We start from the raw sequence: 115,343 nt of genomic DNA, 5'->3' as shown, positions 1-115,343 counted from the left end.
ATCCTTGCTTATCTTCAATGAAAAAGCGACTTTCGGTCACAAGTAAATTATCAGGCGACACAAGATACGTTTCGCCGCTACTACCAAAGCCACTACTCGTCCATTCCTCTTGATGTGTCAGCACATTATTAATTCTGTCGATGGGGATTTGAAAAATAAGAATGGCAAGTTTATCACCACTCTCATTAAAAACCGGTGTCGCCAGGAACCCTGCCATTGCGTTATATGAAGGCAGGTACTGAGCAATTTTGCTAACCGAAACGGTCTCCGGATCCGTTATTTTATTTGCAAGAGCGAACGCTTCTCCAATACCGGTTTTTGCGTATGGACCAGACAATAAACTAGTTGCGTAGTCCAATTCCTTGAACACACTGTAAACAATATTTCCGGTCTCAGGAGACACGATAAAAATATCGTAGTACCCAAAATCCATTAGAAACCGGCGTATTTCCTGATGGTAACGACCATGAGCGTCAGCATAGTCAGTGCCGTTGCCAAGATTAAGTAGTTTGTCTTTTTCCCCTAACGGGAAGGAGGAGTTGGCGATAAAGTCAAATTGCAACTGCCTGGCTGTATCAGGTAAATCAATCACGAGTGACGCGGGGTCTGCCAAAGCTGTTATGTTACGTTCTTTAAAGGTTTTTGCAAAAGCGCCTGTGTAGTAATTCGTCAACAGGTTAACCTCAGCCCCGGTCAGAGATGCCCGTTGTTGTGCATAACGCTCATAGGAAACTGAAAAGGCCTGGCTGGCATTGCGCACTAACGATGAAGATGCAAAATTTCGCATCTGCGCTTCAATGAATTCGATATAACTTACGATGGATTTTCTTGTTTGCGTATTCTGTTGGCGAAGGCTGTCTCTCGCAGCATTTTCCAATGCTTGGTTTGATTGTGAAACTGCGACATAAGAAGAGGATGAAGTCAGAAACACGACACACAACGAAACCAATGCAACAACTGCAAATAATAACCTGCTTTTTAATGTCACCGACATATTCCTTGGACAAAATTTTTAACACACTTGTCCTAAGAATAATGGAGAACCGGTATAAGTCATCTCTTTTATCCGAAACAATACTAAAGATTAATGCCTTGATCTAGACGGTGTTTTTGCGTTGCATCCACAGACAAACATAAACACTGAAAGAGTGTTTTAGAAACACGGTAAATTCTGCTTCATTTTCACAGGTGTGAGTAACCAACTGCTGCCGGTTACCGTCAAAAATTAGCGCACAGAAAACGTTCATCGTGTACCTCCAGAGTAGTGACACACAATATACATCTAGACGTCTAAACACTCAACAGTCTAGACGTCTAAAAATCACTTTCAGTGAGCAGTATGTAATACTGACGTTATTGCAATATAAAGCGTAAACCACCAATTATTGCCGCTACTTGTGCATCGTTACATATATCGGCTGTTGCCTGAGGACTGTCTGGATATACCTCTGTGGTAGTAACGTAGGGTGCATTTGTTAATCCGCCACACAGAAAAAGGGCTTTTTTGTCGTAGCCGATAACGCCATCTGATAATAAAGACGCGCCAATGATTTTCCCTTCGTTATCTGCTGGGGCAATATGAGTGACAGTTTGGACCTCGCGTATAATTGCCTCTTGAAATGCCAGTTCTACTTTTTTACTGTCTGCAACCAGGTAAAAACCATCGGGAATATTCCAATTATCATGAGTTGTGCCATCTCTGGCTGCCAGTGCAGGTCGAAACTCTGAGTTGTCGGTGTCCGTGGTTTCATGCAAATCGATGTGCATATGAATAGGTTCCTCAATGTCATCTACCATAGCTTTTAACAAAGCTGACTCGGGGGCTGGTGAATTTGCCTTGAAATTACGGTTAGGATCCAACGCAAGAGGATCCCAACGATTTACCGTTTCATAACCCCACGGACTTACACAAGGTACGATAACAAAATTACATTTATCGACCCACGACGCTAAATGTTCCCGAACAAACTTTAATGCCCCCTGAACACCACTGGTTTCGTATCCGTGAACGCCGCCCGTGATAAGGACCGTGGGCAATGATTTAACAAATGATGTTGGGCGAATAACCAGCAATGGATAGCGGTCTGTGTCGTAAGGAAGCGCGCCGTACTGCTCAGTAACATAGCCGGATGGAAGTTGAGGAATTATTGATAACACCTCATCTTTATAACTCCGTTGAATGCGCTGACTGTCTCGCCATTGCTTTTTATGTTCTTCTGACCAAGGTGTACCTGGTGTACCAATGGGGTAATTATGCATAGTTGACCCGAACCTAGTTGTGAAAAGGTGTGCAGTGTAACACGACTGACCTATCAATTTAGTAGGGAGAGAGTGTTGTAGTTGGTGAGCTAATTAACAATGAATTTTTTGCAAAAAAAAAGACCAGCAAATGCTAGTCTTTTTCGTTTTATGGCGTCCCCTAGGGGATTCGAACCCCTGTTACCGCCGTGAAAGGGCGGTGTCCTAGGCCTCTAGACGAAGGGGACAGAAATTTTGTTCAGTGAAGCGAAGCTTCACTAAATTTCTGTAAGGAGAGGTGAGCTCTGCGAACCGAGCGACCTTATTCTTACTGAAATTTCTATCCGAAGCTTAATAAACTCCAGCCTATTTCACAGTTTTAATCGACTGTGACGCGATGTAAATGGCGTCCCCTAGGGGATTCGAACCCCTGTTACCGCCGTGAAAGGGCGGTGTCCTAGGCCTCTAGACGAAGGGGACAGAAATTTTGTTCAGTGAAGCGAAGCTTCACTAAATTTCTGTAAGGAGAGGTGAGCTCTGCGAACCGAGCGACCTTATTCTTACTGAAATTTCTATCCGAAGCTTAATAAACTCCAGCCTATTTCACAGTTTTAATCGACTGTGACGCGATGTAAATGGCGTCCCCTAGGGGATTCGAACCCCTGTTACCGCCGTGAAAGGGCGGTGTCCTAGGCCTCTAGACGAAGGGGACAGAAATTCTGTTCAGTGAAGCGAAGCTTCACTAAATTTCTGTAAGGAGAGGTGAGCTCTGCGAACCGAGCGACCTTATTCTTACTGAAATTTCTATCCGAAGCTTAATAAACTTCAGCCTATATTACACCAAGCTGTGTGAGCTTGGTGGAGCCAGGCGGGATCGAACCGCCGACCTCCTGCATGCCATGCAGGCGCTCTCCCAGCTGAGCTATGGCCCCGTCAATGGCTCAATCACTTTTTCGTGTGACTGTTCCGTGACAGCGGGGCGCATTCTAGGCATCCCCTACTGTCCTGTCAACGGTTTTTTTAAGAATTTTCTCTGTTTGCTATAAAAGTAAGCGCATTGTCTATTCTGTCGGCAATCTTCTGTTTTGGCAGTAGATTTAGTGTGACATCCAGTGACGGTGAGTTTCCGCTACCGGTGGCCGCCACACGTAAAGGCATACCTACTTTGCCCATCCCAACGCCCAGGCTTTCGGCAGCTTTATTAATGGCCTCTGCAATGTTCTCAGGGTTCCATTCATCCACAGCCAATAAAGACTCTTTTACCGTAAGCAGCGCCTCTTTTGCCACTGGCCGTAGGTGCTTTTTCGCTGCATTAGCATCGAAGTCATCAAAATCCTGATAGAAGTAACAGCTTATTTCAGCCATCTCTTTCAACGTTTTAACTCTGTCGGCCTGAATAGCAATCACTGACTCAAGTGCAGGTCCGGCACTTAAATCTACATTCATTTCATCAAAATGCCATTTTAACCTTGACGCTACTTCACTGGCAGGCAGCGTCTTCATGTAATGCTGATTGAGCCAAATGAGCTTCTCTGTGTTAAAGGCTGACGCAGACTGACCAATAGCATCCAGGTCAAAATATTCAATCATCTCGTCGACGGAGAAAATTTCCTGATCTCCGTGGGCCCACCCCAGCCTAACCAGATAATTTAATACCGCCTGAGGAAGAAAACCATCATCCCGGTATTGCATCACACTCACTGCACCATGACGCTTGGATAGTTTTTTACCATCATCGCCCAATATCATAGACACATGGGCATATTCAGGAACTGGCGCACCTAAAGCTTCAAGAATGTTGATTTGGCGCGGAGTATTATTGATGTGATCTTCACCGCGAACAACATGGGTGATACCCATGTCCCAATCATCCACAACAACGCAGAAATTATACGTCGGTGAACCATCTGAGCGTTGGATAATCAAATCATCCAATTCTGTGTTACTTATTTCAATTTTGCCGCGAATGTGGTCGTTAATAACAACGGTACCTTCCAGCGGGTTTTTAAAGCGCACTACAAACGGTTCACCCTCAGGATGATCTGTGCGATCTCGCCAGGTGCCAGGGTAACGAGGTTTCTCACCATTCTCCTTTTGCTTTTCTCTTATTGCATCCAGCTCTTCAGGAGACATGAAACATTTATAAGCTTTTCCCTCATCCAGTAATTGCTGAATCAGCGATTTATAGCGGTCAAAACGCTCAGTTTGATAGTAAGGTCCTTTATCCCAGGTAAGACCAAGCCATTGCATTCCATCCAAAATGGCTTGTTTGGCATCGTCAGTAGAGCGCTCTAAATCTGTGTCTTCAATTCGAAGTACAAATTCCCCACCCTGACTTTTTGCGTATAACCAGGAGTAAAGTGCGGTACGGGCACCGCCTACATGAAGATAGCCCGTTGGGCTAGGAGCAAATCGCGTTACGACTGACATGAATAATCTCTGCAATAAAACGTGGAATGAAAACTGCGTGCATTCTATCAGTGTCAGTAGTTTTGAAAAAGCCCGGCTGTGAAAACAGTATAAAGAGGTGAAAAAGTTTATGACTTTCATTGCTCAGTCAATTAACGACCTGCTTTATGATGATATTTTTTACAACCCGCCGATTACAAAACCGTCAATATTGCTAAAATTCCACCGAAACACCTTCCGATTGATGGCAATTCACTCAATCAGTCATTTTTCCGTAATTTTCTGGTTGACAGTAACGCAAGCAACTCTATAATACCGCCCCACTTGCCAAGCACGGCAGGTAAAACAAATAGCGGACGCTTAGCTCAGTTGGGAGAGCATCGCCCTTACAAGGCGAGGGTCACTGGTTCAAGTCCAGTAGCGTCCACCACTTCTTTTATAAAGTGTTAGCGCTGTTTGTTGATGAAGAAATATCGGACGCTTAGCTCAGTTGGGAGAGCATCGCCCTTACAAGGCGAGGGTCACTGGTTCAAGTCCAGTAGCGTCCACCACTTTCTTTATCTGTAATCTAAATTTGGACGCTTAGCTCAGTTGGGAGAGCATCGCCCTTACAAGGCGAGGGTCACTGGTTCAAGTCCAGTAGCGTCCACCACCCCTACTTTTATCAAATTCAAGCTTGGGTCACTGGTTCAACAACATTCGTTGCGAGTCGCAGTAGCGTCCACCACTCCCGATTGCGCAAAAATCGTGCTATCTTCGAAAAAAAATAATATAAACATGCATTTCGTTAAGGATATGCTTCTTGTCAGCCGATAAGACGACATACCCGATAGTTTGCTATGGATAGGTAGTAACGAGAACAATGAACACACAACTGGCCCAAGAAATCCGCGTACTTATTGTGGATGATCAAATCCTGGCTAAGGGATACCTGAAATACACCATGGAAGAATTGGGTTTTCAGGACATTAGCTATATCGACAGCGCTGAAGAGGCGCGAAAAATTATCAGTGAATCAGAGTTCGACCTTGTTGTGTGTGCCTATGATTTAAAGGAAGAAAAAGAAGGTTACTTCCTTTACGAACAACTCAAAGCCCATCAACTGTTACCGTTAGCTACTGCATTTGTTTTTATATCAGCTGATACCACAGCAGAAATCGTACATTCAATAGTGGAACTTCAGCCTGACGAATTTTTAGCTAAGCCTTTCTCTGTTTCCGAGCTCGACAAGCGCTTAAGCCGGGTATTAGTGAGAAAGAGAATACTTAAGCCTGTCTACTCACTTATGGACGCCAATGCGTTTCCCGCAGCACTGGAAGAACTTGAACGTTTTCTTACAGAACCCAAGAACGCAGAATTTTTCCCCCTCGCCCTTCGAATCAAAGGGGAATTATTAATGCTTTGCGGCAGAATTCATGACGCTGAGGACTTTTATCAAGCCATTATCAATGTTCAAGACTTCACCTGGGCTCGTATTGGGCTTATCCGCTGTTACATTGAACTGGATAAAGACGATGAAGCTGAAAAACTGATCCTGAGGCTTGCCTTCCAGCCCGACGCTATGCTCAGCGCATACGATTTACTGTCCGCTTTACAAATAAAGCAGCAGGCCTTTGACGATGCCCTGGAATCGGTAAATCTTGCCAGCGGCATTTCGCCCCGCAATGTTCACCGTCATAAAAAAGCGGTTACCCTTTCCCGCCTAACGCACGACTATGAAGTGCAGTTTGATGCTGCTAAACGGGTTGTGAAATATGCGAGAAACTCAATTCACGATAAGCCAGAGAACTACTTGAATGTCGCCAGAGCAGGCATTGATTTTGCGATGACCGCTGATGCTAAAGAAACGAAGGTCCTGGTGCACCAGGCAGAGGATTTTATTCGACAAATGAAATCAGCATTTCCCAAAGCCGAGCTAGATTCCGAACTCACCGTCATTAATGCGCGTATGTACTATCTCGACGACGAGACCGAAAAAGCCAAAAACCTGTTGAGTCAGTTGTCTACCGAAACATGGGAACAGGAAAGCACCGAAGCCCTTATGGATAGAGCTAAAGCATTTCACGAGGTTGGGTTACAAGAGCACGCGCTGGCCATTTTGGATAATGTTGAGCAGCGCTGTCTTGCCGACGAGCAGGAAAACAGCTTACTGCTTCACTATATCAAACAGGAAAAAACCGAGAAAAGCGCTACAGCTCACAGCCCAAAAGCGTTAAACAACCTTGCCGTTTCATATTATCAGCAAGGGAATACTCAACAAGCACTTAGTGCGTTCAGACAAGCCTTTACTGTTATGCCGAAAAACCCGGCCATCGCACTTAACCTTATTCAAACGACGGCCAGTGAAATACGCGCCAAGAGGCAACAAAATAACATTGCCACCAGAGAGCTATTATTTAATTGCATGACGACCATTGAGACTGCCCGATTAACTGAAGAGCAGCACGATCGTTATCAAAAACTGAAAAAAGCGATACGAACACTGGTTGATGTTTGAGACGAGTCGCGGATTCATTCAGCGTCGATAGATTGGGTATAAACCACAACATCTTCATCAAATACGTCGTCTTTATAGCGAAACTGATGGGAAAATGTCAGCCCTAGTTTTTTCATCACCGCGATAGACCCAAGATTACCCGGCAAGGCGATGGCTGAAAAGCGGCGATAGCCATGTTCAGTCAAACATTGCTTCAACTGGCGAGCAGCTTCTGTCGCCACACCCCGCCCCCAGCACTCTCGGCTAAAACGCCAGCCCAATTCAATATTTTCGTCATCACGGTCATCAGAGAAATAGCCCATAGGTCGAACCAGGATCCACCCCAAATCCACACCACTTGCGCGCTTTTCTGATACGCGCCACAGCCCCCAGCCTTTGCTGAGATGAGAATATGCGGCCAAGCGCGGTAAAAAAATCTGATTTATCTCGTCTCTGGTAGTTTTTCTTCCACCATTAAGATAACGCATAACTTCTTCGTCCTGGTCTAAAGACCAGAGAAAATCAGCATCGTCATCGGTAACGAAATGATAGGAGAAACGGGTGGAATCGGGTACATCCATAGATTTAACCGCCCAGCATGGCTAAGTGTGAGGTTGCGCCGGTCACACCGTCATGTAAATAATGGGTGGCGTGTTTTTTGCCAAGCAGTTGTTGTAGATGATGCATTAAACCTGGTACATCTCTGGCTCTTAAATAAGGCCTGATATCAATACCGTGTTCACTGAATAAACACAAATGCAGCTTCCCGTTAGCCGCCACACGAAGGCGGTTGCAGGTCTTACAGAAATCTTTGCTGTAAGGCATTATTAAGCCAATTCGACCGGCAAAGTCTGGATGGAAAAATTCCTCGGCCGGCCCAGCATCTTTTGTGCGGATGACAGGTTGCCAACCCTCAGCAAGCAATTGCATTTTTACCGGCCCGCCAGACATGTGTTGTTGTTTAAAGAATGTTGGGTGATCGCCTGTTTCCATGAGCTCAATAAAACGCAGCGTCACGGGGGTGTGTTTAAGCCACTGCTTAAACTCGTCAAGTTGTTTACCGGCATAGTCCTTAAGGAAAACAGTATTGACCTTCACCGTCACACCTTCCTGTAGCGCAACATCGATCCCCTCTAATATTGTCGTGAGCTTATTGTGCCCGGTGATGTCGGCAAATTGGCGCGGGTCTAAACTGTCGATACTCACATTTATTTGATCTAATCCAGCTTGTTTCCAAGCTTTCACCTCACGCTTTAGACGGGCACCATGAGTAGTGGTGGCAACCTTATCTATACCAGAAGTTGCCTTACAGACTTCAATGACATCAACAAAATCCCGCCGCAAGCTGGGTTCACCACCGGTGATCCTGACCTTACTGGTACCGAGAGCCGCAAAAGACCTCACTAACGTCGTAATTTCTGGCAGCGCCATAAATGCGTCATCTGAAGGCCCTTTGTAGCCATCAGGTAAACAATACTGACACCTGAAATTACAGGCTTCAGTAATGGATAATCGCAAGTAATGAAATCGACGACCAAAGCTATCTTCTAACAAATGAGCTCCCAGGTTATTGTTTGTTCACATATCACACAAGACCGCCTTTCTTTACCGGCAATTTCAAATGTGTCACTTTTTACATTTGTAGGTTTAGGATACCATGACCATTCTCAACCTAACAGAGCCCGACTCGTCGTAATGCGCCCTTCGAAATTTAACGTAGACCCTAACGTCCCCATGCGCTGGCAGGTTATTAAACAGCTCTGGCCGTACTTATTAGAGTACAAAAGTCGAGTCCTGTTAGCTTTGACATGCCTGGTGATGGCCAAAGTTGCTTCTGTAGGGCTGCCATACGTATTGAAATACACCGTGGATGCATTGGATTCAGGCGCCAACCAAAATACAATTGTCGCGGTTCCCGTAACACTTATCGTTGCCTATGGCTCACTGCGACTCCTTAACGTCATTATTAGTGAAATCCGCGATACCTTGTTTGGCCGAGTTACAGAACGGGCTATGCGAAGAATGGGCTTGAAGGTTTTTAAGCACCTGCATAACCTGGATCTCGGATTTCATCTTAACCGGCAAACGGGTGGACTCTCCCGCGACATAGAAAGGGGCACGTCGGGGATCAGCTTTCTCATGCGGTTTCTGGTTTTTAACATTGGTCCCACACTGCTTGAAATTGTCGTTGTGGTTGGGTTACTTCTCGTGCAGTACGGCTTGTCTTTCGCGGCGATCATTTTGACATCTGTCGTTTTATACATCTTATACTCAATGAAAGCCACTCATTGGCGCACACGCTATGTTCAGGCTATGAATCAGGCTGACTCCACCACACACACACGCGCAATAGACAGCCTGCTCAACTTTGAAACTGTTAAGTATTTCAATAATGAAGAATACGAAGCAAGACGGTACGATGAAAACCTTGCCGGATGGGAACAAGCCAGACGCAAAAATAGGCTATCACTTTTTGCCTTGAACGGTGGCCAAGCCTTAATCATTGCCTGCGCAATGACGGCAATGATGGCAATGGCAGCACACGGTGTAGCTCGCGGCACTATGACTATTGGCGATTTTGTACTTATTAATGCCTTTACCATGCAAATATTTATGCCTCTCAATTTTTTAGGGTTTGTTTACCGGGAAATTCGGGGGTCATTGGCAAATATCGATAATCTGTTTTTACTGTTGGAGCGAAAATCGGCTATCGAAGACAAGGACAGCCAACAAGAGTTGCAGGTAACACGTGGGGAAGTTCGGTTTGAGCAAGTGAGTTTTGCTTATCGTTCCGACAGACCAGTACTTAAGGACGTTAGCTTCACCCTGGCGCCTGGTAAAAAGCTGGCGATTGTAGGGCCAAGTGGGGCAGGAAAATCAACCATAACCCGCCTGCTATTTCGCTTTTATGATGTTACCGGCGGTCGAATTCTTATTGATGATCAGGATATACGAGACGTTAGCCAGTCATCTTTGCGCAAGCACCTCGGGCTGGTGCCTCAGGACACGGTATTGTTTAACGATACTTTATTGGAAAACATCCGCTACGGAAAACCGGACGCTTCAGAAGCAGAAATCAATCAAGCCATTGAAACGGCTCACCTCAAGGATTTTGTCGCCCGACTTCCCGAGAAATTGGAAACCCGTGTCGGAGAAAGAGGCCTGAAACTGTCCGGCGGAGAGAAACAGCGGGTTGCTATTGCCAGAGCACTGTTAAAAAACCCGCCAATCATGATCTTTGATGAAGCGACATCATCCCTGGACAGCGGCTCTGAACAAGCTATTTTGCAAAGTTTGTCTGCTCTCGCTTCCGGGCACAGCAGCCTTGTTATTGCCCATCGTTTATCAACCATCACAGATGCTAACCACATTATTGTATTGAAAGATGGTCATATCGCGGAAGTGGGTACACATAATAGCTTACTGGCTGAAAATGGTGAGTATGCCCGTTTGTGGACGCTTCAACAGGCAGAACTCAAGGAGTAAGCTTGGACAATTCGATATTAAAAGCAGCAGTGAATACAGTGATGCCGTTTGGAAAATATGCGGGAAGAAAACTATTTTATTTACCCGAACCTTATTTGGTATGGTTTCACAAGCAAGGCTTCCCTAACGGCAAACTTGGCGAGCAACTGGCGTTGCTCTATGAAATTAAGCTAAACGGACTGGAAGCCTTAGCCGAACCACTTTTAGAAGACGACTGAATACAAGGCTGATGGACTGACTCAGCCTTCCAATTGGTATTCAAACTGATAGTAATGCACGCCGTCTTTAATGTTTATAGTCATGTCGCCCCGCAAGCCTGATAGTTCACCTGTGCCTGAATCAGGAATAACTTTTAGCGTTAAACTGTCTTGCCCTTTATCCATAAGGCCGAAGTGTTGCAGAGCAAAAGTACCGCTTTTTTCTGCCAAAGAGCCCGTTACAATTTCCATGGCAACATATCCTGCTGACCCAGGCGTTGCTGTCATTATTGACAACATTTCGCCGTGACTTTCACCGGCCAACTGCCCGGTAAAGGTTTTATTGATTGTCATTCTTGCTGGCTTAAGCCCACTCTGGGCTTTGATGCTACTTTCTACAGGCTCCAGGGCAACTGAAAACTCTCCACTTGCTTCCATGTTCATTCCTTATTTGTTGGTGAATAACTCAAACCACTGTATAATTATACATATCACTTAACCGTTTACCAGGCTTTCTTATTCCATGTATTCAAAAACCAAGAAACAAAAAAATGACTATATTGATAACAGAATTCTGGCGATACACCGGGCAATTGCTGAAAAGGTGGTCTCGGATCCGAACTTTATCAGCCAGGCAAAAGACGTGTTAGAAACTCGCTATGAACAAAAACTCATTCGTTATGGCAGTTATTTGTTGTGGCACAGTCTGCTTGAGATCAAAGACCCAAACGCATTTATCGAGCAATTATTAAGTCATGAACCAAGGTGGCGAGCGTTGCGCAGAAGCACCATTTTTGTTGGTGTTCTAAGCGAGAAAGAAAGGGAGAAAGCACTGTCAGGTGATTTACATCCGACAGTGCTTTTGTGACATCTAGTGACCGTTTCGCAGGCGGTCTGCTACTAAGAATGCCATTTCAAGTACCTGATCGGCATTGAGACGAGGGTCACACTGAGTTTTATAGGCTTGTTTCAAATCTTCATCAGAAATCTGATAAGCACCACCAGTGCACTCAGTAACGTGTTGCCCCGTCATTTCAAGGTGAACACCACCAGCGTGGGTTCCCTCCGCTTCATGGGCCGCGAAAAACTGACGAATTTCGCTCAGAATAGCATCGAAATTTCGGGTTTTATATCCGCTTGAAGCCGAGAAGGTATTACCGTGCATCGGATCTGAACTCCACACAACATTGCGACCTTCTGCTTTAACTCTGCGCAATAAGCGGGGCAGGTTTTGCTCAAGCTTATCGGCTCCCATGCGTGTGATAAGAGTAAGACGTCCAGGGTCGTCATTCGGATTTAACAAGTCGATCAACCGTATTAGCTCGTCTTCGTCCATGGTGGGGCCAACTTTCACACCAATTGGGTTGTGGATCCCACGGAAGAATTCAACATGTGCGTGGTCGAGTTGACGAGTTCTTTCACCAATCCACACCATGTGAGCAGAGCAGTTATAAGGCTTACCAGTAAGGGTATCAATACGGGTTAGAGCCTGTTCGTAGTTCAATAGCAGAGCTTCGTGAGACGTAAACAGCGTAGTTTCATGCAGCGCAGGTGTATTTAAGGCATTCAATCCAATGACCTTCATAAACTCAATAGCATCTTGAATACGACCGGCCATATCCTGATAACGCTCTTTAAGTGGACTGTTTTCCACAAACGCCATGTTCCAGCGGTTTACTTCACTAAGATCGGCCAAACCACCCTGTGCAAACGCCCGTAACAAGTTCAGTGTGGACGCGCTGCGGTGATAAGCGTCTAACAAACGCTGGGGGTCAGGACGACGTGCAGCCTCAGTAAATTCAAAACTATTAATGATGTCACCACGGTAGCTTGGCAGCGTTACACCATTGATTGTTTCCACATCAGAAGAACGGGGTTTGGCATATTGCCCTGCCATACGCGCAACCTTGGTAACAGGGCAACGACCGGCAAAAGTCATCACTATTGCCATTTGCAACAATACTTTAAACGTGTCCCGGATTTTTGGCGCGTTGAATTCATCAAACGACTCAGCGCAATCACCACCTTGCAGTAAAAAACCTTTTCCCTGAGCAACTTCGCCCAACTGGCGACGCAGCTCGCGGGCTTCAGCTGCAAAAACCAGCGGCGGATACGAGCTCAACTTTTGCTCAACTTGTGCTACTTGTTCCTGATCATCGTATTCAGGTTGCTGCAGAATTGGCTTTTTTCTCCAGCTATCGGGTTGCCAGTTACTCACGCTTACTCCTCGTATTCTTTAATTCGCGGTGGCCGTTTTTTAGGGCCCGTATACTACCATAATTCCAATTGACCCGTAGCGCATGAAGCAAGAAAAAAAGCAATTATTTACCATGCCTCGTTGGGAGCTGTGACAAACCGATACGGTGGTAAAAATGCGCTTTTGGGGGCCAATCAACGGCTCTGTAGATGCTGAATAAGCCCGTCCGATGCCTGCTCGATAAGATCCAATACCAGTTCAAACCCGCGCTTACCCCCGTAATAAGGATCCGGCACTTCGTTTTCTGGCCCTGACGTGTACGCTAAAAAATACTGAATTTTGTGTTTAAATTCGTCCGGACATACTTTATTGAGGTTCTCGACATTACTTTCGTCCATGGCGAGTATGAAGTCGAAGTGCTCGAAATCGCCCTCTTCTACCCTTCTACAGCTAATGCCTTCAAATGAATACCCCCGGTGGACACCACAGGCCTGAGAACGCTTGTCTGGCTCTTTACCTATGTGATAACCGTGGGTGCCCGCTGATTCAATTTCCACTGCCAACCCAGCTTCCTTCGCTTTATGACGGAACACCGCTTCTGCAGTGGGGGAACGGCAGATATTCCCCAAACACACAAATAACACCGATGGTTTTTTACTCATTTAAAACCTTACTTCTAAACAATACATCACCTGGACTAAACACAGCCGCTGGCTTCAAGTATGATGAAAAAATAATGCTAAGACCTATGGAGATCACATGCCTGCTCGCGTACTTATGTTAAGTAGCTCCCGCGTTGGGGAAGAAGATTACTTACTTCACGCTAAACCGCTTATTCTGGCACACTTGGGGTCCGTTCGCGACATTCTGTTTATTCCTTACGCTGGGGTTACCGTATCCTGGGACGAATACACAGACAAGGTGCAGCAAGCCCTGCCTCAGTTGAACATTAGAGGGCTGCACAAAGAAGTAAACCCGGCTGAAGCCATTTCTCAGGCCATCTCGCAAGATACTGCAATTATGGTGGGGGGAGGCAATACCTTCAACTTGTTGCATTGCCTCTATAAGTACTCGCTCATCCCATTGATCAAACTTGCCATCGACGGCGGCACACCTTATGTGGGCTGGAGTGCAGGGTCAAACATTTGCGGGGCTACCATAAGAACCACTAATGACATGCCGATCATCGAGCCGCCCTCCTTTGATGCCCTCAATGTTCTGCCTTGCCAACTCAACCCACACTATTCAGATTATCATCCGCCGGGCTTTAATGGCGAAACGAGGGATCAGCGCTTACAGGAATTTACCGCGTTAAACCCCAATACCCCTGTGCTCGCTATTCGCGAGGGTACAGCCTTGTCGCTGAATAACAACGCACTGACTTTTAAAGGAAATCCAGGCGGTTTCATTTTCCTGGCAAAAGAGAAACAGTTAATTTCAGATGGCGATGATTTAAGTCAGTATATCCATTCCCTGAATGACGCGCGTTAACGCCTCACCTGATGAGTCGAAAGGCACTTCTGCTATTAAAGGGGCGTCTATCGCCTCTTTCAACGTGTCGAGGTTTTCCTGATAAACAGGCATATCTGCGCTTAACTGATTGGCGACCCACCCTTTAACAGTCAGGCCATCTCGTTTAATCGCATCAACGGTTAACATGGCATGATTCAAACACCCTAACCGCATGCCAACGACCACAATAACGTCCAAATTCAACGAGCTGACAACCTCGGGCATCCACAATGAGGATGATAAGGGTAAACGCCAACCGCCGGCCCCTTCCATTAACATAAAATCGGGTTGCATACCTGCGAGGTGCTGGAACCCCTCGACAATGCTTTGTTGAGTGATCTCTACTCCGGCGTGTTTTGCCGCAATGTGCGGCGCTATAGGCGGTGTTAACGCAATAGGGTTAATTTCACGAAGTGAAGCCTGTATTGATGATGCTTCACGCAGTGCCCGGGCGTCTTCATTGCTCCACTCACCATTGACAAACTCACACCCAGCGGAGACGGGTTTATAACCTACGGCGCTAAGGCCTATTGATGAAGCAGCTCGTAATAGTAATGCAGAGACGTAGGTCTTGCCCACTTCCGTGTCTGTACCTGTGACAAAAAATGTGGCCATTTTATTTTTCCAGCGTTAAATGCAAAACCTGATAAGTGAGTGGGTATAATTTGAATTCATCCTGCTCATAGGCTTTCTCTAAGGCTTCAAGTCGACCGCGACTAAGTGGTTTCACCTTCGCTTTGGCCAGCGATAATCCGGCTCCCACGCCCGTTATTGAGCGCAACAACTGTCTCACGCCAGCAAATTTTTCGGTGTAAGGCTTAATCGATGATTCCAGTATTTTAAGATCACTGCTGATAGCAGCATTTTGCCATGCCAACGCACTGGCCAGCGTGTTCACTGTAGCTGGCAGGTCTGCAGCCGCTCTGGCACTTATCAGTTCCTGAAAGGAACCTGCAACCATGATTGCCAGGTGAGCAACGCCGCCTTTTTTTAACACCCGTCGAATTTCAACCATCGCCTGTACAGGTGAAGACACCCATTGCAATGCCATTGACGAATAGACGTGGGAAAATGCGCCATTGGGCAAGGGTAATGCCTCTGCCTGACCTTCAATAAATTGAATGTCAGAATAAAGAGACTGTGCGTGTGAAATCATTTTTGGTGATATATCCACTGCAGTTATTGCCCTGGCGAAAGACTTCAGTTCAACAGTTTGCGTGCCCGTAGCACACCCAATATCCAGAAGTGCAGCACTTGTCCCCGCCTCCATGCGCTCACGCACGTCACGAGCGATGGCTGCTTGAATATGGGCATTGTCATCGTAACATCCACTCGCTTTGCTAAACCGCTCAGCAATGGCTTTTTTGCGCACGGTGTCTTGTTGGCAGGAAACCATTGATGTGTCTGACTTCATACGGCATCCCTTGCTAACTGCAGCGCATCCACCAGCACACTGATATCTTTTTCTTCATGCTGCGCACTCAGGGTTATACGCAATCTGTCTGCTCCCTTTGGAACAGTAGGATAGCGAATAGCTGGCACCCAAATGCCTCGCTTTCGCAATTGATCGGAAAATGCCATTGCTCTATTCGGGTCGCCAATAATCAGAGGCTGAATAGCGCTGTCAGAAGGCAGAAGTTCAAAGCCGTATTGTTTTACCTGTTCTTGAAAAAAAACAATATTACTCTTTAACTTTGCCCGCTCCTCGCCCACCCCAATTGCGGTCAGAGAATTCAGTGTAGCGACGGCCTGAGCTGCAGGTATTGCAGTTGAATAAATGTAATGCCTGGAATAGTTTATCAAGTACTCAATGAAAGACTGACTTCCTGCGACAAACGCCCCTGCGGTACCAACTGCTTTGCCAAATGTACCCATTAAAATGGGGACGTCTTCTTGCGAGAGTTGTTCTTGCTCAACTGTGCCAAACCCATTCTCGCCCAATACACCAAAACCGTGAGCGTCATCGAGCATTAACCAAGCGTCTCGATGTTTGCACATTGACGCTATCTCTTGGGCAGGGGCAGCGTCGCCATCCATGCTAAAAATGCCTTCTGTGGCAACTAAGCGATCGCCACTATTACCAGCAAGTAAACCGGCAAGTTGTTCGGTATCGTTGTGTTTGAATCGCTTAAATTTAGCTTTACCAGACATGACGCCATCCAAAAAAGAAGCGTGCATGTATCTGTCGACAAACACCTGTACATCGGTGTTGAGTAATGCCTGACAAATTGCCTGATTTGCAGCAAACCCCGAATTGAACAATAAGACCGCTTCCCGCTGTAAGTGTTCCTCAAGGTAACCTTCCAGCGCGTAATGAGCCTGAGTATAACCTGTTATCAGGGGAGAGGCGCCACTACCGCCACCAAACTGAGCGAGCCCCTCCACCCAGCTTTGAAGCACGCCCTGATGCTGGCGCATGCCCAGATAGTCGTTGCTGGCAAAATTCAGATAGTGCTCGCCGTTTACACAAATAATGGCGTCTTTTTCGTACTCAACACAAACCCGTTCCCGCAAATAGCCGGTTTGTTGTTTTTCCACCAAGCCTGTGCGAATAAAATCAAACGCCATCAGGCCCCCGACAACTCAGATTTTTTTCCCGCAGTTGCATCGTAAAATAAAGTTTCAGCAGTTTTTTGCGTGGCAATTTCGTCCTGCAGAGCCTGAGCGTGGGCTTCGTCGGAAAACGCTCTGGTTCGCTCTGTATTAATGCCCAGCTTCTTAAACAACAACACATCTTCATGAGTGTCCGGATTAGATGTTGTCAACAACTTGCAGCCATAAAATATCGAGTTGGCCCCGGCCATAAAACACAACGCTTGCATTTGCTCATTCATATTTTCCCGGCCTGCAGACAGGCGTACATGTGATGCCGGCATCATAATGCGAGCCACAGCAATAGTGCGAATAAACTCAAAAGGTTCCAAATCTTCCACGTTGTCCAGCGGAGTGCCTTCCACTTTTACCAACATGTTAATGGGTACGCTTTGAGGATGTTCTGGAAGATTTGCCAACTGTACTAATAAGCCAGCGCGATCTGAAGCCGATTCGCCCATTCCCACAATACCTCCTGAGCATACATTCATACCTGCATCACGGACATTTTGCAGGGTATCAAGGCGATCACTGTAAGTACGAGTGGTAATGATGTCGCCGTAAAACTCCGGCGATGTATCTAAATTGTGGTTGTAGTAATCAAGACCAGCTTGTTTAAGCGCAATAGCTTGATCCCGAGTCAGCATGCCCAGTGTCATACAGGTTTCCAGGCCCAGCTTTTTGACTTCAGACACCATCTGAGTGACGTAAGGCATATCTCTGTCCCGGGGATTTCGCCATGCTGCTCCCATACAAAAGCGGGTAGAACCTGCCGCTTTAGCTTCCCGTGCGCGCTGGATGACTTTTTCAATTTCCAACAGCCGTTCTTTTTCTAACCCTGTATCGTACCTGGCAGATTGTGGACAATATTTGCAATCTTCAGGGCACGCGCCGGTTTTAATCGACAATAGCGTACTCACCTGAACCTCGTTTGGGTCAAAGTACTGCCGGTGAACAGTTTGCGCTTTAAAGAGCAAATCATTAAACGGCATGGCAAATAAAGCCTGAACCTCCTGCGAAGTCCAGTCGTGTCTAATATCTGCCTGGTGTTGTGGTGCATTGGCCGCTGTTGTCATGCCGTGTCCTTTACTATTGTTCTGAGCTGGCTTAGTCTATGCGGAACATCAGAGTTGTCAACTCTGACCAATATCAAAAGTTTACTAATGGTTGAATTTTGAACAATATTGATTTCGATCGCCAGCATATTTGGCATCCTTACACTTCATCTATATCCCCTCTGCCTTGTTTCGAAGTAAATGGTGCCGATGGCGCAGAACTATACCTGGCGTCAGGTGAAACGCTCATAGACGGTATGTCGAGTTGGTGGGCAGCTATTCATGGGTACAATCATCCCGTTCTCAATGATGCTGCCAAACGGCAAATTGATGCGTTTTCCCATGTCATGTTTGGTGGACTCACTCATGAACCTGCAATTCAGGTGTGCAAGCAATTGCTCGATATGGCCCCGTCGGGCATGAACCGCGTATTTTTGGCTGATTCCGGTTCCGTGTCTGTGGAAGTTGCACTTAAAATGGCACTGCAATACTGGGCGTGCCAGGGGAGACCAGAAAAGCACCGGGTACTCACGCCGCGTAATGGTTATCACGGCGATACCTTCGCAGCTATGTCTGTGTGTGACCCGGTAAATGGTATGCACACCCTATTTTCAAACGTTTTAAACAAACAAGTTTTCGCTCCAGCCCCACAAACACGATTTGGGCAAACATTTAGCGAGGACGATATTCTGCCGCTCCAGGAATTGTTTGAACGACACCATCACGAGTTGGCCGCCCTTATCATTGAGCCTATAGTTCAGGGCGCCGGTGGCATGAGAATGTATCATCCCGAATATCTAAAACGCTGCCGACAATTGTGTGATGCCTATGATGTTTTGCTGATATGCGATGAAATTGCCACAGGGTTTGGTCGCACGGGGAAACTTTTTGCTTGTGATCATGCTGCTATCAGTCCGGATATACTATGCGTGGGCAAAGCGTTAACGGGCGGTTACATGACCCTGGCTGCAACACTTTGTTCTGAAGACGTGTCTTTAGGTGTTTGTCAGGGAGAACCTGGTGTATTTATGCATGGCCCAACATATATGGGTAACCCGCTGGCCTGTGCGGTTGCAAGCGCCAGCTTGTCACTTATTCAGGAGGGCCAGTGGCAGCAACAGGTAAGTGCTATTGAAGCACAACTGCAAATCGAATTAGCCCCTTGCCGCGAACTGCCGGTGGTGGCTGACGTGAGAGTGCTAGGTGCAATTGGCGTTGTGGAAACCCGTTATCCTGTAGATGTTGGCAAGATCCAGCAACAGTTTGTAAAAAAAGGGATTTGGGTTCGCCCTTTCGGTAAACTGGTTTACATCATGCCACCGTATATTATTTCATCTACACAACTGCGTCAGCTTACCAGAGGTATTTACGAGGTTCTGGCGACACTTTGATTTGAGGTCAACCATGCATTTACTGGCACGGGTAACAGACAAATTATTATTCGCCATTTTGCTTTTGACTACGTTACAAGTGCCTATTCTCGCTGATCACTACCGCCAGTACCTCAGTGGCTTTTACGATGCACAACTCGAACAAGTAACAGCGATCGAACAACTCGCCAGAGACTATAATTACAACACCGTAGACGCACTACTGGAGAGTCTGGCTCAAAATAGCAACCCTGTCGTCAGGGAGGATGCCAGAAACAAAGCTTCCGCTATAGCCCGTTTGCGTGAAGTAGAAACAGGCTTGGAAACACTAACCCACGGAGCATATTACCAGCAGGCCTGGTATATGTTTTCACCTTCGAGAAAAAACACCCTTTTCCGGGTGCTGGATAACTTTTCACCTTCCGTGCCTTTGTCACCAGAACCTGTTGTTTTTAGTATTCTGTTTGCGATATTGCTAAATGTACTTGTCTGGGCACCGTTTTGGATGGGAAAGCATTGCTATTGTTGGCATAAGCATCGCCGGCAGCGAATTAAATTTGGCTAACACCTCCACATAGCCCCCCATTTTATATAACACATTTGTTTTGGCACTCATGTTGCAGAATACCTTGTGAATTCGAAGGTTTGTTATGCGTTTGAGCAGTAAAGATGTGTCAAATGTACTGAATAACAAGGCTTTCACAATAGGTAGAGTGAAAAAGCAGGTAATCGTTATGATGAATGAAAATACGTTATTAATTGGTCAGGTGTTGCAAATAAGAGACAAAATCCTGGCAAAACGTCATGTTATTCCGGCTTCTATGGAAAATGAATGGCAGCGACTGGTAGAAAAGACCTCGGCCTTTGATTTCAGAAGTACGTTTACATCAGCACGCAAAGGTACTGCGCTTACCAAACCTTCTTTATTCGAAGGCAGCGCTCGCGACCTTGCGAATTTAGTGACTGCACTGCGCGCATTTAACAAAAAATTAATGTCATGAATGTCAAGTTGGCTGCGCAACCTACCGCGCAGCCTGGCCCCCTGAAGAAATTACATTGTTCAGCATTATTTTCTCTTTCTCCTGCGAAGAACATCTCTTCCAAACATGGACATTAAATTCATAACAAGTTGAATTTAATAAAGAATGACGCCTTTCCCCTCTTCCGGCACAACCATTGCTCTGTTACTTACAAGCATCATTGCCAATACTGGCGATGTTTCGAATTCACCCAAACAGGAGGATTTATGAGTAACCAGAAAATGGCTGAATTTACTGCACCAGGTTTAACTAATGAAGCAGCAAAGTCTACCGTCGAGGTGTTGGAGCAACGCCTGGTTGCATTACTAGATTTACAACTAACCCTGAAACACATTCACTGGAATGTGGTTGGTCCTAACTTTATCGGTGTGCACGAAATGCTTGACCCCCAAGTTAACGCAGTCCGTGATATGACAGATGACATTGCCGAAAGGATTGCTACCTTAGGTGGCACACCAAAGGGGACACCAAAAGCCATTGTTGAAGGTCGCAGTTGGGAAGATTACAAGATTGGTAAAGCGCTGGTAAGTGACCACCTTGTATCCCTCGATGCAGTGTATAACGGCGTAAACGCAGACCATCGCAGTGCGATTGAAAAATTGGAAGATCTCGACCCTGTGTCTGAAGATATGATCACAGGCCAATTGGCAGATTTAGAACAATTCCAGTGGTTTGTACGCGCACATATTGAATCAGCGTCTGGCGAATTGAAGTCGTAATCACAAAACTCATGTATTTTGCAAACCCAAAGCGGTGTGACTAGGTCACACCGCTTTTTAATTACAATTGCTGACGGCGAACAATAACAATAGCTCTTAACTTGCGTTTACCGTAACTCGCTAACCGCGTGAAATCTTCTCTGCTCACTGGAATGTGTTGGAACTCCACAGCCTGCTCATCTATTTTATCCGGATAAGGGTCGTGAAAATATAAGCATCGTTCATCGAAGGCTGTCACCGTCACCCAGTGAGGCGCTTTCTTCTTATCAAAAGCGTAGGTACTAATTAAACACAATACGCCAGCGCCTTCTTTTAACACCTGCTCCAGATCTTCCATCTTCCATTCAAAAAAACGAACATCAACGCCCTGGCTTTGTGCGTCTGATAAAAAGCTGTTTTCCACCACTTCAACAATCGCCTTTTTATGCGCTGTGCGCACGCCGTCGGTAAATAAGGGTAAGGTATTGTTCAACCATACTTCGCTGTTAAATCCAACGTGCTGCGCGGCCAGCGCTAACCCAATAGGGTGACAGCCACCGTGACCGGACGTCATGAAGATAGTTGTAGCCTGACGCCACAACGACAGCTCCTTTTCCTGGGAAGGTATATAGGCTGCATCTAATTGAGACATGGCCATCATCAGTGACGCAGGTCCGCAGGTAAACTCGGTGGTTTGTTGATACCACGGGTAGGCGTCTGTTTGCGTTGTTACTGTGCGGTGATTCAAAACTTTTTGCATACGAATCGCGTCAGACTTATCTTCATAGTAATCGGTGTAGACACCAAACCGATTAAAGCCTAGCTTCTCATAAAGTTTGATTGCGCCTTTGTTGCCTTCCGACACTTCCAGGCGCATGAAGCGCTTTCCCCGCAACAACGCCCTGCTTTCTAACTTTTCAATAAGCAATGGCGCCACGCCTTTGCCTCGGGCATCAGGTAACACCGCGATGGAATAAAGACGCGTAAGCAGTGTGCCCCGACGCAAAAGTAACAAGGCATAGCCAAGTACTATACCGCCCTCTTCGGCGACCACACATTCAGCGTGTGCGGCACTAAGATAAAAGCGTAACCGGCGTCGACTCAGGCGATCCAGAGAGAAACAGGTTTGTTCTATATCCCACACCGCATCTAAATCAGACAGCAACGCAGTTCGCACCACCATGCTCTTTGCTTCGACTGAAGGTGCTACAGGCTTATTCATCGACCCCGGCGCTCCAACCTATCGGCAAATTCCTGCATGATGAGTTCATACAAACCTTTGCCTAAATATTTATCTTCAACACCGTCATCAATACTAGGGTTATCGTTTACTTCAATCACATAAACCTTGTTCCCGGCTTGCTTAATATCGACACCGTAAAGGCCATCCCCCACCACTTTAGCGGCTTTAATGGCAGCCTGCAGAACCGGCTGGGGTACTTCGAAGGTTGGCATGGTTTTAAAACCGCCTGAGCTGAACCTGTCGCCATTGTGATGATATATTTGCCAATGATTGCGCGCCATAAAATACTGACAAGCATAAATAGGCTTTCCACTCAGAACACCAATGCGCCAGTCGAACTCTGTAAAAACATATTCCTGCACCAACACCAGCGCCGATTGGGACAACATATCTTTGAGCCTTTCTTCCAGTGCTTGCGCAGTTTCGGCTTTGTAAACACCACGGGAGAAAGAACTTTCCGGCAACTTCAGTACTAAGGGCAACCCAAGCTTACTAATCAACCGCTCGCAGGTGGACGATGAGCTGTCAGATACCATTTCACTCTGCGGCGCAGGTACTTGCTGATAGGTGAAAGCATCTTGCAGATACACCTTGTTACAGCAGCGCAAAATAGACTGAGTATCGTCAATAACAATCAGGCCTTCCCGCTCCGCGGCGCGGGCAAGGCGATATGTATGGTGGTCAATAGCAGTAGTTTCACGAATAAATAGTGCATCATAATGCCCCACGGCTTCCGGTGTTAAACTGGTAACCACGTCTGCGTTAAAACCTACTTTCTCTGCAGCCTTGACAAACTTGCGAATGGCTTTGTCGTCCGACGGCGGCGTTGGCTCCTGTGGGTTTACTAAAATAGCCATATCCCAACGCATTTTTTTACCACTGCGATCGTTGCGCCATTGTGACTGAGTAAACTGTTGCAGAAAATCAATGCATACCGGTTTTAATCCGTCAGGCAAATCCGCTAACCCTTTTGCCTGCACAGTCATAAAGCCAATATTGTCCGCTGCGACGTGAATTGTCACTTCTAAAATCGGGCAAGGAAAAACCGTAAATGCTTCACTTGCCAGCAAGCTGAATCGCGTATCTGCTGTTTTACCGAAAAATACAAAAAACGAGGTTGTATTGTCTGTACCAGACCACGTAAACTTCTTAGGTAAAGGCAAACGAGCCACATCTTCACCGACAATGCGCAAATCGTTGATGGTTTTTACCGATGGTAAAACCCGGTGTTGTCTGGCTTGTGCAAGCAGAGAACAATAATACCCCTGGCTAAGATAGCGGGTCGTGTCGCAGAGGTTTATCACCCGGGTTTTCGGCTCGTTTTTTTGTGGAAAATCGTCCAGGTACGCCTGAAATGATAACACGGTAAGTTCCGAAACGGACACGTCGTTGATATCATCAACAATGATCAGGGTTTTATGCATATATTGCTTCTGTTCTCTTTAAGGGTATAGGCACTAATATTTGCCGCAAATTGGCTTGATTTAGCCAAACATTTTGTGGTGCGAAGTGTAGGGTATTTAATGTGTTATACCAGAGTTTTCAGTAAGCTATTTTTTTATCGTTACCATGACTTTTTGTGTTAGTTTAGCCGCGTCTCAGATTCTCTCGTTTTAAGGAATACATATGCTTCTTGCCTCCATTGCCATTCTCGCTGGTTTACCTGTTCTGTTGTGGAGTGCGGGGAAGTTCGTCGATGGTGCAGCAGGAATTGCACGGCGAATTGGTATGTCGCCGCTACTCATTGGCATGTTGATCATTGGTTTTGGTACCTCAGCGCCAGAAATAATCGTATCCGTGTTTGCTGCATTACAAGGCAACTCTGGTATCGCTTTGGGGAACGCATATGGGTCAAATATTGCCAATATTGCGCTCATTTTAGGTCTTACTGCACTCGTAAGCCCCATTGCTGTTAAGTCAGAGATCATTAAACGAGAACTTCCCATACTTCTGGGGCTAACGTTTTTTGCATCCTGGCAGCTTCTCGATTTCAATGTTTCCAAAGACGACGCATTCTCTCTGCTGGGGTTGTTTATTCTGCTGATGGGTTGGAGTATTTGGACTGGCATGAAGGGCGATGATGATAACCTCGCAGCTGAGTTCGACGAACAAATCAACAGCGAAGAAAATACAGTTAAAACCAGTATTATCTGGCTGCTGGCCGGACTCGTTCTACTGATCGCCAGTTCTCGTATACTGGTGTGGGGCGCTGTAGAAATAGCGACTCAATTCGGCGTATCTGACACTATTATTGGTCTTACCATCATTGCGATCGGTACCTCTTTGCCCGAGCTTGCGTCATCGTTGATGGCAGTAAAGAAAGGTGAGCACGACATGGCGCTGGGTAATGTTATCGGTTCAAATATGTTCAACACCTTAGCCGTTGTCGGTATCGCAGGCACAATTCAACCCATGGAAGTGGAACATAGTTTCCTATACCGCGATGTGCTTATTATGTTGTGCTTTTCCGTGGCGCTGTTTGTTTTTTGCATCGGTATCAAGCGCCAGGGCCGGTTAAACCGCCTTGAAGGTGGCGCTTTTGTCTGTGCATATGTGGCTTATACTGTATTTTTGGTGCAATCAGCCTTCGCTTAAACAACTAACAGGTGCGAGTAAAAGCCTGCCATAAAACAGTATTGCACACCTGTTTTATACAACACTGATGTTAAGGGTAAATAAACTGACTAATGAAATACTGGCCAGTATAAATAAATTGACGCCGTAGCTGTCACCGCGCCGGCGATTTCTCTTCCATCGCATTAGCATTGTAACTAACGCTAAACCCAGGCAAAGCTGCAATAGTGTGATAAGGGCCTCGACGTGTTGTTGTGACCAGGTTTCGCGACCTTGTACACCCCAGTATGATTGCAAACCGGTGATCATTTCTGGCCTGGCGAAGTGAAATACCACCAGGGCTCCCATTAGTACGAGCCAGCTAACAAAGTTCACTGACTGTACAAAACGGTAGAATCCGTCTTTCCTGCGAGGTTTTTGACGTCGGTCTTGTTGCACAGGATTCATGCGCTTAGTACTCTCCATGGTCAAAGTATGCTGGTATCCCGTTTGTGAATGAGTATACTAGCCCTTTCGTTTATACGATCGAACAGACAAAACGGATAAACATATTCCGATTTTTTCACCTGCGAGTTGTTTTCTACAGTTGCCTACATCGTGTAGCTATCTGTAAAGACACCGCGGCGTAGTATCAATATCGGCAAACATTCCGTGTTTATTAACGATTTTCGGCAGAGATTCAAATTAAGCCGGCAACAAATCACAATTTAAAACAGGTAAGATGGAGACATTCAAATGACGCATGCACCCGTTTTCGACGTACTTGAAGGTAAGTACGCAGTTGGCGAAACGGTGACGGTAAAAGGTTGGGTGCGTACTCGCCGCGACTCAAAAGCCGGACTTTCTTTTATTGCGCTGCACGATGGCAGTTGCTTTAATCCCATACAAGTAATCGCGTTAAATTCTCTGTCAAATTATGCCGATATTCAGCGTTTAACAGCCGGTTGCTCATTGTCAGTTCAGGGCGAAGTAAAAGCGTCTCAAGGGCAAGGCCAAAGTGTTGAACTTGAAGCCAAAAGTATAGAGATTGTGGGCTGGGTTGAGAATCCAGATACTTACCCGATGGCCGCAAAGCGCCACTCTATTGAATACTTGCGAGAATACGCCCACCTGCGCCCACGCACCAACGTTATCGGCGCGGTTACACGTATTCGCAACTGCCTTTCACAGGCCATACACAGGTTCTTCCATGAGCGCGGCTACTTTTGGATAAGCACACCAATTTTAACAGCCAGTGACACCGAAGGTGCAGGAGAAATGTTCCGGGTATCTACTCTGGACATGATGAACTTGCCACGAACCGATAAAGGCGACGTCGACTACAGCGAAGATTTTTTCGGCAAAGAAACTTATCTAACGGTATCCGGCCAATTGAACGTCGAAACCTATTGTGCTGCCATGTCTAAGGTTTACACTTTTGGGCCAACCTTTCGCGCGGAAAATAGCAACACATCCCGACACCTTGCTGAATTCTGGATGATTGAGCCTGAGGTCGCCTTTGCAGACTTAAGCGATGTTGCCCAATTAGCTGAAGACATGCTGAAATATGTATGTAAGGCTGTGTTGGAAGAGCGGGCTGATGATATGGCATTTTTCGCCGAGCGGATCAGTAAAGACGCCATCTCGCGGCTGGAAAAGTTAATTAGCTCTGACTTCGTTCGCATGGACTACACTGATGCTATCGATATTCTCAAGGCCAGTGGCAAAAAATTCGAATTCCCCGTTGAATGGGGTGTTGATTTGTCCTCCGAGCACGAACGCTACTTAGCGGAAGAGCATGTAGGCGCGCCAATTATTATGCAAAATTACCCGAAAGACATTAAAGCGTTTTACATGCGCATAAATGACGATGGCAAAACTGTGGCAGCCATGGATATTCTTGCACCGGGCATTGGCGAAATCATTGGCGGTTCCCAACGGGAAGAACGCCTGGATGTATTCGATGCACGTCTTGAAGAAATGGGCCTCGATAAAGAAGATTACGCTTGGTATCGCGACTTGCGTCGATATGGCACTGTGCCCCACTCAGGGTTTGGCCTCGGCTTCGAAAGATTAGTCGCTTATGTCACCGGCATGCAAAATGTTCGGGACGTCATTCCCTTTCCCCGTACACCGGGCAACGCCAATTATTAATTGGCGTTTTGTTTACAAAAAGCGGCTCTTGTGCCGCTTTTTTTCTGATAGTTCAGCAACATGTTGATGCAGATTGCCGGTTTGTGTACATTGAAAGGCGGCGAAACTTTTGTTTGAGACTATGCAAAACCACAACTGCCAACAAATTCAATGTGAGCAATGCCTCACCCATGTGCGATTACCCGCCCTTGCACATCGGCAGCGAGCGGTATGCCCACAATGCGGCCACACATTACTCACTTATCGGCGAAACCAAACAGATAACGTGCTGGCACTGGCATTGAGTGCGCTGATCTTTTTGCTCCTGTCATTGCCGTTTAATTTTTTGTCTTTTAAAGCCAGCGGTATTCAACATCAAATCGCACTATCAGACAGCTTCAATGCACTGCTTAATCAGGATTATCTTTCACTGGCAATTATTACAGGCCTGGCAACGTTGGTTTTTCCCGGAATGGTATTGATTGGACTTGTAGTCTTGGCTTATCACCAAAAACGCAACGCAAGACCACCTTATCTCAAGCATGTATTTTACTGGGTAAAAGCGCTGCTGCCCTGGAGTATGGCGGAAATTTTTCTGGTAGGTACGCTGGTCAGCCTCATCAAAATATCATCCATGGCTGACATCTCCATAGGATTATCTTTCTATGCGTTTATCGCCTTTTCCGCCTGCATGACAGCAAGTATCATTCATTTTGACAGTAACCGCACTGCCCATTGGCTTTACGGCAAAGTGCCACCTCCCACACCGGTGACAGACAAAACCGCCAGCACCAGCATTCAGCGAACCTGGGCGTTATTGATTACCGCTGCATTGTTATATATTCCTGCTAATGTTTTACCCATTATGCACACTGAGCTATTTGGTCGGGACGAACCCAGTACGATTATAGGTGGCGCAATAACCCTTTGGGAATCAGGCGATTATCCTGTAGCATTAATTATACTCATTGCAAGCGTGTTAATTCCCGTAGCAAAAATTCTCATACTGGCCTGGTTAAATCTGACGGTACAGCAGCAGCATGAGCGCAGGCCCCGCATTCGCACTAGGTTTTATCGCTTTACCGAAGGGGTTGGCCGCTGGTCAATGATTGACGTATTTGTGGTAGCAATTCTGGTCGCACTGGTACAGTTAGGCAATACTATGTCAATCTACCCAGGGCCCGCTGCACTGGCTTTTTGCGGTGTAGTTTTTGTCACAATGATCGCCGCTATGACCTTTGACAATCGCCTTATTTGGCAGAACAGGAACAAGAATACATGACCGAAGAGGCATCTGTTAAATCCACTACTCACATCTCCAAAGTCTGGATAATTCCTATTCTGGCAATTTTAATTGGAGGCTGGATGGTATGGTACCAGTGGAAAAACCAAGGTCCGCTGATCACGATTGAACTTCCCTCGGCCAGTGGAATTGAAGTAAATAAAACGCCAATAAAAGTGCGGGACCTTGAAGTAGGTCAAGTTAAGAAAATTGAACTTAAGCCCGACCTTGAAGGCGTTCTTGTCACTGCAAGAATAGATGCGAGTGCCTCCCGCTTGCTTACTGAGAACACCGACTTCTGGGTGGTAGCGCCACGGATCAGTTTCTCGGAGGTATCCGGTCTCAATACGTTGTTATCAGGGTCTTACATTGCCATGTCTGCCGATGACAGCGGCAGAGAAAAGTTACACTTCGTCGCCTTGGAACGCCCACCAGCAACCCCTTCTGGCACGCCTGGACTTCATATAACGCTAAAAAGTAACGATAAATTTGCTTATAAACCCGGCGACCCTATTATCTATAAGGGTTTTAAAGTGGGTGAATTTGAAGACGCGGAATTCAATATTGACGAGCGTATTGTATATTATCGCGCGTTTATCGAAGCACCCTATCACAGACTAATTACCCAAAACACCCGCTTTTGGAATGTCAGCGGTGTGAAGCTACATCTCAAATCCAGTGGCGTGAAAGTGGAAACTGGTTCGCTGGAAACACTGCTCGCCAACGGTGTAACATTTGGCATTCCTCCAGGCGCTGACCCAGGGCCGCTCGCCACACCAGAAGCCACCTACAATATTTTTGCCGACGATGCAGCCGCATCAAATGCCAGATATAAATTGTATGCTTCTTACCTGCTACTGATAGACGAGACTGTTCGAGGCCTCACGGAAGGTGCTCCCGTTGAATACCGCGGCATTGAAGTTGGGGAAGTAGAAAAAATTAATCCGGTCGATTTGATTTCGGGAAATATTCTGGAAGAGAACTACCCTATTCCCGTTTTGATCCGAATTTATCCTGGTAAAGTGCGTCAGCAGGACACCCAGGAAAGTTTAAGCGCTGTCAAAGAAACCATGCACCAATGGATTCAACGGGATTTACGCGCAACACTGCGTATGGGTAATGTACTCACAGGTGGTTTATATGTTGATTTACAACACGATAAAGGTGCCACACCCATGTCTGTTAATGTAGTAAACAATATAGAAGTTATCCCCACCGTGTCTAACGAGTTTACCCAGATAACTCAAAAAGCAGACGCCATTTTAGACAAAATCAACAATTTACCCCTTGATAAAATGGTTACCGATGTGACCGCTGTAATTACCGATATAAAAGGGGCTGCGAATCGGGTTGAAGAAGCAAGTGGAGACTTCGATGCACTGATGGCAGATATTGATATAAAAGCGATTAATGACAACCTGAATGACGTTCTGGTGAATGTATCTGCGTTGCTACAGAATTACGCAGAAGGCGGACTCAGTAAATCTGAAATACAGGATACAGTAGATGCAATGCAGGAAACCATGCGCAATATTCAGCCATTGCTTCTGCAACTGAATCAAAAACCCAATGGATTGATATTCTCAGGTGATGCGAAAGACGATATTCAACCCAGAGCCAGTAACCAGGGAAACTAAGACTATGAAATTGTATTGTTCGTTACTAATGGCTAGCTTCCTCACACTGGTAGGGTGTACCTCCTCGGTTGCTCCGCTTAAGTATTACGTTCTCCACGCTCCAGACACCAACACTAAAATAGTGTCAGACGAAGCAAGGCACCGGGTTAAATTGAAAAGTATTATACTGCCGGACTATCTAAAGCAACGTGCATTGGTTGTTCAAACCAGTTCAGCAACACTGCATTTCTCAACCAGTCACGTGTGGGCTGAACCGCTAAATAAAAGCATCCGTCAGGCCTTGTCGGCAGCATTATGGAAAGAAAACCGCATTTTGGTGGTTCCTGACGATGTGTATACAGACTCATACCCACACACCGGCCTGTATATCCAAATTGACGATTTTCTCTCAACCTACGATGGCGAAGTGCTTGTTAAAGGACAATACTGGTTGGATAACGCAGAGAGCCCGCAAGTTCATCACTTTGATTTCCGTCAGACATTGCAAGAAGACGGATTCGAACATGCTGTAGAAAAAATGCGCGTTTTAATCTCCGACCTTGCCAATGCAATATCGTCGGATATTAATGCGGACTAACCAATGGATGCCCTATGTTAGCCACAAATTTTGAAAAGCTCCTAAATCGCGGTTGCCGATCAAAGTACGACGAGGAGACCAACAGACGCATTGTTGTCATCAATTTGTTTTCGTTGGTGGGTATTTCGCTAACCCTCTTTCTGGGTATTACAGCGATACTCGCAGAAGACTGGACACTAGGCTTTAGTTTGCTTGCCGCATCTTCACTTTTCTTTCTCGCCAGTCAAATACAGGCGTCTTCGCGCAGCCGCTTTGGGCACTTGGTTGCCGTTTACTTGCTTACAGGCTGCCTGATGGGCCTGGAGACTTACCTGTTGATAACAGGCGGCTACGAAAATACAGGCCCATTATGGATGTACCTGCTACCACCGGTTGCAATGTTTTTTGGTGGTTTCGCCCGAGGTCTTATTGTCATGGGTGGATTCACATTGCTAATCGCAATTATTCTCTTTTTCCCCCATGATGCGCTACTCCTAACTGAATACAGTCAACCATTTAAGACTCGCCTCATGTATTCATTTGCTACAGTTACCTTCCTATCTGCTTTTTATGAATACAGTCGGCAACGCACGTATAAAATTGTCCGCGACCTCAGTGCAGAATTTGAACGCCAGGCATTGCACGATCCCCTTACAAAACTGCCAAACCGGCGGGGCATGCGACAATTAATGGAACAGGAAATTAGGCGTCATCAGCGAAACAAGCAACCGCTCACTGTTGTCCTCACTGACATCGACAATTTTAAGAAGGTGAATGATACCTATGGGCACGGCAATGGCGATATCATTTTAAAGCGCACCGCAGATATTCTTCGACAAAATATTCGCAGACAAGATTTAGTCTGTCGTTGGGGAGGCGAGGAGTTTCTCATCGTGCTACCGGAAACTAACGAAAAAAATGCAGGTCTGCTTGCTGATAAAATACGAAACACTCTGGCGAGTTCAGATGTGTGGCTGGACGAAAGACAAGTCACAGTGACCGCCAGTTTTGGTGTTTGTGAGATAAACGAAAACCTCTCTGTTGACCGAGCATTAACCCTCGCTGACAACGCCTTATATCAGGCTAAGCATCAGGGTAGGAACTGTGTAGTACTTTCACATGACAACTAAGCCTTTTCTTTTTCGACAAAACCCTGATAATAGATTACGAATGAAATGAGTATGCGTTGACTTTTTTCGGCACGTTTGCAGCCAAGTCCAACACGCTCAGGTTTAGTATAAATAAACTCCAGTAATATCTATAAGAATCATTAAATAAGAAGCGATATTTATGTATTGGAAAAAAATCGTCTTGCCCATTGTTATTCTGGCTTTGGGTTATGCGGGAATGGAAGTTATTGCAGCTTCAGGGTCAGAGGATGAAGAAAAAGAACAAGTAGACACCCGCCCTCTCGTCGCCTTATCTACTCTACAACCAGAAAATTATGCGGTTACCCTATTTTCTTATGGTGAAGTTGCCCCTCTAGAAACGACTAATCTTTCTGCGCAAGTTGCTGGCGAGGTTGTATGGTGGAACCCTGATTTCATCCCAGGCGGGCTGGTTAAGCGCGGAGAAATATTATTTACCATTGAAAAAGATGCTTATGAAGCCGCTCTCTACCAAGCAGAGGCTGCCCTGTCTTCCGCCCGAGCTCAGCTTATACAAGAGCAAGCTCAGGCTGATGTAGCTAAGCGTGAGGCGGCTAACATGCCTGAAAGCAGGGTGTCTGACCTGTATTTGCGAACGCCGCAGTTACTCAGTGCTCAGGCTGCACTAAAGTCTGCTGAAGCGCAGTTGCGTATAGCTAAGCGGGATTTAGCAAACTGCGATATCCGCGCGCCTTATGATGCTCTGGTTACCGCGCGAAACATCGGCACTGGCGACTTTGTCACAACAGGAACAATCGCAGCGACACTTAATAATGTTGAATATGCCGAAATCAGCTTTCCAGTTGCGGGTTTCGACCAGTCGTACCTGCCAGCTTCAGTCAAGGGTATAGAGGCCAGAGTGTCAATTGACGACCGTCACATCAATGCTGTTTTACATCGTGACTTAGGCACCGTGGATAAAGCCACCCGAATGAGTTACCTGGTTGCCAGAATTACCGACCCTTACGGCATTCACAACCCCAAAAACACGATTAAGTTCGGTAGCTTCGCCACTGTATCATTCGAAGGTATCACGTTGGAACAGGTCTACAAAATTCCACAGGAACTGGTAAACAACAATCAGGTATGGCTATTGTCAGACGATAACACGCTTAACGCCAAGTCGGTCAGCGTAATTCGCGCTGAGCAAACATATTTATATGTTCGCGGAGATATTGAAGATAAAAAACTGGTTGTAACCCCTCCGGAGTACCCCATTCAAGGTATGGCTGTTAAGGTCATTGAGAACCACGAGATCGCTGGGATCGCAACGGAGTAAGGAAACGCAACATGCGTCAGGAATACGACACGCATAAGGGAATTATAGCCTGGTTTGCGCACAATACTGTAGCTGCCAACCTGTTGATGATATTTATCATCATCATGGGTGTTGTGGCTTACCTGAATATTCAACGTCAAACTTTTCCCAATGTCGAGACAAACTTCATCCGCGTTAACGTAAGTTACCCTGGCGCCTCTCCCCAGGAAATTGAAGAAGGGATCCTCATTAAAATCGAAGAAGCCGTCAAAGACGTCACAGAGATTGATCGCGTGGTGTCGCGAGCCTTTCGAAACTCTGGCCATGTACATTTTGATATCGACGAAAATGAGTCTCTTACCGACGTGCTTGATAAAGTTAAGGCCCGTGTGGATGGTATTGCCACCTTCCCTTCTGACATGGAACCAGTCAACATCCAACAGCTGGAGTTTCAGCAACAGGTGATAGAAACACCACTGGTCGGCGATCTACCGCTTCAGGAACTCAAGAAGATAGCACGGGAAATTGAGGACGAACTGTTACAACTGGAAAATATTTCTCTGGTTGAGATGAGCTACCCCGATGACGAAATTGGCATTGAAATTCTACCCGATGAACTGCGGAAATATAACCTATCCATCGCTGATGTTGCTTCAGCAATCCGCGCTCACTCGGCCAATCTATCAGCGGGTCAATTGCGCACTCAATCAGGTATTATCTCCGTACGCGTTGAAAATCAATTTTATCGGGGAGACGAATTTAGACAGATCCCGGTAAAAATAGGGTTAAACGGCGCAAAAGTTCTGTTACAGGATGTGGCTGTTATTAAAGACGAGTTCACTGAAGGGGAACAATACTTTCGATTTTCCGGCAAAAATGCGATTTATATCTCAGTCCGCGCCACAAAAAATCAAAATATTATTCCTGTGGCAAACACTGTAAAAGCTTACATCGAACAAAAGAATCCCACGTTGCCTGAGGGCGTATCCATTGAAACTATGGTCGATTTGACCTATTACCTCAACCAACGCCTGGACATGATGTTCAAAAACCTGTTGCAAGGTGCGGTGTTGGTGGCGCTAATGTTAACCATTTTTCTGCGTTTTCGCCTCGCATTTTGGGTAATGCTGGGGCTACCTGTGTGCTTTCTCGGCGCCATCATGATGATGCCGGCGTTTGGCGTAAGTATTAACCTTCTATCTCTGTTTGCCTTTATCATGGTGTTGGGAATTGTGGTGGACGATGCCATTGTGATAGGCGAAAGCGCCTATACGGAAATCGAACACAAAGGTGGAGGAATCGACAACGCCATTATCGGCGCGAAAAAAGTCGCCACTCCAGCTACTTTTGGTGTGCTCACGACCATAGCCGTTTTCGCCCCGTTTACCATGAGCACAGGTTTTGAAGGGCAAATGTTCTACAACATTGCTGTAGTGGTTATTCTTTGCCTAATATTTAGCCTGGTCGAGTCAAAACTTATATTACCCGCACATATTGCCAACACCCGCTTTTCCCCTGTGAAGCCTACCAGCCTTCGGGCCCGTTTCAATCGCCGGTTTAATCAATTTGTCAACGTATCCTATCACGGGTTTTTAGTGAAGGCGGTAGCCTGGCGCTGGGCTGTGATGGCATTTTTTAGCGCCTTGCTGATGTTTTCTTTAGGTCTCATTGAAGGTAACCATATCCGGGTAGTAGCGTCATCAAAAGTCCCCCACGACTTCCCTTCAATTCGTATAGAAATGAACGAGAACGTGTCGGATACGGCAGTGATCGACGCCCTTAAAACTATTGAACATGTCGTTTTACAAGAAGAAGAAACTATCAAACGGGAATTTGGTAGTGACGGAATGATTAAAGATATCCTCGCTTTCAATGATGGACGTACTCAGGGCGAAATAGTTGTTCCGTTAGTCGATGAAGACAAACGGGTCTTTGACACATTTGAGCTTGCCCGGCGATGGCGGCAAGCCATGCCGGACATTCCGGGAATGAAGTCTTTTATCGTACTGGATGATCTGAACAGCACAGGCGAAGATGGTGAGTTCGGGTTCCTGTTATATGGCCCGGAACTCAGAACACTCAATGCGGCTGGTCTTGCCTTTATTGATATGCTTCAACAGCAAGAAGGTTTATTTGACGTAAGCTCCACAATGGACCCAATTAATAAAGAAATTCAGATGTCCCTGCTTCCGGTAGCCTACGACCTCGGCCTTACACTTCAAAATGTGGCATCTCAGGTTGGTGCCAGCCTGTATGGTGGAGAAGCGCAGCGAATTATCCGCGATGGTGAAGAAGTCAGGGTGATGGTGCGTTACCCTTCACTCACCAGAGAGCGTCTTGCAGATTTAAAATACAGTGTGATCACCACGCCCGGCGGACAGGAAGTGATGTTGGGAGACGTGGTTGCCCTGGATGAAAAACCAGGGATAAGTTATATCCGCAGAGAAAGTGGATATCGCAGTATCTACATCTGGGGCAACATTGACGAGCAAAAAGTAGAACCTAACACTGTCATTGATGAGATTTATGAAAACCTGTTGCCTGAATTACAAGAGCAGTACCCGTCCGTCGTGACGGAACTGGGTGGCGATATTGAAGAACAGCAGGCACAGATGGATGAGCAACTGATGTTTTTCGTTGCCGCCATGATCATGGTTTTCATTTTGCTGGCGGTACCGCTTAAAAGCTATGGCCAGCCGCTGATAATCATGTCTGTTATCCCGTTTAGTTTCACCGGCGCCGCTTTTGGCCATTACTTACTTGGCTACGATATTAGTTCCATGTCGTTTTTTGGTCTTATCGCTGCAGCAGGCGTTGTTATCAATGATTCTTTGGTTATGACCGATTTCATTAATCAACGAAGAAAACAAGGCTCTAAACTGATAGATGCCGTGACAGAAGCAGGTACAGCAAGATTTAGAGCAATTACACTCACCTCCATCACCACATTTGTAGGCGTACTGCCCATTATGTTTGAAACCAGTATGCAGGCTGCAATTATGATCCCCATGGCCATAGCATTGGGCTTTGCCGTGCTGTACGCTACAGTGGTAACTTTGGTGTTAGTGCCGTGCTTGTATCTCATTTTAATAGACATCGCTCAGTCGGTGACGTGGTGTTATCGGGGAACCGTAGGTCTTTTTCATCGCCTGAGCACTAAGAAACAAGCGTCATTGTAACCGCCACAAGCAAGTAATAGAGGAAACCATGTCTACACTTACTATTCGGCCTGCCACAAAAGATGACTGTCAGCTGATCCTCGATTTCATCACCGAGCTCGCTATTTATGAAAAGGCGGAACACGAAGTGCAAGCCACTACAGAGGACTTGCAACACACCCTGTTTGGTGAAGCCGCCACGGCCCATTGTGTCATTTGTGAAAATGAAGCTGGGCCAGTTGGTTTTGCGGTGTACTTCTTCAACTACTCAACCTGGCAGGGAAAAAACGGCCTGTATCTGGAAGATTTATATGTGTCACCGCAACACCGGGGTTGCGGCGCAGGTAAAGCACTGTTAAAGCATTTGGCGCAACTGGCCGTTAGCCGCAACTGTGGGCGATTTGAGTGGAGTGTCCTTGACTGGAACCAGCCCGCCATCGATTTCTACGAATCTATTGGCGCGAAACCCAAAAGTGAATGGATAGGCTACAGGCTCGATGGCAAAGCCCTAAGTGATTTCGCTGAACAGTAGTGTTGTGCGCTAACCGTTTACGCCTTTTGCTTCTCGGTTACTCGCTCTTCCATATATTGCATAATATCCCGCCACGAAATAATCCCCACCGGATGACCCGAACTGTTTAAAACCGGCAAGCAAGAAATACGGTGTTGATTGAAAAGCGAAATGGCGTTAACAATACTCGAATGCTCTTGCACTGAAACAATCTCTCTGGTCATGATTTGATGAGCCCGGCGCTCTAATATTGCCCTATCTCTCGACCTCTCGGACAAAGTATCTATAAAAGGACTCAGATTTTTCAGTAAATCCCGATCAGACACAACCCCAACAAGTCGCTTACCCTCAATGACTAACAAATGATGAAAGCCCGTCGCTTCAAAAAGCGCTTTCAGCGTGTGTAGTGAATCATCCATCTTCACGCTGACTACCCGCTTGGTCATTATGACATTGACACTCACCCGCTACCCTCTCAGTTTAGATGTGAACAACTTGAGCTTAGTATAACCATTGTTCAAGCAAAAAATTCAGTGTAAATTATTTTGTCATTTGCCTGGTTTACCCTTGAAATTACTCGCTAACCCATCACTATAGAATGAACATCCACAAAACAGGAAATATGACATGGCAACAGTAACACTTCAGGGCAACCCATTGGAAACTGCAGGCGATTTACCGGCAGTAGGTTCATCTGCACCACAGTTTGAGTTGGTAAAAGCCGATCTTTCTACAGTTACACTAGCTGAATTAGCAGGTAAAAATGTCATTTTAAACATTTTCCCTTCTATTGACACAGGCACGTGTGCAATGTCAGTGCGCAAATTTAACGAAAAAGCAGCCTCGTTAGACAACACGGTTGTGATTTGCGTCTCTGCCGATTTACCTTTTGCTGCTGGCCGTTTCTGTGGCGCTGAAGGTATTGAAAATGTGCTGACAGGCTCTACGTTCCGCTCGTCATTTGGCGAAGACTACAAAGTTAACTTTACCACAGGCCCGCTGACTGGCCTGCTTTCACGGAGCATCGTAGTTGTTGACGGTGAAGGTAAAGTGACATACACGCAACAAGTGGCAGAAACCGCTGACGAGCCTGATTACGGAGCCGCATTAGCTGCACTGTAAATACATTCCCCGGTAATTTGATAATAAGCGCCCTTACAACTATTGTGGGCGTTTCTAACTGAGTCGCGATAACGCCGCTTTCATCTACAGGTCAAACCAGTACTAACCATACCTCTCCTACTTTGAACCTTGCCGACATTGCCCCTCTGGCAGGTAATGCTTCATACACAGGCGCAGAGCCCAGCAGTTTGGTAAATGCGCTGGCGGCCTTTTCGAGATCCCGAACTAGAAAGTTAATGTGATGGATGTGAGTTATCATGAGGATGGCTTCCTGATTATTTCGTTATAAATACGAGGGAATCAATAACAGTGCCAGATGTATAAAAGACGCTCATTCGCTCGCAATTAAAAACAAATGTGTTATGTTATAACGTATTTTAACAGCAAGGATATTCACCACTATGACAAATCCTCCTTTGCTGCCAGTGACCGTTCTATCAGGCTTTCTGGGTGCAGGCAAAACCACTGTGTTAAACCACATTCTAAATAATCGCGATGGACTCAAGGTCGCTGTCATTGTGAACGACATGAGTGAAATCAATATTGATGCCGCCACGGTTAAAAATGAAGTTAGCTTTAATCGTGCAGAAGAAAAACTCGTAGAAATGAGCAACGGCTGTATTTGCTGCACGTTAAGAGAAGACTTACTTGACGAAATCACACGACTAGCCAAAGAAGGTAGGTATGACTACCTGGTTATAGAATCTACAGGTATTTCAGAGCCTTTACCCGTTGCCGAAACCTTTACATTTGCTGACGAAAATGGGGTGAGTCTTTCCCAAGTAGCTAGCCTTGATACCATGGTTACTGTGGTAGACGCATTAAACTTCTTAGCTGATTACGACAAAGCTGAATCGCTAAACGATGTGGGAGAAAGCCTTGGCGAGGAAGACGAAAGAAGTGTGGCTGATCTGCTGGTAGAGCAAGTTGAATTCGCAGATGTCATACTGATAAGTAAAACTGACCTCATTTCAGAGAAACAACTTGAGAGACTCCAGCATATTCTCAAAACACTCAACACTGAAGCTGATCAGATCCCCATCGAAAATGGCAAGGTCCCCGTCAAAGAAGTGCTGGCAACGGGGAAATTTAACTTTGCAAAAGCACAGCAATCCCCGGGCTGGCTCAAAGAACTGCGGGGCGAACAAATTCCTGAAACAGAAGAATTCGGCATTAGTAGTTTTGTATTTAAAGCGAGAAGACCATTTCATCCACAGAAATTTTATGACTTTGTACACAGCAAAGACATTGCAGGCAAGCTCATTCGCTCCAAAGGTTTTTTCTGGTTAGCCACCCGCCCTCATTTCGCTGGAAGCTGGAGTCAGGCAGGAGGGATGGCAAGGTATGGCGCTGCAGGGTTGTTTTGGAAAGCTGTACCCAAAGAACAGTGGCCCGACGATCCGGATTATCTGGCCTCTATTCAGGAACAATGGGTTGAACCCTTCGGAGATATGCGCCAGGAACTCGTTTTTATTGGTCAGGGCCTCAATAAGGACGACATTACTCATCGCCTGAATGAATGCCTGCTCAGCGAGCACGATGTGCTGAAGGGTAGTAAGGCCTGGGCGAATTTACCTGATCCATTTCCATCCTGGGGACATTAACATGCAGCTTGCAGAAAAATACACACAACGTTCCTGGCATTCGAATAACTCACCTATGGTTTTAAGCGATATTTTTTCTCAGACTACCAGTGTCACCGTCTGGGAGAGAGTCTACAACCCTCGGGTAAATCATTTTTATCAACTGGCTTTCAAAGCCCTGGGATTAGGTGTTCGAGGTGTGTTTTCCATGAACTCACTAAAAAGTGAATTATCCAACGCCCTGCCTGACTACGAAGGTAAAGAAGAAGCCATAGACGATATTTTCCTGTTATCAGATATGCTCACCTGCCTTTTTAATTGTGACCATGTGGGATTACGGTTAGCGGCGCTAAGCACGGCCATGTGCCCGAAATTTCACGTTGATAATATACCCGTTCGTCTGGTGAATACTTATGTCGGGCCAGGCACTGAGTGGCTGCCTTTAGAAGTGATAGAAGAAAGCCCGTCAGACGAATGGGATGAACACGGTAAACTAGCGTCCGGGGGCTACTACAATAAGCATCACGTTCAACAGATGAATACCTTTGATGTCGGCCTCCTAAAAGGGAAAGCCTGGTCGGAGCATGGCGATATGGCAGCGATACATCGCTCATGTCAATTGACTAAAGACAGCAAGCGTGTGCTGCTAACACTTGACCCCATGTAGTTAAAAAACACATAAAGAGACAACCCGCTCACTGCGAATAAAGCGCGCTTCATCCAAAGAGGCGCACTATGAGCAATAAAAAAGTCATTACGAACGTAGGTATTGGCCTTGCCGCTGCATCGGTAGGTATTCTGGCAAGTAAATAGCACCTCTAACTCCTCTTGTTATCATAAAGCTAGTCTCCCAAACAAATTTTCCCTATACTTTTTAAAACTGATTAAAAAAAGGACTTTAAATGTATCGATTTGGGATTGTCGGCGCAGGCATGATTGCGGATTTTCATGCCAAGGCCATCGACGCTATACCTAATGCAGAACTGACAGGGATCTATTCGCGTTCGTTGGATAAAGCCACAGCATTTGCACAAAAACATAATTGCACACCTTTTGACGATTATACCTCTTTTATAAACTCCCCACACATCGATGTCATTACTATATGCACACCATCTGGGTATCACTTAGAACCCATATCGGCTGCAGCAAAAGCGGGTAAACATATTATTTGCGAGAAGCCCCTAGAAGTTACCACCGCACGAGTGGACGAAATGATAGCTGTATGCGCAGAAAATAATGTGATGCTAGCGGGAATTTTTCCCAGGCGTTTCAATGCATCATCACGACTTCTTAAGAAAGCGATAGAGCAAGGGAGATTCGGAAAAATTGCCATGGCTGATGCCTATATTAAATGGTGGCGCACCCAAGATTATTATGAAAGCGGTGCATGGCGAGGTACATGGAAGTTAGATGGCGGTGGCGCCCTGACTAACCAATCAATCCATACCATCGATTTGTTGCTGTACGTCATGGGTGACGTTAAATCAGTGCGGGCTGAAACAAGGCTGGTCGCTCATGAAGGGATAGAAGTAGAAGACGTTGGTATTGCCATGGTGGAATTTGAAAGCGGCGCTTTGGGGGTAATTCAAGGCTCAACCGCGTGCTGGTCTAAAAACGGGCATCCTGCAGAAATACAAATCACCGGCTCTCAGGGTTCTGTGTTCATGAGCGATGATAAATTCCGCTTGTGGGAGTTTGCTAACGAAAGTGAGGATGACGATGAAATCAGGCAGCAACATGGCCTTAATGAAAACGAGGCTGGCGCTGGCGCAGCCGACCCCTCAGCGATCGATTTTGTCTGGCATCAGAGAAACTTTGAAGACGTGTTGCACGCACTGGAACACAATACAAAGCCGCTGGTCGATGGTTTTGAAGGTCGCCGCTCCATTGCCCTGCTCAATGCAATTTATCGCTCGGCGGCGAAAGGTGGTGAAAAAGAGTTCTTATAAAATGACAATGCAAGGCGCGGTGTCCAACTCACACCAGCCTTGTATATGCTACTCACCTTAATTATTGACGATAAGATGACGGCGGAAGACTGTGATATCTCGCCCAAAGGCGCCTGAATTGCCTTGGATCTTCAAACCCGCATCGCGAAGCAACTTCTTCTACGGGCAACCGGGAATGTTGTAAAAGCTGTTGGGCCAGACTTAATCTCAATTTGTAAATATATTCTTTACTTGTGATGCCAGTACTGTCTTTAAACATGCGCGTGAAATGACGTTTGCTGCAATGCCCCAAATCAGCTAATTCGTCTATGCTCCAGTTTTTAGCAGGATTTTGCTGAATTTTATCCTGGATAGTATGAATTCTCTGCTGCAAATGATTGCGGTGCTCGAGATACGGGGACAAACTGGGATCCTGCATACCCCGGCGAATAAACAACACCATTTGCCTGGCTATTTTGGCAGATATTTGTGGTCCTAATTGTTGTTGAACCAAATGCAGTGCCAGGTCAATCCCAGCTGAAACGCCAGCACTGGTATAAACGTCTCCATCCTGAACAAATAATCGATTCTCCAGTACTTGCTTCGCCGTAAGTAACCCTGATAACTCCTGACAATGCATAAAGTGCGTGGTACATTTTTTATGCTTCAGCAGGCCAGCTTTTGCTAACACCAAGGCACCTGCGCACACACTGATTATTTTGGCAAACTGATGCTGCGAAAACCAATCATAAACCTTTTTCAACGGTGGAGTATCAAGTTGAAGTTCCTTTCCTACAATGCCTGTTACTAAAACCCAGGCGTTTGGCTCAACAGATGCAGGAAGCGGCTCGACGGATAGGTTTAAACCAAGGGAATTTTTCAGTTCCGTTTCCGGCCCAACGAAATGTAGTTTAAAATGCGTATCTGCATACCGATTCGCATAGACAAACACCTCTGCAGGTCCCACCATATCTAACATCAAAAGCTCTGGGAGCAACACTATGTATATGGGTACACTATCTCTTATAACAGGTTCGGGCATCACAATCTCACTGGGGCGGCCCTGCGCCGAAGACGACTTCCAAAGGTATTGAGTAGCAGGCCAAGCAAAACCAATATAATTCCCATCCACTGCATGGCAATAATACTTTCACCCAGCATGAGAAAAGCAGAGCTCAGCCCTACAATGGGAACACCTAACGACAAAGGCGCAATTTGTCCCGCCGGATAGCGCGTCAACAAATACCCCCAAAGCCCGTAGCCTGTAATTGTGGCACCAATGGCAAGATACAATAATGCACCAAACGATACCCAGCCAAACCCACTTAAACTGGCCCAAATTAGCTCCGGCCCTTCAAAAAAATAACTGCAGATGAAAAACGGAATTGGCGGTACCCAAGCACTCCATATCACCAAATTGACATTAGAATTAAAACCCCGGTTACTAATGCTTCGGGCACTGATGTTACCCAGAGCCCAGCTCGCCGCTCCGGCCATTGTTAAGCCAAAGCCCAAGGCAGTCATAGTGTGTTCATCTTTGCTAAGCGCAATGAAAAGCAACCCCGATGCGGCGATGAAAAAAGCCAGAATCTGATAAGCCTTGATTGATTCTTTTAAAAAAAAGAAAGCAAAAATCATGGTGAATAAAGCCTGAGCTTGCAGTGCGAGTGATGCTAACCCAGCAGGCATTCCAAATGCCATGGCAGAAAATAAAAATGAAAATTGTAGGAAACTAATTGGTATCGCATAGGCCACCCACCACAGAAAGGGAGTATTTGGCCGTTTGAAAAATAACGAGCCCACCGACGCAACAAGAAGAAAGCGCAAACCGCCCATTAACAGAGGAGGCATGCCCTCAAGGCCCCACGAAATAACTACAAAATTAACGCCCCATATCACCACAATAAATATTGCGAGGAGCAAATCTTTACCTGACATACCCTTTCCTTTATCACTGCTATTCCGTCACTAGCGCTGCTGCGCGGTGATTTTCTTAATTCTGTTTACAAACACAGTGATGTCTTGCTCACTTAGTTGCGTGGTGATCCGCTCTTTACTCGAACAGTGATGCGCCAACCCCAAACCTGGTCGATAGGCTTTTGCAGGCCGTATTGGCCTTCTTTGCAAATCACCACCGCAATTGGGACAAACCCCTTGTAAAATGCCATCTACACAATCTGCGCAAAAGGTACACTCATACGTGCAGATGTAAGCTTCTGTTGAGTTCGCCGGTAAATCGGTATTACAACATTCGCAATTCGGTTTGAGTATTAACATAACGTCTTCAACTGATAGGTGTTGATAGAGATATTAAGCCGGTTTTTGCTTCGAAGATAGGGCAAAACGCCAGTCTGAACGGGTCAAAAAAGACATAAAATTTGGGGCTACGTTGGAGTCCGCTGCATTAATGGTTACTCTCAGCGGTCGAAAAACACATCCACCAAATCGGCAAGGGACTCTTCCAACTCCTCTTCAAAAGCATCTATATCGATGTTGAAGCTATCCATATACTTGGCAGCATTTTCCCGGGACACTGTACTTTTCTGGATCTGGAACTCCATCTCAGGCAGTGATTTATCATAACGGGGCTTAACCCCCCAACGCAAACAATGTCCGTGGTGGTCTTTTAGTTGTTGTTTGGCAAAGACACAAAATTCCTCGACATAGTCGGTTCCCTGAGGCCCAAGACAGCCAGGCTCAATGCGACACATCACCAACAATTTTTTGTACAGAGGGAGTCGGGTTTCCATTTTATTTATGAACGATTCAAAGATTTGATTATTAGCAAATTTTACTGATTTTGCCAGTTTGAAATTAACGAGCAGTGTACTCCTAAGCAACAATGTACTCTAACCCGTGTTATGATCCAGAAAAACTGCGAATAAGTCCTGCAATATTGTTCTTATGTGCATTGCGTCACCATCAACCTCATTTTTGAATGCTAACTTATTATTTTGGTTAATGTACCGCTTTTTTATTGGTAGATTTCGACCCTATTCCCCTTCCCGGATGTGAATTTCTCGTTACGGTGTAACAAGTCCCCTTCCGGGACAGAGAACATGGACGTCTTAGTTATATTCTCCCTTACTCAGGTACTTTTTCATTCACGTACTTTTGGAACCCAGTACCAAGTAATGCCGCGGCAACGCCCAAAGCGGTTGGTAACATTAGTGACACTGTCGACAAAACCCCTGGTGTCATATGTGCTGCAAAGAATGTTATCAACCCAAGAAAATAAGTTGGGATGTTTTTCAAAACCGCTAACCCGCGTAAAGATACCACCATTGAAGCAACCACAAATACAATCGGAGTTATGGCCCAAAAGCCCACTTGCGGTGCTAACAGTGCGATTGCCATGACGGCTACATTGCCTAAAACTAAGCCTATCACTAGACAGCCATATGTTTTAGCAGCCCCCGGCAGCGAACTTTCACCTGTAGTAAAAGCTACCCACCCTATAAACATTGCCCACACCGGCCACTCTAAACCATTTGCAACCGTAGCAGCTATTGTAGCAGTGACAGCCGCTATCATGGTCGTTTGCATGTATTTTCCATTAAACATCTACTCCACCTTCTACATTTAATTATATCTTTTGCTCCGTCGTGCCTTGTTGCCAATTGTTGTCATAATTTTACATTCCACAGCTCACATAAATATGTAAACCTGTTGTCCAGCACTAGCAAGGGCGACTGCAGTTAAACGATTAAAACCACTGGATGAACCTGTTACGATACAGGTTTTCTTTAATATAGCGTGCTCCTTAAACAACGCCGCCGTTAGCTCTAATTACCTGACCATTAATCCAATCACTATCAGAGCATGCCAGCATGGAAACTACTGCCGCAATATCTTCTGGTGTACCTAGTCTTTCCAGCGGGTTCATTTTTGCCATACGATTAATCAGCTCCTCTGATTTCCCTTTTAAGAATAAATCCGTTGCGGTTGGTCCTGGAGCGATGGCATTAACCGTAATCTGTTTGCCGCGCATCTCTTTCGCCATAATGGCAGTAAGTGTTTCAACAGCAGCCTTAGTTGCGGCATAGACACCATAGTTTTCAAGCTTCAACCCAATCACACTTGTCGAGAAGTTGATCACCCGTCCACCGTTATTCAACCGTACTGATGCCTCGCGAAGCGTATTAATCGTACCTTTCAAGTTGATATCTATGTGTCTGTCAACGTGTTGTTCATCTGCCGTAGCCAGCGGCTGCAGATCCATAACTCCGGCGTTATTAACAAGCACATCGATGCTACCGAATACATCTTCTATCCGATCAAACATTGCTCGTACTGCACTCGCATCAGAAACATCAGCTTGATGTGCGATGGCTTGACCGCCCGCTTCAGTGATTTGCTTAATTACCTGCTCAGCAGCACTTTTATTGCCTGCAAAATTAACAATAATGGCAAAACCGTCTCTAGCTAAACGATTGGCGATACTAGCACCGATGCCTCTGGAAGCGCCTGTTACTAAAGCGACTCTATTTCGTTCTGTCATACAACCTCCTAGGGTTTATTAACGGGATTTTGGGTATCGATGTTTACAGTAACAATTTCCTTTTTACGGATAATCAACTAAAGTTTGTTAACAGAATCCGGAAATAATGAACAATAATGGATAGAATAGACGCGATGCGGGTATTTACCCGTGTATTTGAAAGGCGCAGTTTTACGCTGGCCGCTGAGGATATGAATATACCTCGCTCTACAGTCACAGATGTGGTGAAACGGCTTGAGCAAAGAATTGGCGTTGTTTTACTTGAAAGAACCACCCGGCAGGTCACTCCTACCATCGACGGTTCCGCCTTTTATACTCGCTGCTTGTCGATTATTCAGGAGGTTGAAGATGCGGAAAGCGCATTTTCTGGTGCAAAACCAAAAGGGGCGTTACGAATAGATGTCCATGGCACGCTTGCACGCCATTTTTTACTGCCGAAACTGCCTCAATTTCTGGCCGAATATCCAGAAATTGAGATGTTCATGAGTGAAAGCGATAAATTGTCTGATGCGGTAAAAGAAGGTATTGACTGCGTGATACGTGTCGGTTCAATAAAATCTGTAGATTTAATAGCGCGCCAAATTGGTTTATTGGAAGAAATTACCGTAGCGTCGCCTGATTATTTGCAATGCTATGGCATACCTTTGCAAATAGAAGAACTGGAAAACCACAAGATGATTGGCTTTCGAGCCACTGGCAGCAGTTCAGCCATGCCACTGGAATTTACTTTACAAGAGACCATCGTCAACTATTCCGTCCCCGTTTCATTGATGGTAAATTCCGCTGAAACCCTAGTCGCTGCAGCACAACTGGGATTGGGAATAATACAGGTACCAAGCTACCATGTGGAGCGGAGCATTCGAGCTGGTTTATTGGTGTCCATTCTCAAGGAGAATCCCCCGGAGCCCAGCCCTGTGTCCGTATTGTATCCTCGCAGTAGACAATATTCACCCAGGGTAAAGGCCTTTTTAGACTGGCTATCAGCTGTATTTTGAATAAACCACGAATATGTCCTCAGACATCAGGCTATTCAAATTTTCGGCAAGTATGCACAACTATTTTCACTAAGCCTTCAACTTCTCGATCTGAATCGCGATATCTCGTTTTGGAGAACTCCCAAACATACGTGCATAATCGCGAAAAAACTGTGAAGGACTCTCATAGCCGACTTTGTAGGCTACTGATGTAGCATCTAAATGTTCAGATAGCATGAGGTTACGAGCTTCTATTAAACGCAGCTTTTTCTGAAATTGGAGAGGGCACATTATCTAGATGTAACATCGAGAGACAATTTTAAACTCATTGTAGAAAAAACAGTTCAAGAATTTGGCCACATAGATGTTTTGATCAACAACGCTGGGTTGATGCCCTTATCTCCTTTATTAGCAGCAAAAGTTGACGAATGGAATAATATGATTGACGTCAATATAAAGGGCGTACTGCATGGTATTGAATCAGTACAAGGGTTAATGGAAGAACGCCGAAAAGGACACATCATCAACATCGCCTCAATTGGGGCACATGCTGTGTTTCCAACTTCAGCGGTTTATTGCGGCACCAAATTTGCGGTGTGGGCAATTTCTTCAGGACTTCGAATGGAATCCAAACATATTCGGGCTACGACAATTTGTCCTGGTGTAGTAGAGAGTGAATTAGCCAACACTACAACAGACAGCGAAACGAAGAAATGGTTAGATAATTTTCGTCAAACTGCTCTCAAGCCTGATGCAATCGTAAACGCAATTCAATATGCAATTGACCAACCAACAAACGTTAATGTGAATGAGATAATCGTTCAACCGACGGTGACTGAATATTAAAGGATATCCATAGAGTCGAATTATTCACAACTCTTCTGATTTTGGTGATTTCCTCTCTACTACAGCGAGACGTCCAAAGGCACCCTTCTGATGTAGTAACACTTGGAATATGAAGGCATATAAGGAGAAACCATGATGCCCATTTGTACCACCTTTTTGTACAAGTAGGTGGTTATGTCGTTTCTCTGTAGCCCAGATACAACAAAGCCCCTAGAGAATTAGGGGCCTGTAGGTATTTGGCGGAGAGAGAGGGATTCGAACCCTCGATACGCTATAAACGTATACACACTTTCCAGGCGTGCGCCTTCAGCCACTCAGCCATCTCTCCAAATTCTGTATCAAGGTTTCCCCTGAGCGCGCGTATAGTAGGTAAAGTCAGACCATGAATCAAGTCAAAACCTTTAAAAAAACACCAACTGCTTTATTATTAAGCGGTTAACTGCTGTTTTCGCTTTAACTGCTCGGAAAAGCCCAGCATTCTGTCCAGTGGTATCAGTGCCTTTTCACGCAAGGCAGCATCAACATGGATTTCGTGATCATTCACACCCTCTGTGAGGCTATTGTAAATCGCTTGCAAGCCATTCATAGCCATCCATGGGCAATGAGCACAACTTTTACAGGTTGCACCGTTACCACCCGACGGCGCTTCTATGAAAGTCTTGTGTGGCATCAGTTGCTGCATTTTGTAAAAAATGCCTTTGTCAGTCGCCACAATGAAGGTGTCGTTCGGCATGACTTCTGCGGCTTTGATTAACTGACTGGTAGAACCTACTGCATCAGCTAAATCGACAACACTTGCAGGTGATTCCGGGTGAACGAGAATTGCCGCATCCGGATAAACAGACTTCATATCCTGCAGTTTTTGTGCAGAGAATTCATCATGCACAATACACTCGCCTTGCCACATTAACATCTCTGCACCCGTTTTCCTGGCAATATATGAGCCTAAGTGGCGATCTGGCCCCCAAATTATTGGTTTACCCGCCTCGTCGAGGTGCTCAACAATTTCAAGGGCAATACTGGATGTTACTACCCAATCTGCACGGGCTTTTACCGCTGCGGAGGTATTTGCATAAACCACAACCGTATGGTCCGGGTGAGCGTCACAGAACTGGGAGAATTCATCGATAGGACAACCTAAATCCAATGAGCAGGTTGCTTCTAAATTCGGCATAAGCACGGTTTTCTCCGGGCTGAGAATTTTAGCTGTCTCACCCATGAACTTAACACCGGCAACAATGAGTGTCTGCTCGCTGGCATCGCGACCAAAACGGGCCATTTCTAAAGAGTCCGCCACACAGCCACCGGTTTCTTCCGCTAGTGCCTGAATTTCAGGGTCGGTGTAATAATGTGCCACCAGAACAGCGTTCCGATCTTGCAACAGTTGTTTAATATCCGCTTTTAACTCCGCCTTGCGCGCATCACTCAGCGGCGCCGGCTTTGCCGGGAAAGGATAATCAACTTGATCGACTCTGAAAGCAATGGTCATAACTAGTAGCCTGAATTATCGACAATAAGGGGGGCGAATTATACCCGACTGTCATAAAAATTACATAGGGATAAGGTATGAATAAAAAATTAAGTTACTAAATAATCCAGCGAGTACTGCATACTATTAGCACATTGCTAATTTGCCACGCTAAATAAGGATAATTAGGAAGATACTTGGAGATGGTGGGTCGTGCTGGATTCGAACCAGCGACCAATTGATTAAAAGTCAACTGCTCTACCAGCTGAGCTAACGACCCATCAAGAATTCGTGAATAATTCAACGATTTGTAACTAAGGTGGTGGGTCGTGCTGGATTCGAACCAGCGACCAATTGATTAAAAGTCAACTGCTCTACCAGCTGAGCTAACGACCCATCTTAGTCTGTGGTAAAAACGAAATTGCAAATGACACTGCGAAAGTGGTGGGTCGTGCTGGATTCGAACCAGCGACCAATTGATTAAAAGTCAACTGCTCTACCAACTGAGCTAACGACCCTTCGCTTTACCTTCGTTACCACTCGGTGGCAACGGCGGCATATAATACTCATATTCTGAGGCGGCGCAACCCAAAACAGGTATTTATTTCAAGTTTTATGTAAATCCTTTACCAAACGGTCAAAATGAAAGCACTTCGCTCATTATTCCCGCATTACAACACCTTTTTATCTAGCACCACAGTCCAGCGAGAACCAGTTAAACCTAACCTGGTAAACCGGTCCTGCCGAACAAAACCTACCGAGGGAGGCTTTACAGGCCGCCTAACCGCGATTGAGCTAATTTGCTCGCTGACGACTCGGGATATTCATTTATCACTTGCTGAAACAAAGTTCGCGCCTGATTTTTATTGCCCTGTCTCTCAGCAATGACACCCAGCTTTAACAATGCATCAGGCCGCTTAGTAGAATCACTAAACTTATTAATGACAGTATTAAACTGTTCTGACGCCTCTGCCCAGCGCTGTTGATTAAACAGCAATTGTCCAAGCCAATAATGGGCATTGGGTGCATACTGACTATTCGGGAATTCCCCTAGGAACGACTGAAACGCTGGGATGGCTTTGTCGTACTCTCTGGATTTCAGAATGAGATTGACAGCGTCTTCATAGGCTGCGGTTTCATCACGCCCGGATGCAGGTTGTTGCTCTGCGCCTGAGGAAGATGTTGCAGGTGACGGAACTGGAGCGGTGTAAGTAGAAGACGTTGACGCCCCTACCCCGGCTTGTTTCAACGCTTCAACCCGCTTATCGATTTCAAGATAAAGCTCGCGCTGACGCTCCAGCACTTTCTCAAGTTGATTAGTGTGAACCTCAACAGCTCCTCTTAACTCGTCAATTTCACCCTGCATGGTGTCAATTTGAGTTTGTAGACGATGCTGCATTTCAGTGCGGCTTTCCACCATGCGTTCAAGAATAGTAATTCGCTGTTCCAGCGACTTATTACCGCCTGAAGAGGCAGTAGAAGGCACCTGAGTAGCACCCACGTCGTACACCGGCGCTTGCGCCATTACCATTGCTGAAGCAGAAAGGGCGGCACACACAGTGACGCCCTGAATAATAGGTTTAACCAAACCTCAAATCCTTACTGGTAAACGACAATACCACGACGGTTTTGCGCCATCGCATATTCGGTTGACCCCATAACTGCCGGCTTTTCTTCACCGTACGATACAGTAGTTACCTGACTGCTGCTTACACCAGCATTCAACAGGTAAGTTTCTACGGCTTTAGCACGGCGCTCGCCCAATGCAATGTTGTATTCTGGTGTACCGGTTTGATCGGTGTGACCTTCGATAACAACTTTCTGGCCCGGGTTTTGTACCAGGAATTCAGCGTGCTTGTCCAATAAAGCCTGGAACTCAGCTTTAATTGTTGAACGGTCAAAATCAAAATACACAGTTTGTTCTTTCTTCAGCGCCGCTTTTTGTTGTTCAACCATCTCTTTTTGGCGCTTAACACGTTGCGCTGCCTCAGCTTTTACTCGTGCTTGTTCAGCGTCGCGAGCTTCGCGCTCAGCTTTAGCTTGTTCCTGAGCGACACGGTTGCGTTCTGCAGCCAACTCTTCTTCAGTTGGGCCGGACGAACATGCCATCATTGTCACCACTGGCAAAGCGATAATGAAGCTCTTCATTACTTTATTCATTTGCATCCTCTTTATTCCTTATATTTCTCTAAAACTTTTTTAAAACAAAAATGGTGACCAACTCGGCGACTTCACTTGTCCATTCGTGGCTGGCAACCTGGCTTTAAAGCGCCCGTCCAGCGAAACCAGAGACAATACCTGCGTTCCGTTGTGAAGAGTGCTGTATATAATCATGCTTCCATTCGGCGCGACACTCGGTGACTCATCCAGATAGGTTCTGGTAAGCACTTGAATCCCGCCATTTTCCAATCCAAGTTTAGCGATATGATAATCGCCACGGGTGCGATTCACTAACACCACCTGTTTACCATCCGGTGTCAGAGTAGCGCCAAGATTCTGCTCGCCTTCAAACGTAAGGCGTCTTACCTTACGAGAAGATAAATTTACGCTATATATCTGAGGTTTACCACCCCGTTCCGAGCTAAAAATTAAGCTATTTCCATCTGGCATCCAGCTGGGCTCTGTATCAATAGCGCGATTTCGCGTAATTCGCTGCAAATTTTTTGATGCAATATCCATCACATAAATTTCAGGATTACCGTCTTTAGACAATACCATAGCCAGTTTTTTGCCATCTGGTGAAAATACCGGGCTGCTGTTAATCCCAGGAAAATCCGTCATTCGCGTTCTTTCCATGGTATAGATATCCTGAATGAATATCTGCGGCCTTTTATTTTCAAAACTCACATAGGCCAGCTTTTCTCCATCAGGAGACCAAGACGGAGACATCAATGGTTCAGGAGATGACAACAAGCGGGTTTCATTTTCACCATCGTAGTCAGAAATAACCAGTTGATAGGGTAAACTGTTGGTTTCCCTGTCTCTGACCACCACGTAGGCCAACCGCGTCAGGAAAGCGCCGCGCTCGCCGGTAAGCTTTTCATACACCACATCACTTATGCGGTGCGCATACTGACGAAAGTCAGCGCCGGCGATAACAGTTTGTCGCTTATCGATAATATGGTCGTCGCTACTCACCAACTGTCCATTGCTCATTGCCTGAGAATTACCACCAGTAACCTGACCTCTGAGAACGTCAATAAGTTCAAAAGAAATGCGGAAGCTATTGTCAGCTTCCTGACTAACACTGCCTACCAGAATTGTATCGACACCTGCCGATGCCCAGGCTCTGTAATTCACTTCTTTATCAGTGGTGGGCATTTGTGGCATTTTTGCTATCGCAATAGGATTGAACTTTCCACTTCGGGTTAAATCAGCCATGACTACATCGGCAATATTACCCGGAGCACTGCCGGCACCTTCCCACTTGAAGGGCACAACACCAATGGGACGAGCACTGTCCACGCCTTCTGTGATAACAATCTCCAAAGAAGCCTGGGCCAGGCCGCTCACACTCAGTAAAATCAGCCCAAAAAACATCCTGATTTGTTTCATCGTCACTACAGTCTCACCGTTATGTTTATATCTCTTATTTGCTCGTACACAGCCGGATCGTCAGACATTGGCAATTTGTCCGGCCTGCGCACGGCGGTTTCTGCTGCGCGGCAAAGCGCGTCATTTCCCCCCAAGCGGGTAACCTGGGTCACGAAGCCGGATGTGGCCAGGCGAATATTTAGTCGGCACTCCTTACCAGAAAAGCTGTCATCGTCGATAAGATAACGCTGAACCGTGGCGGTAATTAACGCACGATAACGATCAACTTCCGACAATACCTGCTTTTGCCTGCGTCGAGCTTGTTCCGCCCTCTCCGCTTCCATCTGCTCTTGCAGGATCCTTTCCATTTCTGCTTTTTCTTTGGCTTCCTGAGCTTTTTTAGCCGCTTCGGCTTTTTCCCGCGCTTCTCTTTCTTTGCGTTCCTGCTCTTTTTGAGCCGCCAGGCGTTTCAGTTCCTGCTGCTTCTTGCGCTCAGCTTCTTGCTGGCGCTGTTTTTCAGCAGCACGCTTTTCTGCAGCCGCCCGGGCCTTAGCTTCCTCTTTGCGTTTACGTTCCTGAGCAGCGGCCTCTCTTGCTTTGCGCTGACGTTCAGCTGCTTCTGCCTGCGCTTTTGCCGCTGCCGCCGCTTCCGCTTTTTGCTTGTCAGCAATGGCTTGTGCATCAATGAAGGTTGCATTAATCACAGGGGCGTCGCTATTGCTGGGCGGCAAAAACGGTTCCGGCGAAAAACTGACGCTAATTAGCAACACTACAGCAATAGCAACGTGAACACCAATGGCTTTCGCTAAAGCTTGTTGGTCAGCATTGAGTTTACGCATAGATATTATTCATCAACCGGGTCGGTCATAAGGCCAACAGAGGGAACCCCTGCTTTCTGCAACAGCACCATCAGTTGAATAACCTCATTGTAAGCCACCTGACCGTCGCCTTTGACCACTACCGGGGTATTGGGCTCTTTTTCAAGTTTTGCGGCAACTAACTCGGTCAGCTCCTGAGTGCCTAACGCGGTATCCTGATCGTTACCGACATTGAGGTAATAATTCCCCTGCACGTCCACCGAAGCGATCAGTGGTGGCGTATCTTCCTGCTCGATAGGCTGAGCACTGGCTTTGGGCAACTCAACTTTAACCCCTTGCGAGATCAGTGGCGCAGTTACCATAAAAATAATTAGCAGTACCAACATCACATCAATGTAGGGAACCACATTGATTTCCGATACTGGTCTGCGCCTTTTTCTTATATACATAGTTTGTCTCCGTGCCCGCAGTTATTGAGGCTGAGCAGACATGGCCTGGCGATGAAGAATAGCTGAGAATTCTTCCATAAAATTACCATAACTGTTCTCCAGCTTTTCCACCTTGTGGCTGAATCTGTTATAAGCAATTACCGCGGGAATAGCTGCGAACAAACCAATTGCAGTGGCTATCAGAGCTTCTGCAATGCCCGGCGCAACCATCGCCAGAGTAGCTTGCTGAACTTCACCAAGTGCTATAAATGCATTCATAATTCCCCACACAGTGCCGAACAAACCAATATACGGGCTGATGGAACCTGCCGTTGCGAGAAAAGGTAAGCGGCTTTCCAGCTCTTCAACCTGTCGGGACATGGAAACGCGCATGGCACGATAGGTTCCGTCCACAATGCCGTTCACGGCAGTATTGCCTTTGCGCAGACGAACAAATTCCTTAAAACCAGAGCAAAAAATATTCGCCATTCCCGACACACCGGTACGGGCTGAGAGTTCTTGGTAGAGTTTATTGAGGTCAGCGCCAGACCAGAATTTATCCTCAAACTGGCGCATTTCTTTTTCAGCAGCATTCAACGCTTTGGTACGCTGAAAGATAAAGGTCCATGAAGCAACAGATACACCGAGTAGTAACAACATGATCAATTGCACTACGAAGCTGGCTTGTAAAAACAAGCCGATAAACGTTAAATCAGATTCCACTGGATAAATCCCCTAACAAAGTGGATGGTAACTTCCGCGGCCTCATCGCCACGGGGTCAACACATGCTATTTTCACGTCCGCGGTAACTAATTTAAGCCCCTGCGGATCTTTTATTTCCTGTCTGAAAGTCAAACTTGCGCCCTTTAATTCTACAATTTGCGATTCAATACTCAACAGTTGATTAAATCTCGCTGGCGCATGGTTATGCATTTCAACCCGTTTGACGACAAAAGCCACTGATTGTTCCAACATTTTATCCTGCTCGTAGCCAAGTTCTCGCAACCACTCTGTTCTGGCCCGTTCCATAAATTTAAGATAGTTGGCGTAGTAAACGATACCTCCCGCATCAGTATCTTCATAATATACCCTGACCTGAAACTGATGAGCCTTATTCAACACCTTCTCCTAAAAAACAAAATAAATAATCAAAAAAAAAGAGACAACTACCGTACCAGTATGGTCCAACCGGTCTACTTTTAGCGTTATAACGCAATAATACTGCGGTAAATTGCAGTATCACATCGCAAGCATTAACACACCATTAACGCATTAGTTTTTCTAATTCAAAATTGAAATTTTACTCAATTGCCGAAAACTCGGTTCTGTTTATAATGCGCACCATCTGTCGAACAGAGCGAAACGGTTTAACACGGTTTTGCACGAGTTTTCTCCTGATTGACATGAGTTCCCTGGATTTATTTCCTTCAACACTTGTTGTTTTAGCCCGTTCAATTTGAACGGGCTTTTTTTATGCCTGATAAAAAACACCAGGACGAACCTGGTGTGTTACCTTTTTATTGACGCCGCCGAAACTGAGCCGATAGTACTTATTCTTGCGGTTCAAAGCCGAAATGCAGATAGGCACGTTGGGACACAATTCGTCCCCTTGGTGTGCGCTGCAAAAAACCCTGTTGGATGAGAAAAGGCTCAATCACATCCTCTATCGTTTCTTTCTCTTCGCCAATGGCTGCAGCCAGGTTGTCGAGCCCAACGGGGCCACCATCAAATTTATCAATAATGGCGGTGAGTAACTTCCTGTCCATGTAGTCGAAGCCTTCTCTGTCCACGTCCAGCATATCCAGTGCTTTTGCGGCGATATCGGCGTGTACTTTACCATTAGATTTAATTTCGGCGTAATCTCTTACCCTGCGCAGAAGTCGATTAGCAATACGGGGCGTACCACGGGAGCGTCGTGCAACTTCTATTGCACCTTCCTCGTCCATGTCGAGATTAAGATAACGAGCACTGCGAACGATGATAGTTGTGAGATCTTTTACCGAATAAAACTCCAAGCGCTGTACGATGCCAAAGCGGTCACGTAAAGGCGATGTCAGTGAACCTGCCCGGGTTGTTGCCCCTACGAGTGTGAACGGCGGCAAGTCCAGCTTGATACTTCGCGCTGCCGGTCCTTCACCAATCATAATATCCAGTTGGTAGTCTTCCATTGCAGGATAAAGTATTTCTTCAACTACCGGACTCAGGCGGTGAATTTCGTCAATAAAAAGTACATCGTTTCGTTCTAAATTAGTGAGCAATGCAGCCAGATCACCGGCTTTCTCTAACACCGGCCCCGATGTCGTTTTAATATTTACGCCCATTTCATTAGCGACAATATTGGCAAGAGTGGTCTTGCCCAGCCCAGGCGGGCCAAAAATCAATAAATGATCCAGCGCGTCCTCACGATTGCGGGCCGCCTGAATAAAAATTTCCATTTGTTCACACACGTGTGGCTGCCCAGTATAATCATCAAGCATTTTTGGCCTGATGGCACGGTCAATAACCTCGTCTTCCGTGGTGGCAGCTGGTGCAATTAATCGGTCCGCTTCAATCATGGGTATCACTCACTAAATAGCTGCTTTTAGGGCTTCGCGGATAAGACTTTCGCTCTCCATCCCATCCTGATAAACCGAGGTGACCAATTTACTTGCTTGGGCAGGTTTATACCCCAATGCAATCAACGCACTCTGTGCTTCTTCTTTGGCATTGTTTAAAGGCACAATAGTATTCTCTTCGGGTTTCGCCATATCAAAGGGGACGTGGATCGCTTCTTGTTTACCAAACTTGGCCAGCCTGTCTTTTAACTCTACCACCAATCGCTCAGCCGTTTTCTTGCCAATGCCAGGTAAACTTACTAGCGCTGACACGTCTTCGTTTTGAACGCTGATAAGAAACTGTGCAGCAGACATGCCCGATAAAATTGTCAGACCTAATTTAGGCCCTACACCATTGGCTTTAATGAGCTCCCTAAAAAGACCTCGCTCCATCTTGTCGGCAAAACCAAAAAGTAGTTGAGCGTCTTCACGCACGACAAAATGGGTGTAGACCGCTACATTTTCACCCACAGCCGGCAATTGGTAAAAACTCGTCATTGGCATTTGTATTTCATAACCAACGCCATTTACGTCTATTAAGACTTCCGGTGGCTGCTTCTCTAGCAAGCGCCCTTCTATACGTCCAATCATTCTATGTTTTTTTACCTTGTTCGATTTACGCGCTATCGCAAACGTCTTCTCACCGTTTTGCTGGCTTTACCTGCCATGTTTATCAAACTTTGCGCTGTATGAGCATGACAAAGTGCCACCGCAAGCGCATCTGCGGCATCTGCCTGGGGCGTTCCCGGCAAATTCAGCAAGTGTTTAACCATATGCTGAACCTGGGTCTTCTCTGCCCCGCCCTTGCCTACCACTGCCTGTTTTATCTGGCGAGCAGAGTACTCGGCTACGGGTAAATCTGACTGAGTAGCAGCCACTATAGCTGCACCTCGCGCCTGGCCTAACTTAAGAGCCGAGTCGGGGTTTTTCGCCATAAATACCTGCTCTATGGCAAATTGCTCGGGTGAAAACTCGCGAATAATTTCCCCTACCCCGGTGAAAATTTGCGCCAGGCGTTCGGCCAGTACATCGCTTTTAACCCGAATGCAGCCACTTCCTAAATACACCAATTTTCCATGCTGGCGGGCAATGACACCATAGCCGGTGATCCGAGAACCTGGATCTATACCCAGTATAATCATGTTCGGGGCCCAGGTACAAATGCTTCTACCGCAAGCCGGTTTGACTGCGACCATAATCTGGTCAGTGCAGCGGGTTTTTCTAACCACTCAAAAGCGAGATGCTCAGTAAGTTTTACGGGGGATGTTGACGGAATTTGAGCGTAGAAGACGTGTTCAGTGTTATACCGCGTACCGGGAGGATAGCGATACAGCCAGCGCTCCCGAATTAGATAGCGATTAATTTGCTGGCAATCAATTATTTGACCAGGCTTGAGAATAATACCGGTTTCTTCAGCGACTTCCCGATATGCCGTTTGCAGTGGTAATTCCGACTTTTCCAGTGTACCGGTAACCGATTGCCAGAAATCTGCGTCATCATCCCTTTGCAGTAGCAGTAAGCGGTGGTGCTCATCAAACAGCACCACCAAAACAGATTCAGGCCTTTTAAAAGCCATATTTACTCTGCTGACTTCTTCACAGTGGCAATGGCTAAATCTTCCAGAGCCTGTGGGTTTGCAGGGCTTGGTGCGTCCGTTAACGGACACGCTGCAGTTGTGGTTTTCGGGAACGCCATCACATCGCGAATTGAAGTTGCACCTGTCATCAGCATAACCAGGCGATCTAAACCAAATGCAAGGCCTGCGTGAGGAGGTGCGCCAAACTGTAAGGCTTCAAGTAAGAAACCAAATTTATTCTTCGCTTCTTCTTTCTCGATGCCCAGCACGTCAAATACGGCAGACTGCATGGCTTGATCATGGATACGAACAGAGCCGCCCCCTAACTCAACGCCGTTTAACACCATGTCGTAAGCATCTGACAATGCATCAGCAGGGTTAGCAACAAGCTCTTCTGCTGAGACACCACGTGGTGATGTGAACGGGTGATGTAGAGCGTATAACGCACCATCAACTTCTTCGAACATAGGGAAATCAACAACCCACAGAGGTTTCCACTCACCTTCTAGGAGTTCAAAATCTTCGCCTAGCTTAAGACGAAGAGCCCCCATGGCTTCGGTAACTACGGTTGCTGAATCTGCACCGAAGAGCAAAATGTCCCCCGCTTTCGCTCCGGTTCTTGCCAACAATGCATCGGTAACATCTTCAGATAAGAACTTGAGGATAGGTGACTGCAGACCTTCCTGGCCCGGCGCTTCTTCATTGACTTTCATCCAGGCCAGACCTTTAGCGCCGTATATTCCAACAAACTTTGTGTACTCGTCAATTTGTTTGCGAGACAAGGATGCACCGCCTGGAACACGAATAACCGCTACGCGACCCTTAGGATCGTTGGCGGGTCCACTGAATACTTTAAATTCAACCTGTGAGAGCAAATCAGCCACGTCGACTAATTCAAGAGGGTTTCGCAAATCAGGTTTGTCACTGCCGTAGCGGGTCATGGCTTCCTGATAAGTCATACGCGGAAAATCACCGAGATCAACATCGAGCATTTTCTGGAACAAATCGCGGATCATTCCTTCCGTGATCGCCATTACACCGTCGGCATCAAGGAAAGTGGTTTCAATATCGATTTGGGTAAATTCCGGTTGTCTGTCGGCACGCAAATCTTCGTCGCGGAAACACTTAACAATTTGGTAGTAGCGGTCCATGCCAGACATCATTAGCAGTTGCTTAAACAACTGAGGGGATTGTGGCAGCGCGAAAAACTCACCTTTATGAGTTCTGCTAGGAACCAGGTAATCGCGAGCTCCTTCCGGGGTAGCTTTAGTCAGGATCGGCGTTTCTATGTCCAGAAAGCCATCATCTTCCAAATAACGTCGCACTGCCCCGGTTACTTTCGCGCGGAACTTCAAGCGATCAGTCATTACAGGACGACGAAGATCGAGATAACGATACTTCAGGCGCTGTTCTTCTGAATTTTCCTGGTTCCAATCTAAGGGCAGTACCGCAGATTTATTGATGATTTCCAAAGACAAACCAAGAATTTCGATTTCGCCCGTTCGCATGTGTTTGTTGATCTGCCCTTCAGGACGAGGACGAACCTTTCCGGTCATTTTTACACAGAACTCACTGCGCAACGTATTTGCCACATCCAGTACATCGGGAAGATCAGGGTCGAAAACAACCTGAACAATACCTTCGCGGTCCCGAAGGTCGATAAAAATAACACCACCTAAGTCGCGGCGTTTGTTAACCCAACCACAAAGTGTCACTTCCTGGCCGATGTAAGATGAATCGATATTCCCACAGTAATCTGTGCGCATGGTCCCTGACCCCTGAATAATTAATCTGAGCGAGTATGTTGCCGCTGATAGTTGGGTTTACCTGATGCACAAAGCGTGATAGATAAAGCAAACTGACAGCCATCGCTCAGTCTTGAGACTAAATTTAAGGCCGCATAGTATAAACAAATGCTTGCTAAAGCCCAATGACAAATGCAGATTTGCACAACTAACTGATGAATTCGCTATCACCTGTTTATATCGGACTGCCCCAGTGGCAGCACAATCAATGGCCAAATAACTGGCATGGAATGTCGTCGGCCCGCGTAAACCCCCTCTATCACTATGCCAGACAGCTCAACAGTATTGAGGGGAACACTACCTTTTACGCCTTACCTAAACCGGCAACGGTAGCCCGCTGGTTCGCTGATACGCCGGACGATTTTCGCTTTACCTTTAAACTGCATCAATCGGTCACCCACAGCGGCATCATCGATCCTAATCATCCCATTATAGCGAAGCAATATGAACTATTACTGCCATTAGCTCAGAAGTTTGGCGCGCTGCTAATTCAGTTGCCAGCATCATTTTCCCCAAACCAGTTGGGGCAACTGGCCAACTTACTTTCCGAGCTACCTGAAACCATACCGGTGGCAGTTGAAGTGAGACACCTGGCATTTTTTGCCAAAGATACACAGGAGGCTGAGTTTAACCGCTTACTTATTGAACATGGTGTAAACCGGGTTATTATGGACACTCGGGGTTTATTCAGTGGCGATGCAGATAATATTATCACTACCGAAGTCAGACATAAAAAACCCAAGGTGCCGGTTAATGTTATCGCCACCCATGATAAGCCGGTTGTGCGATTTGTCGGTGGCAACAGCCTTCGTGCTAACATTGAAAAATTGCAGCCCTGGATAAAGAAATGTCACCAGTGGCGCAGTGAAGGAAAATCGCCTTACTTTTTCTTTCACCGACCTGACAATGCCGATGCGCCCTGGTTAGCACAGCAGTTCATTAGCGCTTATAACACCCGTTATCCCGACAGCACACTGCCACTGCTGTCTTTTCCTGAACCGCGAGAAGACAGCCAGGCGCAGCTGTTCTAATCAAATCGGATTCGAATTCCGCTATTAGTAACATTGTGCAGGCTCAACTTCAGCGCCTGGAACAATTCTCCGCGAGATTATTTTAGCAAACTCCCAAAAAGCGTCTTCGCTATTTAACGATTGATAGCATCAATCAAACACAACTTGATTTCTGCCCTTTTCTTTTGCTTTGTACAGCTGTGCATCTGCGCGATTAATAATATTTTGCAGGGTAACGTCAATCTCGGGATTAAAACGGGCAACTCCCATAGAAAAGGTCACGACATGGTTATCGGGCAAACCTTCAATGGGCGTAGCTGAGAATGAGCTGGCCAAGCGTTCAAAAATGCCAGTTATTTCGTTTTCATCTATTGTATTAAAAACAAAACACCATTCTTCTCCACCATAACGGCCAAATCGGTCGCTGTCTCGTAAGCAGCTTTCGCAACTCGCCGCAAAAGCTTTTAAAACGTTGTCGCCCGTATTGTGACCAAAATTGTCGTTCAAAGACTTAAATTTATCTAAATCGGCAATTGCGATTGTGAAGCACGAGTGATCTTGTATTGATTTGTTGAATAGATGCTCTGCTGCTTCAAGAATATTTCGGCGATTTGGTGAAGAAGTGAGTGCATCGATAAACGCCAATTTTTTCAATTGACGGCTGTGCCTAACTTGTATAGTGAGCATGAGTAATGCAAAGAACAAAGCAAATGTAATAAACGCAGCGCCTAAAACCCACATGTCACTTTGTCTTTCTTGTTCTTCAATTTTCATCGTTTTCAATTCATTCTGCAAACGCAGCGACTCATTTTCTTTCTCTTTGAGCGTTGATTCAAATTGAAGCTTATATTTCTGCGCACCTTGCTGATTTTCAGCATGATGGATTTTGTCTTTTAAATCTGCGTTGATATGAAGAATTTCTACAGCCGTTTTAAAGTCACCTTTAAGCTCTGCTAACCTTATAAGGAGCTTATTATATTCAAATTGATCCTGTTTACTATTCAGCTGTGCATTAATGACATTAAGTTTGTCCATGGTTAAAACAGCATCGCCAAGTTTGCCTAGTTCTAAATAACACCTGCTAAGTCCAAGAAGCGCATTAAGTTCCATTTGCAAGTTCGAATTTAGTACAAACGCTTTATAACTTCTCTCATAGAGTTCAACAGATCGCTGATACTCTTCTCTGGCTACATAGACATCCGCCAAGGCAATTTGTGCATAGGCAACACCCACATCATCGTCTAAGAGCTCGCTCAATTTTAACGCTTGCTCATAGGCATGTTCAGCTTTATCGTAAGCGGCAGTTTTGAAATACACGTTTCCTACATTGTACTGACCGACCGATACAGAGAATTGGTCATTACTTTCAACGGCAATGTCCAACGACTGGCGATAGTATTTAAGCGCAGTATCAGCATCACCCATATCATTGCTGACAGTAGCCATTAGATTGAGCACGCTCCCCAGACCATTCATGTCTGCAGATTTTTCGTATAGCTCAAATGCCTTTTCCAAAGATCTTATTGCGCCAGCGTAGTCATAAAGATATAGCTGGCTCGCTCCGACTGATTCATAAACTCTTGCAGTCAATGGCGTGTATTCGAGGTATTTCGTCTGTTCTATTAGCCTCCGTTGTTTTCTGCGTATCTCGTCATCATTAAGACGCAAAGACGCCAGCTCTAAATCAATGATATCCAAGCGGACAGCGAGGTCTTTATTGTCAAGGTTAACAGCTTCCTGTTTTAATCTGGCTAATTTGTTAGAGGTCAGGTCTGGATCGTCTAACAATAGTAAAACTTCACACTCCATGATTTCGGCTACCAACGCCGCTTTTTTCCAGCCATTTTTATCACTAAGTTCAAGGTGTTGGCGGTATAATGAGCGCGCCTCTTGTGGAGCAAGGTCTTTTTGTTTGTTTAAACGTTCCAGCTCGTTTAATAGAGAAAGCTCATCAGTAATATTTCTCTGATCTTGTGCAGCCCCTTGAAAACTTGCAGCTATGAACGCTGCAAAGATGAAAGCCGACACAAGTCTTATATAAAGTTTCACCAAGAAGACTTCCTTTAACGCAACTAAAATATGATTTACTGGCGCTGATGTGTAAAACCTACGATTTGCCGAAATAACCGGTCTATTACGCCATTACTCTCAAGAATTACAACATGGTCAAATGTAGGTGATGAATCATAAAGAGCGCGAAACCTCAGCGTTAGCAGGGTGATTCTGACGGCAACGCCATAGTTAAATACTATATTTGAAAACCATGTGCCGTGTTTCACATCTATTTTGATAATAGCTAATAGCTTCATATGCGCAACTCTTTTGCACTGAAGGGTGGGTCCCCGTAGTCAACGACGACTGCGAAGTTTCTTGAATAAAAAGAAAGTCAATTGATACAACCTGGTCGTTTCCAAAGCGGAAGCCGTTCCATGCAAAGCACTAGCATTGCACAAACCGACCTCTTAACCAATTGAATATTAATTAAAAATCAGAAACTTTCAGCTTCTAAAGGATGGTTTTCATTGCAGCATTTCATCTGAAATCACCAGCATCTAGCTCGTGTTTTTTCATCAGCTTGTGCATGTCAGTACGATTTCGACCGGCGAGTTCAGCTGCCCGGGTGACATTACCGTCTGTCATTTTCAAAAGTTTGTGTAAATACTTTTGCTCAAATGCATCTCGTGCCTCTGTTAGCGTTGGCCAGCTCTCTCGTGTTGCTGACAATGCCTGCTGTACCAGATGCAACGGTATAACCGGGGTTTGCGTAAGTGCGACACACTGCTCGACCACATTGACTAATTGACGAACATTACCCGGCCACTCCGATTTCACCAGCGATTGCATGGCATCATCGGAAAACTGGGTAACATTAACGCCATGACGATGACCACTTTGTTGCAGCAGCGCCCGGGCTAAGAGTGGAATATCCTCGCTGCGATCTTTCAGTGACGGAAGTTGCAAGTTGACGACATTCAGGCGGTAATACAAGTCTTCCCGAAAACTGCCCTCTTCCATTTCCTTGTGCAAATCTTTGTGAGTTGCAGAAATGATGCGAACATCGATATCAACGTGTTTTGCGCTGCCCACCGGTCGAATTTGCCGTTCCTGTAATGCCCGCAGTAGCTTAACCTGCAGAGTCATAGGCATATCGCCAATTTCATCGAGAAATAACGTGCCACCATCAGCCTCCCTGAACAAGCCAGGGTTCGCATGTACAGCACCCGTGAAAGCACCTTTTGCATGGCCGAACAACTCAGATTCCAATAAATTTTCCGGTAGTGCCCCGCAATTAATGGCTATAAACGGTTTATTGTTCCGGGAACTCGCGCGATGAATTGCGTTTGCCAGCAACTCCTTACCTGTTCCACTGGCACCGCTAATAAGCACACTTACTTCTCGCTGGGCGATACGGTAAGCCTGATCCATCACATTCAGCATTTCTGGCGAACGGGTAATAATGTCTCGACACCACTCTTCCGGTTGTGCCGCTAACGACTGACTGAGTGCTTTTTGCAGCAATGTGCGCAATTCATCGTGATCCACCGGCTTAGGTAAGAATCCGAATACACCCCGTTGCGTCGCTGCAACTGCATCGGAAATAGTGCCGTGAGCAGTCATTAATATCACTGGAATGTCTTTGCGTACTCCCATGATCTCTTCAAATAACGATAGCCCATCCAGGCCTGGCATGCGTAAATCTGACAACACCACATCAAAATCTTCACTTCGAATTTTCTTCAATGCAGCATTACCATCTTCGACGGCTGTTACTAAATATCCCTCGCCTTCTAAACGAATAGTAAGAAGACGAAGCAAGCTCCTATCATCATCTACCAACAATAATCTGGCATTGTTGACTGATAATTCGCTCATCGCTGGGTACTCCTGTTTTTATCCATCAGAGTAGCTTCGACTTTTAGCAACTCTTCCAATTTCTTTGTTTGTAACGTCAGTTCTTTTTCGATCATAGAAAGCTGTTTTTCTTTATCTGTGTTCACGCGATTCAGAATGACCATCGCGGACTCTAATTCCAGCATTTCACCATTAGGCGATTTCACTAGTGAATTCACCACACTCAACATCGAAGGGTTTATTTTTACTTCGACTGCGGTGAGCCAGTGTTGTGCGCGTAATCTACTTTGGTAAGGTGTATCCACGGGGAGGGACAGAATAATTTTCTTTAATGTGTCCTCTGTTGAATCACCAAGAGCCGCTATGGCATCGCGCCTTTCAGGCCATCGTGTATTATCAGCTTTAACCCAAAGATTTACCCAATAATACAAATCACATTGGTTCTCAAATTGCTCAAGGGCTGGTTCAACCAGGCACAAAGAATCATCTTCCTCGAGAACCGGCGAATCCGTGTTGGACTCCAGTGGCACAACTGGTGCCGAACCTTCACGTTCAATCGCTGCACAACCGCCAAGCAACATCGCCAACGGCAGCAACATTCTTATTCTCATTCTTTATTTTCCTCTTGCGGTATCCTTACCCTAAAACACACATCCGCATTTTCCACATCCACCACTTGCACATCACCGTGCATCAGGCGTGCGCAGTCTGAAACGATAGACAACCCTAACCCTGTACCGATGACATTGTCGTTCCTTGGGTCGTCACCGCGGGTAAATGGTTCAAATAATTTGCTTACTTTCTCGGCTGGAATTTTTTTCCCTCTGTTCGCAACATCAAGAATTGCATCATCACCCACTCTATAGATATTCACTGATATCGGCCTGCCTATTGCGCCATGAGCAACCGCATTAGAGACCAAATTATCCAGTATTCGGCGATACAATTCTTCATCAACGTTAATACTCTCTACAGACACAGAGACAGACACTTCACGGTCTTGCAAGGCCAAGGTGTAATCTTCAATACAATCACGCACCAGGTCTTTCGGATTACACGTAGTAAACTTTGGCTGTGCCTGCTGTAAGAGCAAATTGTAATCGAGCAGTTTTTCGACCAAGGTGTTGAGGCGCTGGGTACTTGAAGATAGCAACGTGAGCACCTCAGCCTGCTGAGGATTAAGGGCACCAACCACATTATCAGAAAGCAAACTACACCCTTCTTTAATACTGGCCAAAGGGGTTTTCAGCTCATGGGCAGCATGACGCAAAAGTGCTGTGCGAATGTGTTCAAGCTGCTGTAAACGCTCTGCAAGCCAGTGCAGATCTTTCTCTACACCAATCAATTCATGAGGCGCCCTGGTGGAGAGCGGAGGTAAATCGCCACGCTGATGCGCTACGATCTGTATTATTTGTTTGAGTTTTCGCACTGGGTTCACAATTAACTGGCTTCCCAGTAAGATCAGCAACAGTGAGACAGAAACCAGCACGGCTGTAGACCATGCTTGCTTGGCTTGCATACTAGACATGTTTTCACGCTGCCGAGTCAAGCGGGCCTGAATTGCTTCATCAACATCTGACCTTATGCCCTGCATAGCTGTACTGAGGGTGGCAAGATAGGCATCCAGCAACAACTTGTCCTGAATAGTACGAAAATTCCGTAATTGCTCAATCTGTTTATCGAGTTGCTGACAAAACTCACTCTCAGGTAACGCCTCACACAGCCTCGATTTACTACCGGCAAATTGTAGAATGGCGTTATCGGTCAGGTCGGCAACTGTGGCGTTCTGTATGATAGCAAACTGCCTTAAAGTCCTTTCAAGATCAGTCGCGGCGCCATCAAGGGCCTGAAGCTGTCCAACCACTGTCACTACATAACGGGTTTCTTCCGATGTCATCTTACCCACGGTAGCCAAATCGCTTTGGCTCTGCCATAACAGGGCAATAAGTGGCACCAATGCCAGCAAAAAACTGCCTAACGTGAGTTGTCTGAGGGAACCTACTCGCAAAATTCGATCACTAAATGAAGTCCGGTTTTTCAGGATCGCACACCCCTATACATGTAGCAACAGATAACGGCACCAGTGGTATAGCACCGTCGGTAAATAGAATTTGTATTCACTTTTTAACGCGACATTGTGATAATTTCTACATAGTCGCTTTTCATGAGTTCCTGAGTGCTGAGTAAGCCGTCAGCATTGTCATCTATACGGCTAAAAAGCCTCAACAAACGTGTGTCTGCCACCGCCTCTTTTAAAGATATGAAACCATCCTGATCATCGTCAAACTGCAACAGCAACTCAGTATCTGTAGGGACCTTATCTGTATTCGCCTGAGATTCCGCAATCACCATAGATTGAACAGTCACCAAAGTAAGTAGAGCGAGAAAGAGTTTTTCAAAGCGTTTCATCATGTTCTCCTGTGTTCAAACGCGAACACGGTGCAGGCGCGGGCCAGCCTGAACATCATTCGCGAATAGCCATAATCGCATTCACAACTTGCGTAGCACAGACAATGCCAGGAAGGAATTACGAAGAAAAATCAAATGGTTAAATTATTAGCCCAAGGAGAAACGAATGTCAGTGTTGCATAATAGTTACACACAACACCTTCGAAATTGATGCTTTTATACACACTTTTACTTTCTTTTCGTCCACATTGGACAACGTTTTTGGGCTATTTTGCTGAAGAAAGCAAATGGCTGAAATTCTGTGACATGGTCAGTAAGCCAGACAATGGTACGGGACGGCTGAATAGAAAGCCTTGCATATGATCGCAACCGTGGTCTGCCAAATATTGCCATTGACTGGTATGCTCAATACCCTCGGCACAAACGGTTAACGACAATCGGTTTGCCAAATCAATGATAGTGCCAGTCACCAGAAGACTGCGCTTGGAGCTATCCATATCGCGAATAAATTGACGATCGATTTTCAGCGTATCGATGGTTATCCTGGTCAGATAACTGAGGGAAGAATACCCGGTACCAAAGTCATCCAGGGCAATCGAACAACCTAAATTGCTTAGCCGTTTAAAGAATTTATCGGCAATGACGAAATTTTCCAAATAAGCAGACTCGGTCACCTCAAATTCAAAAAAACTCGGATCGACCTGGTAACGCTGGAACAGCGCGTGAATATCGTCAAATAAATTGGTATGACGCAAATCGTGGCCAGACAAATTAATAGCCACCCGAAACCGGCTTGATATCAGCATTTGTAAATCGGGTAATTCCATACATACCCGCTCCATCATCCAATAAGTGATAACAGAAACCTTTCCTCCTTGTTCCGCTATAGGAATGAATTCGCCAGGCATAATTAAACCGAAATCGGGATGCTGCCAGCGTATCAGCGCTTCTAAACCGATAATGGCACCTTGCATGTCAACCTTAGGCTGGTAGTAAACGAGAAGCTCATCATTTCGCACTGCGTTATCAATGCTATTTGCAATAGACATTTTGCGTTTGTGAGATTCCACCATATCCATGGTAAATAACGTGTACGTTCCCCGCCCCTTGGCTTTTGAACGGTACATAGCAAGGTCCGCATTACTCATTAACTGACTGAGCTCAAATTGGGCGTCGCTCGCCTTTGCGATCCCCACACTTACCCCAACGGTTAAGGCCATACCACGAAGAGAAAATGGTTCAGTGAAAGCTTGTATGAGTTTGTCAGCAAGATTGCACAGCGCCACATCGGCGACCTCTCGGTCTGGCACGATAATAAATTCATCACCGCCCAGACGAGCAACGAGATCGCCCTCCCGCAGTAAATTGTTCACCCGATCAGCAACTTCAATCAGGATGAGATCGCCGGTTTCATGCCCAAGGGAGTCGTTTATGCCTTTGAAGCCATCCAAATCGAAAAAAATAAGAGCAAGATCGCCTTTCGCTCTTCGAACTCTGGCCAGCTCCAGACGTAAGTTGTCCACCACAAACTGACGATTCGGCAAGCCCGTAAGACTGTCGTAATTCGCCAGGCGCATCATGGTCTGCTGCTGTTCAACTAATGTATCGTTTTGTTCCTGGTTTATAGTCAGCTCAGCATCAATTGTTTCAATGAAACTGTTAATGCTCTCTCCCAGACGAGCAACTTCGTAGTGCGCGTTGTGCGAAAAACGGGACGTATAATTTTTACTTTGAGAAATAGATTCAGTGAAGTTGCTGAGCGCTTGCAACGGCTTCAGGTAACGCCCCATTAACCATACAGATAACAGAACAAACACCAGGACAATACCAAATACATACGGAAGTGTTCTATTGACAAGTGCGGAGCGGTTTTCCTCGATAAAATCGGCCAGTTGAGCAGTAATAATTACGCTGCCAAGCACACTACCGTCATGCTCAATGAGCTTGACGGCCAACAACCGCTTTTCCCACACATGGGCGCCTTGGCCAAACAGGGGAAACGAAGTTCCAGCGTTTTTGTCAGTTGTGTTTATATCACCAAAATAAGCATAGGTGATGAGTTGTTTGTCGGCATCGAAAATGTGGATAGCGATGACATTCGATAGTGATGAGAGCGTATTGAGCTCAGTTTGTATGTCTTTAATGGAAAGGTTTTCAGCACCCATTTCGTCGCTGAGATCTTCCGCAATCATTGCTGCAAGCCCGTAAGTATAATCACGTTGCAACGCAGTGACCTGAGACTCGTGTTCCCTTAAGGACAAGAAAAACAAAATACAGACCGAAATTGCAATTGCGCCAGCAACGACCAATGCCAATGGCCACTTCATTGATTTAAACAACGCTTCCATTCCTTAAGTACAGCACGTCGCCAGTCTTAATTTATGTTATGCAATATACCGCTATTCAGTTACCGATAATTTGGCTTTAATAAACTGGCTGTGAGGCAAGTGTAATAAATCTGCTATGCGCCGGATAATATGCTCTTCCAATGGAGCAATTTGTTTGTCTGCGTAAGCAACCTCCCACAATCCCTTTAGGATAGCTTGCTTTTCAGTATTATTACACTGTTGATTAATAACCTGGGTAAACTGTGCTAAATCCACTGCTTCTTCAGCCGAGTCCCGCCCATCTTCCATTAATACTGAGAGCGCCTTATCTGACAATGAAAAATGAGATGATAGCAACGATTCATAAGCCGCCAGTTCCCGCGGGTCAGTGTTGTTGTCTGCTCGAATAATTTCACTTAACAAGGCTGCAGTCGCCAGTTCAACTGTGTGAGCGTCGGCCCCCTCATTTTTTTCCTGGCGAAACAAATCGAAAACGGCTTTCAGCATAAAGTCTCCTAAAGTGCAGTTGTTTATATTACAACAATCCCCGTCTCGCACTTTGGCAACAAGGGAGTTTATTATAGTACGTTGATTCTATAAAACAGACTACAACAATGGATTGTTAAGGTTCCCCAAGATAGGACAAACAGGTCATTATGGAAGAAGAACAACACTCTCTAGCGAGCCATGGATACACTGGCCGTAACACGGGTGCCTTTTTCGGAATACTCAACCCAATCGCAAAGTTCCTTTAAAAGTGAAATGCCCCGCCCAAACGTATTAGCCAGGTCGTCATCCTCCAGCTTGTTGAAATCAAACCCCTCTCCGCTGTCTTTCACCGATACTAACAAGGCATTATCTGCAGGTAAAAACTGCAGATCGAAACGAATTTGCCCGCCCTCCAGCGCCCCGAGACGTTTCTCTCTGATTTCATAGAAGCGAATAAAGCCTTCTGGCGAATTTTTTATAGACGAATCAAGGCGCAGTACACCATGATCCAGGGCATTATTAAAAATTTCAGAGAAAATTGTGTACAAGTCTGAACGCACCAGAACAACACCGGGCTGGGAATTGAGCATTTCCATGAGGGAATCTATAATTCGGGGGTTTCGAAGCTCTGCCCCTTGCAGCGTGAGACTAATCGTGTAAGGAAGCTCGTTGGTGGAAAACCCGTGTTTAAGAGACGAAAGTGACTGACAATTAAAGATAACGATGGTCATATCATCGGTCTGCTGTGCATCTCCCCGAAAAGACTTAGCTTTGTTGTACATACCCTGAGCTGTGGAAACATCGTCCTTGCTGAACCAGTCAATGATACCGTGCTCGTCAGCCATTTCACCTGAAGGGTTCATCACTTCCATAAGACCGTCTGTATATAACAATAATTGGTCGTCCGGCTCAGCTTCTATCACATCACAATCAGAATCAAACTCGTCGTTCGTGAGAATGCCAAGTGCCATATGGCGGGATGGAAAAAACCTCAATTGCCTGTCATGGGCGTTTTTAAGCATCACCTGAGGCATGCCGCCATTCCAGACGGTAAACCGGGTTCCGGATATATCCACTTCAACGATACAAGCGGCAAAAAACATGTCTGATGGCAGTAGGGAAAGCAATGTATCGTTAATGGTCACGGCCATTTCACTCACCGCCAACCCCTTTTTTACCATGGCTTGAAAAGCACGGCTTACCGGTAATACGCCGATTGCTGAAGCCAGGCCGTGACCAGTGAAATCACCAATGAGAAAATATGCACCGCCAGCAGGACTCGCTTCACATAAAAACACATCGCCATTAAATACTGCCGCTGGAGAAATGATATTATCGAAAAAACCAAGCACATCGGGCTGGTTAACTATCGCATTGTCGAAGATGTGTTCTACAATGGCATGTTCACGCTCAACGAGACGCTGGTGATACAGCAAACTCTGGTTCTGCTGTTCTATCTGTCTGCTCAATTGACGAATCCTGCTATGAGCACGAATTTTGGCAGACAGAATGACTCTGTCAAAAGGCTTTGAAACAAAGTCGTCACCACCCACTTCCAAACACTCTACTAAACTCTCTTTATCATCCAGCGAAGTGATAAAAATAATTGGCAGGTAGAGGTTTGCGCTCATCGCCTTCAACTTTGGCGCAACATCAAAGCCAGAAATCCCTGGCATGATGACGTCAAGCAATACCAAATCCGGTTCAATTTGCTCCGCCATCGTCAACGCCTCTTCGCCGTTCCGGGCTTCAAAGCAGTCGCTGTAGCCCTCTTCCTCAAGCATGTGCTTTAACAGAAATCGATTTAGCGATTCATCGTCAACAATTAAAATTCTCATGGGAACGGATAGCGACTTAAGCGATGACAAATTTTTTGTCGAACCGGGATATTTTCAAAATGCGGCTAACCTGCGCCCGGCAATGGGTAATTTTGTACTCAATCTGCCTGTCACTCAGTGTTTTTTGCATATTTAGCAGCATGCCCAATGCGGAACTGTCCATGTACTCCGTATCGCTCAAGTCAACTTCGATGACTTTTACTTTTTCGGGTAGGTTATCGTAAGCATCACGAAAGCCCTGTACTTTACCAAAGTCAAATTTTTCATCCACCTTAATAACCAGGGTGGTGTCGTTATCCGTCAACTCAGAAGTTATGCCCATCGTTTGTAAACCTTGTTTTAATCGGTAGTTGATAACAAGCGTAGCCTGAATCCGTTCTTTCTCAATAGATTATGATGGTAATTTTTATAATTCAATTGGGTTTTCGACTATATTTACCTATTATTGGCACCTTTATGAAAGCGGAATAGCTTGTGCAATCAGAGTCCCCTCGGCTCTAAAAGGTGTTATTAATTATAAGCAACACGGAAAATGATAACTTATGCAAGATTCAAATTTGGTCTACAGTACAGAGAGTGGCCGGATAAAAAATGAAACCACTTCAGAAACTCGCTCAGTGTCAAAAGATGGGATTGTAAGGATCCACCGCGAAACAAAAGGAAGAAAAGGAAAAGGGGTTTCCGTTATCCACGGATTAGATCTGGATGAAAAAGCACTTAAGACACTGTGCACTGAATTAAAGAAGAAATGTGGATGTGGTGGTGCTGTGAAAAACGGTACGATCGAAGTGCAAACCGACGACAGGGAAAAATTGAAAACCCTGCTGACGCAAAAAAATTACAACGTAAAACTTGCTGGTGGTTAGCCTCGATACCCTTCTGCTGTTCCTGAAAGACGCTTTTAAATGAGAAGAACCCATGGACAAACTGTCAATTGCTGACTTACATATAGTGTTAGTTGAACCCTCTGACACTCAAAGAAAAATTATTACCAACCTATTGCACAAGGAAAATGTCAGAGAAATTGATTCAGTAAGCACGATTACTGAAGCACGGCAGGCCATTGAGTCTCACAGCGCAGACCTTGTCGTTAGCGCGATGTATTTTGAAGATGGCACAGCGATTGAATTACTGAAATTCATTAAGGACAACCCGGAATATGCAACGATTCCGTTTATGTTAGTCTCCAGTGAATGCCGAATGGTGAAGCTTGAGGAGTTCAAGCAAGCAGGTGTCGCCGCAATTTTGCCCAAGCCTTTTGAACCCTTACACTTGTCTCGCGCATTAAGAGCGAGCCTTGATCTTATAAATCACGACGAACTCGATTTAGAATTATTTGATGTTCATGAAGTAAGAGTGCTTCTTGTTGATGACAGTCGATTGGCTCGAAACCATATCCGCAGGGTATTAGAATCCATGGGGTTGAAGAAAATCACCGAAGCAGAAAACGGTGCAATGGCCCTTACACACATCAAAGATACACCTTTCGACCTTGTAGTGACCGACTACAACATGCCCGAGATGGATGGCCGGGAACTGTCTGAGTTTATTCGCTATAGCCCTGATACAGCCCACATTCCGATTATTATGGTAACGTCCGAAGCTTCGGACAGCATGCATATGGCAAACATTCAGCAAACTGGTGTCAACGCGTTGTGTGACAAACCCTTCGAGCCCACGGAAGTGCGAGCTATGCTTGCAGCCCTGCTCGGAGAATAGCTGATGCACTGACGGTGAGCCCCGTATTTTTGATTTGCCATGTGCTTAACATAAATAAAGTTGTGTGTGAATAGAGCCCATTTCTTGGTGGTATGCTCACTGTAAAAAACTATTGACACTTAAGCAACCGCAGCTTAAAGTCAGGGGCATGAAATTTAAAATAGTATACGCTGCAAACTTCTTTTTTGGCTTTTTCACCTTCGCCTGAAGGAGGATATGTCGCGTGTATAAACCTCCTCACGGGAGGTTTTTTTTTGCCATAATCACGAGTGGAACACTATGTCAGACACCGCATTAGACGCAATAAGGAAACGCATCACTGAGCTTGACAGCCAACTGCTAACCTTGTTAGCTGAGCGCCGCCAACTCACCAATGAAGTTGCAGAAACAAAAATCAAGCATCACATCCCTGTACGAGACGTAAAACGGGAAGAGCAATTGCTTGTAAGGTTAATTAAAGAAGGCAAGGCAGCAGGTCTTGACCCGCATTATGTTACGCAAATTTTTCACGTGATCATTGAAGACAGCGTACTCAATCAGCAAGCGATGTTAGCAGAGCGCGCAAACCCGGGAAGTGCGTTGCCATTAAATCGCGTGGCATTTTTGGGCGACAAAGGTTCTTATAGCTATCTTGCCACACAAAAGTACTTTTCCCGCAGACCCGGAGAACTCATGGAAATGGGTTGTCAAAGCTTTGCTGAAATCGTACAAAAAGTTGAAAAAAATGAAGCTGACTATGCGGTTTTACCTATTGAAAATACCAGCTCCGGTAGTATTAACGAGGTCTATGACCAACTCCAGCACACTCAGCTTAGTATCATTGGCGAACTCACCCACCCTATCAAACACAGCTTGCTAGTTGCAAAAGATACAAGCATTGGAAAAATTAAAACTTTATACGCTCATCCACAGGTATTTACCCAATGCAGCCACTTTTTAGCAGAGCTGGGCAATGTTGAAGTGAAGACCATGGACAGTACGTCTTCTGCAATGCTTACGGTAAGCGAACTGCAACGGGACGATGTGGCAGCTATTGGCAGTGAAGCAGGCGGTAATCTGTATGGCTTAATGGCTATTAAGTCAAACCTCGCGAACCAGAAAGAAAACCACAGTCGCTTCTTCGTAGTTTCGAGAGAACCTGTTACTGTACCTTTGCAGGTGCCCGCCAAGACAACCATAATCATGTCGACCGTTCAGAAGCCTGGTGCCTTGGTCGAAGCTCTGACGGTGCTTAAAGACAACAAACTTAACATGACGAAGTTAGAGTCTCGCCCTATTCCTGGCAACCCTTGGGAAGAGATGTTCTATATTGATTTTGAAGGAAACCTGCAAGATGGGCCCGTACAGACCGCGGTAGAAAGCCTCAAAAAAATCACCCGTCATTTGCAGGTGCTCGGCTGTTACCCAAGTGAAGAGGTTAGCCCAACTAAGGTTGCAGCAGCCAACGCTCTCACTGAAAACTAATCCACGCTTTGCTCCCACAGTAGTTTTAGTTCACACTAAATTTCCATTTCCTTTCGAACCGGTCACTCAGGCCGGTTTGCTTTTTCCATCCTATTTTGGCAGTGTTCGCCTGAGTTTTTTCATCAGCGATTATCCAAACCCAGGTTTGTAGACACCTTGAAGCATTTAATAAATACAGCAATAGCCTCACTTTATTTACAACCAAGCCCACAACATAGTTTATATCTGCCTCAAAGGAATAGTTAGTGCTCAATGAAAAGTGAGCCAAATTCACACCTGGCAAAGTATAAACCCCAATATTACCTAAATGTACACAGGCAAGTCACATTAGCCTGGTAATTGTCCTTTGTACCGTTTGTTATAGATTTATTTGAGGAAAACCATGCCTTCTACAGTACTACGCAACTTCATAGACGGACGCCCGTTGAGTAACCAGTCGGGTGAAACATTTGATGTTATTAACCCAGCTACAGGAGAAGTTACTTACCAAGTGGAAGTGGCGGACGAGAGCATTCGCCAGGCAGCTATAGAAAGCGCCCAAAAAGGGTTTCAACAGTGGTCGTCAATGACGGCCATGTCTCGGTCGAGGATCCTCCTTAAGGCTGTCGCACTATTAAGAGAAAAGAACGACACCCTCGCTGGTTACGAAGTACTGGATACGGGGAAACCTATTCAGGAAGCAAACGCAGTGGACGTCGTAACCGGCGCAGATGCCATTGAATACTTCGCTAACCTTGCGCCAACACAGGTAGGCCAGCAACAAAATGTAGGCGACGATTTTTACTACACTCGCAAAGAACCATTGGGCATCTGTGCGGGGATTGGCGCGTGGAATTACCCTATTCAAATTGCCTGTTGGAAATCCGCCCCCGCTTTGGCCGCAGGCAACGCTATGATATTTAAACCCTCAGAAGAAACTCCACGAGGTGCAGTGGAGCTTGCAAATGTTTTTATCGAAGCCGGTGTTCCTCCAGGTGTCTTCAATGTTGTTCACGGTGACGGAGGGGTCGGTCAATGGCTTACCACTCATAGCGATATTGAAAAGGTGTCTTTCACGGGCGAAGTGGGGACCGGTCGAAAAGTCATGGAGTCGGCGGCGTCGAACTTAAAAGACGTCACCATGGAACTCGGCGGAAAATCACCTTTGATTGTGTTTGACGATGCTGATGTGTCAGAAGCAGTCAGTGCAGCGATGCTCGGTAATTTTTATACCCAGGGTGAAGTGTGTACGAACTGTACCCGGGTTTTTGTACATGAAGCCGTTTACGACAAATTCATAGCTGAGCTTGTAGACCGAACAGAAAACAACATTGTCGCTGGCGACCCGATGGACCCCAATGTCAACTTTGGTGCACTTATTTCCGCAAAACATCAGCAGTTAGTGCTCGATTACATCGAGAAAGGCAAGGCAGAAGGCGCGACCCTTGCAACCGGAGGTAATGCACTTTCTCCTCAAAGTGCACCGAACGGATATTTTGTAGCGCCAACGGTATTCACAGATTGCAGTGACGACATGACCATCTGTCGCGAAGAAATTTTTGGCCCTGTAATGAGTGTGCTTACGTTTAAAGACGAAGACGAAGTGATCTTCCGGGCTAACAATACTCCTCTGGGGTTAGCTGCCGGGATCATGACACGGGATGTTCAGCGGGCACACCGCGTCATCCACCAATTACAAGCAGGAATATGCTGGGTTAATAGTTACGGTGCCTCGCCTGCCGAGATGCCAGTTGGTGGCTACAAGTTATCGGGAATTGGTCGGGAAAATGGCATTGAGACGCTGGACCACTATACCCAAACGAAATCTGTTTATATGGGTATGGTAAAACTCGACGCGCCGTTTTAAGGAGTAATTATGCAGAATTACGATTATATCATTGTCGGCGCCGGTTCTGCCGGGTGCGTGCTGGCAAACCGCTTATCGGCCAACACAAACCACAATGTATTACTCATTGAAACCGGTGGCAGTGACAAAAGCATTTTTATTCAAATGCCAACAGCTTTGTCCATTCCGATGAACACAGACAAATATGCGTGGCAATTTCACACTGAGCCTGAGCCATTTCTCAACAATCGAAAAATGCATTGTCCTAGAGGAAAAGTGCTTGGGGGTTCCTCATCAATTAACGGCATGGTTTATGTTCGTGGTCACGCTAAAGATTTTGACGAGTGGGCTGACCACGGTGCTCAAAACTGGGACTATTCTCATTGCCTCCCTTATTTTAAACGGGCTGAAGACTGGTATTTGGGAGCAGATGAATATCGTGGAGAAGACGGACCGATAGGGACAAACAACGGCAATGAAATGAAAAACCCCTTGTACCGCGCCTTTATTGAGGCGGGTAAGCAAGCCGGTTACGCCGAAACCTTTGATTACAACGCAGCCCAACAGGAAGGCTTCGGCCCCATGCACATGACGGTGAAAAATGGTACGCGTTGCTCCACAGCACGAGCATATTTAGACCCAGTTAAACACCGCACTAACCTCACCATCGTAACCCATGCAACGGTGGAAAAAGTAATCATTGAAAACAAAGTCGCCACAGGTGTTACGTATACTGGCAAAAGCGGTACCGTTACCGCAAAAGCCCACAAGGCAGTCGTGCTTAGCGCTGGCTCAATCGGTTCTCCCCATTTATTGCAATTATCCGGTGTCGGCGATAGAGAAACCCTGGGATCAGCAGGTATCGAGTGCATTCATCACCTGCCGGGAGTTGGGGAAAACCTTCAGGATCACTTAGAGTTTTATTTTCAATTTTACTGCAAGCAGCCCATAACTCTGAACCGCAAACTGGATCTATTCTCTAAAGGCCTTATCGGTATTCGATGGCTACTGTTCAAGGACGGCTTAGGCGCAACCAACCACTTTGAATCCTGCGGCTTCATACGCTCCAAAGCCGGAGTGGAATGGCCTGATCTACAATACCATTTCCTTCCGGCTGCCATGCGTTACGACGGGAAAAGCGCAGTGAAAGGTGACGGCTTCCAGGTTCACATTGGACACAACAAGCCCAAAAGTCGGGGCTCGGTGAAAATTAAATCTGACAATCCGGCCCAAGCGCCAGCAATTCAATTTAATTATTTACAGCACAAGGACGACATTGAGGGTTTCCGTGCTTGCGTGAGATTAACACGGGAAATAATCAACCAGCCTGCTTTCGATTTGTACCGGGGCGAAGAGATTCAACCCGGCGCTAAAGTACAAACTGACGAGGAAATTGACGCTTTCGTTCGAGAAGCCGTTGAGAGTGCTTATCATCCATCGTGTTCCTGCAAAATGGGGGAAGATGAGATGGCTGTAGTAAATTCTCAAACTAAAGTTCATGGTATTGAACATCTTCACGTTGTGGATTCGTCAATATTCCCGACCATTCCTAACGGAAACCTCAACGCACCGACAATTATGGTAGCCGAGCGCGCTGCCGATCTTATTCTGGGGCACTCAACCCTAGACCCTGAAAACACGGATGTAGCAAACGAACGCAACTGGCAAAACCGCCAGCGTTCCAGCGTGATTGGCGCCTAACGGCGCTAAATCTGTGTAACACATATTGTAAGGAGTAAATCATGACGCTGTGGCTAAGTGCGGGTATTGCACTGACACTATTGTCCATTGTTTTCATATTGTGGAAATGGGGAAACCTGACAATGATCGGGGTTACCCCGGTTAAAACTTTGACATTTATCTCAATTTTATTCACATCCGGTTTAGATGTAGGCCTCATCATGTTCCCGTTAACGGAATTTGGCACTTACGCGGATACTGCCGCAAACCCAGAGTACGACTTTACCAACCCACTGGCAATAGAGTTTGGATTTTGGGGGTTTTTCATATGGGCATTTTATTTTCTTACCTGTTTTTATTTTTGTGTTATTGAGCCCAAGGTAAAATTTTTTGAAATCACCTGGGTACGAATTGTTAATAATGTGGTCATCATTGGCACCTGTGCATTTACCGCCTTTCTTTTACTAAAAAATCTGCCTTGGTATTTACCGTCGCTCGGAGATGGTGAAACCATAGTACCGTCATTTTATCTCATTGTTTTTGCAGCTATTGCGTTTTCTGTTTACAGCAGTACAGATATTAAATTTGTAAAAATTCTCAGTGTGTCTACCACCTGGCTGTTTATTGCGCTCATCGGCTTTATGTGGGGTGGCGCTTTTCTGTGGGGCAACGGTGAAATGGCTGAATACTTCGCGGCCACCTCATTGCTAGGTGGTTACTTTGCCAATATCCAGCACTTCCTCTTTCCCATAAATGGCTATCACGCCTTCTATCTGTTCTGGTGGTTTGCCTGGAGTATTATGATCGGCCAGTTTACCTCCCGCTTTGTCGGAGGATTGAAAACCTGGCAAGTATTGTCAGCCATGTTGATTTTCCCATCAATCCCCATCGCGCTTTGGTTTGGTGTGCTTTACTACTATCACGAAGCTAATTTGGATACTACGGGAATTAGAAACTTAGCCATGGTATTTGTCGGCATTGTGTTTGTTATAAACTCACTGGATTCACTGATCCGCCTTTATACCGACAACTTAAACCTTTCTTCACGTCGCTTAGGCAAATGGAAATACTTCTTCCTGAATTTTATCGCCCTTTGCGCACTCACCCTTTTATTTAAAATAGATTTCCTTCAAATTCAATGGGTTGGAGCACTAGTTATCGCTTTATTCTACAGCTGTCTCGGGTACATTTTGTACAAGAAGTTTGCATCAGTGCGCAAAATAGACAGTTCGCCTAAAGAGAATGAACTCGATTTTGAAAAAATCGAATCCATGCAATAGAAGGAGTAGCTTTGAATTATTATCAACGTAAATTATTGTGCTGTGCACTACTTATCACCAGTTTCTCCACCTGTGCAGACTGGTCGGCAACATTGACTGGCGTAACGGATTACAGTTTCAACGGTGTTAGCCAAACTAACCGCAATCCAGCGTTGCAAGGAAGTGTAGACTATGCAGCGGATGCAGGCTGGTATGCGGGAAGCTGGACGTCACGGGTAGATTATGGCGACAGCGCCGATAGAGAACTGGACTTTTATGTGGGCCACTACCTCTCGTTAACTGATAGCGTTGATGCAGACTATGGTATTGCTTATTACAGCTATCACGGCGGCGATAATGCCAGCGCGTTAAACTACCCTGAAGCCTATGGAACGCTGATTTTCAATAACGACTTTGGCGTGACCGAAGCCACGCTGTGGTACACATGGGATTACTTTGGATTAGGAGCAGACCATCTAATTGGCAAACTTGCCCACACTTATTCACTGGCAGATAACCATAGAATAAGAGTCAGCGTAGATATATCCAAATCGCTGGATACAGAAAAATACGCATGGGATACAGACAGCTCACACTTCGTTCACTACAAAATCGCCTACGAAACTCAGTTTCACGGGTTTGATATTGAGATCGCGGCTGAAGATACCACCATGAACTACCACAATGCTGACGCAAGAATTGTCGCCAGCCTTAGCAGAACCTTCAGCTTTTAATACGGAACAGCCCGCCTACGCGGGCTATCTTCTTCCTGTATTGCCACATCAGGATTTTCTTAACATCTCGTCATCATCGGCTTTAAGCAACAATTGCTTGCTGTCTATCAAGCATTTTCTTGCATAATCACCGAACCAGCTGCCAATTTTATTAAACTCACTAATAAAAGCAGCTTTATCGCCCTTTTCAAGCAGGCACAATGCCTCACCAAAACGCTGATGGAAACGGCGTAACAACGCAAAATTAGCCGGATTATTGAAAATAATATCGGCGTAAAGCTGTGGAGACTGAGCGAACAAGCGTCCAACCATGGCAAGTTCAAGCCGGTAAATTGGTGAGCTAAATACCGTCAGCGAATTTAAATCCGGATTTTCTCCCTGCAGATGTGCGCCATAGACAAATGTGTTGAAATGCCGCATTACCTGAATAAACGCCATGGCTTCATCATGCTCTTTGGCAGTACTGAAGTGTATGTTCGCTCCCCAAATTTTCATTTGTTCGACTAACCAGTGATAAGCTTGTGGGAACCTTCCCTCGCAAACCACCACTACTTGTTTGATCATACCTGGCGCATCGGGGCCAAACATGGGATGTAATCCAACCACCGGGCCAGAATGAGCTTTGAGCATTGCGCTCAAAGGCGCGGACTTGACACTGGTGATGTCAGCCAGCACACAGTTTTCTGGTAGGAACGTTAAACTGGATATTACCTGCTCAGTCAGATTAATGGGAACCGCAACAATCACCAAATCTGTTCGAGCAAACAAAGACGCTGTGGCGGCTTTACCCCAGTCATCTTTTTCGACCACATCCACCTGATAGCCGGATTTTTCAAACAAGCCGACAAAAACGCGCCCAAGCGCACCAGCACCACCAATAATAACCACCTGATTAATATCAGGGTTAATACATCGATAGCGATTATTTTGCGTATGATAGGACTCGCGAATAATGCGACGGAGTAAATCTTCGGTCAGATCTGGTGATACACCTGCCTGCTCGGCGTGTTCACGGCGCGATGCAATGAGTGCCTTTTCCCGATCTGGTACGTAAACTGGCATGCCAGTTTCAGCTTTTATTTGTCCAACCTGCGTTGTGAGGTTAGCCCGCCGGGCCAACAGTGCGACGAGCTCGTTATCGAGCTCGTCAATGTCTGCGCGTAAAGCCGCCAGACGCTTGTCGTGTTCAGTCATTTTACGACTCTGCTAAATCAGCTGTCTCAAGCAACAGCCGTGCGTTTATTTTGTCGCAATGGTAGCACAGTAATAAGTTTATCTCTGGTTTGTGTGATAAGGTTTTCTGTGGTTTCCCAATCTATACAACCATCGGTAATTGACACGCCGTATTCAAGCTCTGCAGGCGTCTTACCGTCTGATTTCTGATTACCGGCATTGAGATGACTCTCAAGCATGACACCAATTATTGATTGGTTTCCTTCGAGGATCTGATTCACAACATTTTGCGCCACTAATGGCTGGCGACGATAATCTTTACTCGAATTTGCATGGCTGCAATCAACCATCAGCCCGGCGGTGAGCTTCGCCTTTTGCAAATCTTCTTCACACTCGGAAACACACACAGAGTCGTAGTTTGGCTGCTTGCCGCCCCGAAGAATAATATGTCCGTCTGGATTTCCGCTGGTACTGATCACAGCAACCTGCCCTTGCTTGTTAATACCCATAAAACTGTGCCCCGACGCAGCAGATTTAAGTGCATTAATCGCGATATCCAAACTGCCGTCAGTACCATTTTTAAAGCCTACTGGCATAGAAAGACCACTGGCCATTTCGCGGTGTGTTTGCGATTCAGACGTACGCGCACCAATTGCACTCCAACTAAATAATTCAGCCAGATATTGCGGACTAATTGGGTCTAGTGCCTCTGTAGCCACAGGAATTTGCAACTCAGCAAGCCAAATCAACAGCTCCCTTGCTTTTCTTAACCCTGTTTCAATATCAAATGTACCGTCAATGTAAGGGTCGTTAATAAGTCCCTTCCATCCCGTGGTTGTACGGGGCTTTTCGAAATATACGCGCATAACAATAAAAAGTGTGTCTTTGCAGGATTCATGGAGTTCTTTTAATCGCAAAGCGTACTCTTTTGCGGCTTCGATGTCGTGAATAGAACAAGGGCCGCAAATCACCAATAATCTGTGATCGCGACCATGGATAATGTCAGAAATAATTTTTCGCGATTCAGAAATAGCAGATAAAGCTTTATCGGAAACGGGAAGTTGGTTTGCCAGATCATCTGGCGTGATCAATACGTTTTCCGCACTGACATGAACGTTATTAACGGTGTCCTTAATCATGATACTCTCTTCATGTAAAAAAATTGTTTTCAGGTCAGCCTGATTGACCCGATTAAAATTGATGTCAACCCTGCGAAACTAAAGGTTGTATAAAATTGTTTACACCTTAAATTTAACTTTATTGGCATTCTCGTTGACTTTGTAACAATTTTTGATATGGCAGGCAACCGTATTAGCCACTTTTTTCACTGTAGCTTTATTCCTCGAAAGCTTGACTAGCCCCGCACCGTGGCCCCGTGTGAAACAACGGTGTTGTCAGGTAAATCGCTACCAGGCAGAATACATGCCCCAGCTCCCACTAACACGTTGTTTCCTATATGTATGGGTAGCGCCTGCTGCCAGCCCTGAAGTCGTTTGCTTGCATTTTCATGATGAGTAACAGTGGCAATAGTCACGCCATCTTCAATAATGACATTATCACCTATTTTCACCATTGCGGCATCCAGAATGACTACATTTTCGCCAGCAGTAAACCGTCCATTTCCGTGGATATTTAAACCGTAGTCACACCAGAAACCGTGGCCAATGTGCCCACCGAGGGCGTTGGGAAGAAGAGAAGTCAAGGTACGCTGCCGTTGCAGACTATCTTCTACCTGAAGTCGTTCACAGAGGTTTTTTGCTTGTTTTCGCAGGGTCACTAGTGCCGGGGAATGAGTGCAATACCATTCTCCGCTTACCATTCTATCCCAGTCGTTTGAGTCTGCCATGGCTTACTAACCGTTATTTAAACCACAGACAGTATGACACTGAACAAAGAAAATCGCCCGCTTAGTGCGGGCGACAAAAGGTATTTGACGGTAAAGTCAGAACGTATAGTTGATACTTACCATGGCATTAGCGCCCGCGGCATAGAAAAACGAGCTGTGTAAACTGCTGATGTATTTCTCATCTGTCAGGTTGTTGAAGTTAACCCTGGCAGAAAACTGACTGGAAAAAGCATAGGAAGCATAGGTATTCACCAACAGGTAGCTGTCTTGCGTGACGTTGTAATCCACGTTTTTAGTTTGGGATTGCCAGCGCCCGTTTATACCAAAACTCAGGCCTGGCTGAGCAGCAACATCGTAAGTCACCGTGTAATTGACGAAATCTCGTGGTGCCCAGGTATTAGCATCAGCGCCGCTTTCATCCTCAACATCCAAAGAGGTATAACCTAATACCACCGCCAAATCATCAGTAATTTGTCCGGCAACTTCTAGTTCAAAACCTTCTGATTCAACATTTATCCCTTTGTAATAGTACTGCCCATTTTCCGGGTTGATGCCAGCGAACGCTGCCAAACCTTGTTGCTCTGCAGTGAAAATGGCAAAGGTGGTCAATAGCCTGTCGTCAAACCATTGCGCTTTAACACCAGCCTCAAGGTTTTTACCTTTTGTCGGGTCAAGGTATTCCCCGGCCAAGTTGTATTGTTCCTGTGGCTGGTAGATATCAGAGTAACTGACGTAGGCATTGACAGTATCAGTAACTTTATAGGTTGCGCCCACATACGGGCTGATTTCACTTTCACTGTTATCTATCGCAGTGCCAGCATTGTCTCCCGTGCGCTCGAAATCAATGGCGTTAAAGCCCGCAATAAAAAATAAATCATCAGTGACATTGAGCTTTGCCGATCCGAAATAGCGAGTTAACTCCTGTTCTATGTCGGAATACAAAACAGGGTCTGCCCAGTCAGGTTCAGGTATAGCGTCTAAATCGTACGGAAAAGATGGCGTTAGCAGCCAGGCATCCGCACTTGGATCAGCAGCATGCCGATACATAATGTCATGACTTTTAGCGTAACTTACACCCAGATTAGCTTCATGCTCTTGGCCAAACAGAGAGAAGAAGCCACTGGTTTTAATTTCGATCAGGTCAGCATCCACTTCAGAATCATAACGGCCCGGCCAGCCATAACCACCTAAACCGGTTTCTTTGTCGATACTGCCATAAACGTAGAAAAGCTTATCCTGTTCTTCAAAATCCCGGCGATTATAGTTAATGTTTAAACGCCAGTCGTCACTAAATTGGTACGCATACTCAATGAATGCGTTGCGATTGACGGTGTCCCACATTGTCCAGTTTTGGGTAGTCGTAGCGCTCTCATCCCACTCGGCCTGGGTGCCGTCGGTATAATTGAAGATTAACCCACCCCAGGTATTACCATCAGTATTGGCGTCCTGATAAGAAAACCCCACAGTCAGGGTTGAGTAGTCAGTTAATTGTCCGTCAACAACAGCGTAAACATAACCTAAGTCGTTTTCCAAACCGTCAAGATGGGATTCTTTGTCTTCAGCAACGGCAACTACTCTGGCAGCCCACCGACCATCATCAGTGAGTACAACGTTGTAATCACCCTGAATACGATTGAAATTATACGAGCCAAGAGAAGCGCCTACCTCGCCACCTGTTTCATTCGTTGGCCGCTTGCGCACGTAGTTGAGTGTGCCTGACGCATTACCTACACCGGTTAATAAACCGTTCGCACCGCGAATGACTTCTATTTTTTCATAGCCATAAGCTTCCAGAGCACCGGTAACAATACCCCAGTCGTTAGGTAAACCAACTCCATCAATTTGAGTATTTTTTATCTCGAATCCACGGGACGAGTAGTTCGTACGATTAGTTTCCCATGCTTCTACCGTCACTCCGGTTGCCAAACGAAGTGCGTCGTTCACGTTGAATGCTGCGAAGTCCTGCATCATGTCATCAGTGATCACACTGATAGACTGAGGTGTTTCACTAATATCCATGGTGAGACCCGTAGCTCCCTGGCTTACTCTTTGTTGACGAACACCAGTGATGAGAAGTGTTTCTATGTTGTCGTCCATAGCTGGCGTTGATTTTTCTTCTGTTTGAGCACTAAGGCTAAATGACAACGCCATAAACAGGGGGGATAAAGCAAAACGCGACGCGTAATTCATGTAAATCCTCGTATTCACAAAGTGGAGTGGTTGTTTTAATGGCGGGCATTATACAAAATAAAAAACTTATTGATAATCATTATTATTAACATTATTGAAATTATCTTCATAATCTACTCATTTATTTTCTTAAGTTGGCTCATATCGAAGATACGAAATGTATGTTTGGTGTGGAAACGAAGAAAAAGCTCAGGATAGGAAAGCAAAAAGCCCGCTTAAAGCGGGCTTTTCAAAGTTAACAATAACGCAAGGATTAGTAATCTTAGTTAAGCTTCTCTTTGATACGTGCAGATTTACCTGAACGCTCACGCAGATAGTAAAGCTTAGCACGACGAACTGCACCACGACGCTTCACTTCAATAGAAGAAACCGCCGGGCTGTGTGTTTGGAACACACGCTCTACGCCTTCGCCGCTTGAAATTTTACGTACGGTAAAAGACGAGTGAAGACCACGGTTACGCTTAGCGATAACAACACCTTCGTACGCCTGAAGACGCTCTTTGTCACCTTCAGTAACGCGAACTTTTACTACTACTGTGTCACCTGGACCAAATGCAGGAACATCAGTTTTGAGCTGTGCTTGCTCAATTTTTTTGATGATATCTTGACTGACTTTGCTCATCATATCCTCTCGTCCTAGTTAACTGTCATCTTGCTGCAACTGCGACTTGAATACTTCAAGAAGACGCTGCTGCTCCTCAGTCAGAGCTAGGTAGTTTAATAACTCAGGGCGACGCTGCCAGGTTCTCCCCAGCGACTGCATGTGTCGCCACTGTCTGATTTTTTCATGATCACCGCTCAACAACACAGGAGGAACCGCTTTTCCGTCGAGTACTTCAGGCCGTGTATAATGCGGACAATCAAGTAACCCGTCGGTGAAAGAATCTTCGATTGCTGAGGCCTGATGACCGAGCACGCCCGGTACCATTCTGGCTACAGCATCCATGAGCACAAGCGCTGGTAATTCACCACCGCTTAGCACGTAATCCCCTACTGACCATTCTTCGTCAACATGGGCCTCAATGACACGCTCATCGATTCCTTCGTAACGTCCGCAGATAAAAATCATACGGTCGTTGCTGGCAAGGTGCTTAACCCCTGCCTGATCCAGCTTTTTTCCCTGTGGTGATAAGTAAATCACCTTTGCATGTTCACCGCCGGCTTGTTTTGCCGCGGCAATGGCGTCAGTTAAAGGCTTCACCATCATCAACATGCCCGGACCACCGCCGTAGGGGCGATCATCCACAGTACGATGACGATCGTGGGTGTAATCCCGTGGGTTAAACATCTCGACATCCAGAATGCCCGATTTCACCGCCCTTCCCACAACGCCTTGTTGCATAAAGGGTGCGAACATATCAGGAAACAAACTGATAACGCCGAACCATTTCTCCGCAGTCACTAGAACCCCGGATCCCAGTCTACCGTTATTACACTTTCAACCTTATCAACCGATTTAATGACGGAATCCATCACATACGGTAATAATCTTTCTTTTTGACCAAATGCATCATTCACCTTGGCGCGGACCTGCAAAACGTCATTTGCACCTGTGTTAAATACATCTTTCACCACACCCAAATTGTAACCTTGCGTAGTTACCACCTGCATGCCGGTGAGCTCCCGCCAGTAAAAATCACCTTCATCAAGTTCAGGTAACTGGTTCTCGCTAATTGAGATGTCTAAATTCTTGATGCGCTCTGCGTCATCCCGACTTTCCACACCTACAACTTTCGCCACCAGATTTTTACCGTGGGGTCGCCACTGGTCAATCTGGTATTCTTTACCATCACCGAGTTGCCAAGGTGAATAATCAAAAATACCTTCTGGCACATCAGTAAAGCTGTTGATTTTGACCCAACCTTGCACACCGTAAGGTGCTCCAATCTTGCCAATAATCACTTTGTCAGACGCTTGACTCATCTCTACCTACCAGATTGAGGGCAGCTTACGCTGCCGCTTTTTTAGCTTCTTTTACCAAGTTGTTGACGCGCTCAGATAAGCTCGCACCAACACCAACCCAGTACTCTACACGCTCAAGATCTAAACGCAGACGTTCAGCCTGACCTTGTGCAGTTGGGTTAAAGAAACCGATGTTTTCAATGAAACGACCGTTTCTTGCGCGGCTGCTGTCAGCCACAACTACTTGATAAAATGGACGCTTTTTTGCGCCACCACGCTGTAAACGAATAGTAACCATAGTTGCCTCAAACTCGTTGTAGCGTTACTGTTAACTTACCTTCCCAGTGCTAAGCAAAGGCTGACACCATTTGGAAGGCCGCAGAATTATACGGATCCCAGCCTAATTTGCAAACTTTATAAGCAAATTAACGTGCAAAGAGTGATAATAAACAGAACGGGCGAATTTATTCACCGTAACGACACAAATCGAACAGCACTGACATTGTGATGTCCCCTGAGGAAAGTAAAAGCACTCTGCATTGTACCTTCTCATCCGACCATGACCGACTTTTCGTCTGATTGTTTTTAGTAATGGTCTTATTTACTCGGCGGCCATTTCTCTATTTACGTACACTCTCATCACGTTTTTTCGCTGTAAAGTAAAGAGATTTCATGTCATCGCCTTCCTCCGCAAGTGTCACCACCACTGCTGTACTTAAATGGCTACGTACCCTGCTCCACCCCTATCGTTGGCAAGTCATCGGCGCTATTGCCGCATTACTCATTGCAGCGGCAGCGTGGCTGGTGCTTGGTCAAGGAATTAAGTTCGCCGTGGACCGTGGCCTTTTAGAAGGCAATGCTGACATGCTAAACCGCGCCATTGCAGGTGTCTTAGTTATTACGACCTTAGCCAGCATAGCCACCTATGCCAGGTTTTACCTGATGACCTGGCTCGGTGAAAAGATAAGTGCCGACATCCGCTTATCCGTATTTAGTCATTTACTTACTTTGCCTCCTTCTTTTTTTGCTCGCCTACGCACGGGTGAAGTTATTTCCCGGTTTACAAGTGATACAGCAATTTTACAAAGCGTGGTAGGAATGAGCTTGTCTATGGCTATTCGTTCTGCCATTACATTCGTAGGGGCATTAGTCCTGATGGTTTTTACCAGCCCGATTTTAACGCTATGTGTTTTGCTAGCTGTACCTGCCGTATTAGTTCCCATTCGGATCCTCGCGCCTCAAGTCAGACGCTACGCCAGGCAAAGTCAGGACACGCTGGCAAATTTGGGTGCCCATATCGACCAAAGTCTCCATGAAATTTCAACGGTCCAGGCGTTTAACGCTCAACTTACCGAAGTGCAAGTATTCACTAATGGGGTCAACGACGTTATGAATGCTGCTAAAAAGCGTATTCATTATCGCTCCTTGCTCATTGGTTTAATAATGTTACTGAGTATGGCGGCAATTGTGGTGATTGCCTGGTTCGGCGCCAGGCAGGTATTCTCCCAGCAAATGACCCCCGGTGAATTATCAGCTTTTCTGTTCTACGCCATAATGGCTGGTGGCAGTATTGCTACAATCAGCGAAGTCATTGGTGAAGTGCAACGGGGCGTTGGTGCCAGTGAACGGTTACTGGAACTACTCGCCACAGAGTCAAGTATTGTGGAGGGTAAGGAAGACAAGCAAGTAATTTATCACGCGCCCCCTTCTATCAGTTTTGAAAACGTGAGTTTTGCCTATCCCGACACCCGGCCTTTATTTGAAGCTCTCACCTTAGACATAGGTGCCGGTGAAAAAGTCGCTTTGGTAGGGGCTAGTGGCGCGGGAAAAACCACCCTATTTCAACTCCTCATGCGGTTCTACGACATACAAAAAGGGCGTATTTGTCTTGATAGCCAACCTATTACTTCATTTACCCTGGCTTCCCTTCGCGCGCACATAGCAATAGTTACTCAAGAACCCGTAGTTTTCGCAGCAACTGTTATGGAGAACATTCGATACGGGAAATCCGACGCGTCAGACGACGATGTCAGACGTGCGGCAAAAGCTGCGTTTGCACACGAGTTCATCGATGAGCTCGACAAAGGTTACAATACAGAGTTGGGAGAACGCGGGGTACGCTTATCTGGCGGACAAAAACAGCGTATAGCCATAGCCAGAGCTTTACTGGCCGACCGTCCCATATTGCTTCTCGACGAAGCAACGAGCGCTCTGGATGCACGTAGTGAAAAAATGGTTCAGGAAGCTTTAAATAAATTAATGCAAGGAAGGACTACAATTATCATTGCTCACAGATTGGCAACTGTCAGGCACGTGGATCGCATCATCGTGATGGACAAAGGATGCGTTGTAAATACGGGAAAACACGATGAACTTATAGAAAGCGATGCACTGTATAGAGAGTACGCTGAATTGCAATTGCTTAGCTGATCTGCCTGTGGTGCTATTGTATATATGTTAACAAAAACAACAAAACAGTATCGAGCCTTCATCATCGATGTCTAATACAGCATAGTGAACGCGCTTTTAATACGGATAACCGATCTTTTCTGGAAATATAATGAACAAGCAAGTAATTAAAACAGTAGTCTTAGGCCTGAGTCTACTGTTAACTGTTGCAGGGAATCAAGCAAGTGCCCAGTATTTTGGCGACAAGCAAGCGAAGTTAGTAGTACTTGAAGAAGTCAAATTCCAATTTGAAAAGCGAGATGTTGAAGCAGTAGGCACAGCAGAAGCCGTGCGTTCCCTTGTTCTCTATCCCGCTGTTGCAGACGAAGTGACCGAAGTTAATTTTGTGCCCGGTCAGGTCGTGGAAAAGGGCAAAGTACTGGTTCGACTGGACGATCGTCGCCAACGGGTTGCTGTCAGACGGGCAGAGTTACAATTGCTGGACGCAGAACGCACGTATAAGCGTTTACAGGAAAGCCGCGCGAAAGGCGCAATTCCTCAAAGTGAGTTAGATTTAGCTCAAACCGCCAGAGATCTGGCTGAAGTCGCATTAGATGAAGCGAAAGCAGATTTAGAAGACCGTGTTGTTGAAGCCCCATTTGCAGGTGTGGTTGGACTAACAGACGTGGAAGTGGGCGACCGTATCACCACCACCACAGTCATCACAACACTGGATGACAGAAGTAAATTATTTGTCGATTTTCGAGCCCCTGAAGCATCGTTGAACGTTTTACTTAATAACCCCAGCGTTAGCTTACAACCCTGGACAAACCGCGATACCAGCCTTCAAGCAGATATTGCAGAAGTCGATTCCCGCATCAGTGAAACAGACCGAACGTTACGGGCGAAAGCCATTTTAGATAACAGTGCCGATAACTACCGTCCTGGCATGAGTTTTCGTGTCAATCTGGCCATTAACGGTAATGAATACGCTGCCGTCCCGGAAGCTTCGTTATTATGGGGAGCGACCGGCGCTTATGTATGGGTGGCCGAAAATGGAAAAGCCAAGCGTGTGGATGTTAACGTTCACCAGCGTTTGCGGGGCACCATTTTGGTATCTGGAGAACTTTCACCAGGCGATATGCTAATAGCTGAAGGTATCCAGCGGCTCAGAGAAGGGCAAGAGATCACCACAGAATTAGCGCGGGGCGTGCAAAATGGGTAAACATGCCTTACAAACTGGCGACCTCCCCTCTTTATCAATCCGCCGCCCGGTTCTTATTGTTGTTCTAAACCTATTAATTGCCATAGCGGGTTTTGCTGCACTTAATGGTCTTGAGGTTCGGGAGTTACCCGATGTTGACACCCCAACAGTAACCGTTACAGCACAATATCCGGGTGGTTCACCCGAAACAGTAGACGCAGAAGTAACAAGCAGGCTCGAGGGCGCCGTTGCCCGGGTCAGCGGCGTGAAAAGTATTTACGCTCAAAGTGAAGAAGGTTCAGCTCGGGTGCGCGTTGAGTTTCGCCCTGGAATAAATCTTGAAGATGCAGCAAACGAAACCCGGGAATCAGTCAGCCGGGTGCAGCGGCAATTACCGGAAGATGTAGAACAAGTATCCATTATTCGCGCCGACAACGATGCACAAGCGGTAGTAAGTCTCGCGGTATCGAGTAAAACCCTGGATATGGAAACCCTAACAGAACGGGTAGACACCGACCTTGCTCCCCTCTTTCTAAGTATTCCCGGGGTTGCCGATGTGCAACTGCGTGGTGACAGAGCCAGAGTACTGCGTGTTTCGGTTGATCCTCTTCGTCTAACCAGTTTTGGGCTGTCGATGACAGATGTCGCTGATGCCCTCGCCCTGGCGCCTTTCGACGTTCCTGCGGGAAGTATTCAGTCGCAGGATCAATCACTCATTGTGCGTGCCGATGCCACGTCAGTATCTGCCGAAGATGTTGCCAACATCGTCGTCAGTGGTGATATTCGCGTTGGTGATATTGCCAGTGTTTTTTTCGGTCCTGCCGATAGTACCAGCATGGTCCGACTTGATGGCAAACCTGTTATTGGTTTGGGTGTAGTTCGCCAAGCCAGTTCCAATACCATAGAAATTTCTGATGAAGTTATTGCCATGGTTGAAGATCTCAATAAGCGTTTTATCGACATGGATATTGTCGTCACCAGTGATGATGCAGAGTTTATTCGTGACTCAGTTGGAGAAGTAGTAGGCTCTCTTACCATCACGGTGGTGCTGGTTGTCTTTACCTTGTTGGTGTTTATTGGCTCCTGGCGAGCAACTATCGTTCCCGCGTTATCTATACCCGTATCGTTAGCCGGCGCACTCGGTGTTATCTGGATGCTGGGTTTCTCTATAAATATTCTCACCTTACTCGCTCTGGTACTGGCAACAGGTATGATTGTAGATGACGCCATTGTGGTGTCTGAAAATATTCAACGACGCCGAGGCATGGGGCTTGGTGCGAGAGCTGCAGCCGTCATTGGGACACGGGAAGTATTTTTTGCTGTGGTGGCAACCACAGCGGTTCTCGCTTCGGTTTTTATTCCCATCGCTTTCTTACCTTCAACTGCCGGTCGTTTGTTCAGAGAGTTTGGTGGTGTACTTGCGGGCGCTGTGATTATTTCTTCATTTGTCGCCTTGTCACTGGTTCCTGCTTTAACCGCGCGCCTGCCTATTAAGCAAAAAGGCGACAAACAAAGTGTGTTTTCAAAAACTCTGGGCCGTTTCGGCAACAGTTGCTTGCAGGCTTATCAATCTTCGCTGCTATGGGCATTGAAATACGCTTGGCTGGTAGTAGTGTTAAGTTTATTGGCTGCTGCTGGTGCCTGGTTCACTGCGCAGAATATTAACAATGAACTCCTGCCCAGTGAAGATAGGGGAACCATCCGTATATTCGCTCGCGGGCCTGATGGTGCGGGAATGAACTTTATGGACAGACAAGCGCATAAAATGGAAGAAGTGCTTTTGCCCTATGTTGATAATGGTACCGTAGATTCGATTTACACAGTGGTCGGCTCCTGGGACCCGAATATCGTTTTCATCACAGTACCGCTAAAGCACTGGGATGATCGTGACCAATCCTTACAAGATATCGTGTCAGAAATACGTCCAAAATTACAGGCCATTCCCGGTGCACCAGGAAATGCCTTTGGTGGCAACAGTCTAAACTTGCGCGGTCAGGGCGGTGGGTTAGAGATTGCCCTGACGGGAAGCAGTTATGACAGTATTTATGACGCTTCACTGGATTTTGCTCGCGCCATTGAAGAAAACATTCCGGAACTGGGTACTCCCAGGGTTAGCTACGAACCCACGCAACCTCAAATGCGTGTTAATATTGACCGTCGCCGGGCGGAAGAATTAGGTGTACCGCTAAGCGATATTGCCTCGACACTCCGTGCTGCCGTGAACGGTGACGATATTGCCGATCTCAATGTTGGCGACCAGGCGATTCCCATTATGTTGCAATCTGACAATCGCAATAGTAGTAACCCGTCTGACCTAACCAGTTTATACGTGAAGTCATCAAACGGATCTCTGGTTCCACTTTCCAGCGTTGCCTTTATTACGGAAGAAGGTGTCGCTGCTGAACTCGAGCGCCAGGCACAGCGTCGTGCCATTAAACTTGAAATGGAATTGCCAGAGGGTTACCCCATTAATGAAGCAGTGGAAAAACTCCGCGCATTGAGTAACGATATCCTACCGAACGGCATTGGCCTGGTTTTCCTCGGTGAAGCACAAACTTTTGAAGAAACGTCACGACAAGTTGCACTAACTTATGTATTGGCATTTATTATTGTGTTGTTGGTTCTGGCGGCTCAGTTTGAAAGTGTGAACAGTGCAGTGGTTGTTATGCTTACCGTTCCTTTTGGCATCGCAGCCGCTATTTATGCGCTCTATCTGACCAACACCACCATCAATGTTTATTCTCAAATCGGCCTTGTTATGCTCATAGGCCTGTTGGCGAAAAATGCCATTTTGCTTATTGAATTTGCCGACCAACTTCGGGATCACGGATATTCTGTATACGATGCTATTGTAGAAGCGGGGAAAGTTCGCCTTCGCCCTATTATGATGACACTGGTATCCACTATCCTTGGTGGTTTACCACTCATTCTCTCCACTGGCGCAGGGGCCGAATCAAGAAATGCCATTGGGTGGGTTGTGTTTGGTGGCCTGGGGCTCGCCGTCGTCTTCACCCTCTACCTTACCCCTGTGTTATACCTGGCGCTGGCACGTTTTACTAAACCACGTGCTGATGAAACACAAAGACTGGAAAAAGAGCTCATAGACGCTGATGAGCAACAGATTGCATAACGACAATTGGCCAGAAAAAAACAAAAACGCATCGATTCAGATGCGTTTTTTGTTAGAACGAGATGCTATTTTCGGCACACTTTTTTCATTTCGAGGGAGTTTCAGGCAATGAACAAGGTGCGTAGTTCGGTTATAACATTTAATTAATTGAGCTCTTGAGAAGATACGGGTTTAGCTCGATTAACCAACGCCTTCGCAAGTACTTTGTGGGTAAGCAAAGACAACAATTCGGTTTCTTCTTCACTTCTTTCACCATCGACGCCAGTGATCCCCATAGCAACTTCAAGGGCCTTATCGGCGTCGAAGATGAGGTCCGATTGCAGAGTGCGCAGATAATGCTGCTCTTCTCCGGCATCCAATACTTGCCGCATTTGATAAATTGCATCAGTAAAGAAAGCCTCCCGGCAAATAGGACTCTGCCAATTGAGTTCACTGATGATTGATTCCAGGTAATCTTGCTCTGATAAAGTAACTTTTCCATCGACCTGGTATAAAAGAACGGACAGACGAATTAGCGCCTGATTGAACGACTGCTCATGGGACAACTGCATGATATTCTCCAATGTGTGCCATATGCCTTAACAGTTTTGCTGATACTGCAATCAACGATTGCGTGCCACAGTAGTTCCCAAATGTGACACGCCTATTACGCATAGCTGCTACATAAAGTTCAGTATGTTACACAAGCTTTAATTATAGACTCATTAACAAAAATGTCACTTATTGTTAATAAAAAATATCATTGATTTTTCCCTTATCGTCCACTCTCCTGCAGTGATTATCGCAGCCCTAACGTCACGTCATTAATATAAAAATTTCCGTTGAAAACCTTATGAGCTTCACCTGTGGCATCGAGAGCAAAAAAACTCTTATCGTTGTCGTCCAGAGCCTGATAACCACCTATAACCTGGTAAATCCACACTTCAGGATCAAACTTTAATTCGTGCTCGGCAAAATAGGTAAGGGCTGATTTTGGCTGCCCTGAATCAATTACGTTACAGAAATAATCATCTACAGCAATGTGGATAGGATCTTTTTCAAGGGAAATACTGGTTTGCTCAGAAACATCAATCTCCTGGGACGCTTCCACGCCCTGAACATCCTTTGATGCGCGAGAAATATCTGTCAGGGACGAGACGATGCTTTGATAGTCAGCTTCGTGTTCCACCCGATTGACATCAGCACTGGCAGCATCAAGCAAGCAATTCGACTGGTTAAACAATACGGGAACCTGGCTAAGTGCAGTGTAATTACCTGGCGCAAAGTCAGGTTGTTGCTCCATATGTAGCAGAAAGCCTTTGAGAATACGGGTACGGCCCTGGAATTCCCGAAATCTACCCAGTAAATCCAGCAAACGAGCCTGAACCACAGATAGCTCCTGAGCCGCTTTAGCAAAGCTCTGTTGCAGTGCGACAACCAACAGGTGTCTTAACTCTCTGTTGCTGCCCGCGAGTTCACTGAGCTGATCAAAGTGAAAGCTTTCTAATTGTTGAAGCAAATCACTCACCTGCCCTTGAGCCAGCTCGTTTTCTCGGATTTTTGCTTCAACTGATGACACATAACCAAATTCGTTATTAATTCGGCTAAATAAGATCCGAACGCTGTTGGTCAAAGATTCAGTGAGCTGATAAACGTGTTCAGTCAAATCGCTCATATGGGCGTGGGCTTCATTGAAGCGGCTGTAATGCAAGGCTTCTTTGTAGTGTTCCGCCAGGGTCCTAAGACTTGCTAACGATGCTGTGATATTGGTGGTAATGGTGCGATTTCTGTCATCCTGTAAACTGCCCTCCAGCAACGTGCGCACGGCATTTTTTAGTCGCAACGGGCTTTGCGGGTCCGGACGCCATAACACACCAAGCTGAACCAGTTGATCGAGTACTTTGCGACTATAGTCACTTTCTTTAACCGACCCGGCGATATAAGCCTGCATAATGAGTTCACTATGCCTGCCCATAGCATTGAGTAACCGGGCTCCGGCTTCTATCAAAGGTTGACTCATAACAAACTACCCTGCTGCACGGCCGCTTCCGCTTGCTCTGATAGCGACAAGGATTCTGTTTCATCTATAAACTTAATCATTTCGAAAAGGTGCTCTACCTTTCCGGTCACCAGGTAGATTTGCTTTTCCGCATTGGGTTTAACCAGATACCCCATATCGGTCAACCGCTTAAACACCTGCTTGATTTGCCCATCTAAGTTCACACTGGTGGAGTTGAACAACCGGTAACGGGAAATTTTTTCCAGTTGCTCAGCGTAAGCAGGCGTATCTTCTATTACACTTTGCAGTTCATTTAGTCGAATCGCATTTCCCATGGTGACGGGCATATCTGATTCATTGGCCTGTTGGACTAGTAGTAACCACTCAACCAGTGGCACCAACGCCGATGCAGTGTCTTGAAATTGCTGGGCTAGCACCTTTCTTTCTTCATCACCGATAGACAAATAAGCTGCAAAAAACACATCCCCTTCCGCCGTTGACGCCAGAGTACGGTTGAGAACATTTAAGTGAGGCTCAAGCTTTTCTCCATTGTCGCGACTTTTCAAAAAGCGCCAGGCCTCTTCATCACTTACCTGACAAATGAAACGCCCCTGTAAAAGCATGCTTAAAATTCGGCCTTGTTCTGACATCATAAGGACGCCTCCTGTTCACGACGGGCTTTGATCCTCTCAGCTATGGCACTGACTTTAGGTTCAACAACCTGCAATTTTCTGCTGACCTTGTCGATGAGATATCTATTTTCAAATAAGGTCAGTACATCTGACTCAGGGTTCGGGAACGCCCCCACGACACTGATGTTATTGTTCTGACAAGCGTCAAAAATCTTTTTCACGTTACTTTGGTGCAGCGTGCCGAGTTCATCAATCGGCCAGTGTATAGTGGCATCAGCCTCGCCTCGAAGTAATCGGGTAAAGGCCAGTAAGAACTTACACAAGATCAAATAGGCCATCCCGTGACTGGATGACTCGTTGAGCTGACGGTCAGTTCTGATCACCAAATCGCTGTTGCCTTCCCGCAGATGCAGCTCGATATCGAGTAATTTACTGATCCCCCCTGTGAGGGCCGCGCGACCGAGAATATCCAGAACACTTCGCATACTGTGACCATACTCTTCATCGGGCAATTCGTTAGCACCTTGTTCCATCCAAGCTTGATATAACCGGCGGAACTGCTCCAGTTCTGGCCAGAACTCGAGTTCGCTTATACGAGAACGAATTTTTACCGCAGAGTCGGAAACACCATCGAGGAACAGCTCACCGTCAACCTCTTTGGTAATACGACGGCTTTGAGACACAATGCGTTTGTCGATATCTGCCAGTACAAAATAGTACTGGCTGAGATCAGCACCAAATATACGCCCCTGCTCTTTTAGCCCCTGCAGTTTTTGCGGCACGATGACGTTGAGCAACTGTGCCAGGTGGGTCACCATTCTTCGATGATCGATACTTTTAACACCGTGAGCATTCATGGTCGCGCACTCTTCCCGTGCACGCTCCCAGGTGTCTGACAAACCGGTACCGGCTTGTGCAGCAATAAGTTGGTCGAAGCGTTCAACGTAAGCATTGACATCAGATAACAGATTTTCACGCTCTTGCAGCGCGCTTTGAACCTGAGATAGCCGCTGATTAATAGAGACTTCGTCTTGTCTTATTTCAGGTTCAGAAGACGCTACTGGCAATGTGATCTTAGCTAAGCTTTTGGCAAAATTGAGCACCTGTTCCAATTGGTCGGAGGCAATTTTTAACGAAGCCTCAATGAGACTTTGTTGCTCTTTCAGGGCTTCCCGTTGTTCGCGATAAGCACTTTGTTTTTGTGCCAGAGAACGCTCGGCTTCTGCCAGTGCTTTTCTTGCCGTTGACAGTGCGTTCTGCCAGGTAACTTTGTGGCCGGTAAAAACCGTTTGATACCAGCGTTCATAATCCTGTACCTTGTGCCGATTCGTCTCCGTGCGATAGATGTCTTCTTTGAGTGTATTGATGCGTTTTTTAATAGCACCAATTTCATCTACGTCAACGCCCCGATTATTTAATTCGTTTTTCAGCCACTGTTCCATCTCCAGACGATCTTTCGCTGCCGTATCCTTGGCTTTCCTAATATCACTATCGAGTTGCTCAATTCGCGTATCGGCGTCGGCAATCAGTTGTTGCCAATGAAAACGGTGCTCTGTTTCAGCTTCACGTTGCTGATCTTTCATCTCATCGCGGTCGAGTTCATACTGAGCCACCAGCTGTTTTCTGACTTGAATAATGTCATCTAATTTTTTACGGGATTTTTGTTTTCGCTCTGAAAGTGCCTGCTGGTATTCGCTTAACACACTGTCGCGATCTTGCTGTGCCCGCTTTCGTGTTGCTTCTGCACTGCGCACACTGTTGTCTTTCTGAGTAAGCGCTAATTCGGCGTTTCGCACTGCTTCATTGGTTTTTGCTAACGCCGCTTCACCGTCATTCTGTGCATTTAGTGCATCTGCTAACACGGCTTCAGCTGATTGCAGTTGCGCTTTTAATTCCTGTTCAGTGTTTGCGTATTCTGGTGTATCCAGTGCCTCTAACGCCAGGGATACACCGAATAAATTGTCTCCCTGAGAAACCGATGGCGTTAAATCTTTGCGTTTCAGCAGTTCTGGTCTGATAACCTTACCGAGCGTCTGCTCCCAGTTCTCAAGGTTACCGCGAAGAAATTCTAGTAGCGAGCCTTCGCCGGGATAGAGTAACTGGTGAATGCTTTCCACCTTTTTCTCAGCCTGTTGGTACTGAGTTCTGGCCTTATCGAGTGCCGCCGATGCCTCCTGGCGTTGTTGTATAGCCTGAGAGTGTTGTTGCTGCGATTTGCGAAACTCAGCTCTGGCCGCATCTTCATTCACACTTGCCTCTTTGATAGAAGCATCTAATAAATCTAGCTGAGACTGTTCAAATTCATTGAAACCAGCGTTACTCAACGCAGATTTCAACTCAGCTTCTGTCACCTTAACATCACTTAACGCGTTCTGATGAGCGTGATTCAGGCTTTGCAGCTGCTGGGAATAATCATCTTTTATGGCTTGTAGTGCTTCTCTTTCCTGTTGTTGAATGTCGCCGCGTTTTTCCGCAACTTCCTGCCTGCTCGCCGACAATGCTTCAAGGTGCGCACTAAGCTGTTCACCAAGTTCAGCAATGCGGCGGTTGTACGTAGATTCTATATCCTGATGTTTTTCAGTAAGAAGATTATAGCGACTGGACAGGGTTTGACGTTCGTTTTGCCATTGACTTAAGTTAGCCACGTCTTCTTTGAGTTGCTCTATGTCTTCGTCTTGCCAGCGTTGGAATTCTTCTTCAACGGCATCGAGTTCCGCAGTGTATTTTTCCACATCGGCGCGGGCAGACGACACGGTCTGATTTAGCATATCACGGTGTTCAGACCAGGTTGTTTCGTTTTGCTTTCTATCGAACTGGTTATCTTCCAAAGCGATTTTGGCCTTGGCGACGGTTTCCGACAAGTAGGTTTTATCGGCTTCGAAAACCTGTTTGAGCGTAGCCAGTTGCTGTTCAGTGGAAGACAGCGCCATGTCTGCCTGTTCAAGCTTGGCAAACTCTGGTCGAATTCGGTCGAACTGTTTTATCAACTGACACTCTTTTAACCAGTCATCTACCCGGGCTCGACTGAGGTTTGATGTCGGAGGTTGAACCCCATCTTCTTCCAAAATGGCAGCAATCATGGCTTTGATAGTTTCCATTTTGCCTTCTTTGGAATGCACCGCCTTGGCAAGTTTCTCAATATGGCGAACATGGAGGTTTGGAGGGCACAGACTAAAAATCCGCGCATAACCCAGTAATTCACGTGCATTACTACTTTGATTCAGCACGCCGTGATCGTTTTGTAATATGGCGCGAAAGTCTTTTGTGGTTAGCAGGCTGGTGACCAGAATATTGTTGCGCTTCATCGCCCTGGCGAGTTCGGCGCTGCCTATGCTTACCCGTTTGTCGTTTTTCTGCGTGATGAGATAATCATCAATGTCAAAAGGCTTGCCAATAAACCGGTAGTTCACACCCGTACCATTTGAACTCAACACGGCCTGACACAAGTCGCCTTCTGCTCTGGTGTATTCATAGATGATAAACGATGATGTTCGCGGCAAATACCATCGCTCGAAACTGTCCCTTGTGGCCGGAACAACCCGGCTCGGATATTCGCCGTAAAAAACGGGGATCAGACGCTGCAAAGTGGTTTTGCCTGAGGCATTAGTTCCACATATATTGGTGTGACCATCTAGTTTCAGCTCAACAACACCCGGTAGGTGTGTATCGATAAGAATAATTCGTTTTAACCCGGCCATAAAATTCCTGTTGTCGTGTCGGCGTTGACGTGGCTAATGTCCAATGTTCTTGTTCGAGTAATGTATTGCCCGACCACATTCTTAGCTACGAAGGCGAAAATAATAAGCCGCAAGGGCTGTTTTTTTCTAATGGGCGGAGTCAGCCCCTCGTGAACCTTCAAAAATTATCGAAGGCGGCAGTTTATTATGAAATAGACCTGTTGCCCAGTTTCGATATACGCAACTGGTTGTAGCTGACCACTTTTCAATCACAAAAGATCGCAAAGTAATTACAACTAATTACATTAGTGCAGTACGCAGTGTTCAATAATGATGTACTGGCATTGTTGAGCGTATGATTATGATGAACCAACGCACCATTTTCTTAATATTGTGCTTTTTCCCTCTTGTGCAGGCTTGTAAAAGTGAGAACAGTGAGGTTCTTGAAACGTTAAATGTCAATCGCGCCAAGTGGGAAAGTACGCAAAGCACACACTATCAATTCGAATCCCAGATGTCGTGTTTTTGCACCCAGGAAGCCACAGCCCCAAGAGTCGTTCTGGTTGAAAACAATAAAATAACGTCATTGGTAAATGAGACTTCTCATGAACGATTGATACTCAGTGACTATGATACGCAAACCATCAGTGAACTATTTCATCGTATTGCCATTGAAGAAAGTCGCGCTGAGCGCCTCGATGTAACATATCACCCAACACTGGGTTACCCCACTAATGTGCGTGTTGATGGCAATATGCAGATCGCCGATGACGAATACAGCATCTCCGTAAGCAACCTTATTCTCGCTGAAGACGCGGTGTGTACCTATGAAGAAGTGCACGGTGTTTCTTTGTCTGTTTTCGTTGATGGAGAGGCTGCAGCATGCGGGGTTACGATTACCGTGACTGATGCTGAACATAATATGACAACGGTGAACACTGATGAAAATTGTGATGCCAGCGCAGCTATTCCACTGCTGACCGAACAGGATGGGTATTTTGATATTGCTATCGCAAAATACGGCTATCGCACAGAAACCCTTACCGGCATCGGTATTGGGAGAGACTTATGCCATGTGTTTACCCGAGAGATCAGTATATCTCTTACATCCACAGACTAACGAAAAGAACAAAAAACGGGTCATTACACAGATACAAGGCATAAAAAAAACCTGAGATGTCGTGACACCTCAGGGTTTTCTTGCATAAAAGATAGGACTTATCTCGGTGGGAACATGCCACCACCACCGCCCATGCCACCACCGCCCATGCCGCCAGGTGGCATCATGCCCTTCATCTGACGCATCATTTTCTTCATGCCGCCGCCAGACATTTTTTTCATCATTTTCTGCATTTGCGTAAACTGCTTGAGCAAACGGTTTACATCCTGAATTTGTGTCCCCGAACCTGCGGCGATACGCCGTTTTCTCGAGCCTTTGATGATCTCTGGTCGGGCGCGTTCACCTGGTGTCATGGAATTAATAATGGCTTCCATTTGGTTGAACTGTTTCTCATTGGCCTGATCTTTAATTTTATCAGCCATGCCTCCCATGCCGGGCAGTTTATCCATCAACCCCATCATGCCGCCCATATTGCGCATTTGCTCTAACTGCTCTTTAAAATCCTGTAAATCAAACCCCTTTCCTTTTTGAACTTTCTTCGCCAGTTTTTGCGCTTTGTCCTTATCAACTTTCCTTTCCACCTCTTCAATGAGGCTAAGGACATCACCCATTCCTAAAATTCGAGAGGCGATACGCTCGGGATGGAATGGCTCAAGGGCATCCACTTTTTCGCCCATACCGATGAACTTAATCGGCTTACCAGTAATTTGTCTCACAGACAAGGCTGCACCACCACGGGCATCACCGTCTGCTTTAGTGAGAATGACACCTGTAAGAGGCAGCGCATCATTAAATGCTTTCGCCGTATTCGCTGCGTCCTGCCCTGTCATGGCATCCACAACAAACAGCGTTTCAACGGGTTTCACAGCACTGTGTAATGCTTTAATCTCGTCCATCATATCGGCGTCTACATGCAAGCGACCCGCAGTATCTACCAGTAGTACATCGTAGAACTGTTTTTTTGCTGCATCGATTGCACCGTTGACGATGTCGATAGGTTTCTCATCCACCGAAGAAGGATGGAAGCCAACACTCACTTCTTGCGCTAAGGTTTCCAATTGCTTAATCGCAGCCGGACGATAAACGTCGGCACTGACTACCAGTACTTTTTTCTTTTCACGCTCTGTGAGGTATTTCGCCAGTTTACCTACACTTGTGGTTTTACCGGCACCTTGCAAACCTGCCATAAGTACAACTGCAGGAGGTTGTGCTGAGAGGTTCAGCTTTTCGTTGGCCTCTCCCATGACAGCTTCAAGCTCTGACTGCACGATCTTAATAAACACCTGGCCAGGCTTTAACGCTTTGGTAACTTCAGTGCCTACCGCACGCTCTTTTACCTGCGCTACGAATGATTTAACAACTGGTAATGCGACATCTGCCTCCAGAAGTGCCATGCGCACTTCCCTTAGCGTATCTTTGATGTTGTCTTCGGTAAGTCTACCCCGCCCACTAACATTTCGCAGTGTCTGGCCAAGGCGTTCGGATAAATTCTCAAACATATCAAACGGCTTCTGTTTTCTTCATTTTCAATTGCTGGCTATTATAGCGAAAAAGCGAACGACAACGAACCTCCTTTGGCTGTATTGATGATATATTCTCCCGAACAACGGAAAAACGCGGGTTGTAGTTGAATTTTTATTGAACTTGAAGTAACAATACACGCTTATAAATGAAAACAGTTCCTATTAACGTAACTTCCCGGTGTTGAAAATAAATGTAACTTCTCAGCCGGAGTTAAGTCGTTTTAGCAGCGTAACAAGTCACGTCAGACATTGAGACAGGATTCGGGATGACCACCTTATTTGCCATTGCAGGCATAGTATTCTACTTAGCTTCAGCCTTACTCCTCATGGGAAAAATGGTAAACCACAAAATAAGCAATAAAAAACTGGCATTTACTTTTGCAATAGTTGGCGCTGGCGCGCACATTTGCTATTTGTCCCAGGTCATTGTGTTGGCACCGGGCCAAAATATGAGTATTACCAATGTACTTTCCCTTGTTTCCTGGTTAATCACTGTATCCATGTTAATCAGCGCTTCCGTTTTACCAAACATTGTTCTTTTACCTGTTGTGTTTGGTTTTTCTGCTATGACTATACTGGCGGCCGGTACGCTGCCTGCCAATCATATTATGCACATAGAGATGCAACCTGGTCTGGTTATTCACATCACGTTGTCTTTATTCGCATACGGCACACTGGTTATTGCGTTTCTTTATGCGCTGCAAATGTCATTTATTACTTATAAACTGAAACAAAAAGGCGCGTCTTTATTACACTCCCCTCTGCCACCCCTGATGCTCGTGGAAGGAATGCTTTTTAAATTACTGGTTGTGGGTGTTGGCTTGTTGCTCATGTCATTGTTCAGTGGTTTTATTTTCCTAAACGATATGTTTAGCACCGAATATGCTCACAAAACTATACTTTCTTTTATCGCTCTTGGCGTATACGTGGTACTACTAGCAGGCCAGTATATTTGGGGTTGGCGAGGCAAAACGGTTATTCTACTTACCGTGATAGGGCTTTTTCTGCTCACGCTGGCCTATTTTGGCAGCCGGTTCGTTCGGGAAGTGTTACTTTAATTCTAATTTTCCCTTAAAAAATGACTAATTTCTGCCTAAACGCAAAGATTCACAAACTTCCCCTTGAAACACGGCCTATGAATAACTAAATTGGGAAGTCCACAAAGGTAAAGGAACCCAGTTTTTGGACGACATATCAACGAGTACGTTATTTATTGCTTTAGGCGTACTGATTTTCTTATCTGCTTATTTCTCTAGTTCAGAAACAGGCATGATGTCGATTAATCGCTATCGATTAAAACACCTGCAGAATGAGGGTAATCGCGCTGCAAATCGCGTTCAAAAACTACTCGAGCGGCCCGACCGCCTGATAGGTCTGATCCTCATAGGTAATAACCTGGTTAACATTGCAGCTTCCTCTATCGCGACAATCATCTGTACCCGCTTGTTCGGAGATTACTGGGGCTTTTTCGCCACCACGTTTGGCCTTACACTTATATTGCTGATATTTGCAGAAGTTACACCGAAAACGCTGGCTGCGCTTTATCCGGAAAAAATCGCCTTCCCCAGCTCACTGATCCTGCTACCTCTATTGTTCGTGCTTTACCCTTTCGTGGCACTAATAAACAGTATTACCAACAGTATTTTATTTCTTTTGCGCATTAACCCGTTAAATGGCAATGATGACTCATTAAGCCGGGAAGAGCTGAGAACCGTGGTGTATGAAGCGGGAACCATGATCCCGAAAAAACACCAGGACATGCTGGTGAGTATTCTCGATCTTGAAAGCGTCACCGCAGAAGACATTATGGTGCCAAGAGCGGAAATTGTGGCCATTGACATCAACGATGATTGGAAAAAAATACAAAAGCAACTTACCCAATCTCAACATACCCGTGTACTGCTCTATCGCGACAGTATCGACGATGCAGTTGGATTTGTTCATGTTAGAGACGCATTAAGGTTGTTGTCTAAAGATCAGTTTACCAAATCCAGTCTGCTCCGCGCAGTAAGAGAAATTTATTTCACCCCAGAATCCACACCGTTACACACGCTGATGTACAAATTCCAGGCAGAAAAAGAACGCATCGCGCTGGTTGTTGATGAATACGGCGACATCATGGGCTTGGTAACGCTGGAAGATATTCTCGAGGAAATTATTGGTGACTTTACTACCTCCATGGTGCCAGACCACAGCAAGGAAGCGAATGTACAACAAGATGGCAGTGTGCTCGTGGACGGCAGTGCCAACGTGCGGGATCTCAATAAAGAAATGGAGTGGCACCTGCCTCTTGACGGCCCTAAAACCTTAAATGGTCTTATCTTAGAATATTTAGAAGAAATTCCAGAACATCAGGTAAGCGTCAGACTTGCAGGGTATCCTATGGAAATTGTTGATATTAAAGATAATATGATAAAGACCGTCAGGGTTTTACCAGAATACTATCTTCCGCAAAACGACAGTCTTACCGACGCTTAACGCTTTTCCCTTTCCCGCTTAGCGAGTACTTTCGCTTTGGCAGCAGCGACTTTCGACGAGAGTGAAGACAATTTATTCATAATGTCTTTTAACTCTTCGTCGTCACGCAAATCGGCTTCAGCCATATGACTTTCCAGAGATCGCCTGAGCAAATCCGGAATAGATTTTGTTGCCATTGGAATACTGCCTCACGCAGCTAATTACACTCTCACTACTCCCTTTATCGGACACGATTTCAGGATCTGAAGTGTTTTTTTGCGTTTTTTCTATGCAGGCGATTAATCACCCTGAAAATGGGTGAGAAGATTTCCGGTGTGAGTACTAAGGCGGTATTCAACAATTGCCATAGATGCTGTAGCAAACAGGCTATTTGTCTTTACTGTGCAAATTTCATCGAGGAGGTAGCTGACAAACGGCATATGACTAACCAGGAGTACACTTTTTATGGGTTTGGACTTTGTCTGCGCAGCGCTCAATAGCGTATCAATATAATCATGGGCAATCTGTGGGTTACCCTCCGGAACGATATCGTCACAAATCATGGTTTTTCCAGCAGCGATATCAAGATTTACCATGTCAAAGGTTTGACGGGCTCTTCGATAAGGGCTGACTAAAGCAAGATCAACGGCTGCTTCCGGGCAATAGTTATTCACTAACCACTTTGCTGCCTGCGTTGCCTGACGCCGGCCAGCTGCCGTTAGCTGTCGGCTCTTATCATCGACACGGAGGGACTCTGCTTCACCGTGGCGCATGACGACCAATAAAAAGTCATCGCTGGAATTTTGACGTAGCATAAGTTAATGAATATGATAAACCACTTCTGGCAAACAATAGCAGACCCGATAAGACTCGCCTAGTCTTTATAGGTAAGACTTTAGTGTTTTAGACTAAATACCTAGCTCGGGAAACATGATGTTTTCGTTTCTCGCGATAAAATGCAGTAATACAAATTAAAAGAGAGCATTTTGATAGCATCATTCTTTCCTGAATCCGCAGAGTATGTAACCCTCGACAATGGCCTGCGTGTCATGATTTGCCAGCAAACCACGTCACCTTCCACCTATGTTTCAATGTCGGTAAAAGCCGGGCATTTTTATGATCCTGCAGAGTGCCAGGGGTTATCACACCTACTTGAACACATGATGTTTCTAGGTAGTCGACACTTGCCTAAAGCCAATGCCATTAACGACATAGTTGATGGTGCCGGCGGCAGTATCAACGCGTGGACGGGTACAGAATATGCGAACTATCACTTTCATTGCCATACCCAGGAAATAAACCGCATATTGCCGCTTTTTGCTGACATGCTGCGTACTCCGTTGCTTTGTCAGGCGGCCATGGATAGAGAAATTAATGCCATAGACGCTGAGTTTCAGTTCAAACGCAAAGACGATCTCAGGCGCTTATACCAGATCCACAAAGAAACGGCGAACCAGGAGCATCCTTTTAGTCAGTTCTCAGTGGGCAGCGCTGAAATATTCCGCAGTATACCACCCACTGAATTACACGATGCCTTACATCGTTTTCACGAGCGATACTATGTTGCTAATAATATGTGCCTCGCCATTTTTACACCTCAACCCGAGGTTGTAAAAACGCTAGTAACACAGAGTTTTACCAGTTTGAAAACGGGTAGACCTGCGGCAGATAATTGGCCTCCCCTTTACACCTCTGCTCAACTTGGCGTTGAAATAAATATCATCCCTCTTCAGGCTGCGCGACGTATGATAGTGACCTTCGCTTTGCCGGGTTTGCATAATAACGTACAAACCAAACCCCTGAACTATTTTAGTCATTTGTTAGGCGATGAAGGTGAAGGCAGCCTGTTGGCTTATTTAAAAGGGAAAAACTGGGCCACAAACCTGATTGCCGGAAGTGGTATTGAAGGGGAGACCTTTAAAGATTTCAACGTCAGTTTTCAGCTCACTGAAGACGGACTACAGAACAAATACAAAGTGCTGGAAGCCTTGTTCGCCTACTTGCATTTGATCGCAGATGCGCTTGACGAGCAGTGGCGTTTTAGAGAAAAAGCACATCTCAGTGCCCTTGCTTATCAATATGAAGACAATCCAAAGCTACAAAATCTGGTCTGTGATTACTCCCAGCATCTGTTCCTTTACAGCAGTGATGACATCAAACAATTTCGCTCTACCATAGATAACTATGACAAGGCAGTACTTGAAGACGCCTTGAGTTATTTCACGCCTCAAAACATGCGGGTAAAAGTAATCGCTCAAGGGCTGCCGACAAACCGGGTTTGTGCGCATTACGATGCTGAGTACAGTATGAGTAAAATTGACAAAGACATTCTAGCTCAGCTACACGCATCATCAGCCATTGAAAGCTTGCAATTGCCACCGCCAAACCCTTATCTGGGAGATGAATACCAAATATGTTTGACACAGGAAGATTTCACCCGCCCTGTGCGCTTACATCAAGACCCGCACATGAGTTTTTGGTTTGCCCAGGATGATCAGTTCCATTCTCCGAAAGGCGATATATATATCTCCTTTGACTGTGAAGCGTTCACAGAAGACCTTACATCTGTGGCCGCTAAGCGATTGTGGTTATCCGCATTGAACGATCATCTGCAGGCTAAATACTATCGCGCCGAAATTGCCGGTTTACACTATCGTCTGTACGGGCATCAAGCGGGTTTTACCCTCCACACCCGGGGGTTTTCCAACCACCAAACTAAATTAGCACTTCAACTGCTAGATACCGTACACAACTTCAAAATCGACCACCGACAATTCGAACGTATTAAATCCAGTCAGATCCAAAGTCTCAGGAACACGTTAATGAACAAGCCTACAAACCGCTTGTTTTCTCGCTTGAGCGTAATTGTTCAGCGCAACACTCAAGCGCCAGTTGAGCTGCTTAAGGCCGTGGAGGCGTGTACGTTTAATCAAATGCAGGACTACTATAGCCGTGCGCTACAGGCATATTATGTAGATAGTTTCATGCATGGAAACTGGACGGCAGAAGATGCGCGCACTTTTGCACAGAGTATGAAAGGACAATGCCCTGGCGCTACTGCTTCGCCCTTGTCCAGAGCTGTCTCACAACTTCCTGTTGGACAATCGCTTTACCACTTTGTCAAGTGCGAACACGATGACGCCGCAGTTGTACTGTATTTGCAGGCACCGAGCGCTAGCGTTGAAGATACTGCAATGTGCATGGTACTCGAGCAGATGATAGCTGCACCTTTTTTCAATGTACTTAGAACTGAAAAACAACTGGGCTACGTTGTGGGCACCGGTTATGTTCCTCATAACCAGCATCCGGGCATGGCGTTCTATATTCAAAGTCCTTCCCACGGACCGGAAGTACTCCTTAAAGAGATCACGGAATTCCTGTTTGAACAACTTAATGAAATTGAATTCTACCGGTTCTATTGGTCTACGATACAGAAAAATCTGTTGAAACAACTGGAAGAGAGAGATTTGTCATTGTCAATGAAATCTCAACGCTTGTGGCTTGCTCTTGGAAGCAAAAACAACGATTTACACTGGAATGAAAAACTGGCAGATAAAATCAGATGCATTTCCTTCGATGAAATTCAGAGTTATGCCAGTGCAATTGCACAGCGTACCGCATTTGGTGAACTTGTGCTCTTTTCACCAGGTAAGTTCGATACCATTACCGTTACTGAAAGCCGTCACCTAACAGACTTATCTCATTTTAAGCGATCTACCAATTATTTTTCGTCCTGAAGGTTAATTAAGCAGTGATTTCTTGGCGCTCTCCCATAATTGGATAATAAACGAGCGCATCTTGAGGGTGAAAGGAAAAAAACTTGTGAATACAGCCGTAATTCGGCATATTGGGCCTTCGGTTTGAAAGGATGCTGCCGATAATAATCATTAGAATAAATAACATCTCCAAAGGTGTATTGGTGCGCTCAACCATAAACTGGATTAAAATTAGTCTGGCAATATTGCTGACTTCCTGTTTTGTTTTACAGGGGCACGCAATATCCATTTCAGACATTTACTTCCAGAACATAAAACAAAAAGACGGCATTGCTGATCACACAATCCTCGATATTGCAGAAGACGAGGACGGTGTGCTTTGGTTTGGTACCGTTACGGGCCTGCACCGCTACACTGGCTACGAAGAGCACGCAAAACAATATCACCCCCAACCACTAGACCCTAACTCCCTTCCATCTGCATGGATTAACGATTTGTTCATCGATGATAAACAGACTTTGTGGGTAGGGACCGACCAGGGTTTAGCACGTTACAACGAGACTAACGACAACTTTGATGTAATTGAGTTTGAGGAAGGCAGCGATCAGTCCAAGTTCGTGACCAATATAATCGCCGACGAAAACGGTCGTTTACTGGTAGCTACATACACACAAATTTACCGACTCTCACCAGATGGAAAAACCCTGGTACCAGCGTTCCGCGGGACCGCCTTTCCCGATGACATGCTGGTTATTTTTAACGAACAACACCGGTTGTGGATTGGCACGCAAAATCACGGCGCCTTTATCCTCAACAAAAACAGCGACAAAATATATTCTTTATCAAAAGCCAACCCCTATGGCTATTTTGTTGAAGAACCGAAGGTAAAAGACATTCAAATTATCGACGGTGAATACTGGTTAGGTACAAACGATGGTATTTTGAAAATATCCAACGCGGGAGAAACCAGTCGGCTTGGAAGTACCAAGGACGATGACGATGTTTCTCTGTCTTCTGTATCAACCTTTCGTCAGATGAATGACCTTGTATGGATAGGGACCTTTGAAGGCATAGCCTTGTATGATTTGAAACTGGGTAAGTTTATCGCTAGTGGTGAACAAAGTATTGGTTTAACTGGTCTTGACCAGAAATATATTTTCTCCCTTCTACCAGACACTCTGGGTAACCTATGGGTTGGCACCTATTCAGGGCTATTCCGATATCAACCAGAACTGAGTGCAGTAAGAACGTTTAAAAATGAAAAAGAGTTTCAACGCAACTTAATTTCATCAACCATTTGGGCAATAGACGAAGACAGTAATGGAAACTTGTGGTTTGTTACACAAAACGAAGGGTTGGGACGATTTTCACCTGAATTAGGCACCATAGACTACTTTCTGACAGAAGAAGATAATTCTTTCTGGGATTTAGCAATAGATCAGTTGGGCCGATTTTGGATTGCTTCATCTAAAGGTGTTCGTATTTACGAATATCGAAATAGCGAAATTGTATTATTAGATAGTCTTTACGACGATAAAATGGTCGACAGGATTTATTTCGATGGTGATGAAATCTGGCTGACAATACCCCCTAATACTTTAATCTCTATTCCAACGAACCTAAAATGGAATTTTCAAGGCAAAGTTGCAGCAAGTGAGTATTCATATACACACCAATTACCAGATTCAACAAGAGAATTTTATCCAATTTTTGTTGATAACAATGGTAGGCTTTGGCTCGCGACTGAATCGGGAATTGAAGTATATGATCCTCAAGTCAAATCGATAATCAAAAGGATTGGTGGATTACAAGGTCTATTTCAACCAGTCAACGTATATTTTTGGCGCAACAATTACTGGGTAACCACATTTTATAATGGCGTAGTGCAAATAAATGCAGATACTTTAGAGGTAGAAAAGGTACAAGCAAAGCGATCTGATGCTGGTGTGACCTTTTCATCTATTGGCTGGAAAAACGCTATCTGGTTTACCAACCGTCTTGGAATTACCCGCGTAGATTTGTTTACACTTGAAGAAGATAATTTGATTCCCCGCGAAGCACTAAACTTCAATGAGTTTAGTGAAGGAGCCTCGCTTCTGACCAGAGATAATGCTCTTGTGTTTGCCGGAGTAAAAGGCTTCAACATCCTCAAACAATCCTACTTAGAAAACAAAGTTCAGAACCTTGGTATAACCCGAACACCCTTGCTATTTGAATTGAAAGTTTTCGGTGGCGGTAATAAGAGCGGAGATCCAGACCAGGGCCAAACTGAGTTTAATACGAATGTAATTCATGCAACGTCACAGCAACTCACCTTCGACCAATCTCGATTTAGTATTACTTACGGCCTGGTAAACCCTGTGATTGCTGAAAATGTCATCTATCGCTACCGCATGGAAGGCAATGTGGATGACTGGTTTCCAGCTGGTAACAGCCGTCTGGCTCAATTTAATAACGTGCCTTTTGGCAGCTATGTGTTTGAAGTGCAAGCAAAAGAAGGAAACAAAGACTGGTCTGACAGTAAAACACTGCAAATTACCGTAGATCGGCCTTTCTGGCTGCACGAGGCAGCACTGGTATTTTACTTGTTTGTGGTATTGTCTGTGCTGTTTTATATCCTCCGTCAATATCAATTGCGCAAACAGGGTCAACAAGCCATTAAAGAATCTGAAGAACGGCTTAAACTCACTCTGTGGAGCTCAGGTGACGAATTATGGGACTGGGATGTTTACCGAGGCCAGGTTTATCGAGCAAATACCTGGGGCACGTTGGATTTCCCGCAGGATAACATCAGGACCTCCAGCGCCTACGATGCCAACATTCATCCTAATGACATGATTAGAGTGCAAGAAGCGTTAAAAGCCCACTTAGAAGGTAAAACTGATTTCTACGAACTTGCTTACCGGGCTAAAACCTTTTCAAATGCCTGGATTTGGGTGTTGGACAGAGGAAAGGTAGTACAACGTGATCACAATCAGCAGCCTATCAGGATGACAGGCACACTGAAAAACATACATCATCTGAAAGAAGCCGAAGAACAGCTTAATTTATTTAAACGCTCCATTGAAAATATCTCCGAAGGTGTCTTTATTACCGATACCAACTTCCGCTTTATTTCGGTGAATAACGCGTATTGTACCTATACCGGTGAGAGCCTGGAGCAAGCTCTAGCCAGCTACATGTATTTTAACCAATACCCGGATGCATTCACCGAAGAAATCAAGAAAACCCTGCGTTCCAAGGGAAATTGGTCTGGCGAAGTTGAATCGGTGCGGATCAACGGCGAGCGCTATGAAATTGAACTTAATATTGACGCCGTGCACGATGACGATGGCCGTATCAGCCACTTCGTAGGTGTCTTTTCTGATATTACGTCCCGTAAAAGTACCGAAAAAGAACTCTTAAAACTAGCCAATGTCGACCCGCTCACCGAACTACCAAATCGTTCTTTCTTCCAGGCCAGCCACCAAAACCTTGTGAGAAAAGCAACGTCACATGCCCTGCTTTGTCTGGATATGGATAACTTTAAAAAGATTAATGACTCCCTGGGGCATCAAACCGGTGATGTACTCATTAAGCAAATTGCCAAACGCTTACAGCGGATCACAGGTTCAGAGGCTACTTGTTACCGGTTAGGCGGTGATGAATTCAGTATTTTGATGGAAGAGAATGCCGACATCCACACTATTACCCATTATGCTCAGGATATTCTGGACAATTTATCACGCCCTTTCATTATCAATAAGCAGGAATTTGTGCTCGGTGCCAGTATAGGTATTGCTTTCTATCCGAACGATGGCAAGAGCCCTCAGGAAATGCTTAAAAACGCCGATACTGCCATGTACTTTGCGAAGAACAATGGCGGGAACACCTACAAGTTCTTTAGCGGTGAAATGAATCAAAACGCGGTGAGACAATTACAAATTGAAAACCTCATCCGGCAAGGGATCAAAGATGACTTATTCACCGTGTATTACCAGCCGAAAGTGGACATTGCTTCAGGAAAACTGGTCAGCATGGAAGCCCTGGTGCGTTTTGAGCACCCCCAGAAGGGTATCGTCAGCCCGGGGCAATTTATTCCCCTGGCCGAGCAAACCGGTCAAATTGTGGAAATTGGTGAACAAGTGCTGCGTAAAGCTTGCGCAGACACGAAACGCTGGGTCAATGCCGGGTTATTCTCAGGCCGTGTAGCTGTCAATATTTCAGCGAAGCAGTTTGAACTTCCTAGCCTTGATGACAGAATTGAGCGTATTTTACAGGAAGTTGGGTTATCCCCGCTTCACCTGGAATGCGAAATTACTGAAGGCACCCTGATGGAAAACCCGGAGCAAGGCCTGGAAATGATGAAGCGTTTGAGAGACAGAGGTATCCACCTGGCCCTGGACGATTTTGGCACTGGCTACTCTTCCCTGGCCTATTTAAAGCGATTCCCATTAAACACCCTCAAAATAGATAAAGCCTTTATAGATGATATTGCTGAAAGTAGTACAGACCGGCACATGGCTGCCGCTATTATCAATATTGCCCATAATCTGGGGCTAAAAGTGGTCGCCGAAGGCGTTGAAGAAGAAAAGCAGCTGACCATATTGCGGCGCTATGAATGCGAAATGTTACAAGGTTATCTTTATAGCAAACCCCTCAATGCTGAACGATTTGAGAAATTACTTCAGGAAAATCAAAAGCTTTATAACTTAATTGGGCAAAACTCATACTAAAGTCAAAGTTCTGACGCTTCTCACCCTAGCCCTGTAGTCTGTGATTTTCCCCAAGCAACCCACTAACAAAACAAATCTGTAACCCTCTGATTTTAAACGCATAAATAAAATATATATACTTTAGGATAAGTTTGGCACGCATATCGCTAAATCTTTGATGACACATCAAAAATTAAAACTGTGTTGTTTGTTCAAATAAAAAATCAGAGGATATTATAATGTTAAAGGCATATGCTGTGGCACTGGTACTTTCAACGAGCGCACCTGTAACGACAACTGAAGAAGGCGCCAAGCCAATCGATAAGCAACAGGAAGCAACCACGCAATTGCAAAAAGTAAAGCCTTGCTCTCGCTTGAAAGCATGTGAGATTAAATAAGCGTGACGATTTCTACACACAAAAGCCAGTCTCTAAGGCTGGCTTTTCTTTTAACTGGCCCACAAGTTATGAAAGCTTTTTAAGCTGAAAATACCGGCCCACCGTAACCCACACTTTGTCGCCATAATAAATAGCGTTTCATGTTAAACATGGGAAACAACACAGGGCCAAATAATAAACCACCCAATGCCCACTTCTTTGCGTTCATACCGCAGCGCATTGCTTCAATATAAAACAGCAACCCACACAAAGAAAACGCGACAAGCAGTAACACAACAACACCCATGTAAATTACCTTTTCAAACTAAAGCGCCAATTTATTGACTACTATTTAAACAAGCAGAGCGAATTGTACTCAGTTGGACGTAAAATTCCAGTTATAGTGGCTATAAATACAAAAAAGTCGGGACAAGCCCGACCTTTTAACACTTTGTAAACATTAATAAAATGTTTTGTTTTCTTCTGCCATGCTTTGTAAACATTCTGCCGGTGTAAATTTATCACCACCGCTCTGAGATAACGTATTAAGTTTATCCACGACCTGCTGAATTCCGAGGCTGTCCATATATCTAAAAGGACCACCAAGGAACGGCGGGAAGCCAATACCGAAGATAGCACCAATGTCGCCATCTCTGGCATTTCTGATAACCCCTTCGTCTAAGCATCGGGCAGCTTCATTGAGCATCATTAGTACGCATCGCTCTGCAATGTTTTTCTCGCTTAGGCGGGAAGACGGGGTAACACCAAGAATACCGTAGATGCTCTCATCAACGCCCTTA

General features: G+C 45.8%; 106 protein-coding genes and 11 tRNA genes (2 of these 117 running past the window's edge). 44 read left to right on the top strand and 73 right to left on the bottom strand.

Translation table 11 applies throughout. The features are described from left to right. The 8 genes from ACXACM_RS11050 to gltX all read right to left on the bottom strand — a co-directional run. Positions 1-988: the 5' portion of a methyl-accepting chemotaxis protein gene (locus ACXACM_RS11050; protein ID WP_474821730.1), read on the bottom strand. Its footprint begins 1,337 nt before the window's first position; only the first 988 of its 2,325 coding nucleotides appear in the window; the start codon lies at positions 986-988; its stop codon lies beyond the left edge, outside the window. A 109-nt stretch (positions 989-1,097) separates the two neighbouring features. Beyond that, entirely contained in the window at positions 1,098-1,247 is a 150-nt protein-coding gene (locus tag ACXACM_RS11045; protein WP_474821728.1) for a hypothetical protein, read from the bottom strand. Between the two features lie 106 nt (positions 1,248-1,353). Next, the gene (locus ACXACM_RS11040; RefSeq protein WP_474821727.1) at positions 1,354-2,259 is read right to left on the bottom strand and encodes a M14 family metallopeptidase; all 906 of its coding nucleotides are present in this window, start codon (positions 2,257-2,259) and stop codon (positions 1,354-1,356) included. Between the two features lie 151 nt (positions 2,260-2,410). Continuing rightward, positions 2,411-2,486 (bottom strand) — tRNA-Glu (locus ACXACM_RS11035). Between the two features lie 156 nt (positions 2,487-2,642). Next, positions 2,643-2,718: transfer RNA gene (locus tag ACXACM_RS11030), tRNA-Glu, on the bottom strand. 156 nt (positions 2,719-2,874) lie between these two features. Continuing rightward, positions 2,875-2,950 (bottom strand) — tRNA-Glu (locus tag ACXACM_RS11025). 144 nt (positions 2,951-3,094) lie between these two features. Further along, positions 3,095-3,170 (bottom strand) — tRNA-Ala (locus ACXACM_RS11020). Between the two features lie 88 nt (positions 3,171-3,258). After that, complete coding sequence (gltX, locus tag ACXACM_RS11015; protein ID WP_474821725.1) at positions 3,259-4,668, bottom strand: glutamate--tRNA ligase; 1,410 nt, start codon at positions 4,666-4,668, stop codon at positions 3,259-3,261. A gap of 333 nt (positions 4,669-5,001) precedes the next feature. Between gltX and ACXACM_RS11010 the strand changes: the two genes are divergently transcribed. The 4 genes from ACXACM_RS11010 to ACXACM_RS10995 all read left to right on the top strand — a co-directional run bounded on the left by ACXACM_RS11010 (position 5,002) and on the right by ACXACM_RS10995 (position 7,144). Next, a tRNA-Val gene (locus ACXACM_RS11010) sits at positions 5,002-5,077 on the top strand. Positions 5,078-5,122: 45 nt separating this feature from the next. Continuing rightward, a tRNA-Val gene (locus tag ACXACM_RS11005) sits at positions 5,123-5,198 on the top strand. Positions 5,199-5,223: 25 nt separating this feature from the next. Beyond that, positions 5,224-5,299 (top strand) — tRNA-Val (locus tag ACXACM_RS11000). A 210-nt stretch (positions 5,300-5,509) separates the two neighbouring features. Further along, entirely contained in the window at positions 5,510-7,144 is a 1,635-nt protein-coding gene (locus ACXACM_RS10995; protein WP_474821724.1) for a response regulator, read from the top strand. 14 nt (positions 7,145-7,158) lie between these two features. On the opposite strand, the gene ACXACM_RS10990 is transcribed toward ACXACM_RS10995, so the two are convergent. Together ACXACM_RS10990 and moaA are read right to left on the bottom strand one after the other, a co-directional pair. Continuing rightward, on the bottom strand, positions 7,159-7,704 hold the full coding sequence (locus ACXACM_RS10990) for a GNAT family N-acetyltransferase (protein ID WP_474821723.1): 546 nt from the start codon (positions 7,702-7,704) through the stop codon (positions 7,159-7,161). 4 nt (positions 7,705-7,708) lie between these two features. Continuing rightward, the gene (gene moaA, locus ACXACM_RS10985; RefSeq protein ID WP_474821721.1) at positions 7,709-8,677 is read right to left on the bottom strand and encodes a GTP 3',8-cyclase MoaA; all 969 of its coding nucleotides are present in this window, start codon (positions 8,675-8,677) and stop codon (positions 7,709-7,711) included. A gap of 141 nt (positions 8,678-8,818) precedes the next feature. Here moaA and ACXACM_RS10980 point away from each other — a divergent pair, with 141 nt between their 5' ends. Together ACXACM_RS10980 and ACXACM_RS10975 are read left to right on the top strand one after the other, a co-directional pair. Continuing rightward, the gene (locus ACXACM_RS10980) at positions 8,819-10,609 is read left to right on the top strand and encodes an ABCB family ABC transporter ATP-binding protein/permease (RefSeq protein ID WP_474821720.1); all 1,791 of its coding nucleotides are present in this window, start codon (positions 8,819-8,821) and stop codon (positions 10,607-10,609) included. 2 nt (positions 10,610-10,611) lie between these two features. Then, positions 10,612-10,827 (top strand): DUF3820 family protein, encoded by a 216-nt coding sequence (locus ACXACM_RS10975; protein WP_474821719.1) that lies wholly within the window; start codon positions 10,612-10,614, stop codon positions 10,825-10,827. Positions 10,828-10,848: 21 nt separating this feature from the next. On the opposite strand, the gene ACXACM_RS10970 is transcribed toward ACXACM_RS10975, so the two are convergent. After that, on the bottom strand, positions 10,849-11,244 hold the full coding sequence (locus ACXACM_RS10970; protein WP_474821717.1) for a DUF3224 domain-containing protein: 396 nt from the start codon (positions 11,242-11,244) through the stop codon (positions 10,849-10,851). 85 nt (positions 11,245-11,329) lie between these two features. Here ACXACM_RS10970 and ACXACM_RS10965 point away from each other — a divergent pair, with 85 nt between their 5' ends. Further along, positions 11,330-11,674 carry a hypothetical protein gene (locus ACXACM_RS10965; RefSeq protein ID WP_474821715.1) on the top strand — a complete coding sequence of 115 codons (345 nt, stop codon included), beginning with the start codon at positions 11,330-11,332 and terminating at the stop codon, positions 11,672-11,674. 3 nt (positions 11,675-11,677) lie between these two features. Here ACXACM_RS10965 and ACXACM_RS10960 read toward each other — a convergent pair whose 3' ends face one another. Both ACXACM_RS10960 and ACXACM_RS10955 read right to left on the bottom strand, forming a co-directional pair. Then, the gene (locus ACXACM_RS10960; protein WP_474821714.1) at positions 11,678-13,024 is read right to left on the bottom strand and encodes a class II 3-deoxy-7-phosphoheptulonate synthase; all 1,347 of its coding nucleotides are present in this window, start codon (positions 13,022-13,024) and stop codon (positions 11,678-11,680) included. 173 nt (positions 13,025-13,197) lie between these two features. Further along, positions 13,198-13,665: a low molecular weight protein-tyrosine-phosphatase gene (locus ACXACM_RS10955; RefSeq protein WP_474821712.1), complete on the bottom strand. Its 468-nt coding sequence runs from the start codon at positions 13,663-13,665 to the stop codon at positions 13,198-13,200. Positions 13,666-13,762: 97 nt separating this feature from the next. Between ACXACM_RS10955 and pepE the strand changes: the two genes are divergently transcribed. Beyond that, positions 13,763-14,494 carry a dipeptidase PepE gene (pepE, locus tag ACXACM_RS10950; RefSeq protein WP_474821711.1) on the top strand — a complete coding sequence of 244 codons (732 nt, stop codon included), beginning with the start codon at positions 13,763-13,765 and terminating at the stop codon, positions 14,492-14,494. Here the strand turns inward: pepE and bioD are convergent. Genes bioD through bioB form a run of 4 tightly spaced genes read right to left on the bottom strand, consistent with a single transcriptional unit; the run spans position 14,456 to position 18,183 of the window. After that, positions 14,456-15,130 carry a dethiobiotin synthase gene (bioD, locus tag ACXACM_RS10945; RefSeq protein WP_474821710.1) on the bottom strand — a complete coding sequence of 225 codons (675 nt, stop codon included), beginning with the start codon at positions 15,128-15,130 and terminating at the stop codon, positions 14,456-14,458. The genes pepE and bioD overlap by 39 nt on opposite strands. Position 15,131: 1 nt before the next feature. Then, positions 15,132-15,929, bottom strand: coding sequence for a methyltransferase domain-containing protein (locus ACXACM_RS10940; RefSeq protein WP_474821708.1), 798 nt, complete (start codon positions 15,927-15,929; stop codon positions 15,132-15,134). Then, entirely contained in the window at positions 15,926-17,083 is a 1,158-nt protein-coding gene (locus tag ACXACM_RS10935; protein ID WP_474821707.1) for an aminotransferase class I/II-fold pyridoxal phosphate-dependent enzyme, read from the bottom strand. The genes ACXACM_RS10940 and ACXACM_RS10935 overlap by 4 nt, the downstream gene beginning before the upstream one ends. After that, the gene (gene bioB / locus ACXACM_RS10930) at positions 17,083-18,183 is read right to left on the bottom strand and encodes a biotin synthase BioB (protein WP_474821705.1); all 1,101 of its coding nucleotides are present in this window, start codon (positions 18,181-18,183) and stop codon (positions 17,083-17,085) included. Before bioB ends, ACXACM_RS10935 begins: the two co-directional genes overlap by 1 nt. Before the next feature lie 98 nt (positions 18,184-18,281). Between bioB and bioA the strand changes: the two genes are divergently transcribed. From bioA to dps, 4 genes are all read left to right on the top strand, one after another. Then, on the top strand, positions 18,282-19,553 hold the full coding sequence (bioA, locus tag ACXACM_RS10925; RefSeq protein WP_474821704.1) for an adenosylmethionine--8-amino-7-oxononanoate transaminase: 1,272 nt from the start codon (positions 18,282-18,284) through the stop codon (positions 19,551-19,553). Positions 19,554-19,566: 13 nt separating this feature from the next. Beyond that, on the top strand, positions 19,567-20,097 hold the full coding sequence (locus ACXACM_RS10920; RefSeq protein ID WP_474821702.1) for a DUF2937 family protein: 531 nt from the start codon (positions 19,567-19,569) through the stop codon (positions 20,095-20,097). Positions 20,098-20,266: 169 nt separating this feature from the next. Further along, positions 20,267-20,533, top strand: coding sequence for a hypothetical protein (locus tag ACXACM_RS10915; RefSeq protein ID WP_474821701.1), 267 nt, complete (start codon positions 20,267-20,269; stop codon positions 20,531-20,533). 245 nt (positions 20,534-20,778) lie between these two features. Next, positions 20,779-21,291 carry a DNA starvation/stationary phase protection protein Dps gene (gene dps, locus ACXACM_RS10910; protein ID WP_474821700.1) on the top strand — a complete coding sequence of 171 codons (513 nt, stop codon included), beginning with the start codon at positions 20,779-20,781 and terminating at the stop codon, positions 21,289-21,291. Between the two features lie 61 nt (positions 21,292-21,352). Here dps and ACXACM_RS10905 read toward each other — a convergent pair whose 3' ends face one another. Further along, positions 21,353-22,492: a peptidase C39 family protein gene (locus ACXACM_RS10905; protein WP_474821698.1), complete on the bottom strand. Its 1,140-nt coding sequence runs from the start codon at positions 22,490-22,492 to the stop codon at positions 21,353-21,355. Next, on the bottom strand, positions 22,489-23,937 hold the full coding sequence (locus tag ACXACM_RS10900; RefSeq protein ID WP_474821696.1) for a RimK family protein: 1,449 nt from the start codon (positions 23,935-23,937) through the stop codon (positions 22,489-22,491). Before ACXACM_RS10900 ends, ACXACM_RS10905 begins: the two co-directional genes overlap by 4 nt. 202 nt (positions 23,938-24,139) lie before the next feature. On the opposite strand from ACXACM_RS10900, the gene ACXACM_RS10895 reads away from it, so the two are divergent. Next, on the top strand, positions 24,140-25,108 hold the full coding sequence (locus ACXACM_RS10895) for a calcium/sodium antiporter (protein ID WP_474821694.1): 969 nt from the start codon (positions 24,140-24,142) through the stop codon (positions 25,106-25,108). Between the two features lie 54 nt (positions 25,109-25,162). Here the strand turns inward: ACXACM_RS10895 and ACXACM_RS10890 are convergent, their stop codons facing one another. After that, positions 25,163-25,534, bottom strand: coding sequence for a hypothetical protein (locus ACXACM_RS10890; protein WP_474821693.1), 372 nt, complete (start codon positions 25,532-25,534; stop codon positions 25,163-25,165). A 288-nt stretch (positions 25,535-25,822) separates the two neighbouring features. Between ACXACM_RS10890 and asnS the strand changes: the two genes are divergently transcribed. From asnS to ACXACM_RS10850, 8 genes are all read left to right on the top strand, one after another. Beyond that, positions 25,823-27,220 carry an asparagine--tRNA ligase gene (gene asnS / locus ACXACM_RS10885; RefSeq protein WP_474821692.1) on the top strand — a complete coding sequence of 466 codons (1,398 nt, stop codon included), beginning with the start codon at positions 25,823-25,825 and terminating at the stop codon, positions 27,218-27,220. A gap of 109 nt (positions 27,221-27,329) precedes the next feature. Continuing rightward, on the top strand, positions 27,330-28,481 hold the full coding sequence (locus tag ACXACM_RS10880; protein WP_474821690.1) for a paraquat-inducible protein A: 1,152 nt from the start codon (positions 27,330-27,332) through the stop codon (positions 28,479-28,481). Continuing rightward, positions 28,478-30,118: an intermembrane transport protein PqiB gene (gene pqiB / locus ACXACM_RS10875; RefSeq protein ID WP_474821689.1), complete on the top strand. Its 1,641-nt coding sequence runs from the start codon at positions 28,478-28,480 to the stop codon at positions 30,116-30,118. The genes ACXACM_RS10880 and pqiB overlap by 4 nt, the downstream gene beginning before the upstream one ends. Positions 30,119-30,122: 4 nt before the next feature. Then, positions 30,123-30,695 (top strand): PqiC family protein, encoded by a 573-nt coding sequence (locus ACXACM_RS10870; protein ID WP_474821688.1) that lies wholly within the window; start codon positions 30,123-30,125, stop codon positions 30,693-30,695. 14 nt (positions 30,696-30,709) lie between these two features. Beyond that, positions 30,710-31,804 (top strand): GGDEF domain-containing protein, encoded by a 1,095-nt coding sequence (locus ACXACM_RS10865; protein WP_474821686.1) that lies wholly within the window; start codon positions 30,710-30,712, stop codon positions 31,802-31,804. A 160-nt stretch (positions 31,805-31,964) separates the two neighbouring features. Further along, complete coding sequence (locus ACXACM_RS10860; RefSeq protein ID WP_474821684.1) at positions 31,965-33,101, top strand: efflux RND transporter periplasmic adaptor subunit; 1,137 nt, start codon at positions 31,965-31,967, stop codon at positions 33,099-33,101. Between the two features lie 11 nt (positions 33,102-33,112). Then, positions 33,113-36,259: an efflux RND transporter permease subunit gene (locus ACXACM_RS10855; RefSeq protein ID WP_474821682.1), complete on the top strand. Its 3,147-nt coding sequence runs from the start codon at positions 33,113-33,115 to the stop codon at positions 36,257-36,259. A gap of 28 nt (positions 36,260-36,287) precedes the next feature. Next, positions 36,288-36,770 (top strand): N-acetyltransferase family protein, encoded by a 483-nt coding sequence (locus ACXACM_RS10850; RefSeq protein WP_474821680.1) that lies wholly within the window; start codon positions 36,288-36,290, stop codon positions 36,768-36,770. A 17-nt stretch (positions 36,771-36,787) separates the two neighbouring features. Here ACXACM_RS10850 and ACXACM_RS10845 read toward each other — a convergent pair whose 3' ends face one another. Next, entirely contained in the window at positions 36,788-37,213 is a 426-nt protein-coding gene (locus ACXACM_RS10845; RefSeq protein ID WP_474821678.1) for a CBS domain-containing protein, read from the bottom strand. A gap of 163 nt (positions 37,214-37,376) precedes the next feature. Here ACXACM_RS10845 and tpx point away from each other — a divergent pair, with 163 nt between their 5' ends. Beyond that, positions 37,377-37,871 (top strand): thiol peroxidase, encoded by a 495-nt coding sequence (gene tpx, locus ACXACM_RS10840; RefSeq protein WP_474821676.1) that lies wholly within the window; start codon positions 37,377-37,379, stop codon positions 37,869-37,871. A 91-nt stretch (positions 37,872-37,962) separates the two neighbouring features. Here tpx and ACXACM_RS10835 read toward each other — a convergent pair whose 3' ends face one another. Then, positions 37,963-38,130, bottom strand: a complete 168-nt coding sequence (locus tag ACXACM_RS10835; RefSeq protein WP_474821674.1) for a VOC family protein — start codon at positions 38,128-38,130, stop codon at positions 37,963-37,965. A gap of 142 nt (positions 38,131-38,272) precedes the next feature. Here ACXACM_RS10835 and zigA point away from each other — a divergent pair, with 142 nt between their 5' ends. The 3 genes from zigA to ACXACM_RS10820 all read left to right on the top strand — a co-directional run bounded on the left by zigA (position 38,273) and on the right by ACXACM_RS10820 (position 41,406). Then, positions 38,273-39,475 carry a zinc metallochaperone GTPase ZigA gene (zigA, locus tag ACXACM_RS10830; RefSeq protein ID WP_474821673.1) on the top strand — a complete coding sequence of 401 codons (1,203 nt, stop codon included), beginning with the start codon at positions 38,273-38,275 and terminating at the stop codon, positions 39,473-39,475. Position 39,476: 1 nt separating this feature from the next. Further along, a complete protein-coding gene (locus ACXACM_RS10825) occupies positions 39,477-40,121 on the top strand; it encodes a DUF1826 domain-containing protein (RefSeq protein ID WP_474821672.1) in 645 nt (214 codons plus the stop codon). 235 nt (positions 40,122-40,356) lie between these two features. Continuing rightward, on the top strand, positions 40,357-41,406 hold the full coding sequence (locus ACXACM_RS10820) for a Gfo/Idh/MocA family protein (RefSeq protein WP_474821670.1): 1,050 nt from the start codon (positions 40,357-40,359) through the stop codon (positions 41,404-41,406). A gap of 61 nt (positions 41,407-41,467) precedes the next feature. On the opposite strand, the gene ACXACM_RS10815 is transcribed toward ACXACM_RS10820, so the two are convergent. The 6 genes from ACXACM_RS10815 to ACXACM_RS10790 form a co-directional block, all read right to left on the bottom strand. After that, positions 41,468-42,427, bottom strand: a complete 960-nt coding sequence (locus ACXACM_RS10815) for a GlxA family transcriptional regulator (protein ID WP_474821669.1) — start codon at positions 42,425-42,427, stop codon at positions 41,468-41,470. Continuing rightward, positions 42,427-43,323 carry an EamA family transporter gene (locus ACXACM_RS10810; protein ID WP_474821668.1) on the bottom strand — a complete coding sequence of 299 codons (897 nt, stop codon included), beginning with the start codon at positions 43,321-43,323 and terminating at the stop codon, positions 42,427-42,429. Before ACXACM_RS10810 ends, ACXACM_RS10815 begins: the two co-directional genes overlap by 1 nt. Positions 43,324-43,353: 30 nt before the next feature. Next, on the bottom strand, positions 43,354-43,662 hold the full coding sequence (locus tag ACXACM_RS10805; protein WP_474821666.1) for a DUF1272 domain-containing protein: 309 nt from the start codon (positions 43,660-43,662) through the stop codon (positions 43,354-43,356). Between the two features lie 140 nt (positions 43,663-43,802). Next, positions 43,803-44,135, bottom strand: coding sequence for a hypothetical protein (locus ACXACM_RS10800; RefSeq protein WP_474821664.1), 333 nt, complete (start codon positions 44,133-44,135; stop codon positions 43,803-43,805). A gap of 334 nt (positions 44,136-44,469) precedes the next feature. Then, on the bottom strand, positions 44,470-44,949 hold the full coding sequence (locus tag ACXACM_RS10795; RefSeq protein ID WP_474821663.1) for a DUF1097 domain-containing protein: 480 nt from the start codon (positions 44,947-44,949) through the stop codon (positions 44,470-44,472). Positions 44,950-45,148: 199 nt separating this feature from the next. Further along, positions 45,149-45,886, bottom strand: a complete 738-nt coding sequence (locus tag ACXACM_RS10790) for an SDR family oxidoreductase (RefSeq protein WP_474821661.1) — start codon at positions 45,884-45,886, stop codon at positions 45,149-45,151. A 116-nt stretch (positions 45,887-46,002) separates the two neighbouring features. Here ACXACM_RS10790 and ACXACM_RS10785 point away from each other — a divergent pair, with 116 nt between their 5' ends. After that, complete coding sequence (locus ACXACM_RS10785) at positions 46,003-46,881, top strand: LysR family transcriptional regulator (RefSeq protein ID WP_474821660.1); 879 nt, start codon at positions 46,003-46,005, stop codon at positions 46,879-46,881. A 69-nt stretch (positions 46,882-46,950) separates the two neighbouring features. On the opposite strand, the gene ACXACM_RS10780 is transcribed toward ACXACM_RS10785, so the two are convergent. Continuing rightward, positions 46,951-47,097, bottom strand: coding sequence for a helix-turn-helix domain-containing protein (locus ACXACM_RS10780; RefSeq protein ID WP_474821658.1), 147 nt, complete (start codon positions 47,095-47,097; stop codon positions 46,951-46,953). 39 nt (positions 47,098-47,136) lie between these two features. On the opposite strand from ACXACM_RS10780, the gene ACXACM_RS10775 reads away from it, so the two are divergent. Next, a complete protein-coding gene (locus ACXACM_RS10775; RefSeq protein WP_474821656.1) occupies positions 47,137-47,706 on the top strand; it encodes an SDR family oxidoreductase in 570 nt (189 codons plus the stop codon). A gap of 237 nt (positions 47,707-47,943) precedes the next feature. Here ACXACM_RS10775 and ACXACM_RS10770 read toward each other — a convergent pair. From ACXACM_RS10770 to aspS, 17 genes are all read right to left on the bottom strand, one after another. Further along, a tRNA-Ser gene (locus tag ACXACM_RS10770) sits at positions 47,944-48,034 on the bottom strand. A gap of 99 nt (positions 48,035-48,133) precedes the next feature. Next, the gene (nadA, locus tag ACXACM_RS10765; protein WP_474821655.1) at positions 48,134-49,195 is read right to left on the bottom strand and encodes a quinolinate synthase NadA; all 1,062 of its coding nucleotides are present in this window, start codon (positions 49,193-49,195) and stop codon (positions 48,134-48,136) included. A 183-nt stretch (positions 49,196-49,378) separates the two neighbouring features. Further along, positions 49,379-49,454, bottom strand: a tRNA-Lys gene (locus ACXACM_RS10760). A gap of 40 nt (positions 49,455-49,494) precedes the next feature. Continuing rightward, positions 49,495-49,570 (bottom strand) — tRNA-Lys (locus ACXACM_RS10755). Positions 49,571-49,616: 46 nt separating this feature from the next. Beyond that, a tRNA-Lys gene (locus ACXACM_RS10750) sits at positions 49,617-49,692 on the bottom strand. Between the two features lie 251 nt (positions 49,693-49,943). Then, positions 49,944-50,705, bottom strand: a complete 762-nt coding sequence (gene ybgF, locus ACXACM_RS10745; RefSeq protein WP_474824313.1) for a tol-pal system protein YbgF — start codon at positions 50,703-50,705, stop codon at positions 49,944-49,946. A 68-nt stretch (positions 50,706-50,773) separates the two neighbouring features. Then, the gene (gene pal / locus ACXACM_RS10740; RefSeq protein ID WP_474821654.1) at positions 50,774-51,340 is read right to left on the bottom strand and encodes a peptidoglycan-associated lipoprotein Pal; all 567 of its coding nucleotides are present in this window, start codon (positions 51,338-51,340) and stop codon (positions 50,774-50,776) included. Positions 51,341-51,373: 33 nt separating this feature from the next. Continuing rightward, positions 51,374-52,729, bottom strand: coding sequence for a Tol-Pal system beta propeller repeat protein TolB (gene tolB, locus ACXACM_RS10735; protein ID WP_474821652.1), 1,356 nt, complete (start codon positions 52,727-52,729; stop codon positions 51,374-51,376). Positions 52,730-52,734: 5 nt separating this feature from the next. Then, positions 52,735-53,547: a cell envelope integrity protein TolA gene (gene tolA, locus ACXACM_RS10730; protein ID WP_474821651.1), complete on the bottom strand. Its 813-nt coding sequence runs from the start codon at positions 53,545-53,547 to the stop codon at positions 52,735-52,737. Positions 53,548-53,552: 5 nt separating this feature from the next. After that, complete coding sequence (gene tolR, locus ACXACM_RS10725) at positions 53,553-53,975, bottom strand: protein TolR (RefSeq protein ID WP_216025987.1); 423 nt, start codon at positions 53,973-53,975, stop codon at positions 53,553-53,555. A 21-nt stretch (positions 53,976-53,996) separates the two neighbouring features. Then, positions 53,997-54,677: a protein TolQ gene (gene tolQ, locus ACXACM_RS10720; protein ID WP_216025986.1), complete on the bottom strand. Its 681-nt coding sequence runs from the start codon at positions 54,675-54,677 to the stop codon at positions 53,997-53,999. Next, the gene (ybgC, locus tag ACXACM_RS10715) at positions 54,667-55,074 is read right to left on the bottom strand and encodes a tol-pal system-associated acyl-CoA thioesterase (RefSeq protein ID WP_474821649.1); all 408 of its coding nucleotides are present in this window, start codon (positions 55,072-55,074) and stop codon (positions 54,667-54,669) included. The genes tolQ and ybgC overlap by 11 nt, the downstream gene beginning before the upstream one ends. Positions 55,075-55,505: 431 nt before the next feature. Then, complete coding sequence (gene ruvB, locus ACXACM_RS10710) at positions 55,506-56,510, bottom strand: Holliday junction branch migration DNA helicase RuvB (protein WP_474821647.1); 1,005 nt, start codon at positions 56,508-56,510, stop codon at positions 55,506-55,508. Positions 56,511-56,522: 12 nt separating this feature from the next. Further along, positions 56,523-57,140: a Holliday junction branch migration protein RuvA gene (ruvA, locus tag ACXACM_RS10705; RefSeq protein ID WP_474821646.1), complete on the bottom strand. Its 618-nt coding sequence runs from the start codon at positions 57,138-57,140 to the stop codon at positions 56,523-56,525. 32 nt (positions 57,141-57,172) lie between these two features. Then, positions 57,173-57,691: a crossover junction endodeoxyribonuclease RuvC gene (ruvC, locus tag ACXACM_RS10700; RefSeq protein WP_474821645.1), complete on the bottom strand. Its 519-nt coding sequence runs from the start codon at positions 57,689-57,691 to the stop codon at positions 57,173-57,175. Further along, positions 57,688-58,125, bottom strand: coding sequence for a dihydroneopterin triphosphate diphosphatase (gene nudB / locus ACXACM_RS10695; RefSeq protein WP_474821643.1), 438 nt, complete (start codon positions 58,123-58,125; stop codon positions 57,688-57,690). Before nudB ends, ruvC begins: the two co-directional genes overlap by 4 nt. A 2-nt stretch (positions 58,126-58,127) precedes the next feature. Continuing rightward, positions 58,128-59,891: an aspartate--tRNA ligase gene (aspS, locus tag ACXACM_RS10690; RefSeq protein ID WP_474821642.1), complete on the bottom strand. Its 1,764-nt coding sequence runs from the start codon at positions 59,889-59,891 to the stop codon at positions 58,128-58,130. A 194-nt stretch (positions 59,892-60,085) separates the two neighbouring features. Between aspS and ACXACM_RS10685 the strand changes: the two genes are divergently transcribed. Next, a complete protein-coding gene (locus ACXACM_RS10685; RefSeq protein ID WP_474821641.1) occupies positions 60,086-60,961 on the top strand; it encodes a DUF72 domain-containing protein in 876 nt (291 codons plus the stop codon). A gap of 129 nt (positions 60,962-61,090) precedes the next feature. On the opposite strand, the gene ACXACM_RS10680 is transcribed toward ACXACM_RS10685, so the two are convergent. The 10 genes from ACXACM_RS10680 to ACXACM_RS10635 form a co-directional block, all read right to left on the bottom strand. Further along, positions 61,091-62,989, bottom strand: a complete 1,899-nt coding sequence (locus ACXACM_RS10680; RefSeq protein ID WP_474824311.1) for a tetratricopeptide repeat-containing diguanylate cyclase — start codon at positions 62,987-62,989, stop codon at positions 61,091-61,093. Positions 62,990-63,024: 35 nt separating this feature from the next. Continuing rightward, entirely contained in the window at positions 63,025-63,249 is a 225-nt protein-coding gene (locus tag ACXACM_RS10675) for a hypothetical protein (RefSeq protein WP_474821639.1), read from the bottom strand. 223 nt (positions 63,250-63,472) lie between these two features. Next, positions 63,473-64,813, bottom strand: coding sequence for a sigma 54-interacting transcriptional regulator (locus tag ACXACM_RS10670; protein ID WP_474821637.1), 1,341 nt, complete (start codon positions 64,811-64,813; stop codon positions 63,473-63,475). Next, positions 64,810-65,403 (bottom strand): hypothetical protein, encoded by a 594-nt coding sequence (locus tag ACXACM_RS10665; protein ID WP_474821635.1) that lies wholly within the window; start codon positions 65,401-65,403, stop codon positions 64,810-64,812. The genes ACXACM_RS10670 and ACXACM_RS10665 overlap by 4 nt, the downstream gene beginning before the upstream one ends. Then, the gene (locus ACXACM_RS10660; RefSeq protein ID WP_474824309.1) at positions 65,400-66,803 is read right to left on the bottom strand and encodes a sensor histidine kinase; all 1,404 of its coding nucleotides are present in this window, start codon (positions 66,801-66,803) and stop codon (positions 65,400-65,402) included. The genes ACXACM_RS10665 and ACXACM_RS10660 overlap by 4 nt, the downstream gene beginning before the upstream one ends. 113 nt (positions 66,804-66,916) lie before the next feature. After that, positions 66,917-67,204: a calcium-binding protein gene (locus ACXACM_RS10655; protein ID WP_474821633.1), complete on the bottom strand. Its 288-nt coding sequence runs from the start codon at positions 67,202-67,204 to the stop codon at positions 66,917-66,919. 263 nt (positions 67,205-67,467) lie between these two features. Next, positions 67,468-69,540: a putative bifunctional diguanylate cyclase/phosphodiesterase gene (locus ACXACM_RS10650; protein WP_474821632.1), complete on the bottom strand. Its 2,073-nt coding sequence runs from the start codon at positions 69,538-69,540 to the stop codon at positions 67,468-67,470. 60 nt (positions 69,541-69,600) lie between these two features. Continuing rightward, positions 69,601-70,035: a tellurite resistance TerB family protein gene (locus ACXACM_RS10645; RefSeq protein ID WP_474821630.1), complete on the bottom strand. Its 435-nt coding sequence runs from the start codon at positions 70,033-70,035 to the stop codon at positions 69,601-69,603. 170 nt (positions 70,036-70,205) lie between these two features. Beyond that, positions 70,206-71,855, bottom strand: coding sequence for a SpoIIE family protein phosphatase (locus ACXACM_RS10640; protein ID WP_474821629.1), 1,650 nt, complete (start codon positions 71,853-71,855; stop codon positions 70,206-70,208). 16 nt (positions 71,856-71,871) lie between these two features. Next, positions 71,872-72,177 (bottom strand): STAS domain-containing protein, encoded by a 306-nt coding sequence (locus ACXACM_RS10635; RefSeq protein ID WP_474821628.1) that lies wholly within the window; start codon positions 72,175-72,177, stop codon positions 71,872-71,874. A gap of 220 nt (positions 72,178-72,397) precedes the next feature. Here ACXACM_RS10635 and yciH point away from each other — a divergent pair, with 220 nt between their 5' ends. From yciH to ACXACM_RS10600, 7 genes are all read left to right on the top strand, one after another. Beyond that, complete coding sequence (gene yciH, locus ACXACM_RS10630; RefSeq protein ID WP_474821626.1) at positions 72,398-72,721, top strand: stress response translation initiation inhibitor YciH; 324 nt, start codon at positions 72,398-72,400, stop codon at positions 72,719-72,721. Positions 72,722-72,773: 52 nt separating this feature from the next. Then, the gene (locus ACXACM_RS10625) at positions 72,774-73,574 is read left to right on the top strand and encodes a response regulator (RefSeq protein ID WP_474821624.1); all 801 of its coding nucleotides are present in this window, start codon (positions 72,774-72,776) and stop codon (positions 73,572-73,574) included. Positions 73,575-73,853: 279 nt separating this feature from the next. After that, positions 73,854-75,038 (top strand): prephenate dehydratase, encoded by a 1,185-nt coding sequence (gene pheA / locus ACXACM_RS10620; protein ID WP_474821622.1) that lies wholly within the window; start codon positions 73,854-73,856, stop codon positions 75,036-75,038. A gap of 382 nt (positions 75,039-75,420) precedes the next feature. Beyond that, positions 75,421-76,884 (top strand): betaine-aldehyde dehydrogenase, encoded by a 1,464-nt coding sequence (betB, locus tag ACXACM_RS10615; protein ID WP_474821620.1) that lies wholly within the window; start codon positions 75,421-75,423, stop codon positions 76,882-76,884. Between the two features lie 9 nt (positions 76,885-76,893). Beyond that, a complete protein-coding gene (gene betA / locus ACXACM_RS10610) occupies positions 76,894-78,564 on the top strand; it encodes a choline dehydrogenase (protein ID WP_474821619.1) in 1,671 nt (556 codons plus the stop codon). Positions 78,565-78,605: 41 nt separating this feature from the next. Then, on the top strand, positions 78,606-79,823 hold the full coding sequence (locus ACXACM_RS10605; RefSeq protein WP_474821618.1) for a BCCT family transporter: 1,218 nt from the start codon (positions 78,606-78,608) through the stop codon (positions 79,821-79,823). Positions 79,824-79,834: 11 nt separating this feature from the next. After that, positions 79,835-80,536, top strand: a complete 702-nt coding sequence (locus ACXACM_RS10600; RefSeq protein ID WP_474821616.1) for a TorF family putative porin — start codon at positions 79,835-79,837, stop codon at positions 80,534-80,536. 48 nt (positions 80,537-80,584) lie between these two features. On the opposite strand, the gene tyrA is transcribed toward ACXACM_RS10600, so the two are convergent. The 8 genes from tyrA to rpsP form a co-directional block, all read right to left on the bottom strand. Beyond that, positions 80,585-81,730 (bottom strand): bifunctional chorismate mutase/prephenate dehydrogenase, encoded by a 1,146-nt coding sequence (tyrA, locus tag ACXACM_RS10595; RefSeq protein WP_474821615.1) that lies wholly within the window; start codon positions 81,728-81,730, stop codon positions 80,585-80,587. A 26-nt stretch (positions 81,731-81,756) separates the two neighbouring features. Continuing rightward, positions 81,757-82,848, bottom strand: a complete 1,092-nt coding sequence (locus ACXACM_RS10590) for a 3-deoxy-7-phosphoheptulonate synthase (RefSeq protein ID WP_474821614.1) — start codon at positions 82,846-82,848, stop codon at positions 81,757-81,759. Positions 82,849-83,063: 215 nt separating this feature from the next. Then, a complete protein-coding gene (locus tag ACXACM_RS10585; RefSeq protein WP_474821612.1) occupies positions 83,064-83,555 on the bottom strand; it encodes a maltose acetyltransferase domain-containing protein in 492 nt (163 codons plus the stop codon). Between the two features lie 96 nt (positions 83,556-83,651). Further along, the gene (locus tag ACXACM_RS10580; protein ID WP_474821611.1) at positions 83,652-85,745 is read right to left on the bottom strand and encodes a TonB-dependent siderophore receptor; all 2,094 of its coding nucleotides are present in this window, start codon (positions 85,743-85,745) and stop codon (positions 83,652-83,654) included. 262 nt (positions 85,746-86,007) lie between these two features. Further along, complete coding sequence (gene rplS / locus ACXACM_RS10575; protein WP_216026881.1) at positions 86,008-86,367, bottom strand: 50S ribosomal protein L19; 360 nt, start codon at positions 86,365-86,367, stop codon at positions 86,008-86,010. Positions 86,368-86,385: 18 nt separating this feature from the next. Further along, on the bottom strand, positions 86,386-87,147 hold the full coding sequence (gene trmD / locus ACXACM_RS10570; RefSeq protein WP_474821609.1) for a tRNA (guanosine(37)-N1)-methyltransferase TrmD: 762 nt from the start codon (positions 87,145-87,147) through the stop codon (positions 86,386-86,388). Then, positions 87,147-87,668 (bottom strand): ribosome maturation factor RimM, encoded by a 522-nt coding sequence (gene rimM, locus ACXACM_RS10565; RefSeq protein WP_474821608.1) that lies wholly within the window; start codon positions 87,666-87,668, stop codon positions 87,147-87,149. The genes trmD and rimM overlap by 1 nt, the downstream gene beginning before the upstream one ends. Before the next feature lie 25 nt (positions 87,669-87,693). Next, the gene (rpsP, locus tag ACXACM_RS10560; protein ID WP_474821606.1) at positions 87,694-87,945 is read right to left on the bottom strand and encodes a 30S ribosomal protein S16; all 252 of its coding nucleotides are present in this window, start codon (positions 87,943-87,945) and stop codon (positions 87,694-87,696) included. 374 nt (positions 87,946-88,319) lie between these two features. Between rpsP and ACXACM_RS10555 the strand changes: the two genes are divergently transcribed. The 3 genes from ACXACM_RS10555 (at position 88,320) to ACXACM_RS10545 (ending at position 94,369) form a co-directional block, all read left to right on the top strand. Beyond that, positions 88,320-90,077, top strand: a complete 1,758-nt coding sequence (locus tag ACXACM_RS10555) for an ABC transporter transmembrane domain-containing protein (RefSeq protein WP_474821605.1) — start codon at positions 88,320-88,322, stop codon at positions 90,075-90,077. A 130-nt stretch (positions 90,078-90,207) separates the two neighbouring features. Then, entirely contained in the window at positions 90,208-91,260 is a 1,053-nt protein-coding gene (locus tag ACXACM_RS10550; protein ID WP_474821604.1) for an efflux RND transporter periplasmic adaptor subunit, read from the top strand. Beyond that, a complete protein-coding gene (locus tag ACXACM_RS10545; RefSeq protein WP_474821602.1) occupies positions 91,253-94,369 on the top strand; it encodes an efflux RND transporter permease subunit in 3,117 nt (1,038 codons plus the stop codon). Before ACXACM_RS10550 ends, ACXACM_RS10545 begins: the two co-directional genes overlap by 8 nt. Before the next feature lie 143 nt (positions 94,370-94,512). Here the strand turns inward: ACXACM_RS10545 and ACXACM_RS10540 are convergent, their stop codons facing one another. The 4 genes from ACXACM_RS10540 to ACXACM_RS10525 form a co-directional block, all read right to left on the bottom strand. Then, on the bottom strand, positions 94,513-94,920 hold the full coding sequence (locus ACXACM_RS10540; protein WP_474821601.1) for a TerB family tellurite resistance protein: 408 nt from the start codon (positions 94,918-94,920) through the stop codon (positions 94,513-94,515). Positions 94,921-95,147: 227 nt separating this feature from the next. Beyond that, complete coding sequence (locus tag ACXACM_RS10535) at positions 95,148-96,368, bottom strand: phosphoenolpyruvate carboxylase (RefSeq protein WP_474821600.1); 1,221 nt, start codon at positions 96,366-96,368, stop codon at positions 95,148-95,150. After that, positions 96,365-97,000 carry a condensin complex protein MksE gene (locus ACXACM_RS10530; RefSeq protein ID WP_474821598.1) on the bottom strand — a complete coding sequence of 212 codons (636 nt, stop codon included), beginning with the start codon at positions 96,998-97,000 and terminating at the stop codon, positions 96,365-96,367. Before ACXACM_RS10530 ends, ACXACM_RS10535 begins: the two co-directional genes overlap by 4 nt. Further along, positions 96,997-100,677 (bottom strand): ATP-binding protein, encoded by a 3,681-nt coding sequence (locus ACXACM_RS10525; protein ID WP_474821597.1) that lies wholly within the window; start codon positions 100,675-100,677, stop codon positions 96,997-96,999. Before ACXACM_RS10525 ends, ACXACM_RS10530 begins: the two co-directional genes overlap by 4 nt. A 340-nt stretch (positions 100,678-101,017) precedes the next feature. Here ACXACM_RS10525 and ACXACM_RS10520 point away from each other — a divergent pair, with 340 nt between their 5' ends. Then, on the top strand, positions 101,018-101,776 hold the full coding sequence (locus ACXACM_RS10520) for a DUF6174 domain-containing protein (RefSeq protein ID WP_474821596.1): 759 nt from the start codon (positions 101,018-101,020) through the stop codon (positions 101,774-101,776). A 98-nt stretch (positions 101,777-101,874) separates the two neighbouring features. On the opposite strand, the gene ffh is transcribed toward ACXACM_RS10520, so the two are convergent. After that, a complete protein-coding gene (gene ffh / locus ACXACM_RS10515; protein WP_474821594.1) occupies positions 101,875-103,275 on the bottom strand; it encodes a signal recognition particle protein in 1,401 nt (466 codons plus the stop codon). A gap of 290 nt (positions 103,276-103,565) precedes the next feature. Between ffh and ACXACM_RS10510 the strand changes: the two genes are divergently transcribed. Then, positions 103,566-104,357 (top strand): cytochrome C assembly family protein, encoded by a 792-nt coding sequence (locus ACXACM_RS10510; RefSeq protein WP_474821593.1) that lies wholly within the window; start codon positions 103,566-103,568, stop codon positions 104,355-104,357. Between the two features lie 124 nt (positions 104,358-104,481). Continuing rightward, a complete protein-coding gene (locus ACXACM_RS10505) occupies positions 104,482-105,777 on the top strand; it encodes an HlyC/CorC family transporter (RefSeq protein ID WP_474821591.1) in 1,296 nt (431 codons plus the stop codon). On the opposite strand, the gene ACXACM_RS10500 is transcribed toward ACXACM_RS10505, so the two are convergent. Then, positions 105,774-105,953 (bottom strand): hypothetical protein, encoded by a 180-nt coding sequence (locus ACXACM_RS10500; RefSeq protein ID WP_474821590.1) that lies wholly within the window; start codon positions 105,951-105,953, stop codon positions 105,774-105,776. The genes ACXACM_RS10505 and ACXACM_RS10500 overlap by 4 nt on opposite strands. A 102-nt stretch (positions 105,954-106,055) precedes the next feature. Continuing rightward, positions 106,056-106,571, bottom strand: a complete 516-nt coding sequence (gene sixA, locus ACXACM_RS10495; protein WP_474821589.1) for a phosphohistidine phosphatase SixA — start codon at positions 106,569-106,571, stop codon at positions 106,056-106,058. A 171-nt stretch (positions 106,572-106,742) separates the two neighbouring features. On the opposite strand from sixA, the gene ACXACM_RS10490 reads away from it, so the two are divergent. From ACXACM_RS10490 to ACXACM_RS10480, 3 genes are all read left to right on the top strand, one after another. Further along, positions 106,743-109,493 carry an insulinase family protein gene (locus tag ACXACM_RS10490; RefSeq protein WP_474821588.1) on the top strand — a complete coding sequence of 917 codons (2,751 nt, stop codon included), beginning with the start codon at positions 106,743-106,745 and terminating at the stop codon, positions 109,491-109,493. Positions 109,494-109,675: 182 nt separating this feature from the next. Then, on the top strand, positions 109,676-114,187 hold the full coding sequence (locus ACXACM_RS10485) for an EAL domain-containing protein (RefSeq protein WP_474821587.1): 4,512 nt from the start codon (positions 109,676-109,678) through the stop codon (positions 114,185-114,187). Between the two features lie 218 nt (positions 114,188-114,405). Then, the gene (locus ACXACM_RS10480; protein ID WP_474821586.1) at positions 114,406-114,564 is read left to right on the top strand and encodes a hypothetical protein; all 159 of its coding nucleotides are present in this window, start codon (positions 114,406-114,408) and stop codon (positions 114,562-114,564) included. A 79-nt stretch (positions 114,565-114,643) separates the two neighbouring features. Here the strand turns inward: ACXACM_RS10480 and ACXACM_RS10475 are convergent, their stop codons facing one another. Beyond that, complete coding sequence (locus ACXACM_RS10475; RefSeq protein ID WP_474821585.1) at positions 114,644-114,850, bottom strand: hypothetical protein; 207 nt, start codon at positions 114,848-114,850, stop codon at positions 114,644-114,646. 153 nt (positions 114,851-115,003) lie between these two features. Then, positions 115,004-115,343: the final stretch of a fatty acid oxidation complex subunit alpha FadJ gene (gene fadJ, locus ACXACM_RS10470; RefSeq protein WP_474821583.1), read on the bottom strand. 1,820 nt of this gene lie beyond the right edge of the window; 340 of the gene's 2,160 nt are visible here — the last part of the coding sequence; the start codon falls outside the window, past its right edge; the stop codon is at positions 115,004-115,006.

Source organism: Alteromonas sp. AWQ4_252 (assembly GCF_056158205.1).
This window is presented reverse-complemented; position numbering and strand designations above follow the sequence as displayed.

Coding starts and splice junctions, on each gene's coding strand:
- ACXACM_RS11045 (WP_474821728.1), bottom strand. CDS start 1,247: ATGAACGTTTTCTGTGCGCTAATTTTTGACGGTAACCGGCAGCAGTTG.
- ACXACM_RS11040 (WP_474821727.1), bottom strand. CDS start 2,259: ATGCATAATTACCCCATTGGTACACCAGGTACACCTTGGTCAGAAGAA.
- gltX (WP_474821725.1), bottom strand. CDS start 4,668: ATGTCAGTCGTAACGCGATTTGCTCCTAGCCCAACGGGCTATCTTCAT.
- ACXACM_RS10995 (WP_474821724.1), top strand. CDS start 5,510: ATGAACACACAACTGGCCCAAGAAATCCGCGTACTTATTGTGGATGAT.
- ACXACM_RS10990 (WP_474821723.1), bottom strand. CDS start 7,704: ATGGATGTACCCGATTCCACCCGTTTCTCCTATCATTTCGTTACCGAT.
- ACXACM_RS10980 (WP_474821720.1), top strand. CDS start 8,819: ATGCGCCCTTCGAAATTTAACGTAGACCCTAACGTCCCCATGCGCTGG.
- ACXACM_RS10970 (WP_474821717.1), bottom strand. CDS start 11,244: ATGGAAGCAAGTGGAGAGTTTTCAGTTGCCCTGGAGCCTGTAGAAAGT.
- ACXACM_RS10965 (WP_474821715.1), top strand. CDS start 11,330: ATGTATTCAAAAACCAAGAAACAAAAAAATGACTATATTGATAACAGA.
- ACXACM_RS10955 (WP_474821712.1), bottom strand. CDS start 13,665: ATGAGTAAAAAACCATCGGTGTTATTTGTGTGTTTGGGGAATATCTGC.
- pepE (WP_474821711.1), top strand. CDS start 13,763: ATGCCTGCTCGCGTACTTATGTTAAGTAGCTCCCGCGTTGGGGAAGAA.
- bioD (WP_474821710.1), bottom strand. CDS start 15,130: ATGGCCACATTTTTTGTCACAGGTACAGACACGGAAGTGGGCAAGACC.
- ACXACM_RS10940 (WP_474821708.1), bottom strand. CDS start 15,929: ATGAAGTCAGACACATCAATGGTTTCCTGCCAACAAGACACCGTGCGC.
- ACXACM_RS10935 (WP_474821707.1), bottom strand. CDS start 17,083: ATGGCGTTTGATTTTATTCGCACAGGCTTGGTGGAAAAACAACAAACC.
- bioB (WP_474821705.1), bottom strand. CDS start 18,183: ATGACAACAGCGGCCAATGCACCACAACACCAGGCAGATATTAGACAC.
- ACXACM_RS10920 (WP_474821702.1), top strand. CDS start 19,567: ATGCATTTACTGGCACGGGTAACAGACAAATTATTATTCGCCATTTTG.
- ACXACM_RS10915 (WP_474821701.1), top strand. CDS start 20,267: ATGATGAATGAAAATACGTTATTAATTGGTCAGGTGTTGCAAATAAGA.
- dps (WP_474821700.1), top strand. CDS start 20,779: ATGAGTAACCAGAAAATGGCTGAATTTACTGCACCAGGTTTAACTAAT.
- ACXACM_RS10905 (WP_474821698.1), bottom strand. CDS start 22,492: ATGAATAAGCCTGTAGCACCTTCAGTCGAAGCAAAGAGCATGGTGGTG.
- ACXACM_RS10900 (WP_474821696.1), bottom strand. CDS start 23,937: ATGCATAAAACCCTGATCATTGTTGATGATATCAACGACGTGTCCGTT.
- ACXACM_RS10895 (WP_474821694.1), top strand. CDS start 24,140: ATGCTTCTTGCCTCCATTGCCATTCTCGCTGGTTTACCTGTTCTGTTG.
- ACXACM_RS10890 (WP_474821693.1), bottom strand. CDS start 25,534: ATGAATCCTGTGCAACAAGACCGACGTCAAAAACCTCGCAGGAAAGAC.
- asnS (WP_474821692.1), top strand. CDS start 25,823: ATGACGCATGCACCCGTTTTCGACGTACTTGAAGGTAAGTACGCAGTT.
- pqiB (WP_474821689.1), top strand. CDS start 28,478: ATGACCGAAGAGGCATCTGTTAAATCCACTACTCACATCTCCAAAGTC.
- ACXACM_RS10870 (WP_474821688.1), top strand. CDS start 30,123: ATGAAATTGTATTGTTCGTTACTAATGGCTAGCTTCCTCACACTGGTA.
- ACXACM_RS10865 (WP_474821686.1), top strand. CDS start 30,710: ATGTTAGCCACAAATTTTGAAAAGCTCCTAAATCGCGGTTGCCGATCA.
- ACXACM_RS10860 (WP_474821684.1), top strand. CDS start 31,965: ATGTATTGGAAAAAAATCGTCTTGCCCATTGTTATTCTGGCTTTGGGT.
- ACXACM_RS10855 (WP_474821682.1), top strand. CDS start 33,113: ATGCGTCAGGAATACGACACGCATAAGGGAATTATAGCCTGGTTTGCG.
- ACXACM_RS10850 (WP_474821680.1), top strand. CDS start 36,288: ATGTCTACACTTACTATTCGGCCTGCCACAAAAGATGACTGTCAGCTG.
- tpx (WP_474821676.1), top strand. CDS start 37,377: ATGGCAACAGTAACACTTCAGGGCAACCCATTGGAAACTGCAGGCGAT.
- ACXACM_RS10835 (WP_474821674.1), bottom strand. CDS start 38,130: ATGATAACTCACATCCATCACATTAACTTTCTAGTTCGGGATCTCGAA.
- zigA (WP_474821673.1), top strand. CDS start 38,273: ATGACAAATCCTCCTTTGCTGCCAGTGACCGTTCTATCAGGCTTTCTG.
- ACXACM_RS10825 (WP_474821672.1), top strand. CDS start 39,477: ATGCAGCTTGCAGAAAAATACACACAACGTTCCTGGCATTCGAATAAC.
- ACXACM_RS10820 (WP_474821670.1), top strand. CDS start 40,357: ATGTATCGATTTGGGATTGTCGGCGCAGGCATGATTGCGGATTTTCAT.
- ACXACM_RS10815 (WP_474821669.1), bottom strand. CDS start 42,427: ATGCCCGAACCTGTTATAAGAGATAGTGTACCCATATACATAGTGTTG.
- ACXACM_RS10810 (WP_474821668.1), bottom strand. CDS start 43,323: ATGTCAGGTAAAGATTTGCTCCTCGCAATATTTATTGTGGTGATATGG.
- ACXACM_RS10805 (WP_474821666.1), bottom strand. CDS start 43,662: ATGTTAATACTCAAACCGAATTGCGAATGTTGTAATACCGATTTACCG.
- ACXACM_RS10800 (WP_474821664.1), bottom strand. CDS start 44,135: ATGGAAACCCGACTCCCTCTGTACAAAAAATTGTTGGTGATGTGTCGC.
- ACXACM_RS10795 (WP_474821663.1), bottom strand. CDS start 44,949: ATGTTTAATGGAAAATACATGCAAACGACCATGATAGCGGCTGTCACT.
- ACXACM_RS10790 (WP_474821661.1), bottom strand. CDS start 45,886: ATGACAGAACGAAATAGAGTCGCTTTAGTAACAGGCGCTTCCAGAGGC.
- ACXACM_RS10785 (WP_474821660.1), top strand. CDS start 46,003: ATGGATAGAATAGACGCGATGCGGGTATTTACCCGTGTATTTGAAAGG.
- ACXACM_RS10780 (WP_474821658.1), bottom strand. CDS start 47,097: ATGCTATCTGAACATTTAGATGCTACATCAGTAGCCTACAAAGTCGGC.
- nadA (WP_474821655.1), bottom strand. CDS start 49,195: ATGACCATTGCTTTCAGAGTCGATCAAGTTGATTATCCTTTCCCGGCA.
- ybgF (WP_474824313.1), bottom strand. CDS start 50,705: ATGGTAATGGCGCAAGCGCCGGTGTACGACGTGGGTGCTACTCAGGTG.
- pal (WP_474821654.1), bottom strand. CDS start 51,340: ATGCAAATGAATAAAGTAATGAAGAGCTTCATTATCGCTTTGCCAGTG.
- tolB (WP_474821652.1), bottom strand. CDS start 52,729: ATGAAACAAATCAGGATGTTTTTTGGGCTGATTTTACTGAGTGTGAGC.
- tolA (WP_474821651.1), bottom strand. CDS start 53,547: ATGCGTAAACTCAATGCTGACCAACAAGCTTTAGCGAAAGCCATTGGT.
- tolR (WP_216025987.1), bottom strand. CDS start 53,975: ATGTATATAAGAAAAAGGCGCAGACCAGTATCGGAAATCAATGTGGTT.
- ruvB (WP_474821647.1), bottom strand. CDS start 56,510: ATGATTGAAGCGGACCGATTAATTGCACCAGCTGCCACCACGGAAGAC.
- ruvA (WP_474821646.1), bottom strand. CDS start 57,140: ATGATTGGACGTATAGAAGGGCGCTTGCTAGAGAAGCAGCCACCGGAA.
- ruvC (WP_474821645.1), bottom strand. CDS start 57,691: ATGATTATACTGGGTATAGATCCAGGTTCTCGGATCACCGGCTATGGT.
- nudB (WP_474821643.1), bottom strand. CDS start 58,125: ATGGCTTTTAAAAGGCCTGAATCTGTTTTGGTGGTGCTGTTTGATGAG.
- aspS (WP_474821642.1), bottom strand. CDS start 59,891: ATGCGCACAGATTACTGTGGGAATATCGATTCATCTTACATCGGCCAG.
- ACXACM_RS10685 (WP_474821641.1), top strand. CDS start 60,086: ATGAATTCGCTATCACCTGTTTATATCGGACTGCCCCAGTGGCAGCAC.
- ACXACM_RS10675 (WP_474821639.1), bottom strand. CDS start 63,249: ATGAAGCTATTAGCTATTATCAAAATAGATGTGAAACACGGCACATGG.
- ACXACM_RS10670 (WP_474821637.1), bottom strand. CDS start 64,813: ATGAGCGAATTATCAGTCAACAATGCCAGATTATTGTTGGTAGATGAT.
- ACXACM_RS10665 (WP_474821635.1), bottom strand. CDS start 65,403: ATGAGAATAAGAATGTTGCTGCCGTTGGCGATGTTGCTTGGCGGTTGT.
- ACXACM_RS10655 (WP_474821633.1), bottom strand. CDS start 67,204: ATGATGAAACGCTTTGAAAAACTCTTTCTCGCTCTACTTACTTTGGTG.
- ACXACM_RS10645 (WP_474821630.1), bottom strand. CDS start 70,035: ATGCTGAAAGCCGTTTTCGATTTGTTTCGCCAGGAAAAAAATGAGGGG.
- ACXACM_RS10640 (WP_474821629.1), bottom strand. CDS start 71,855: ATGAGAATTTTAATTGTTGACGATGAATCGCTAAATCGATTTCTGTTA.
- ACXACM_RS10635 (WP_474821628.1), bottom strand. CDS start 72,177: ATGGGCATAACTTCTGAGTTGACGGATAACGACACCACCCTGGTTATT.
- yciH (WP_474821626.1), top strand. CDS start 72,398: ATGCAAGATTCAAATTTGGTCTACAGTACAGAGAGTGGCCGGATAAAA.
- ACXACM_RS10625 (WP_474821624.1), top strand. CDS start 72,774: ATGGACAAACTGTCAATTGCTGACTTACATATAGTGTTAGTTGAACCC.
- pheA (WP_474821622.1), top strand. CDS start 73,854: ATGTCAGACACCGCATTAGACGCAATAAGGAAACGCATCACTGAGCTT.
- betB (WP_474821620.1), top strand. CDS start 75,421: ATGCCTTCTACAGTACTACGCAACTTCATAGACGGACGCCCGTTGAGT.
- betA (WP_474821619.1), top strand. CDS start 76,894: ATGCAGAATTACGATTATATCATTGTCGGCGCCGGTTCTGCCGGGTGC.
- ACXACM_RS10605 (WP_474821618.1), top strand. CDS start 78,606: ATGACGCTGTGGCTAAGTGCGGGTATTGCACTGACACTATTGTCCATT.
- tyrA (WP_474821615.1), bottom strand. CDS start 81,730: ATGACTGAACACGACAAGCGTCTGGCGGCTTTACGCGCAGACATTGAC.
- ACXACM_RS10590 (WP_474821614.1), bottom strand. CDS start 82,848: ATGATTAAGGACACCGTTAATAACGTTCATGTCAGTGCGGAAAACGTA.
- ACXACM_RS10585 (WP_474821612.1), bottom strand. CDS start 83,555: ATGGCAGACTCAAACGACTGGGATAGAATGGTAAGCGGAGAATGGTAT.
- ACXACM_RS10580 (WP_474821611.1), bottom strand. CDS start 85,745: ATGAATTACGCGTCGCGTTTTGCTTTATCCCCCCTGTTTATGGCGTTG.
- rplS (WP_216026881.1), bottom strand. CDS start 86,367: ATGAGCAAAGTCAGTCAAGATATCATCAAAAAAATTGAGCAAGCACAG.
- rimM (WP_474821608.1), bottom strand. CDS start 87,668: ATGAGTCAAGCGTCTGACAAAGTGATTATTGGCAAGATTGGAGCACCT.
- rpsP (WP_474821606.1), bottom strand. CDS start 87,945: ATGGTTACTATTCGTTTACAGCGTGGTGGCGCAAAAAAGCGTCCATTT.
- ACXACM_RS10555 (WP_474821605.1), top strand. CDS start 88,320: ATGTCATCGCCTTCCTCCGCAAGTGTCACCACCACTGCTGTACTTAAA.
- ACXACM_RS10550 (WP_474821604.1), top strand. CDS start 90,208: ATGAACAAGCAAGTAATTAAAACAGTAGTCTTAGGCCTGAGTCTACTG.
- ACXACM_RS10545 (WP_474821602.1), top strand. CDS start 91,253: ATGGGTAAACATGCCTTACAAACTGGCGACCTCCCCTCTTTATCAATC.
- ACXACM_RS10540 (WP_474821601.1), bottom strand. CDS start 94,920: ATGCAGTTGTCCCATGAGCAGTCGTTCAATCAGGCGCTAATTCGTCTG.
- ACXACM_RS10535 (WP_474821600.1), bottom strand. CDS start 96,368: ATGAGTCAACCTTTGATAGAAGCCGGAGCCCGGTTACTCAATGCTATG.
- ACXACM_RS10530 (WP_474821598.1), bottom strand. CDS start 97,000: ATGATGTCAGAACAAGGCCGAATTTTAAGCATGCTTTTACAGGGGCGT.
- ACXACM_RS10525 (WP_474821597.1), bottom strand. CDS start 100,677: ATGGCCGGGTTAAAACGAATTATTCTTATCGATACACACCTACCGGGT.
- ACXACM_RS10520 (WP_474821596.1), top strand. CDS start 101,018: ATGATGAACCAACGCACCATTTTCTTAATATTGTGCTTTTTCCCTCTT.
- ffh (WP_474821594.1), bottom strand. CDS start 103,275: ATGTTTGAGAATTTATCCGAACGCCTTGGCCAGACACTGCGAAATGTT.
- ACXACM_RS10510 (WP_474821593.1), top strand. CDS start 103,566: ATGACCACCTTATTTGCCATTGCAGGCATAGTATTCTACTTAGCTTCA.
- ACXACM_RS10500 (WP_474821590.1), bottom strand. CDS start 105,953: ATGGCAACAAAATCTATTCCGGATTTGCTCAGGCGATCTCTGGAAAGT.
- sixA (WP_474821589.1), bottom strand. CDS start 106,571: ATGCTACGTCAAAATTCCAGCGATGACTTTTTATTGGTCGTCATGCGC.
- ACXACM_RS10480 (WP_474821586.1), top strand. CDS start 114,406: ATGTTAAAGGCATATGCTGTGGCACTGGTACTTTCAACGAGCGCACCT.
- ACXACM_RS10475 (WP_474821585.1), bottom strand. CDS start 114,850: ATGGGTGTTGTTGTGTTACTGCTTGTCGCGTTTTCTTTGTGTGGGTTG.